Origin of the sequence: Limnohabitans sp. Hippo4, assembly GCF_003063605.1 — a bacterium.
Lineage (GTDB): Bacteria > Pseudomonadota > Gammaproteobacteria > Burkholderiales > Burkholderiaceae_C > Limnohabitans_A.
The window spans coordinates 225665-340018 of the sequence record NZ_NESE01000003.1; the positions used below are offsets into that span (position 1 = coordinate 225665).

Below are 114354 nucleotides of genomic sequence, written 5' to 3' on the forward strand. Positions count from 1 at the left end.
AGACACCAAGGCATCACTTTGCGCCAGCATGCGCTGCGTCACATTGGCATGCAAATCCAAGCTGGCCACGATGGGCATAGCAGGGCCCACCAATTGCCGAATGCGCGTCAACAACTCGCCTTCACTGTCATCGGCATGTTCGGCAACCGCCGCACCATGGAGGTCCAAATAAATGCCATCCAGTCCTTGGGGCAACGCATGCCGAATGTCCTCCAAGATGGCGGATGCAATGTTTTCAAAAGCTTCTTGCGTCACATAAGAGGAAGGCGTTGCGCCTGCCCATGCAGAAGGCACCAATTCCCAGTGCCAACGCTTGGCTGCATCCATGAAGCCCGAGATGGGCATGTTGATGCCCGTCATTTGATCGATGACCGTTTGTCCCCGCATGTAGGCCGGAAAAGATTCACCGCAATTGAAGGCGGCCCAATCGGCCAGGCTGGGGGCAAAGGTATTGGTCTCGTGCTGATAGCCAGCGATCAGAATTCTGGGCATGCAAAAAACTTTATCGCATCGCGCCCGTCAAACTCAAACTGGCCAGCGCCATCACTTTGGCAGAATCCACCAACTCTTGAATGCCCACGTACTCGTTGGGTTGATGGGCCAAATCCAAGATGCCAGGGCCATAGGCAATGCAGTCTCTGAGCTTGCCACTTCGCACAATGTGCTTTTGGTCATAGGTGCCAGGGCTGGCAATGTAAGAAGGTTCGCGGCCGAGCACGCGCGCAATGGCCCGCGCTGTGGCATCGACCACTGGTGCGTCACGCGGCGTAGCGGTGGGCACAAAGCTCATGATGTCGCGAATGCCGTAATCAAAGCCAGGGCGTGTGCGCTTCAGTTCATCGAGCATGTCGATGATTTCTTGCTTCACAGCTTCCAAATTTTCTTCGGCAATGAAGCGCCTGTCGAGCACGGTGCGGCAACTGTGCGCCACCACTGGCGAAGGCGCATCAGCGGTGGGCCAACCGCGTTCGTCGGTGGCGTATCGCTGCTCAACTTGACCGCCATGAATGCTGTTGATGTTCAAAGTGCTGACGCGCGCACCCGGGGGCTCCACCGGTTCAGAGGTGTGACGCTGCTTCAGCTGCGGTTGCAATTGGGTTTCGAGCAAATGAATGAACGCGCTCATGTGGTTGATGGCGCTGTCGCCCAAAAACGGCATCGAACCATGGGCAATGCGGCCTTTGGTTTCTACCTCGCTCCACCACACACCGCGGTGACCTAAGCAGATGCGGTCAACACCCAAGGGCTCGGGAATGATGACATGGTGCACACGCGGTTTGCTGAAGTAACCTCGCTCGGCCAAATAGCCCACACCCGCAAAGCCCCCAGATTCTTCGTCGACCGTTCCGCTGATTTCAAGGGCCCCCGGAATGGACATGCCCGATTCAATCAAGGCTTCACAGGCAATGATGCTGGCGGCCAAGCCGCCCTTCATGTCGCAGGTGCCACGGCCATAAATTTTGCCGTCACGAATCTCTGCACCAAAGGGATCAGAGGTCCAACCAGTGCCGGCTTCAACCACATCGATGTGGCTGTTGAAGTGAACACACTCACCAGAACCTGTGCCTTCCCAACGGGCCACCACGTTCATGCGCGGTTTGGCATCGGAGTCGCCAGGTGCGCCGTGGGCCCGCACATATTCAACGGCAAAACCGCGCGGCTTTAATCGCTCGCCAATGAATCTGGCGCAAGCCTCGTAGGCATCGCCAGGTGGATTCACCGTGGGGATGCGCACCAAATCTTGCGTCAATGCCACCACCTCGTCTTGCTTGGCCTCAATGCGCGCCAACAAGGCTTGAACTTGGGGGCGGAGGTCGGCCAGGGTGGTTTTTGAGTTCATCAGTTTTGTCTCCAGGGCAAGCCCCGTTTGCGCCAGCCACCGAGCAAGCCGCGGTGAGCGTTGGCATCTGGGTCGCCCTCAAAGCCTTCCAAAATGTTGTAAGCCTCTAGGCCCAATTGGGTTGCGCGCTGGGCAGCCGCCACAGAACGCACACCACTGCGGCACAGTAACACGATCTTTTTGCCTTCAGCGCCAATGCGTTGAATGCCTGCATCAAAGTCAGGGTTGACATCCACCACAGGCCATTGTTTCCATGCCAAGGGTTTGGCTTCTGGCACAAAGCCCACCCATGCGCGTTCTGCATCAGAACGCACATCGACCATCACCGCTTCACCCGACTGCACCCAATGCCAAGCCAGCTCTGGAAAGACATCGCCGGCATAGCCCTCTGCAGGTCGCACACTCACAACATCATGGGACACAACTTCTCCTCCTGCGTCGTGGCGCAAGCCCGACTTTAAATTGGCGGGAACCGCTTCATCGATTCGCCGCGGTTTGGGTAAATTCAACTGGGCCATGATGGCCTCAAACTGCGCCAGCGTTTTGCCAGCCACGCGCGCATTGTGTTGCATTTCATGGCCGATGCTGGAATGTGTGCGACCTTGGTAATCATGACCCGGCCACACCGTGGTGTTGGCAGGCAACTTGAATAAAATTTCAGTCAAGCTGTTGAACATTTCTTTGGCACTGCCCGATTGAAAATCGGTGCGACCGCAACCGCCAATCAACAGCGTGTCGCCAGAGAACACATGGCCAGCTTGCGCTGTGGCCACATAAAAACACATGCTGCCAGCCGTGTGACCTGGCGTGTGCAGCGCCTTCAAGGCATAGGCGCCAAAGGAAATCATTTGGCCATCGACCAACTGCACCGCGGCAGTCCCAATGTGGCACCCCTCGGGCGCTGCTGTTTGCGCACCCAAGTGCTCGGCCAACAAGCCGGCACTGGTGATGTGGTCTGCATGGGCATGTGTTTCCAATGCCCAGCGAAGTTTCAAACCCAGGGTTTGAATGGTTTTTTGATCGCGTTCAAGTTGCGTGTCCACCGGATCGATGATGACCGCTTCCAAGCTGTGCGCGTCGTACACCACATAGGTGTAGGTGCTGGACTCGGGGTCAAACAGCTGAACGATTTGAAGGGTTTGAGAAGACATGCTGCGCCAAACGACTTATGCAAACTTCGTGAGCATCTCGGCCACATGCTCTGCCGATTGATCGCCTTGCTCAATCATGCAGCCCACCATGGAGAAAAAAGCTTTGTCCAAGGCTTTGCGTGATGCGGCCATTTGCTGGGCAATTTTTTCACAATCGGCATCGGAATCGATCAGCTTTTGCAGGCCACGCAGTTGTCCTTCAATGCGGGCCAAACGGGCACAAAGTGCTTTCTTTTTTTCGGGATCGGCTAAGCGGCTCATGCAGTTCTTTCTAGTTGACTCCAAATTATGATAACTTTTGCCACCTTTTGAGAACATATTTCAGGAACTCTGTTTGATGCTTGCCAATTTGCACCCTTATTTCATTGCTGCCATCGGCGGCATCCTCATTGGATTGGCCAGCTGGCTTTTGTGGTGGGGCTTGGGACGCATTGCCGGCGTCAGCAGCATCACGTCGGAGGCTCTGGCAGCCCCCACCCATCCCGACACTTGGCGCTGGGCATTTTTGGCTGGCTTGATCGTGGGCGGTTGCCTGTTGGGTCAAGGCCTTGAAATTCCTACACTGCCCACCCGCCCCTTGTATCTGCTCATCCCCGCAGGCCTGTTGGTCGGCTTTGGCACCGTGTGGGGCAGTGGCTGCACCAGTGGCCACGGGGTGTGCGGCTTGGGCCGTTTGTCCTTGCGTTCATTGGTGGCGGTTGGCACGTTCATGGCTATAGGCATGATCACGGTGACTTTGATGCGAGGTGCCGCATGACCGAAGCACTGCAAGCCAAGCCCTTGCGCGCGGGCCGACTGGGTCTGGCCTTTTCTGCCGGACTGGTCTTTGCTGCCGGCCTGGTTCTGTCTGGCATGACCCAGCCGCTCAAAGTATTGGGCTTCTTGGACATCACGGCCATCACCAAGGGCCCCTTTCCCGGTTTATGGGACCCCACCTTGGCCTTTGTCATGGGCGGTGCGGTGTGTGTCACCCTGCTGGCATTTGCCTGGACACAAAAACTGGCCACGGCGCCTTTGTTCGCCAATCAGTACCACGAACCTGCCGTGAACCAGATCGACATGCCCTTGGTGGGTGGCGCCGCTTTGTTCGGCGCAGGCTGGGGCTTGGCGGGCTATTGCCCAGGTCCTGCCTTGGCTTCCGCACTTTTAAGTGTTGATGCCCTGATTTTTACGGGCGCCATGCTGCTGGGCATGTTGATTTGTAAGACTTTTCTAAGTAAACGCGCTAAGATCGCAAGTTGACGTTGACGTAAACGTCAATTAGACTGGGCCGCCTGTTTAAGCGGCCCTTTTTCTCCTTGACTGGAACCTTGCCATGACCGACTTGTCTGCCGAATTCAAAGCCCTCGCCGAATACCGCCCCACGCACAAAGTGCGCTTTGTGACGGCTGCCAGTTTGTTTGATGGCCACGATGCCGCCATCAACATCATGCGTCGCATCTTGCAAAGCATGGGCGCTGAAGTGATTCACTTGGGCCACAACCGTTCGGTGGATGAAGTGGTGACTGCGGCTTTGCAAGAAGACGCTCAAGGCATTGCCATTAGCTCTTACCAAGGCGGCCATGTTGAGTATTTCAAATACATGGTCGACTTGCTGCGCCAGCGCGGCGGCGAACACATTCAAGTGTTTGGCGGCGGCGGCGGTGTGATCGTTCCTGCCGAAATTCGCGAGCTGCATGCCTATGGCGTGGGTCGCATTTACTCCCCCGAAGACGGCCAGCGCATGGGCTTGGCCGGCATGATTGGCGAGATGGTGATGCGCTGCGACAAAGACATCAGCGCCTACGCCCCTAAAGATTTGAAAGCCATCCAAGGTGGCACAGAGGCCAACTGGCGTTCCTTGTCACAACTCATCACAGTGCTGGAAAACGGCAATGCATCTGCCGACATGGTGGCCGCATTGCGCACCGAAGCCGCCAAGCACAAAGTGCCCGTGTTGGGCATTACCGGCACAGGTGGTGCGGGTAAATCTTCACTCACTGATGAACTGATTCGCCGCTTGCGTTTGGACCAAGGCGACGACTTGCGCATTGCCGTGGTGTCGATCGATCCTTCACGCCGCAAGAGTGGTGGCGCGCTGTTGGGCGACCGCATTCGAATGAACGCCATCAACCCTTGGCGCAATGGCGCACGCGTGTTCATGCGCAGCTTGGCGACGCGCGATTTTGGTAGCGAGATTTCGGCAGCACTGCCCGATGTGGTGGCCGCGTGCAAGGTGGCGGGCTTTGATGTGGTGGTGGTGGAAACGTCTGGCATTGGCCAAGGCGACGCCGCCATCGTGCCGCATGTGGATGTGCCCATGTACGTCATGACGCCCGAGTTTGGCGCCGCCAGCCAGTTGGAAAAAATCGACATGCTCGACTTTGCCGAGTTTGTGGCCATCAACAAGTTTGACCGCAAAGGCGCCAGCGATGCCCTGCGTGATGTGGCCAAACAAGTTCAGCGCAACAAAGAAGCTTGGACAGTCCCCACAGAACAAATGCCTGTGTTTGGCACCATGGCTGCGCGCTTCAATGACGATGGCGTGACAGCTTTGTACCAAGCGCTCAAAGTGCGCTTGGGCGAGTTGGGTTTGAAATTGAAAGATGGCTTGTTGCCCGCAGTTGATGTGCGTCACAGCACCAACCAAACGCCGGTGGTGCCTGCTTCACGCACACGCTACTTGGCAGAAATTACAGACACCGTGCGCGGCTACAAAAAGCAAGCCCGTGCACAGGCCAAATTGGCACGTGAAATTCAACAACTGCGCGCTGCCGCTGTGATGTTGGAAGTGGACAAACCCGGTCGCGCCAAAGCCGCAGAAGCCGCCATCGACTTGGCTGTTCGCCGAGAAGAAACGCAAGATCCCGGCGCCAAAAAACTCTTGGCCCAATGGCCCGAAATGCAAAAAGCTTATGCGGGCGATGAGTACGTGGTCAAAATTCGCGACAAAGAAATTCGCACAGCACTGACTTCCAAGAGCTTGTCAGGCACCACCATTCGCAAAGTGTCTTTGCCCACCTACGAAGACCATGGCGAAATTTTGAAATGGTTGATGTTGGACAATGTGCCTGGCAGCTTCCCCTACACCGCCGGCACCTTTGCATTCAAACGTGAAGGCGAAGACCCCACCCGCATGTTTGCGGGTGAAGGCGACGCCTTTCGCACCAACACACGCTTCAAGCTTTTGAGCGAAGGCATGCCCGCCAAGCGTTTGTCGACTGCCTTTGACTCGGTCACCTTGTACGGCAACGACCCCGATCCCCGTCCCGACATCTACGGCAAAGTGGGCAACTCGGGCGTGAGCATTGCCACCTTGGACGACATGAAAGTGCTCTACAGTGGCTTTGACTTGTGCAATCCCAGCACCAGCGTGTCCATGACCATCAATGGTCCTGCGCCGTCCATCTTGGCCATGTTCATGAACACCGCCATTGATCAAAACTTGGAAAAGTTCAAAACCGAAAACGGCCGCGAACCCACCGACACCGAAGCTGCCAAAATTCGCGAATGGGTGTTGGCCAATGTGCGCGGCACCGTGCAAGCCGACATCTTGAAAGAAGACCAAGGCCAAAACACTTGCATCTTCAGCACCGAGTTCAGCCTGAAAGTGATGGGCGACATTGCGCAATACTTTGTTCACCACGACGTGCGCAACTTCTACTCCGTGTCGATCAGCGGTTATCACATTGCTGAAGCCGGCGCCAATCCCATCAGTCAATTGGCCTTCACGCTGTCCAATGGCTTCACGTTTGTAGAAGCCTACTTGGCACGTGGCATGCACATCGATGACTTTGCGCCCAACCTGAGTTTCTTCTTCAGCAACGGCATGGACCCCGAGTACACCGTGCTGGGCCGCGTAGCACGCCGCATCTGGGCCGTGGCCATGAAGAACAAGTACGGCGCCAATGAGCGCAGCCAGAAGTTGAAGTACCACATTCAAACGTCTGGCCGCTCTTTGCATGCGCAAGAGATTCAGTTCAACGACATTCGCACCACATTGCAAGCGCTGATTGCCATTTACGACAATTGCAACTCACTGCACACCAATGCGTTTGACGAAGCCATCACCACGCCCACCGAAGACAGCGTGCGCCGTGCCATGGCCATCCAGCTCATCATCAACCGCGAGTGGGGCTTGGCCAAAAACGAAAACCCCAACCAAGGCGCCTTCATCATTGAAGAGCTCACCGAGTTAGTGGAAGAAGCCGTGCTCACTGAGTTTGAAAAGATTGCAGACCGTGGCGGTGTGCTGGGTGCCATGGAAACCGGCTATCAGCGCGGCAAGATTCAAGACGAATCGATGCACTATGAAATGCTCAAGCACACCGGCGAGTACCCCATCATTGGCGTCAACACCTTCCGCAACCCTAAAGGCGACGAAGTGCTCGAGAAGCTGGAACTGGCGCGCTCAACCGATGATGAGAAAAAATCTCAGCTCGACCGTTTGCATGCCTTCCACGCCAAACACGCCAAAGAATCGCCTGCCATGTTGAGTCGCTTGCAACAGGCCGTGATTCACAACGACAACGTGTTTGAGGTCTTGATGGATGCCGTGCGTGTTTGCTCATTGGGTCAAATTACCAACGCCCTCTTTGAGGTCGGCGGTCAATACCGCAGAAACATGTAATTCGTGTGAATCCCTCTCCAAGGTGACATCAGCAGGGCGAAAGTCCTGCTGATTTACTTTGTTTATCGCTTTGTGCGACATTACGCGCATGAACATCCTTTTCATTGTCGACCCCCTCGCCTCCTTCAAAATCAAGAAGGACACCAGCTTTGCCATGATGCGCGAAGCGCAAAAGCGAGGCCACAAAGTGAGCGCCTGCGAAGTGCCGCACATTCAGTGGCAGCGCGGCGAATGCGTCAAAGCGCAAGTGCTAGACCTGCATTTAACCGGTGACACCACCGCTTGGTACGAAGTCACTTCATCGCGCGAAGCATGGCTCAAAGACTTTGACGCCATCATCATGCGCAAAGACCCGCCCTTCGACAGCGAGTATTTCTACGCCACACATTTGCTCAGCCAGGCCGAGCGCGAAGGCGCCAAGGTGTTCAACAAAGCGTCTGCTTTGCGCGATCACCCCGAAAAACTGGCCATCATGGAGTTCCCCCAGTTCATCGGCCCCACCTTGGTCACACGTTCAGCCGACGCCATCAAAGCGTTTCATGCAGAACACCAAGACATCATTCTGAAGCCGCTCGATGGCATGGGCGGCATGGGCATTTTCCGCGTGGGTGCCGACGGTTTGAATTTGGGCTCGATCATCGAGACTTTGAATTTGGACGGTGCGCAATCGGTCATGGTGCAAAAGTTTTTACCGGCTATTGCTCAAGGCGACAAGCGCGTGTTGATCATTGGTGGCAAACCAGTACCTTTCTGTTTGGCCCGCATTCCTCAAGGTGGTGAAGTGCGTGGCAACTTAGCAGCAGGCGGCAAAGGTGTGGCACAGCCCATTACCGACAATGACCGCTCTATTGCGGAAGCCATTGGCCCCATCTTGGCGGCGCGTGGTTTGCTACTGATTGGCCTCGATGTGATCGGCACCAGCGTGACCGAAATCAATGTCACCAGCCCTACTTGCTTCCAAGAGATTTTTGATCAAACGGGTTGCGACGTGGCGGCGATTTTCATCGACGCTTTGGAAGCAGCGGTGAAGCAAGCATGAAAACTGCGGCTTAAAGCAAAGTCCCGTCTCTGAACACCATCACCTCACCAGGCACAAAAGCCGTCCAGGGCTCGTCCAGCGTGAGGGGTGCGGTGACCACCACCGCCACGCGATCGGTCGGGTTGGTTTGTTCGGCAAAGTTCACCTGCACATCCTCGTCTTTGAGTGTGGCCGTTTTGAACGGGTATTGCCGCAGCACATAGTGAAGGTTGGTCGACGCGTGTGCCCACAGCGCTTGGCCATTGGACAATAAGAAATTGAAGGTGCCGTGCTTGGCAATGGCAGGCACCAACTCACGCAACGTGAGTGTGAGTTCTTCCACACTGGGCACCGACGCATGCGACTTGGACAGCTCTTGCATCAGCCAGCAAAACGCTCTTTCGCTGTCGGTTTGGCCCACAGGATGAAAGCTGCCATGCAAACGCGGGTTGAAATTTTCTAAATTGCCGTTGTGCGCAAACACCCAGTAGCGCCCCCACAACTCTCGCACAAACGGGTGGCAGTTTTCCAGCGACACCACGCCTTGCGTGGCTTTGCGAATGTGCGCAATGACATTCTGACTTTTGATCGGATAGCGCCTGATGAGCTCGGCGACAGGCGACTTGCTGGCCTCTTGGTGATCTACAAAATGCCGAACTCCCGCACCCTCAAAAAAGGCAATGCCCCAACCATCTGAATGATGGTCGGTGACACCGCCCCTTTGAGAAAAGCCACTGAAACTGAAGGTGGCGTCGGTGGGCGTGTTGCAATTCATGCCCAAGAGTTGGCACATGTCTAAGCCTTGTTCAAGGGCGGCCAACAGTTGGCCGCCTTGAAAGAGTTTAGCCTGCCTTGACCTTCAAACGCCAGGCGTGCAACAAAGGCTCGGTGTAACCGCTGGGTTGCTCTTTGCCTTTGAACACCAAGTCGCAAGCGGCTTGGTAAGCCTTGGAGGTTTTGAAATTGCCGGCCATCTTTTGGTACAAAGGATCGCCCGCATTTTGTTGGTCCACCACAGCTGCCATGCGCTCCATCGTGGCCTTCACTTGCGCCTCAGTCACCACGCCATGCGCCAGCCAGTTGGCAATGTGTTGGCTGCTGATTCGCAAAGTAGCACGGTCTTCCATCAAACCCACACCATGGATGTCGGGCACCTTAGAGCAACCCACACCTTGGTCCACCCAGCGCACCACATAGCCCAAAATGCCTTGCGCGTTGTTGTCGAGTTCGTCTTGCTTGTCCTTCGCCGTCCACTCAGCAGCTTGTGCCTTGGTGACCACTGGGAACTGCAGCAACTTGTTCAAAGTTTCTTCGCGCAGGTCTTTGGCGCTTTGCTTGGCAATGGTTTTTTCCATCTGCTTTTGCAATGCAGGCACATTCACTTGGTGATAGTGCATGGCATGCAGCGTGGCTGCTGTGGGGCTTGGGACCCAAGCCGTATTGGCGCCCGCATTGGGGTGACCAATTTTTTGTTTCAGCATGTCGGCCATCAAATCGGGCATAGCCCACATGCCCTTGCCAATTTGCGCACGACCACGTAAACCGGCTTGCAAGCCCACAGCCACGTTGGCCTTTTCGTAAGCACCCAACCAGGTGCTGCCCTTGATGTCGCCCTTGCGCATCACAGGACCGGCCAACATGCAGGTGTGCATTTCGTCACCGGTGCGGTCCAAGAAGCCGGTGTTGATGAAGGCCACACGTGATTTGGCAGCGGCAATACAGGCAGCTAAGTTGGCGCTTGTGCGACGCTCTTCGTCCATGATGCCCAGCTTCACAGTAGAAGGCTTCAGACCCAAGACTTTTTCAACACGACCGAACAGGGTGTCGGCAAAGCCCACTTCTTTGGGGCCGTGCATTTTGGGTTTCACGATGTACACGCTGCCGGTGCGGCTGTTGCGGAAATCGGCACCCTTCTTTTTCTGCAAGTCCACCATGGCACACGTGGTGGTGATCATGGCGTCCATGATGCCTTCGGGAATTTCTTTCTGGGAGCCATCTGCTGCGTTGTACAAAATGGCAGGGTTGGTCATGAGGTGACCCACATTGCGCACGAACAACAAAGAACGGCCGTGCAACACTTTTTGACCTTTGCCGTTGGGCTTGGTGTACACGCGGTCGCCGTTCAATGTGCGCTTGAAGGTCTTGCCACCCTTTTGCACTTCTTCAGCCAAAGTACCTTGCAAGATGCCGAGCCAATTGCTGTAGGCTAACACTTTGTCTTCAGCATCGACTGCTGCCACTGAGTCTTCCAAATCCAGAATGGTCGACAGGGCAGACTCGGCCACCAAATCAGACACACCTGCGGGGTCTGTTTTGCCAATGGGGTGTGACTTGTTGATTTGCAAATCAAGGTGCAAACCGTTGTGCTTGAACAGCAAGGAAGTGGGGGCTTTGGCATCGCCTTGGAAGCCCACAAATTGTTTGGCATCGGCCAAGGTGGTGGTGCCCGACTTCAGGCTGACCACCAACTTGCCACCCTTCACGCTGTAACCCGTGCTGTCAATGTGCGAACCCTTTTTCAAAGGCGCGCAACGGTCCAGCACATAGCGGCAGTACTCAATCACTTTGGCGCCGCGCTTGGGGTTGTAGCCTGTGCCTTTTTCGCAGCCATCGGCTTCGCTCAAGGCGTCGGTGCCATACAAGGCATCGTACAAAGAACCCCAACGTGCGTTGGCTGCATTCAAGGCATAGCGCGCATTCAAAATAGGCACCACCAATTGCGGGCCGGCCAAAACAGCCAACTCAGCATCAACATTTTGAGTCGTTGCTTTGGGGCTCTTTGGCTCTGGCACCAAGTAACCAATGGACGTCAAATGTTTGCGATAAGCCTTCATGGCTTTGGCATCCGCAATCGGGCCAGGGTTCGCTGTGTGCCACTTGTCCATTTCCAATTGAATGCGATCGCGCTCGGCCAACAATGCAATGTTCTGTGGCGCCAAATCTTTGACGATGCCATCAAAGCCCGCCCAGAAGGCTTTGCTCTTCACGCCAACTGCAGGCAATACCTGGTCTTCAATGAAGCGATACAAAGGGGTGGCCACGTGCAGGCCGTGAATGCTGGTGCGTTGGGTCATGAGAGCCTCTAGAAAAGTAAAAAAATGGAAATGGGGGGCGCTCTTGAACAGTTCTGTCCAGATTTGCAGCGCCTATGACACCCACTGTATTCGATGTTTCAAGGTTTATAAATCAGCGAAATGGCTTTTGACTTGTGACTTTTTTGCAAAGGTTCGGCCGCAATTCACCAAAATTAGAGAAAATACGAACATCTCTCCCTCAGGGTTTACAACCGCTTGCACATACTTCCATGGCCAAAGAACGCATCCTGATCAGTGAAGTGGGCCCGCGCGACGGCTTGCAGTCGGTCAAGCAAACCATGCCCACCGCCAACAAACTGCGGTGGCTTGACGCCTTGGTTGCCTCGGGTCTGCAAGAAATTGAGGTGGCTTCTTTTGTGCCCGCGCATTTGCTGCCGCAAATGGCCGATGCCGCCGAAGTCGTTCAACACGCCCTCCAATACCCCCACGTGACGGTCATGGCCTTGGTGCCCAACCGAAAAGGCGCTGAAGCGGCCTTGAAAGCCGGCGCTCAAAAACTCACCATCCCCGTCTCCGCCAGCGAAGCCCATTCCATGGCCAATGTGCGCAAAACACGTGAAGCCATGGTTGAAGAAGTTCGCGCCATCATTCAAGTTCGCAATGAATTGGCGCCCCATGTAAAAGTGGAGGCCGGCATCTCAACGGCCTTTGGCTGCACCCTGCAAGGCCATGTGGCCGAGGACGATGTGGTGAAGTTGGCCGCCGCCGTGATTGAAGCCGGCGCCGACGAATCGGGCTTGTCTGACACCACGGGCATGGCCAACCCCGCGCAAGTGCGCAGAATTTTCAAACGCGTGTTTGCCGAAATCGGTGACAAAACGGGCGCCGCGCACATGCACAACACACGCGGCTTGGGCCTGGCCAATTGTTTGGCGGCCTACGATGTGGGCGTTCGCGTCTTCGACAGTTCCTTGGCTGGCTTGGGCGGCTGCCCTTATGCGCCTGGCGCGTCGGGCAATGTGGTCACCGAAGACTTGGTCTTCATGTTTGAAGCCATGGGCATCGAAACCGGCATCGATATTTCCAAACTCATTGCAGCCCGCCAAGCTTTGATAGACGGCCTGCCAGGCGAACCTCTTTATGGCATGACGCCCGATGCAGGCTTGCCCAAGGGTTGGCCCCTCGAACACATTTAATTCAAAACCATGAACACTGCCAAACACCTGCCCTACGAAGGCATCCGCGTCGTTGAATTCACCCACATGGTGATGGGCCCCACCTGCGGCATGGTGCTGGCCGACTTGGGTGCTGAAGTCATCAAAGTGGAACCCATCGGTCACGGCCACGAAGGCGATAACACCCGCAAACTTTTGGGTTCGGGCGCTGGCTTTTATCCACTCTTCAACCGCAACAAGAAAAGCTTGGCGCTGGACTTGAAAACACCCGAAGGCAAAGAGGCCGTGCTGCGCTTGATTGCCACCGCCGACATCGTCAGCGAAAACTTCAAGCCCGGCACCATGAAAAAACTGGGCCTCGATTACGAGACCTTGAAAAAAATCAACCCTCGCCTGATTTACGTCACGCTCAAAGGCTTCTTGCCAGGTCCTTACGACCATCGCACCGCACTCGATGAAGTGGTGCAGATGATGGGTGGTCTGGCCTACATGACAGGCCGCCGCGGCGACCCCTTGCGCGCAGGCACCAGCGTGAACGACATCATGGGCGGCATGTTTGGCGCCATTGGTGCCATGGCGGCACTGGCTCAACGCGCGCAAACAGGCGAAGGCCAGGAAGTGCAAAGCGCCTTGTTTGAAAACAATGTGTTCTTGGTGGCCCAGCACATGATGCAGTACCAAGTGACGGGCAAACCTGCAGCGCCAATGCCGGAGCGCATTTCTGCATGGGGTGTCTACGACGTGTTTGTGGTGAAGGACGGCGAGCAAATTTTCTTGGCCGTGGTCAGCGACACGTCTTGGAAAATTTTCTGCGATGTTTTCAATTACCAAGATTTGTTCGACGATCCCCGCTTGGCCAACAACAACCAGCGCGTGCTGGCGCGCGATTGGCTGATTCCCCTGCTGCGCGAACGGCTGAAAGATTTTTCAGCGCAATACCTCAGCGATGTGTTTGAAAAAAATGCACTGCCTTACGCCCCCATCACAGCACCACACGATCTGCTGGAAGACCCGCACCTGAAAGCCACCGGCGGTTTGGCGCCACTTGAATTGAACGATGGCCGCACCGTCAACACGGTGTTGCTGCCCCTTAGCTTGAATCAAGAGCGTTTGAAAGTTCGGCAATCAGCGCCTCACTTGGGCGAGCACAACGAAAGTTTGCTCAGCAGCCTGGGTTACAGCGCCGAAGAGATTCAAAAACTCAGCCATCCAGTCGACTAAAAAAAGAAACACCGCCGTCCATGGACAAACTCAAAGTCTTTGAATCCTTTGTCTCGGTCGCCACACGGGGCAGCCTGAGTGCTGCGGCGCGTGCTGAAGGCGTAGCGCCCGCCATCATTGGCAGGCGATTGGATGCGCTCGAATCTCATTTGGGTGTGAAGTTGTTGTTGCGCACCACGCGGCGCATCAGCCTCACGCACGAAGGCAGTGCTTTTTTAGAAAACTGCCAACGCCTTTTGAGCGATGTGGCCAATGCCGAAGACAGCGTCTCGGCTGGCGGGCTCAAGGCCAGTGGTCATCTGCGCATCACGGCACCGGCAGGATTTGGCAGACGCCACGTGGCACCTTTGGCGCCCTTGTTCCATGCGCAAAACCCCGACGTCAAAATCTCGTTGAACTTGAGCGACAGGGTCATTGACCTGGCCGCCGAAGGCTTTGACTTTGCGGTGCGCGTGGGCGATTTGCCCGATTCTTCTCTGGTCAGCGTCAGGTTGGCCGATAACCGCCGCCTGTGTGTGGCCACACCCGCCTATCTGGCCAAACACGGCACCCCACAACACCCCTCAGAGTTGCTGCAGCACAGCTGTCTGACGCTCTCTAGCGATGCCTCGCAGACCCGAGGTTGGGCCTTCAAAGTCCCTCCTGCCGACAATGCCGAGGGCCCAGAAGTCACTTATTTGCGCCCCCATGGCCCGCTTGATTGCTCAGACGGACAGGTTTTGCACAGCTGGTGCTTGGCCAGCATGGGCATTGCATGGCGCAGCACCTGGGAAGTCGAAAACGACATCGCATCGGGCCAATTGGTCGAGGTTTTGGCCGATTTTGCAGCCCCGCCCAATGGCATTTACGGTGTTTTTCCCCAACGCAAGCACCTGCCCCTGCGTTTGCGCCTTTGGATCGACTTTTTGAAGCATCACTACAGCTTGCCCACAACATGGCAAAGCGCCCCGTAAAATCGGGGGATGCTTCAAGCCAAACAAGAATTACTCTCGGCCCTCGCCGCCGAACTCGAACGCCTGCACGCCGGTGCCGGCGCCAAAGCCGTCTTTGAATCACCCAAGGTGGCCGCCCATGGCGATTTGGCCTGCACGGCCGCCATGCACTTGGCCAAACCTTTGGGCCAAAACCCCCGACAAGTGGGCGAAGCTTTGCGCACCGCGCTCATGACCACACCGGCCTTCAGCCAATGGGTTGAAAGCATCGACATTGCCGGCCCTGGCTTTTTGAACCTCAAGCTCAAGCCCAGCGCCAAACAAGCCGTGGTCAAAGAGGTGCTGCATGCGGCATCCTGCTTTGGTAAACAAGCCGAGCGCAATGAAAAAGTGTTGGTGGAATTTGTGTCTGCCAACCCCACAGGCCCATTGCACGTGGGTCACGGCCGTCAAGCGGCTTTGGGCGATGCCATTTGCAATTTGTTTGCCACGCAAGGTTGGAACGTTTACCGCGAGTTTTATTACAACGACGCGGGCGTGCAAATCAACACCTTGGCCACGTCCACGCAATTGCGCGCGCAAGGCTTCAAGCCCGGCGATGCACAGTGGCCCAGCGGCGAAAACGCGGCCGCCTACAACGGCGATTACATCCAAGACATTGCACAAGATTTCTTGGCCAAGAAAACCGTCAAGTCCGACGACCGTGAATTTACCGGCAGTGGCGACCTGAATGATTTGAATGGCATGCGTGAATTTGCCGTGGCCTATCTGCGCCACGAACAAGACCTCGACTTGAAAGCCTTCGACGTCAAGTTTGACAACTACTATCTCGAGTCCAGCCTGTACACCAGCGGACGTGTTGACAGTGCCGTCAAGAAACTCCAAGAAGCTGGCAAGACCTACGAACAAGACGGCGCCCTGTGGCTCAAGTCCACCGACTACGGTGACGACAAAGACCGCGTGATGCGCAAAGGCGACGGCACCTACACCTACTTCGTGCCCGATGTGGCGTATCACATCACCAAGTGGGAGCGTGGCTTTACCAAGGTGGTGAACATTCAAGGCACCGACCACCACGGCACCATTGCCCGTGTGCGCGCGGGTCTTCAAGCCGCTGGCGTGGGCATTCCGCAAGGCTACCCCGACTACGTGCTGCACACCATGGTGCGCGTGATGCGCGGCGGTGAGGAAGTGAAAATTTCCAAACGCGCGGGCAGCTATGTGACTTTGCGCGACCTGATTGAGTGGACCAGCAAAGACGCCGTGCGTTTCTTCTTGCTCAGCCGCAAACCTGACACCGAGTACGTGTTTGACATTGATTTGGCCTTGGCCCAAAACAACGACAACCCTGTGTATTACGTGCAATATGCACACGCGCGCATTCACTCCATCTTGCGCACCTGGGGCGGCGATGTGGCCAGTTTGGCCAAAGCCGATTTGTCCAGCCTGGAAAATCCAAAGGCACAAGCCCTCATGTTGCTCTTGGCCAAATACCCCGAAATGCTCACGGCGGCTGCACAAGACTTTGCGCCGCACGATGTGACGTTCTACTTGCGCGACTTGGCCGCCAGCTATCACAGCTACTACGATGCAGAGCGCATTTTGGTGGAAGACGAAAACCAAAAACTGGCACGCTTGGCCTTGGTTGCAGCTTGTGCCCAAGTCTTGCAAAATGGCTTGAAGATATTGGGTGTGTCTGCGCCAGAGCAGATGTAATTCATCCCAACGGCATTACCTTGAGAAACCAACACAACATGTCAACTTCCAAACTTCAAAGCCAGCGCGGCAGCACCCTGCTTGGCTTCATTTTGGGTCTGGTCATTGGCCTGACGGTCGCTTTGGGTGTGGCGATGTACGTCACCAAAGTGCCCATGCCGTTCAGCAACAAAAACCAATCGCGTTCGGCTGAACAAGATGCCGTGGAGACTCAAAAGAACAAAGACTGGAACCCCAACGGTGCTTTGCAAAGCAAGCCAGCCAATGCAGAAACACCTGCTGATGGCAGTGCTGCCCCAGCCACCAACGCACCTGCACCCGCCGTGGCTGCTGACCCCTTGGCCGACTTGATGAAGAAATCCAGCAGCGGTTCAGCACCTGCATCACCAGCGGCCGCGGCACCAGCAGTGGCACCGCCGCCTGCAGCCACACCGCAGCCCACACCTGCGGCTTCACCGGCCGCCAGCAAAGCCGCGGCCAACGATCCATTCACTTACTTTGTGCAAGCAGGCGCCTTCAAATCGGCTGGCGATGCCGATGCACAAAAGGCCAAGCTGTCCATGATGGGCATCGAATCCAAAGTCAGCGAGCGCGACCAAGCGGGTCGCACCATCTACCGCGTTCGCAGCGGCCCCTTTGACGACAAAGAGCAAGCCGAAAAAATCAAAGCCCGACTGGACGCCAGCGGCATTGACGCTGCCTTGGTTCGTGTTCAGCGCTGATCTCAACGCTTTTTATCGATCATTTCAAATTTCAGGAGTCACCATGAAACGCCGTGATTTTTCTCTCGCCACTTTAAGCACTGCCGCGGCTGTGGGCGGTTTGACTTGGAATCCCCCTGCGTTGGCGCAAGGCCCCGCCAAGTTTGTGGCTGGCAAAGACTATCTCAAGCTGGACCGCGTGGTCCCCACAGACGCCGAAGCCGGCAAGATCCAATTGATTGAGTTCTTTTGGTACAGCTGCCCGCACTGCAATGCCTTTGAACCCACCTTTGCGCAATGGGTTAAAAACGCCCCCAAAGATGTGGTGGTGCAACGCGTCCCCGTGGCTTTCCGTGACGACTTTGCCCCTCAACAACGCCTCTTCTACGCGCTCGAAGCCATGGGCCTGTTGGAAAAACTGCACGGCAAAGTTTTCCAAGCCGTGCATGTGGAGCGTTTGCCCTTGAACACCGACGCCAGCATCTTGGCTTGGATCGAAAAACAAGGCGTCGACAAAACCAAATTTGCCGATGCCGCCAAATCTTTTGGCGTGGCCAGCAAGCTCAAGCGTGCCGTGCAATTGCAAAACGACTTCAAAATTGAAGGCGTGCCTTCTTTGGGTGTCGCTGGCAAGTACTACGTCGACGGCACTTTGGCCGGCAGCATGGAGCGCGCCCTGCAAGTGGCCGAATCTTTGTTGACGCAAGTTCGTCAAGGCCGCGCCTGATCTTTTCAAGGTGTTGTGCATCAGCCCGCTTCGGCGGGCTTTTTTACGTCATTTTTCTTGCAAAAGTGCTTGACGCTGCGATCAACACCTACAATCAAGCAAGATTCGCGCCTTTATGAAATTTCACCTCATTCTTTTGTTCTGCAGTTGGGCCGCCGTCTTCACGGCGACAGGCGCTCACGCCGAAAAAGCGGACCGCGACAAACCCATGAACATTGAGGCTGACACACTCAAGCACGACGACCAGCAACAACTCACCACCTTCACGGGCAAGGTTCAAATGACCAAGGGCAGTTTGGTCTTGAAAGCCCACCGCATGGAAGTGAAGCAAGACGGTCAAGGCAACCAAGTGGCCAAGTTGTGGGCAGAACCTGGCGAACGCATTTTCTTCCGACAAAAGCGCGAAGCACTTGAAGAGTTCACCGAAGGCGAAGCTGAAACTGCGGTTTACAACAGCCAAGCCGATACCCTCACACTGACCTCGCGCGCCGAACTGCGCTTGCTGCGTGGCACGGTGGTGGCTGATCGTATTCAAGGGCAACAAATTTTGGTCAACAACACCACTGAGGTGTTCACAGTTGATGGCAAGCCCAACACAGGCAGCGGCAATCAACGCGTCAAAGCCACCATCACCCCTCGACCCAAAACAAGCGATGTCTCCGCCACGCCAACAGGGCCGGCCTTGAAACCCAGCCCTCGCATTGGCAACGACAAACCATGAGTCAAGAACACGCCATCAGCAGCTTAGAAGCGCGGCACTTGCAAAAGTCCTACGGCAGCCGCCAAGTGGTGTTTGACGTTTCTGTCAAAGTTCAAAAAGGTGAAGTGGTCGGCTTGCTTGGCCCCAACGGTGCCGGCAAAACCACGTCCTTCTACATGATTGTGGGTTTGGTACGCACCGATGGTGGACAAATTCTGATCGATGGTGATGACGTCACACGCATGCCCATCCATCGCCGCTCGCGCATGGGCCTGTCGTACTTGCCGCAAGAGGCTTCCATTTTCAGAAAACTCACGGTGGCCGAAAACGTGCGTGCAGTGCTCGAGTTGCAGCATGACGCCGAGGGCAAGCCGCTCAGCGAATCCGCCATCCAAGACCGACTTCAAGCGCTCCTGAAAGACTTGCGCGTTGATCATCTGCACGACTCACCGTCCTTGGCTTTGTCGGGTGGCGAACGCCGACGCGTTGAAATTGCGCGCGCACTGGCCACCGACCCTCGGTTCATTTTGCTCGACGAACCTTTTGCGGGCATCGACCCCATTGCGGTGATTGAGATTCAACGCATCATTGCGTTTTTGAAAGAGCGCGGCATTGGCGTGCTCATCACCGATCACAACGTGCGTGAAACCTTGGGCATTTGCGATCACGCCTACATCATCAGCGAAGGTCGCGTGCTGGCCCAAGGCACACCCAAAGACATTGTGGACAACGCCGATGTGCGCCGCGTCTACTTGGGCGAACACTTCCGAATGTGATGGCTGAACTCCTATGAAGCAAAGCCTTTCCCTTCGGATGTCCCAACACTTGGCGCTGACGCCACAGTTGCAACAATCCATTCGGCTGCTTCAACTCTCGACCTTAGAGCTCAGCCAAGAAGTCGAGCAAATGCTCGACGAAAACCCCTTCCTTGAGCGCAGCACCGACGAAGCACCGCAAGAAGATTTTGGCTTGCCAGAATCCGATGCGCGCGTCAGCTTGGGCGATCGTGTGTCAGAAGCCGCCAGCGATGCCGGCGCTGATTCACGCGATGCCGCCAGCGAATCCACAGCGTCTGTTTCTAACGACGAAGCCGTTACCGATGTGGCCGACAGCTGGGATGGCGACGGCAGCGTCGAGATTGCACCCGACGACAGCGAATGGGGCACCGACGCCGGCGCGCGCAAGAACAACACCAACAACGACTCGGATGGCGCAGACGCCATTGAGTTGGCACGCGGCCTAGGCTCACTCACCGAGTATTTGCATCGACAGGCTTTGTCGATGCGCTTGTCAGAAATTGACCGCGCAGCGCTGCGCTTTCTCATCGAGTCTTTGAACGACGACGGTTATCTGGAAGACAGCCTCGAATCTTTGGCGCAAGGCCTGGCCGGCACCGACGACATTGAGCAATTGGAAGAGTTGGTGCATCGCTTCACGGTGGCTTTGAGCTTGCTGCAATCACTCGAACCGGTGGGCATTGGCGCACGCGATTTGGGCGAGTGCTTGCGCATTCAACTCAAAGCCATCTTGAAAGATGAGCCCGACCACGAAGTGGCTGCCGTAGGCCTCAAAATTTGCGCGCTGCCTTTGGAGCTGCTGGCCAAACGCGATTTCAAACGCTTGGCGGTTCAATGCGGTGAAGACGAAGGCATCGTCAAACAAGCGCTGGCATTCATCACACGCTTAGAGCCCAAACCCGGTCGTCCTTTTGCCAATGCCGAGCAACATGTCATCGTGCCCGATGTGTTGGTCATTGGTACGCGCAAAGGCGGCGAGCCGCACTTCAGAGTTCAGCTCAACCCCGATGTGATGCCCAAACTGCGGGTGCACGACATTTACGCCAACGCCTTGCGCGGCGGCAAAGGCGAAGCCCATTTGGGTTTGCAACAACGCCTGCAAGAAGCGCGCTGGTTCATCAAAAACATTCAACAGCGCTTTGACACCATTTTGCGTGTGTCGACGGCCATTGTGGAGCGTCAGCGCAATTTCTTCATCCATGGTGAATTGGCCATGCGCCCCTTGGTGCTGCGAGAAATTGCCGATGAACTGGGCTTGCACGAGTCCACCATCAGCCGCGTCACCACGGCCAAGTACATGACCACGCCCATGGGCACCTTCGAGTTGAAGTATTTCTTTGGCTCGGGCCTAGGTACCGACAGTGGCAGCGCGGCTTCCAGTACAGCCGTGCGTGCGCTCATCAAACAATTGGTGGCCGCCGAAAATCCCAACAAGCCGCTCTCAGACAACCAACTGTCTGAAATGCTCAAAGAACAAGGCATCGATTGCGCACGTCGCACCGTTGCCAAATACCGCGAGGCGCTCAAAATTGCGCCCGCCAACTTGCGTAAAACTCTGTGAACTCGCTTCAACTTTTCATGCCTTGCGCCGCCGGCGTTGAAGGCTTATTGGCCGACGAGGTCCATCAACTCACGGGCCTCACCGGTAACGACCTGCTGACCGGCCGCGGCGGTGTGATGGCCAACGCGTCATGGCGTGATGCCTTGCGTCTGAATTTGCACAGCCGCCTCACCCAACGCGTGCTCATTCAACTGTCGCAAACTTTTTATCGCAGTGAAAAAGATTTGTACGATGCAGCCAGTGCGGTGGCTTGGGAAATTTGGTTCACCACCAAGCAGACTTTCAAGATTGAAATCACGGCGCAGCACAGCCCACTCACCAGCCTGAACTTTGCGGCGCTCAAAATCAAAGATGCCGTGGCCGATCGTTTTCGCGCCAAGCGCGGCGAGCGTCCCGACGTCAACACGCAGTGGCCCGACGTGCGCATTTACGTGCACCTCACCACCGACAGTTGCACGCTGTACATGGACACGTCAGGTGAGCCTTTGTTCAAACGTGGTTGGCGCGAAGACAAGGGCGATGCCCCACTCAAAGAAACCTTGGCTGCCGCCATGTTGGCCGCCAGCGGTTGGGATGCGCAGACGCCTTTGTACGATCCTTGCTGCGGCAGTGGCACCATTGCCATTGAAGCCGCGCAAATTGCCTGCGGTATTGCGCCCGGCATCATGCGTCGCTTTGCCTTTGAAAAATTGCTGCCGTTTCAACCGCACGTTTGGCAAGCCCTGCAAGACGATGCGCGCGCGCAAGAGCACGCGCCCACCGCCGAAATTCACGCCTCCGATGTGGCGTTCCGAATGGTGGACTTCACACAGCGCAATGCCGAGCGCGCAGGCGTTGGCCAAGTGGTCCAAACCCGCGGTGGCGACGCATTGCAGCGCATGCCGCCTTGTGAAACACCCGGCATCATGTTGCTCAACCCACCTTATGGCGAGCGCATTGCCGCAGCCGGTGTGGCGGGCGTCTCCAGCCGCGACCGATACCGGGAACCCGGCGCACCCACTCGCGCACGAGACAACGTGGACTTAAGCCGCGCCCGTGAAATTGCCGAAGGCGATGACGGCGGCGAGTTCTTTGCGCAATTGGCCTCGCACTGGAAAAAGAATTACAACGGTTGGACAGCATGGATGCTGACACCCGATTTGAAATTGCCCTCCAAAATGCGCTTGAAAGAATCGCGCCGCGTGCCGATGTGGAACGGCCCCATTGAGTGCCGCATGTTCCGCTTCGACCTCATGAAGGGTTCAGTGCGTGACAAGCTCTGAGGTCTCCACGAACTCGCCTGCAGCAAGCTCAGCGCAGCCTTGGGTGATTGACACCAACATCGTGCTCGACCTGTGGCTGTTTGAAGACCCTGCCACGGAGCCTTTGCGCGCTGCTTTGCAAAGTGGCCGCATTTCGCATCTGGCCACCCGCAGCATGCGCGACGAACTGGAACGCGTGCTCACTTACCCCCACATCGTCAAGCGCATGGCCAAGTCCAACATTCAAGCGCAAGACATTTTGAATCGCTTTGACCAACACCATGTGTCGGCCGAACCCGCGGATAAAGCGCCCTGCACTTGCAAAGACCCGGACGATCAAAAATTCATCGACTTGGCGGTTGCACATGGGGTGCCTTTGCTCAGCAAAGACGCTGCCATTTTGTGCATGAAGAAACGTCTGTCGCAATCGGGCGTGGTGCTCAACCCGTCCGACATTCCTGCACAGTGAGTGCGTTCACGTCGCCCCCAACATCCCTTTCATCAGAGGAACATCCCATGACCGGCCTGCAACCCGAAGACTTTGACGCCCTTGACGACATCTTGGACGACTTGCGCACGCGTTATGAGGAAACACCGCAATGGGAATTTTGCGAAGGTTTTTTGGTGGCCCTCATTTGCTGCCGCCGAGATATTCCGGAGGCTGAATGGCTGCCGGTGTTGTTGGGCCTTGACGATGACGGTGCAGGTTTTTCTGACGAAGCCCAAAAAATCAAATTCTTGGGCCTGTGGCAACAACGCTATGCGGAAGTGAAGCAAGCACTCGACACTGAAATCAAAGCGCTCGATGAAGACAGTGCCTACGCACCTGAAGTGATGGACGTGCGCGGTGCCATTGCCAGCCTGCCGCCTGAAGAGCGCGCCGAAATTGACAGCGAAGAAATTCCTGCCTTTGCGCAAGTGTGGGCCTTGGGCTTTATGTTTGCCGTCGAAAATTGGCCCGATGAATGGACCGCCCCCAAAGACAAAGAAGCAGCACAGTGGCACGACACCGCCCTGGAAGCCATTGTGGCCTTAACCGAAGACGACACCGACGAGCCCACCTTGTCAGCCCTCAGCGAAGACGGTCCCTTAAGTGTGAGCGAGTCCCGGTTGAATGCCTATGGCGAAGCCTTGTGGGCCGTGTATGACTTGCGTGAAATTTGGCGCAGCATTGGCCCCCGTGTGACGCAAGTGATCAAAGAGGCCACCCCCGGTCGCAACGATGCATGCAGCTGCGGCAGTGGCAAAAAATACAAAAAATGTTGCGGCGCGAATTAACTTCTTAAACCATGAAAGTCCGAAGACTTTGCACCGTGAGGTCCGGCAATTCCTCTGGAATGAAGTGACCTGAGGGCACCACATGGCCCGATACTTGGGCCGCACATTGCGCTTGCCACAGTTCTAGTGGCTTGAACATTTTGTGCACCACACCGCGGTCACCCCACAAGACCAACAAGTCGCATCGAATTTTTTGACCCTTGTCGCGGCTTTCTTGATCGTGGACCAAGTCGATGCCCGCACTGGCGCGGTAATCCTCACACGCTGTGTGCACGGCAGGCAGAATGTCCCCTGCTTGCTCAGGCGCCAAAGTGAGGCTGCGCTCGTACTCAGCCATGGCCTCGGGTTCGATGAAGGTGGTGGCACCAGAACCCCAGCCACCCAACTTGGCATGCAAGTAATGCAGCACATTGCCACCAATCATGCGCTCGGGCAAAGGTGTGGGCTGAATGAGGTGGAACCAGTGGTAGTAGGCGCGGGCAAAATCCATGTCGGTGCGCTTGTACATGTCCAGCGTGGGCGCAATGTCGAGCACACACAAGCGGCGAACGCGCGCTGGGTAATCGACCGCCAAACGATGGGCCACACGCCCCCCGCGATCGTGTCCACACAAAAAGAAATCATCCACGTTCAACTGGTCTAGCAAACCCACCACGTCTTGCGCCATGGCCCGCTTGCTGTAATTGCTGTGGTCTGGCAAACCCGGCGCATGGGACGAGTCGCCATAACCGCGCAGATCGGGCAGCACCAAGCGGTAGTCGTTTTTGAGGGCCTGCGCTACGCGGTGCCACATGACATGCGTTTGCGGGAAACCGTGCAGCAAGACCAACACCGGCTTGTCCAGGTGGTTCTGCCAGTTGGCCGAGATGCGCGCGCACACTACCACGCCATTGACGTTGAACTGGCGTTTCTCAAAGCCGTCAAACCAGCTGCTTGGCGTGTCAGGTGAAACAGCAGATGTCTCTGCAACGGAAGGGTCTGTTGAAAGTGTGCTCATGGTCAGCGTGATTTTGCAGTCGATGGGTGCAATTGGCAATCAGCGCTGTGAACGCATTTCAGCCAAGTCGTTCCAAACTTCTTGGCGCATCAATTGACCTTTGCGCACTTCAAAGCGGTCGGCAAAGCGAATGCCGCTGAATTCACGTCCGTCAGGCCACTCGCCGTTCAGTAAGCCGCGGCAATACACCACAGTTTGGTCGCCCTGCCATGACTCTTCAAACGTCATGTGGGTTTTGGCAATCCGTCGGTACCGCGTTGCAGCCCAGGTCATCAACTCACTCAATTGATGCATGGTTTGCCCCCCTGGAAAAACCATTTCAAACTGCGGCGACAAAAATGCTTGGGCCGCTTCCAAATCGCGCATGGCCATGCATTCCAAAAAATCAGCCACCAATTGACTGGCCTCTGGCAGCACAGCGCCGCCTTCAGAAAAAACACGGCCATCGCGGCGGTAGGCGCTGACCTCTTGGACAAACACCGTGGTGCCAGCATCGCTGGCATCAATCACCGATCTGGCGGTGTGCGCCAAGCGTTGCACCAAACGGTGTTGGGCCTCTGAGGGATAGCCAGGTAACAGCGTGACAGAAATGACGGGCATAAAAATATCAATGAAAGAGGTTCAACCCAATGGCGAAACGCCAACCAACTGCACATGCAAATAAAACACAAACAGTGCCCACAGGGCCACGCCGATCAGCAAGGTGAACAGGGTGGCCGTGGTATTTGCGCTTGGTATAGCGTTTGTGTTTTCAGCACCGGCAGCCTGCAAGCTCAGCGCTTCTTGTGCCGCAGCACGATCGCGTGCTCTGGCCGCTTTGAAGTTGAACACCGACCACACCAGGAAACTACCAAACAACACCACATCGGCCAAGTTGCCATTGGCCAGCAAGTGCGCCAATGCCCAGACCTTGACCGACAACACCATGGGATGGCCCATGCGCATTTTGAGGTGATTGCGAGGCACATAAGCGGCCGCCATCAGCACGCTGGCGAAGAGCATCAGCAACACACTGACATGGCGTGTGGCAATGGGCGGCGTCCAAAGCGCCACCGTCTGCAAGCGTGCTTCGGCATAGCCCGTCACCATGGCATAAAACCCTACCAGGGCGATCAAGGTGTAGACGCCTTTGAAGGGCTTTTCGCCCCAAGATGCAATGACCTGGGTGCGCCAAGCATCGGCCACCATGCGTATGGAATGCGCCCCCAAAAATAAAACCAAACCAATGATCAACCAAGTCATGAGAACTCCTGTTCAGGGTCATTCACGCATTGTCTAGGAAATCGCAGTCTGAAGCTGCTGCTGTAACAAAGGTTTTTGCACTTTGCCCAAAGCACTTTTGGGCAATTGCGGCATGAACAACACACGCCTTGGCAATTTAAAGCGCGCGATCTGATGTTGCAAGTGCGACAACACCGCATCGGCTTGCAAGCTTGCACCCTCCGCATTGCCTTGGCGAACCAGAACCAGCACAGGCACCTCACCCCATCGATCGTCGGGCAAGCCCACCACGGTACATTCGGCCACACCTGGAAACGAGGCCAAGGCGTTTTCAATTTCTGCGGGGTAAATGTTTTCCCCGCCCGAGATGATCATGTCCTTGTTGCGGCCCACAATTTGCAAGCACCCCTGTGCATCCAAGTAACCCATGTCGCCCGAGTGAAACCATCTGTCTTGCAAACCCTTCAACGCTTTGGGATTGCCAAGATGCCAATAACCGCGCATGACATTGGGCGCTCGCACGCACACTTCACCGGTCTCGCCCTGCGCCACTTCTTGGCCTTGGGCATCGATGAGCTTCAAAGACACATCAGCATGGGGCCAGCCTGCAAACCCCATGCGCGCCATGGCATCTTGAAATTTCAAAATGACGCTGACCGGACCTGTTTCGGTGGTGCCATAAATTTGGCCAACAGGAATACCCCGCGCATGGAACTTCTCCAAATACGAAGTGGGCAAGGTTGAAGAGCCCGCCATGATGCCGCGCAAGCTTTGAAGATCTGCTTGAGGCCATTCAGGATGCTCAAGCACAGCCCTCAAGGTTGCAGGCACCAGCAATGACAAGGTGGGACGTTCTGCCAGGTCGCCTTGCGAGACGTCATGAAGCCAAGCAGCAGCCTCAAAGCGCGGATGCAAATGCACCGTCACACCCGACAACAATGCTGGCAAGGTTTGAATGCACAGACCGCCCACATGGAACATGGGCAAGGCAGACAACACAATGTCTTGCGATTTGAACTGATGGGCCTCTTGACTGGCTTTGGCGTTAGCCAACAGGCCCGCTTGCGTATGCACAGCACCCTTGGGCAAGCCAGTGGTACCGGAGGTGTAGACCAACAGCACATCCGCATCAGCCGACACAGTGGGCAAATTCAATGCTTTGGATGACGACGTGGCAATCAAATCATCCAAGGGGCAAGACTGGAGCCCAAAGACGTGACCCTCTTGGGTCAAGGCTTTGGCCGTGTCTGCGTGCAGGTCGTCATGAACCAGCAGGCTGGGCTGCGCATCTTGCAACACCGCATTGAGTTCGGCCACAGCCAATCGGAAATTGAGTGGCATGAAAATCAAACCCAGTCGCGCACAGGCGACCAAGGTGACGCACTGCAATTCGTGGTTCAAGCCAAGCCACGCCACGCGTTGACCTGCTTGCAAACCCAATGTGGCTTGCAGATGGCCTGTGACACGTTCAACACGCCGCCAAAATTTGGCAAAGTCAATGTCTTCCGTCTGCCCTGGCATGCCAAAGCGAATGGCCAAGTGCGACGGCTGACTTTGTGCCAACGCTTGAAAGCGTTGAGCCAATGTCGAGCTTTCCTTCATTCGTCTTTTTCGCCTGCTTCGTACAGCGTTTCTCGACCCAAACGATCGAGGCACAACTCTGCAGTCCACGGCAGCATGAGCGAGCCGCAACGCGCATCGCGGTACAAACGCTCGAGTGGCAATGATTTCAACATCGACTGTCCACCACATGTGCGAATGGCCAAACGTGCAATGTCTTGGGCGTTTTCCATGATGGTGTACTGCGCGGCATAGGCACGCAGGCGAGAGGATTTTGGCGGATCAATTTTGGCGTCTTCAATGGCACGCAAAAACAAATTGCGCGTTTGCTCCAATTTCACAAACATTTCTGCCACGGCAATTTGCTTGGTGGCAAATTGACGGCGCTTGACCGGACCGGTGCCTGGAATTTCGCCGCGCAAATAAGCCACCGTAAAGTCATAAGCCGCCTGTGCAATGCCCATGTAAGTGGGCGACAAGGTCATGAACATGTGCGGCCAGCGGCTGGCAGCTTGGAAGTAAACACCTTGCGGCATTAACGCAGCATCATCCGGCACAAACACATCTTTGAAAATCAAATTGCGTGACACAGTGGCTCGCATGCCCAAAGGATCCCAATCACCTTCTACGGTAAGGCCAGGCGCTGTGCGGGGAATGGCCAAATAAAGTGTGTCGCGACGCGACAAATCGGCATCGGGCTTTTTCTCTGTGCACAACACACCAAAATAATCTGCCGCATCCGACAAAGAAGCAAATATCTTTTTGCCATTGATGCGCCAACCGCCTTCAACCTTAACAGCTTGTGTGCCAAAAGGTTGCGCGCCTGCCGCAGCAGCGCCGCCTTCAGAAAAGGGCTGTGCATAAATGGCGCCATCATTGACCACGCGTGCAAAGTGGGCCTTTTGATGCACACGATGCAGCGCACGTTGTTCTGGCGTCATGTCCAAATCCTCAGACAACAAGCCGCTCCACATCATGGTGCACACATGCATGTTGAACGTCAGCGCCGTAGCGCCGCACCAGCGGCCAATTTCTGCAGAAACCATGGCGTATGTGGCATAGTCCGCGCCCAAACCACCATGGGCTTCGGGCACACACAAAGCCAGCAAACCGCTGTCTTTCATGTCTTTGTAATTCTCAAAAGGAAATTGCGCATCGCGATCAAGCTGGGCTGCACGTGGTGCAAATTTGTGCTTGCCCAAGTCATGGGCCATGGCCATCAACTTCTTCTGCTTCTCGGTCAGTGGATAGTCCTCGCCACTGATCGGCATGTAGTTGGCGGTGCTGTTGTAAGGGGTGCTGTTGGTGGCAGTTAGGTTGTTGCTCATGGGGTCTCCTGCAACGTCAAAATGAGGTGGTGCAAAAATTCAAAATGGCCTGATGGAATGGCGCTTCTTGTTCAAAGCCCATCAAATGGCCAACGCCTGGAATGCATTGGTATTGCGCACCCGGAATCTTTTGCGCCATGCGTCGCAAAACTTCGGGGGGTGCTGTCTTGTCGAACTCGCCTGCCAAGCACAAGGTGGGCACTGAAATGCTGGGCAAGGCGGCACGTTGCTCAAAAGTCACCAAGGCTTGCAAAGAAGCGCGGTAAGTGTGGGGTGGGACCGCAGACATGCAGGCATGTGCCATGGCCAAGCCTGGGGGATAGTCTGGCAACATCGCACCGGTGGGCAAAGCCTGCGGCGCAACCATGCTGGGCACCAAACGATCGGCCACTTGGGCCATGGTTTTGCCTGCATTCAAAGGGGCCAGTCGCTGCGCCACAAACTGCTGCTGAAAGTCGCCATCTTGTTGGCCAAATGCGGGGCTGCTGGCGGCGATCACCAGGCCTTCAATTCGTTCTGGGCAATGGGTCCAGGCTTGCAAGGCCACCATGCCGCCCATGCTGTGACCTACCAGCACCGCCTTTTGAACTTTGGCTTGGTTTAGCATGCGTTCCAGCGATTTCGCCAGGCTGTCAAAACTGAGCGTGCCAGTTAAAGGGCTGTCGCCATAACCGGGCATGTCCCAGGCCAGCGCGCGATAACCCTTGCTTGCAAAGCAATCAACAGACGACTGAAAGCCTTTTTTTCCGCCACCGATGCCATGCAAAAAAACCAATGTGGTTTTGGCATCGACAGGGCCTGCCTCAATCCAAGAGGGCAAGTCGGCCATCATGGCGCAGGACTTTCAAACACGCCCGGCACCAGCGCACCTTCGTTCACCACGCACTGGCCATCCAGTTGGATGGTGCAGCCACGCATTGGCAAATCAAAGTGGCCCAGCGTGTGACGGCCAGCCACTTCGTTGGCGCCGGTGGAATACAAAAAGTTACCGGCAAAGGCACGCAACTCGGTGCCATTGCAATCACGCTTGTCATAAAAAGTCATGGCATCCCAGCGCGCGGCGGGGTTCAAACCAAAACCCACATGCGACACCGCACAGGCATCGCGATGGCCTTCTTTGTCAATCCAAGCTTGGTAGTAAGAGCGCATCATCTCAACGTCGACGCCTTCGCCTTCGATGCGCGTGATGGTGTCGTTTTCAATGGTCAGCTCAATGGTGTCGCGCAGGTAGCGCTTGAATGTCAAGTTGACATCGCCTGGCGCCATCACCAAGCGACCATTCACGCTGCCGGCCGCAGGAAATGCCAAGGCCAAGCCACCTGGCCAGTGCGAGACCATGCCTGGCTTGCTGCAAAAACCCCAGACGCCCCCCACCACAGCCGACTTCAGTTGAATGTTCAAGTCGGTGCCGGCCTTGGAGGACACGTGCATGTGCTGCGTGCCGCGCAATTTCTTCATGGCATTGCGGACCACCGACTCCAACGCGGGGTCCGGCACCGTTCGCTCCAAAATTTCGGGGTGTTCATTGGAGATCATGAACAAGCGTGGCACGACACCATCGGCCCCTTTCAAGATGGCAGGCAATTCGGGCGCATGCAACATGCCTTCCACGGTGCAATCAATCACCACATGGGCACGTTGTAGGGCGGCCACCACGGGCGACAAATGTTGAATGACATCGGTGGCCCCTGTTGAACGCACGGGTGCAGGCGCTGAAAGTGCCGGTGTGGGCAAACAAACTTCAAAGATTTTGGCGCCCATGCGCTGCAAGCTGATGCGGGCCAAATCCACGTTGACCCGGCGCGACTGACTTTCAGTGAGCAAAGCCACCACGTCACCCTCTTGAATTTTGCACAAGGCAAAGGTGCGTTCAAACGCATCCAACCAACGGTGTTCGATTTGTTCAATCAGCATGACAACTCCTTGTGACAAGCAGCTTGGTCGGCTTGCCATTTCAATGTGTCAGCAAGTTTATATGAAATTTCATACAATCAGCTCATGAGTTCCCCTAGCACCACCTTCGACACCCAGCACTTCAAGCAAGCGCTCTCACGCTTTCCAACCGGTGTCTCGGTCATTACCACCCACCAATTGGGTGAGGCCAATCCCGCTGAGTGGGGGCACCAATTTGTAGGGCTCACTGCCAGCTCGTTCAACAGCGTGTCATTGACGCCCCCGCTGGTAGTCTGGAGCTTGGGCTTGAAATCACGCACCTTGCCGTCGTTTCAAAAGACGTCGCATTACGTCATCAACATCTTGAGCGAACAACAATTGGCTTTGTGCAATCAATTTGCATTTGGCCAAGGCGATCGCTTCGGCGGCGTTGACTATGCGTTGGGCACTGCCGGATTGCCCGTTTTAAAGGGCGCATTGGCTTGGTTTGAATGCCGCAACCGCAGCCAATACACCGAAGGCGATCACATCATTTTTGTCGGTGAAGTTGAACAATGCGGCTTTGCGGATGGTTCACCCTTGGTGCATCAGCAAGGTGGTTTTTACTGCGCCCAAAAACTGCAAGGTTAATTCGAGTCATTGCCCACCATGGCCACCCAAGAATTTGTAGACAGCTATTTGCCCTACTTGCTTGCACGGGCCAGCTTCACCATTTCTTCAGAATTTCATGCGCAAGTTGAAGCGGCAGGGCTCACGGTGTCCGAGTGGAGAATTTTGGCGTCCTTGTCGGGCGTAAAACAGCGCACCGTGGGTGAATTGGCAGAGATTGTGTTGGCCAAGCAACCCACCGTCACCAAGATGGTTCTCAGAATGGAAACAGACAACTTGGTCATTCGCACACCCTGCACGCAAGACAAGCGCCAAGCCTGGGTGAGCTTGACGCCTGCAGGTCAAAAACTGGTCAAGCCGCTCCTGAAAAAAGCGCAGCAACATGAGCAAAAAGTTTTGGCCTTGCTAGGCCCCGCGCACAGCACCTCGCTCAAAAGCATTTTGCAAAAACTGATTGTCAAGGCTTAACGGCCGTCACCTCAATCTCGACCAAAGCCCGGTCTTCTACCAAATCGGCCACTTGAACCAAGGTCATGGCGGGGTAGTTTCTGCCCATCACGTCTTGGTAGACCTTGCCCAATTCGCGACCACGCGCCACATACTCTTTCTTATCTTTCACGTACCACGTCATGCGGGCCATGTGCTCGGGCCCTGCGCCCGCACAGGCCAACGTAGCCACAATGTTTTGCAAGGCTTGTTTGCACTGCGCCACAAAGTCATCGGTCTCAAATTGACATTGGCCATTCCAGCCAATCATGCCCGCCACAAAAATCATTTCACCGCGGGCAGCCATGCCATTGGCATACCCTTTGGCAGGCGCCCATCCCTCTGGCTGAAGTACTTTCAAGAGGCTTTGTGACATCTTCTGCTCCTTATTTTTCTGAATTGAAAGCCATCGCTTGCTGGCGTAATTTAAAGCGCTGCAACTTACCCGTCTCGGTGCGCGGCATGGCATCGCAAAACATCACGCGCCTTGGGTACTTGAAGGGTGCAATGGTTTGCTTCACAAACTCTTGAATTTCTTTTTCCAAGACAGGTGAGCCTGTGTAGCCAGGCTTCAGCACCACAAAGGCCATCACCACCTGTCCGCGCTCGATGTCGCTGGCACCCACCACGCCACATTCGGCCACTGCAGGGTGTTGCATCAAAGCGCTTTCCACTTCGGGGCCAGCAATGTTGTAGCCCGCAGAAATGATCATGTCATCGTTGCGCGCTTGGTAACTGAAGTAGCCATCCGCATCCATCACAAACGTATCACCTGGCAAATTCCAGCCTTCTTTGACGTAATCCTTTTGGCGTGGATCGTCCAAATAGCGACAACCTGTAGGGCCCCTGACCGCCAAACGACCCACAACACCAGGCGGAACCGGCTGCATGTCTTCGTCCACAATTTGCGCCTGATAACCCGGCACCACTTTGCCAATGCTGCCTGCACGCACTTCGTGTCCTGCACTTGAGATGTAGATGTGAATCACTTCGGTGCCACCAATGCCATCGGTCATCTCGATGCCTGTGGCTTTTTTCCACAACTGGCGAGTGGCATCGGGCAAAGCCTCACCCGCCGAGACAGTGTGCTTCAAGGACTTCAAATTGAAAGCACTGGGTTGATCGCTGACCAGCATGGCCATTTGGCGGTACATGGTGGGCGCCGTGTAGCACTGTGTGGCGCCGTAGTGGCCCACAGTTTGCAGCAAAGACTCTGGCGTGTACTTCTCTAGCAACACCGCACAGGCACCGTAGCGCAAGGGGAAGGCCAGCAAGCCACCCAATCCAAAGGTGAAAGCAATGGGCGGCGTGCCACACACAATGTCATTGGCGTCCATTTTCAAGACATGGCGCGGAAACAAATCACACATGGCCAAGACATCACGGTGAAAATGCATCGTGCCCTTGGGCTGACCCGTGGTGCCACTGGTGAACGCAATCAAACAGACATCGTCACGGCTGGTTGGGTAGGCCTCAAAGGCTTTTGCATGCTTTGCCATGCGCGCCTCAACGCCGCCAGCGTCTTCTGACCTGAACCACAGCACTTGCTTTAACGCAGCCGCATAATGTGGATGCGCTGGTTCGGTGCAATGACGGAGTTCGTCGGCCAGCAAGCTGTCGCACAAGGCAGCACTCACCTGCGCCTTGTCCACAATTTGCTTAAGTTCAGCAGCCCGCAGCAAAGGCATGGTGGGCACCACCACCAAACCTGCCTTCAAGGCCGCCAAGAAACAAGCAGCCATCATAGGACTGTTGCCACCGCGAAGAAGCAAACGCTGGCCTGATTTCAAGCCCATGTCGGTGGTCAGCACATGCGCAATTTGATTGACCTTGGCCTGCAACTGCGCGTAGGTCCAGCTGATGTCGCCTGTCGCGTCTTTACCGCGGACAGCCATGCGATCGCCAAGACCCTTGGCCACGTGATCGTCGAGCAAGCCTTGGACACAATTGAGTTGAGCGGGGTACTGAACTTCTGGGCGATCGAACACAAACACGGGCCATTGGTCAGGCGGTGGCAAGCGGTCGCGCGTGAACGTGTCTGTATGTGACGAAGGGGCCAATGAAGCGGAGAGAGATGACGTCATGTCTGGCCTCACTTGAGCAAATCGCGACCAATGATCAACTGCTGCACTTCGGTTGCACCTTCATAAATGCGAAGGGCTCTGATTTCTCGGTACAGCGACTCGACAATGCAACCTTTTTTCACACCCATGCCACCATGCATTTGCACAGCCATGTCGATGATTTGTTGCGCATTTTCTGTGGCGGTCATTTTGGCCATGGCCGCTTCTTGCGTGATGCGCTGGCCTTGATCGCGCAACCATGCGGCGCGGTAAGTCAACAAAGTTGCAGCGTCCAGCAGTGTGGCCATCTGCGCCAACTTGCTCTGCGTGATTTGAAAATCACCCAAACTCTGTCCAAACATCTTGCGCTGCTTGGCCCAGGCAATCGATTCATCCAAGGCTCTGCGTGCAAAACCCAAAGACGCAGCCGCCACCGAGGTCCGGAACACATCCAAAGTGGCCATGGCCACTTTGAAACCTTCGCCGGCGGCACCAATGCGTTTGGCATGGGGCACCAACACGTTGTTGAAATGCAATTTGGCCAAGGGGTGAGGCGCCACCACATCAATGCGCTCGGCAATTTCCAAACCTGGTGAGTTGGCGTCCACAATGAAAGCGCTGATGCCGCGGGCGCCAGGCGCTTCACCCGTGCGTGCAAAGACCACGTAAAAATCTGCAATGCCACCGTTGGAAATCCAGGTCTTGAAACCATTCAAAAGGTAACCTTCAGCTGTGTCGACAGCGCTGCATTGCATCGCAGCCACATCCGATCCTGCATCAGGCTCGCTGAGTGCAAAAGCCGCTAGCGCCTCACCTTTGGCAACACGCGGCAGGTACTCGGCTTGTTGTTCTGGCGTCCCTTTCAAACTGATGGCACCCGACCCCAAGCCTTGCATGGCAAACGCAAAGTCTGCCAAACCATGGTGCCAAGCCAATTCTTCGCGCAAGATGCAAATGGTGCGTGTGTCGATCACATTGGCAGTACCGCCATACAACTGACCAGCGATGGCTGGCTTCAACCAGCCGCCTTGTCCCAAGGCTTTCACCAAGCTCACACACTCGCGGTCAATGGCCTCACGCGATTCGTCGTGGCCATGCAAGTCCGCAAACTGTTGGCGGGTCCAGGTTTGCAGTTTGTCTTTGAAACTGCGGTGCGATTCGTCAAAGAAGGGCCAGGCCAAATGAGCGGCTGAATTCATGCTCAATCTCCTTCAAACACAGGGGTTTGCTTGGCCACAAAGGCGTGATACGCCCGATGGAAATCGTTGGTGGCCATGCAAATGGCTTGGGCTTGTGCCTCAGCCTCAATGGCCTCGTCCAAACCCATGTTCCACTCTTGTTGCAGCATCTTTTTGGTCATGCCGTTGGCAAAGGTAGGGCCACTGACCAAGACTTGCGCCATCGCTTGAGCTTCGCTCAACACAGTCTCGGGGGTGCACACTCGGTTGTAGAAACCCCAACGCTCGGCCTCTTCGCCAGGCAAGCCACGACCGGTGTACAACAACTCGGACGCGCGACCTTGCCCAATCACGCGGGGCAACAACGCACATGCTCCCATGTCACAACCGGCCAAGCCCACTTTGTTGAACAAGAAATAGGTTTTGCTTCGCGCTGTGCCGTAGCGCATGTCAGACGCTAGCGCTAACAGTGCGCCAGCACCGGCGCAAATGCCATCAATGGCGGAAATGATGGGCTGAGGGCACGCACGCATGGCCTTGACCAAATCACCGGTCATGCGCGTAAAGGTCAACAGGCCTGGCATGTCCAACTTGGTCAGCGGGCCAATGATTTCATGCACATCACCACCGGAGCAAAAGTTTCCGCCTGCACCGGTCACCACCACCGCATGGACATCATCGGCATAGGCCAAAGCTCGAAACAAATCGCGCATCTCTGCATACGACTCAAACGACAAGGGATTTTTTCGCTCAGGTCGATTAAGGGTGAGCGTGGCCACGCCGTCCTTCACCTCAAACATCACATGCGCTGCTTTGTAGTTGGCCAGTTTATTGCCATGGCGCGGCAACTGGTGTGGCTCGCCCGGTAAATATTTTTGACTCATGCCATCTCCTCCTGTTTTTGTAAATTCTTTTTCAGTGCACCCAACAAGGTGTACAGCTGACTCTGCTGGTTGTCTGACAAACCGGCAAACATGTCGGCCACCCAGGCTTCGTGTGCAACCGCCATGTCGGCAAATGCGTCTCGCCCCGCCTTGGTCAACTTGACTGTGTACGAGCGTCGATCGTTGGCACCCACTTGGCGCAGCACCAACTTCTCTTTTTCAAGCTGGTCAACAATGGCCGTGATGTTGCCGCCCGTCACCATCATGCGGCGCGACAATTCACCCATCGTGAGCCCCTCCGGATGACGCTCCAGTTGGGCCATCAAGTCAAAGCGCGGCAAAGTGATGTCAAATGACTCTCGCAACTTTTGCCGGATCTTGTCTTCAACGCGCGTGGTGCAAGACAACAAGCGAAGCCACAAACGCAATGAAGCGTGATGGTCGGCATGGGCTCTGAATTCATGATCGGCGTTTTTTTGCAAACTCATCTCTTGTGCCATCACATCGTCTCCCCGCCATCTACGGCAATCGATTGACCATTGACCGATGCTGCGGCCTCACTGCACAGCCACATCACAGCTTGCGCCACTTCATCGGGTTGAATCATTTTTTTCTGTGGGTTGTGTGCCACCAATGCGTCGCGTGCTTGCGCTTCGGTTTGACCCGTTTTGGCCACAATGTTGGCAAGCGACTCGCGCACAATGTCGGTCTCGGTGAAACCAGGACACACCGCATTCACTGTCACACCTTTGCGCGCCAACTCCAATGCCAAGCTGCGGGTGAGGCCAATCACGCCATGCTTGGCGGCAGCATACGCCGACACATATGCAAAGCCTTTCAAGCCGGCTGTGCTTGCAATGTTCACAATCCGGGCAGCATGGCCTTTGGCACTCTCGGCCAACAGGTCCGGCAATGCCGCTTGAATGCACAAATAGGTGCCCGTTAAATTCACGTTCAGCATGTGTTGCCAAAGCTGTAAATCTGTCTTGGCAAAAGGCTGGCTGAGGGCTTGGCCCGCATTGTTGACCAGCACGGTCACTGGTCCCAAGGCTGCATGATTGGCGCGGTGCGCTGCGTCTACTGAAGCGGGGTCGCTCAAGTCCATGACACTCAAGTGCAACTTCACACCAGGAAACGCCTTGCGCAATTCAGCCGCTTGCGATTCCAAGGTCTGCAAGTTGCGACCCGACAAACTCAGCGCCGCCCCTTCACGGGCAAACGCATGCGCAATGGCCGCGCCGATGCCTCGCCCAGCGCCCGTGATCCAAACGTGTCGCATCAATTCTCTCCTTTGGCGGCTGCTGGTGACGCACTCATGGCAGCCATGGCGGCAGCTCGTTCAAAATTGGTTTCCATTTGACGCTTGCCCGACACATAGGCTTTGTGCCAATTCAAATCGGTGTAGCCAATGCGCGCGGCCTCTTGCATCGTCCATGAAGGATTGGCCAAATGCGGACGGGCCACTGCGCACAAATCAGCGCGGCCTGCCGCAATGATGCTGTTGACATGGTCTGCTTCTGAAATGGCGCCGACTGCAATGGTTCGCACACCCGCTTCATTGCGAATGCGATCGGCAAAAGGCGTTTGAAACATGCGGCCATAGACAGGCTTTTCGCGCTTGTCGACTTGACCTGAAGAGCAGTCCACAAAGTCCACACCGGCGGCTTTGAACGCTTTGGCAATTTCAATCGCATCATCGGGTGTGATGCCGCCCTCCACCCAATCGTGCGCGGAGATGCGCACCGACATCGGCTTGTCTTGTGGCCATACTTGGCGCATCGCCGTGAACACAGCCAGCGGAAAGCGCAAGCGGTTGGCCAAGGCGCCGCCAAACGCATCGCTTCGGTGGTTGGTCAGCGGCGAAATAAAGCCCGACAACAAGTAGCCGTGCGCGCAATGCAACTCCAGCCAGTCAAATCCGGCTTTGGCACCCCGCTCTGCGGCAGATACAAACGCCGCCAACACGGCGTCCATGTCGGCTTGCGTCATTTCATGCGGCACTTGGCTCACGCCGTCCATGTAGGGCAAGGCCGAGGGCGCCATCAGCGGCCAGTTGTCGCCATCTCGTACGGCGTCATTCAAAGGCATGTCAATGCCATCCCATGCCCTACGGGTCGAACCTTTGCGTCCTGCATGACCCAACTGCAATGCGATCTTGGCATCCGACTGGGCATGGACAAAATCCACAATGCGCGCCCAGGCGTGTTGCTGTTCGTCATTCCATAAACCAGGACAACCCGGCGTGATGCGCCCCTCAGGCGTCACGCAAGTCATCTCGGTGAACACAATGGCGGCGCCGCCCACGGCACGGGCGCCGTAATGCATCAAATGAAAATCGCCTGGAAGACCGTCCACGGCTGAATAGGTCGCCATCGGAGACACCATCACGCGGTTCTTCAAACTCACGCCGCGCGCTTGCAAAGGCAAGAACATGGGCGGCGTTGATTTGGCTTTGGCGCTGTCATCAAAGTTGGCCAACGAGGCCATGAAACGTTCGTAGGCGGCCACAAATTTGTCATCGCGCAAGCGCAAGTTTTCATGCGAGATGCGTTGGCTGCGCGTGAGCAGCGAGTATGCAAATTGCTGTGGTGGCAAATTGACATAGCGCGCCACATTCTCAAACCACTCTGTCGAATTGCGCGCAGCATTTTGAATCTTCAGCACCTCCACAGATCGGGTCGCTTGGTAAGCAGTCATCACTTCCTTCATGCCTTTGACATCGTGCCCTACGCGCTCAAAGGTGTCGGCCAGTTCAATGGCATCCTCTAGCGCCAGCTTGGTCCCCGACCCAATTGAGAAGTGTGCGGTGTGCGCTGCATCGCCCATCAGGACATATGGCACTTGCCTGCCATCGGCCGACGTGTCCCAGTGCACCCACTGATCGCAAATGACGCGCGGAAATTTGATCCAATGCGCAGAGCCTCGCAAATGTTTGGCATTGGTCATGAGGGGATGGCCATCCAGGTACTTGGCAAACAACTTTTCACAAAATGCAATCGACTCTTCTTGCGACATGCTTTCAAAACCTGCAGCCTTCCACACGGGCTCGGGCGTCTCCACAATGAAGGTCGATGTGTCGCCATCAAACTGATAGGCATGCGCCTGAAACCAGCCATGCTCGGTTTCTTCAATGGCAAACGTAAAGGCGTCAAACAACTTGCGCGTGCCCAACCACACAAAGCGGCATTGGCGCTCGTCAATGTCGGGCTTGTAGGTTGCCGCAAAACGCGTGCGCACTTTGGAGTTGATGCCGTCACACGCAATCACCAAGTCGGCTTTGTATTGCGCGGCAATGTCGGCATGGGCATCGACCTCGGCCTCAAACACCAATTCAACACCCAGCGCTTCGCAGCGCTTTTGCAAAATGTTCAGCAAACGCTTGCGACCAATGCCACAAAAACCATGGCCCCCCGAGCGCATGGTTTCGCCTTTGAAATGCACCGCAATGTCATCCCAATGGTTGAACGCACCCAAAATCTCAGAGGCTGTGACCGGATCGGCCACTTGCAGCCTCGACATGGTGGCATCTGAAAACACCACCCCCCAACCGAAGGTGTCATAAGGCTTGTTGCGCTCCAGCACCGTGACCTTGTGTTCTGGATGACGCAACTTCATCAGCAGGCCGAAATACAAACCGGCGGGGCCGCCCCCAAGGCAGACGATGTTCATGACGCTTTCCTTGTCCCTGAAATTTGATTGTTTCAACTTCAATAGTTGAAGCTTGAAATAATTATGAACAGTCCAAGGCAAGGGGTCAAGACATAAAAAAAAGCAGCTTCGAAAAGCTGCTTTTGGGAGGTTTTACTGGTTCAACACCGTGATGCCGATCCGTCGATTTCGAGGATCTTTGGGATCGTTCGGGTTGTAAGGCGCGGTATCGGCCACACCCTCAATCCTGGCAAACCGGCTGTTAGGAATGCCTTTTTTCTCAATGATCTTGCGCGTTTCTTCCGCCCGCTCGGCCGACAAAGACCAGTTGTTGCGGTCGTCAGTGTTGGCAAACTGAATGCTGTCGGTGTGCCCTCGAATGGCCACTTTGTTGGGAATGCCCTGCAATGTTTTGGCCACTTCGTTCAACAAAGCTTGCGCCTTGGGCGTCATGTTGGTGGTACCCAAGCCAAACATGGCGAAGTCGGCTTTGTCGAGAATCTCGATACGCAAGCCATCTTTGTCTCTGGCAAATGAAACCTGGTCTTTCATTTTTTCCAGTTTCGGATTCTTGGCCATGGCCTCTTTGATTTCTTTTTCCAGCTTGTCAAAGTTGGCTTTGTCGGCAGCCTCAGCCGCTTTCTTGCCTGGATCACCATCTTGGCCCGACTCTTTGCTGTCAGCACCTTTGGGTGACGGATCGTTTTCTGTGGGACCGCCTTCAGAGCGTGGGGTCACCATGTTCAATGCACTGGTTTGCTTGGCAGAGAAGGGGAAGCCATCGGGATCTATGACCGAGCGACCCCCCAACATGCCGTCGGAGCCCGCCAATTTGCCCATCGTCACATTGCTGTGCGAGGTGGGTTTGAAATAGTCTGCAATGCTTTTACGTTGGTCGGCATTAGAGGCACCCAACAGCCACATCAACAAGAAGAAGGCCATCATGGCGGTCATCATGTCGGCCAGCGCAATTTTCCAAGCACCACCGTGCGCACCACCATGGCCATCGTCCATGATCTTTTTGATGGTGATGGACGGCGCCACCACCACAGGTGCATCGGGATCGGCTTCTTCAGGAATGAGGGGCGCAGCTTCAGCTTCTGTTTCAGGCGTGCCTTCAGCCACAGCGCCTGCCTGCGCACCCGCTTCTGCGGGTGCGTCTGCCGCAACGGCCTCTTCTGTTGGCGCTTCTAAAACTGCTTCAGCCATGGCGATTAGCCTCGCAACCCGTCAAACACTTCAGCAAAACTAGGCTGATTGTGGTGGCTGATGCTGGAACGCGCGGCCTCAATGATCAAAGGCATGGGGTGACCGTGCAAAGTGCCAATGATGATCTGCTTCACCACTTTGAAAATCTGACCTTCGTCTTCAATGATCTGTGCCAAGCGTGAAGCCATGGGCTCCACAAAACCATAAGCCATGAACACGCCCAAGAAGGTACCCACCAAGGCGCCACCGATCATGCCGCCCAACACGGCAGGCGGTTGGTCAATCGCACCCATGGTTTTCACCACACCCAACACGCAAGCCACAATACCCAGCGCAGGCAGCGCACCAGCCAAAGTGGCCAAAGCGGCCTGTGGTTTCAAAGCATCGTGGTGGTGAGTTTTGATGGAAGCGTCCATCACGTCTTCCACCGCATAAGGGCTCAAGGGGCTGGTAGACACCACCATCAAACGAACCGTGTTACAGACCAAGTCCAACAAAGCATGGTCGTGCAAAATTTTGGGGTACTCCGCAAAAATAGCGCTGGATTCGGGGTTCTCAATGTGCGCTTCAAGGGCCACAGGGCCCTCGGTTTTCAAGGTCTTCATGATTTTGGACACCACGAAGATGGTACTGAGGTAGTCCTCTTTATGGTACGCAGGGCCTTTGAACACTTTGCCCATGCCGGCCATGGCGCCTTTGAAGATGTCCATGGAGTTACCGACCAACATACCACCAATGCCAGCGCCCAAAATACACATGATCTCAAGGGGCGCTGCTTTAATAATAGGCGCCATGTCGCCACCGTGCAGGATGTAACTCCCGAACACGGCAACCATCAGAACGACGATACCAATAATCGCAACCATATTTCTCTCCAAAAACGACCAAACGGGCGGCTGGCTCCCCAGCTGCGCCCGTCATTGTTCCTTCAAAGCTTTGCCCTTTCAGGCAAAAGCTCAATGCATTGCAGACATTGCAACACCTGATGCAGGCGCAGTTTTAGGTAACAAGTTAGGAACATCACGCCAAGCTTGGCGAATTTCATTCAACAGCGTGTGAACTTCTTGCAATGCATCGAGGTCATTGCGAGCATTCACATGCACCAAACGGCGTGTCACATAACTGTACAACTCGTACAGGTTGCGTGCCAAGTCGCCGCCTTTGTCCAAGTCCAAGGCACCTTGTAAGCCCAGGACGATGCGGCCAGCGCGCACCAAACTTTTGTTCTTGTCTTCAATAGAGCCACGCTGAATGTGACCCTTGGCTGTGACCAAGCTGTCAATCAAGCCGTCAAACAGCATCTGAATGAGCTCAACCTTATCGGCCACCATGGCTTGTGATGCATGGTTACCTTCGCCGTAGCTCTCCATTGCTTTGAAATGTACTCGCATGATGTCTTGTTCCTTTTGATCCTGACACAGCAGGAATCGGAGGGACATCGGGAAACTTGAGTCTTCAGATGCAAAAGAAGCCACAAATGGCGGCGGATTGGCGCGAACCCCAGAAAAAGCGAAGGACAGGCTCATGCCGCACCCTTTCCAGCCTTGGGTTTGGCCACATTGGCGGGCTCAACTTTGAGAGTACCGCGCAGTTTTTTGACCACCGCCGTGAGCAACTGGCTCACCCTGGACTCGGTCACACCCAAAACTTCACCAATTTCTTTGAGGTTCAGCTCTTCAACATAATACAAATTCATTAACAATTGGTCGCGCTCGGGCAAATCGCCGATGGCATCGGTCAAAGCGCCCATGAACTGCTCGTGCTCCACAATGGCCTCGGGCTGCTGCGACGTATCGGTGGCAATGTTCATCACCTCCTCGGTCACCACTTCCATGGAATAGGTTTCAAAGCGACGCGCCTGGGTGCGCTCTTTGTGAAACAGCTCAATGTCCTTGCCCATGTAGTCGGCCAATTCGGCCTGGGTGGGTGTGCGGCCCAACTCGGCACCCAACTCGTGGGTGGCTTCACTGTGCGATTTGTTGATGGCCACGGCCGAACGAGGCAAAAAGGACAGGCGACGCACCTCGTCCAAAATGGCCCCGCGAACGCGGCTGTGTGCAAAATTCTCAAACTCGATGCCCTTGACGGGGTCGTAAGCGCGGGCCGCTTCAAGCAAGCCAATCATGCCAACTTGGATTAACTCATCCAGTTCCATGAAAGGCGGCAGTCTCACCTTCAGGTGCAAAGCCACGCGCTTGACCATGCCCAAATGGGCCATGACCAGCGCTTCGCTGTTGTTTTGAACCTGTTCGTAAAGGCGAGTGGAGTTGGCCATGGTCTTATGCGCTGGTTTTCACCAAACGCTCCACAAAAAACTGCAAGCCACCCGAAGCCTCATCAATGGGCTCCAACTGACGAATGGCTTCAGCCAATCGACGGAAATCACGTGCGCCTGCACTGCCAGGGGCAAATTCGGCCACGGGTTGGTATTTTTTGAGCGCCGCCAAAATCAGCTCGTCGTTTTCAATCGAGCCCAAATAGCGAATGGTGCGGTTCAAAAAGCGGGCACAAACTTGGTTGATGCGCTCAAACAATTGATAGCCTTCTTGCGCGCTTCCCACACCATTGGGGATGAGGTAAATCTCATCCAAACCGTGGTCTTGAATCAGCACCTTGATGGTGGCATAAGCGTCGGCAATGGACGACGGATCGTCGCGCACCACCACAAAACGGCGGGAACAAGCGGACATGAAAGCCAACACTTCAGGCGAAATGCCAGCGGCCATGTCGACAATCAGAAAATCGATGTCATCGGTGAGCGCGCTGAAGGCACGTACGATGTTGGCCGCTTGGATATCACCCAAGGCTGCCATTTCTTGAATGCCAGACGCACCCGGCACCAGCTTGATGCCTTGACGGGTGGTGACAATGATTTCTTGAAGGGTTTTCTCGCCACTTAAAAAGTGGCTGAGGTTGTAGGGACAACGGCAGCCCAATGCAATTTGGGCATTGGCCAAACTCATGTCGGCGTCAAACAACATGACGCGGTGACCCATGGCCTGCAGTGCAACAGCCAAGTTCACAGAGACCGTGGTTTTACCCACCCCTCCTTTGCCACTGGCAATGCCAATGACTTGGGTACTTTTTGCTTTATCCATGAAGCTCATTCTGAGGGATTTCCACTGACCAATGCGGACGGCTCAAACCCAGGGTGTGGGTGAGGGGTTCATTGGCAGCTTCAAGCTCTTTCACCTGAGGCTCTAGTGTCGCAGGTTTTAGGTCAGCTTCCACCATGACATCGCCCAAAGCCTCTGAGCTTGGGGTCAATTGCGCCATGGCAATGTTGATGAGTTTTTGCAAGCCCGACGATTTCAAGCCATCGGCCACGCGGTCCGAACTGCCGCCCGCTGAAACCACGCATTGCGCGCCTTCGGCAATCAAAAACTGGATCAGGGGCCAAGGTGAATGGGATTCGTCCAACTTGCTGATCATCAGGCTCTGCCATTGCAGATTGGATTTCAACATGATGCGTGTCAAGGTGACGCCAGAAGAGTCGGCAGGCACCACCGCATGCAAACCGGCCTCTGGGCAAATTTGCGAAATTTCGGCCAAACGCTCGTTCATTTGCACACCGGGGGTGTCAATCAAAATCAAGCGACGTGGTGACAGCTCGTTCAAGAGCAAACTCAGCGTTTCGGGGTTGGCTGCACGGAAACACTCCACACCCAATTGGGCACACAGCATTTGCGTTTGTGCCCAAGCGCCAGCACGCATGTCGTGGTAACTCACCACCGCCACGTATTCAACGCCGTAATGCAGGGCCGCTTGTTGCGCCGCTTTGGCCACCATCAAGCTTTTGCCAGCGCCCGACAAGCCGGCCATGACCTGAACGCCGCGGTTGGGAAAACCTTCTTGGGGGCGTTCTAAATTGTGCGTCAGTTGGCTGCGAATGCTGGCCAAGGCGCTGTCCAAGCTGGGCTGCTCGCGCAAGCCTTCTTGCAACAAGGCGCGCAAGGCGGTTGGCACAGAAGCTTCCGTCATGGCTTGCACCAAGGGTTGAATGTGTGCGGGCCAGTATTGGTTCATTTGCCAGCTGGCAGTTTGCTGGCTCAAGCGAAACTCTTGGCGCAATGCGGCCAATTCTTCACGCACCAAAGACACGATTTCTTGGCTGCGCACTTGCTCACGGCCTTGCGTCAGCAAGTGCTCTGATGAGGATGCATCACGCGCGGGCTTGTTGAATGTGATCGCTTCAGAAGCTTCTTCTTGTGCTTCTTTTTTGGCGCCCGATTGCATCAAGTGGTGCAAATGGTCACTGAAAGGACTGCTGACAGAAGAGGGTGTATTGGAAACTTGTTGGCGTGTGGGCGCTGCGGCTTGCACAGTCACCGTGCTGCTACCAGCCTCGTCGTCCATCAACTCTTCTGGACTGGCCTCGGCCACTTCCAAAGCCACGATCAATTCTGTTTGCCCTTCAACGCGTTGATTCGAGATGATCAACACATCGGGGCCGTACAAAGCCATCGCCTTTTCAGTGGCGCTGCGTGTATCGCGAGCAAGGATGCGTTTGAGTTCCATGGTCTTATCTCTTCATCAATCTAAGGGTTGAATCTGGTTTTATTCGTTTGTTTGTCTAAGCTGTTCAGCGTGTTTCGGCGTGCACGGTGTGCACCACTTTCACGGTCTGATCATCTGGAATTTCGCTGTAAGACAACAAGGTCAAATCGTTCACGCGATAACGCACAGCCTTGGACAACCAGGGGCGAATCACGGGCGATACCACCAACACGGCAGGGTGACCCATTTCTTCCACGGCACGCGCGCCATCGCGCAAAGCACCAAACAAACGTTCAGCCAAACCAGGCTCCATGGCAATGCTCTGGCCAGGCGCAGTTTGCTGCAAGATGTTGTGAATCAACTGCTCGAGGCTTGGATCCAAAGTCATCACCGACAAGCTGTTGGTGTCATCCACCAAGCTTTGAACAATCATGCGGCCCAACTTCGGACGAACCAAAGCGGTCAATTGCTCAGGCTCTTGGGTGCGGCTGGCCACTTCAGACAAGGTTTCAGCAATGGTGCGCATGTCACGAATCGACACCGACTCGTTCAACAAATTCTGCAAGGTGCGTGTCACCACGCCCAAAGACAACTTACCGGGCACCAAGTCTTCAACCAACTTAGGCGACTTGGCAGCCAACTTGTCCAGCAACTGCTGAACTTCGTCGTGGCTCAGCAAATCGGAGGCGTTGTCGCGCAAGACTTTGTTCAAGTGCGTGGCCACGGCGGTACTGGCGTCCACCACGGTGTAACCCAAAGTGCGAGCCAGGTCGCGCTGTGAAGGATCGATCCACACAGCGTCCAAACCAAAGGCGGGCTCTTGCGTGGCTTGGCCTTCCAAAGGACCGTAAACCTGACCTGGATTGATGGCCAACTCTTTGCCCACCTTGATCTGACCTTTACCGCGAACCACACCTTTCAACACAATGTGATACGCATCGGGATCGATGGTGAGGGCGTCGCGAATTCGAACAGGCTGGACCAAAAAGCCCAACTCGGCCGACAATTTTTTACGAACACCCTTCACGCGGTTCATCAACTGACCACCGGTTTCGGGGTTCACCAAGGGAATCAAACCGTAACCAATTTCAAGGCCAATCAAGTCCACTTGGTCAACGTCGTCCCAATCCAATTCTTTAGGCTCTTCCAAAGCTGCTTGCGCCGCTTGTTCAGCAGGCGTTCCAACAACAGGTTCGCCTTGCTTTTGCGTAATGCGATAGGCTAAGCCAGCACTGGCCAAAGCCAATGTGATGAACACCAAGTGAGGCATGCCTGGCACCAAACCCAACACAGCCAAAATGCCAGCAGACATATACAAAGCTGTTGGGTTGGCCAATTGGGTGGTTGCTTGCTCGGTCATGGACTCTGAAGTGGTCACACGTGTCACGATGATGGCGGTGGCCAATGACAAGAACAAAGAAGGAATCTGTGCCACCAAGCCGTCACCAATGGTCAGCAAGGTGTAAATGCGGCCCGCATCGGCCAAAGACAAACCGTGTTGGCCCACACCGATGGTCAAACCACCGATCAAGTTGATCACCAAAATCAGCAAGCCGGCCACCGCGTCGCCGGACACAAACTTAGAAGCACCGTCCATGGAGCCGAAGAAGTCAGATTCTTGAGAGAGTTCTTCGCGGCGCTTTTTGGCAGTTTCCTGGTCAATCACGCCAGCGTTCAAGTCGGCGTCAATGGACATTTGCTTACCTGGCATGGCATCCAAGGTGAAACGCGCGTTCACTTCAGACACACGGCCCGCACCTTTGGTCACCACGATGAAGTTGATGATCATCAAAATCGCAAAGATGATGAAACCGACCACGTAGTTGCCGCCGATCACAAACTCACCGAAAGCCGCCACCACTTTGCCAGCAGCTTCGTGGCCTTCGTGACCATTGACCAAAATGACACGGGTCGACGCCACGTTCAAGCCCAAACGGAGCATGGTGGCGAACAACAAAACAGAGGGGAAGGATGAAAACTCGAGCGGCTTGCGGGTACCGATGGCGATCATGATGATCAGCAAGCTACAAGCAATGTTGAATGTGAACAGGATGTCCAAGAGCAGCGCAGGCAGGGGCACGACCAACATGGCCATGATCAACAACACCAGCGCGGGCAAGCCGAGGCCGGTGTAATCGAATTTGGACAGGTTCTGTCGAACCGTTGACAGGGTCAAGGTGCTCATGGGTGGCCTAAGGGGCTGTTCACAGGGTTAAAACATTCAAACTGCATGGTTTTCTTCCATAGTGCAGCGAGTTACGCAAAGACCATGCCACCTGGAATCCCGACACCCACCCCTGTTTCGCCTGACGCCGCCAAAGCGGCAAGCCCTCTCCTGTCACGGTTTTTGCTAATACAAGGTGTACCCGGCCTCAAAACCGGGGTTGAAACATCAAACTGAAGATGGAAATACCATGGACGCCAACCTCAACTTTTTGACCGCACCTGTCTCGAACCCCACGTCAGTAGGGGCTTCCAGCGGTTCGGGGGGGCTCGACCCCAACCTCGCCAAGCCCATGAATGGGCAGGAATTTGCAGGGGTCATGCGCGACCTGATGGCCAAGGGCGAGCGGCAAGAGCTTGCCGGAACCGCCACAGGCGAGGCCACAGATGCCACCACGGCAGCCCTGCAAACGCTCAATTTAGGCGACCAGTTTTCAGTCATCACCGCGGCTTCGCCCCTGCCCGACCCCAACAGCCTGGCCCAATTTGCGCGGGCACAAGGTCTGAGCGAATCGGCGGTGCAAGCCTTGTTTGGCGACCTCGGCACAGCCACCGATGCAAGCGCAGCCTTGGCCACGGATCCCGCCAGTTTGAATGGTGCCAACATGGGATTGCTGGGATTCCCAACCAACCCGTTGATGACGCCGCCTGTGTCCACAACCCCAGCCATTCCAACGCCACCTTCAGGCGATGCCAACACACTAACCTTGCTGCCCAGCGCTGCCACCTTGGGTTGGATTCAAGCCCACCCCAACAGCTTGACCATTTCCGACCAAGTGGCCACGCCCCTCTGGGCGCAAGCACCTCATTTATCAGCGACCACCCCCAAGGCATCTGACGTCAACGCCTTGATGCAAGCCGCTGGCGCAACCGGCGTGCTCCAAGCACTGGGTGGCATGAACGCCGCCCCCTCACAAGCCTTGGGCAGCGTGGACCAGTTGGCTGAAATAGCCCCTGAAATAGGCCCCTTGGACGCCATGCGCATGCGCATGGTTCCCGCCTGGGAAAGCATGACCCGCCAATTGGCCCAGCTCAATGGTTCGAATCAAGCTGCGGCTTGGGGCCAACTCACGGCCAACCTGCTCAACAGCAAAGGTCAAGGCGGTGATGGCAAGGAAGTCTTGCTGGACTTGGGCGCAGACGACCCCAACATCATGTCAGCCTTGGACGCCCTCCAAGACCAAAACAACAGCGGCTTTGTGAACCCCGATTCGGGTCGCAACACAGCCAGCACTGGCGCTTTGGGCGCTGCCGCCACCAGTGCGGCGCTGGCCAACCCCGGCATGACCGACCGCGCCGCCCAAATCCAAGACATGGCCGACAAACTGGGCAAAGCCATGGCTGAGCGACTCCAAGACCAGCTTGAAAAAGGCGAATGGAAACTCCAACTTAAACTCAACCCCGCCCACTTGGGCAAAATTGACGTTGAGTTGGACATGAACGCCAGCGGTTTGGACGCCGTTTTCAAAACCGACAACCTGCTGACCCGTGAGCTGATTGCCCAGGGCATGCCCAAGCTCAAGGACAGTTTGTCACAATCAGGCATGACAGTTGCTAATGTCTGGGTGAACAGTGAAAACCAGCGTGGATCTGGCGGAAACTCGACACCACGTCAAAACAACGGCTCTGACAACTCAGTCAATGCCACGGTGACGGAAGTCGCAGCCACTGAATCTCGCATCAAAGATCTCCGATCGAACGATGCTTGGGACACACTGGCTTGATCAGTTAATTGAAACTCTGTGAAATACAGAGTGAACTTGTTTATATAGAGGTGACCTATGGCCACAGCAGCTCCAGAAGAAGAAGTCGTCGCGGAAGAGCCGAAAAAGAAGAAACCGATCGTCCTGATCATTGGCGGTGTGGTGGGCTTGATCGTGCTCATCGTGGGCATCGTGCTGGGAACCTTGTTTTTCACAGGCTACTTCAACCCCAAACCACCAGTTGACCCTGAAGCTGCAGCAGAAGCTGCGGCTGCACATGGCGGCGGCCATGGCGACAAAAAAGGCGACGCCAAGCCTGGTAAGAAGACCAAAGACTCACCTGAGCTCACACGTTTTGAGTACACCTACATGCAAATTGAACGCGAGTTCTTGGTCAATGTGAGTGGCTCCAAAAAAGTGATGTCTGTGCAAATTGCCGTCATGACCCATTACGACGATCGCGTTTTTGAAAACGTGAAGAAGCATGACTTTGCCATTCGATCTGCCGTGATGGACGTGATGCGTCTCACCACCGATGCTGACTTGGTCAAACCCGAATTCCGCAAAGAGTTGGCCGCCAAAATTCGCGATGCCATCAACACCTTGCTTGAAAAATACGAAGACTTCGGTGGCATTGAAGAAATTCACTTCACCAACTTCATCGTGCAATAAGTTGTCCCAGACCTGTTCGCATCAACTTATTTATTGTTTAGAGTTTCATGGCCACTTCTTTATTAACACCTGACGAACTTTCTGCCTTGGCAGAAGGCGTGATGGATGGTTCGATTCCAGTCGACACTGGCTTCAACACCGCCGCACGGGTGAAGAAACACGACCTGGCCAGCGAAGACAGCAGCTTGGGGGTGAACATCACCTCGATCGACATGATCAACGAGCGCTTCATTCGCACCTTTCGTTTGGGCTTGGTCGAAATGCTGCGCACCAGCCCCAAGGTCAATCCCAACCAGGTTGAAATTGTTCGCTTTGGCGACTACCTCAAAAGCTTGAAAGCCCCCTTGTCGGTCAATGTGGTTCGCATGAACCCCTTGCGCGGCAACTCCATTGTGGTGATTGACCCCACGGTGGTCTTCAGCTCACTCGACAGTTTCTTTGGTGGTTTTGGCAAAGGCGTTGGCAACTTGCCACCCGGCCGCTTGTTCACGCCCACCGAGTCACGCATCATCAACATGATTTTGGAGGTCTTCTTCAAATCACTCAAAGATGCATGGTCGGCTGTTTTGCCTGTTGACTTTGAATTGGTCAGCTCCGAAATCAACCCCCAGTTTGCCCAAATCGCCGACGAGAATGACCTGGTCATCCTCACGCGCTTTGAAGCCGAAGGCAACATGGACGCACAAGGCTTCATTGACCTCGTGTATCCGTATGCCTCGCTCAAACCCATTCGCGAATTGTTGCGCAGCCGAGTTCAGTCCGGCGATGGCAACGACGAGTCCGACAAACAATGGCGCGAAGAGTTGGAAGAAGCTGTTGACAGCGCCAGCTTGGAGGCTCGGGTCTTGTTGGGTAGCATTGAATCTTCTTTTGGTGAGATTGAAGCCATGAAAGAAGGCGACGTACTCTTCTTTAAGAAGCCCGACCTGGCCCGTTTGTTGGTCAACGGTTTGCCTGCATTTGATGTCCAAGTGGGCACCATTGGCGCACAAACCGCCGTGCAAATTGAGCGGGCTTGCATTCCCGGTATGCAATAAATTTTCAGGAAAACGACATGACCGATACACAAACAGACGCCGCCATCGAAAACGAAGCGACCCAACGCCAAATCAATCCTGAAGTCCTTCAAAACATCAGCGTCACGCTGTCCATTGAAGTGGGCCGTGCCATGATCAAAATTCGCGATCTGATGCGACTCACCCAAGGCAGTGTGGTCGAACTCGATCGCATCGCAGGCGAGCCTCTCGACCTGTTGGTCAACAACACGGTGGTGGCCCAAGGCGAGATCGTTTTGGTCAATGACCGTTATGGCGTTCGCCTCACGCGTGTGGCGCCCGCGTCAGAACGCATGAAGAACTTATAAACTCCTCTCTTTAGACACACAGAAAAGAGGACCACATGGCACCCGGCTTTGGTAGCGCCGACCTGTTTCGGATGTTCGGCAGCTTTGCCTTGGTGCTGGCTTTGATGGCTGCGCTCTTGTGGGCGCTGCGCCGTTTACAGTCTCGCATGAACAGCCAAAACGCTGGCCGCAGATTGCAAATCTTGGAGTCTGTCAGCGTCGGTCCTCGACAAAAAATTGCCTTGGTTCGCGTTGGCGAACACGAGGTCATGGTGGGCATCACGGCCTCTCAAATCTCCGCCTTGGCTCAATGGTCTGAAGGCGTTGCCCAACCCCCATCCTCTTTGCAGAATGAACTGAGCGAACTCAGCGCAAGCTTGTCTGCCCCCGGAGACGCTCATGCTGCGTAAATTACTCAAACAACCAATCGTCTTGGCCAGCTGCATCCTTGCACTGGCCATGTTGGCATTTCCTTTTGCCGCTTCAGCTCAGGGCATTCCCATGCTGAACGTCACGGGCGGCCCCAAAGGCCAACAACAGTACAGCTTGTCGCTGCAACTGTTGGCCTTGATGACATCGCTCACGCTGCTGCCCTCTTTCCTGCTCATGATGACGGCATTTGTGCGCATCATCATTGTGTTGTCCATCTTGCGCCAAGCGCTGGGCACGGGCCAAACACCCCCCAACACAGTCTTGGTGGGTTTGTCTTTGTTCCTCACCTTGTTCATCATGTCGCCCATCTTGAACGACATCTACACCAACGCCTTGGTGCCCTACATGCAAAAAGGCATGGCCTTTGACAAAGCTTTGGCTGCCGCCGAAGAACCTTTGCGCAACTTCATGATGAAGCAAACACGCGAAGACGACATTGGTCTGTTCATGCAAATGGCCAACAAAGGCGAGCCCGTCAATGCAGCGGCTGTGCCCTTCTCCACTTTGGTGCCCGCCTTCATCACGTCTGAACTCAAAAGCGCGTTCACCATCGGCTTCCTGATTTACATCCCCTTCGTGGTGATTGACCTGATTGTGGCCAGCGTGCTCATGTCCATGGGCATGATGATGTTGTCGCCCATGATGATCTCAATGCCCTTCAAACTGATGTTGTTTGTGTTGGTCGATGGTTGGAGCTTGATCCTTGGATCGCTGGCCGCCAGCTTTGCCACCTGAACTTGGAGCTTACACATGGACACCGCCACCGTTGTTGACCTGGGTCGCCAAGCACTTTGGATGACCGTTTTGATTTCCGCACCCTTGTTGGGTGTGGCCTTGTTTGTGGGTTTGGCCATTGGTATTTTGCAAGCTGCAACGTCCATCAATGAAGCCACTCTCAGCTTTATTCCCAAGCTGGCCGCATTGGCCATCACCTTGGCTGTGGTGGGTGGTTGGCAGTTGACCACCTTGGTCGATTACACGCGCAGTATTTTCCAGCGCATCCCCGGATTGTTCACCTGATGGACATCGCAGTCACCGAACTGTTGGAGCGCTTTTATGGGCTCCTCTGGCCGATGCTGCGAATCTCGGCCCTGCTGGTGGCCGCCCCTATTTTTTCACTCAGAGCCCTGAACTTGCGCGTGCGCATTGTGCTGGCCATGGCCCTCACTTGGTTGGTTTACCCCATGCACCAGTGGCCTGTCATTGACCCCCTCTCGCCCAGTGGCTTGATGGAAATTTGCAACCAACTCATGATTGGTTTACTGATGGGCTTGATGCTCCAAGTGGTCACCGCGGCCATTGTGGTGGCAGGTCAGTCCATTGCCAACGCCATCGGTTTGTCGATGGCCACCATGATCGATCCCAACATGGGCAATGTGCCCGTCATCTCTCAGTTCTTGTTGGTCATGGCCACGCTGATTTTTGTGGGCCTGGGTGGCCACGCATTGCTCTTGAATTTGGTGGTTGAAAGTTTCAACACCTTGCCAATCGGCAGCAACTTGATGAGCACCGAAGCCATGAAACATGTCATCGCTTGGAGCTCCATGTTGTTCTTGGGCGCATTATTAACAGCGCTACCTGTGATCGTGGCTTTGCTGTTCATCAACATTGGCTTGGGTGTGGCCACGCGCGCAGCGCCCAGTTTGAACATTTTCTCTGTCGGATTTCCAGCCATGGTGCTGGCCGGTTACGGCGTGCTCATTCTGGCTTTGCCCAGCATTGGCGCGCGCATTCAATGGCTGTGGATGCAGGGCTTTTTCCAAGTCCGCGCCTTGGTCGGTATCACCTGAAGGGCGTGACGCATGGCTGAAAATTCCAGTGCCGAACAAACCGAAGAGCCGACGGCGCGAAAACTGCGCAATGCTCGGGAAGAGGGCCAAGTTGCGCGCTCGGTCGAGTTGCCTGCGGCCGCCGTGACCATTGGCGCCATCCTGGTGTTGTTCATGATGGGCGGCTACTGGATCAAACAAGTGGCTGAAATTTTTGCATCGGGTTTCAAGTTCGATCGCAAGACTTTGGACAACCCTGATTTGATGGTTGCCACCTTTGCCCATCAACTGGGCGAGAGTTTCTTGCTGATCGTGCCCGTGTTGTTGGTCACTGCTATTTTGGCCATCTTGTCCAGTGGTGCAACGGGCGGTTATTTGTTTTCTTTGAAGAGCATCATGCCTAACTTTGGCAAGCTCAGCATCATGTCGGGCCTAGGCCGCATGTTCGGTGCGCGTGCTGCTGTTGAACTGATCAAGGCCATCTTGAAATTCTCTTTGGTGGCCGTTGTCTTGTGGTCATTGGTCAGCCGACAAATGGACCAAATGATGCAAATGGGTCAGATGGCCCTCGAGCCCGCCTTGGCTGCTGCAGGTTGGATGATTGGCGAGTCGGCCCTGTGGCTTAGCTTGAGCCTCTTGGTCATTGCCCTGATTGATGCACCCTACCAGCGCTACTCGTTCATCAAGCGCATGCGCATGACCAAGCAAGAGGTCAAAGACGAGATGAAGGACATGGAAGGTCGTCCTGAAGTCAAACAACAAATTCGCCGCCGTCAGCGCGAAATGGCCAACAACCGCATGATCCAAAAAGTCAAAGATGCGGACGTGGTGATCACCAACCCAGAACACTTTGCCGTCGCTTTGTCATACGACCCCACCGGCGATGGTGCCCCTGTGCTGCTGGCCAAAGGCTCTGACCACATGGCGGCTCGCATCCGCGAAGAGGCCCAAAAACACGGTGTTGAAATGTTTGCCGCACCGCCCTTGGCACGTGCCCTTTATTTCAGCACCGAGGTCGATCACCCCGTGCCTGAAACGCTTTATTTGGCGGTTGCGCAAGTGATCGCCTATGTCTTCAGCTTGGCCGATGTACGCCCCGGTGTCCCGCCCATGCCCAAACCACAACCCAAAGTACCAGCGTCCATGTTGTTTGATGCCAACGGTAAATTGATGACCTCTTTAAGTCAGGAATCACGATGAGCGAACACGACAACTCCAACGAACCCCTGATCATCAAAAGTGATCGGCCCCACGAGGTCACCATGCCTGAAGGCACCAACATGGCGGTTGGTAAAAAAGGTGAGGAAGGTACGCCATCGGTCCGCAAAGTCTTGGCCGATCCCGATGAGCACGCTGTCGAACACATGATCATGGATGGCGGCGTGAGCAAATTAGCGGATCAGAATCTCAGCGTGAACGCTCAAGACCCCAATTACAAGGGCTATCAAAGCGCTGCCGACATGCCCGATCGCTTCGTCTCAAATGAAAAAGAGGCCAAGATTCCGCCCGCGGCGCGCAAGAATGTCGACGTCACCAAGCTCGACAGCATCCTAAAGCCTCAAGAGAAAGCGCCTGCTGTCGATGCTATTGAAAGTAAAGCTGCGCCCGTTGTGGCGACAGCAGAAATTCAAGAGCCGGTTTACGAAGCAGAGCCAGAGATGGACTTTCCAGCTCGCGTTATCAATATCAAAATCGAGAATGACCAGTTGCGTGCGCGCCTGGACAAGCTTGAGTAAAGGAACTCGACATGAGCACTCAACCCACCACAGGCGGACACGATCACGGCCATGATCATGCGCACGATCACCACGATGATCACGCAGCTGCGCCAGCCGTCACCGATACTGACGAACTTGAAGGCGTCAAAATGGTGGCGCTGGAGTCGGCCGAGTTGGCCACCCGCTCTGCCAATTTGGCGGTGGGCGCCGGCGAAAACATGAAGAAAGCCACGCAGAACTTGGAAAACCTGATGAAGGTGAACAAGAAGCAGCACCAAATCATGTTGGGCGTATCCGGAGGCCTGATGGTGCTGGTAGCGATCATTTTTGCCACGGTGGTGTTCAGCCTCAAGTCACGCATCAATCAAATGGACGCCATGCTGGCCTCACTGAGCAAACAGATTGTGGAATTGAACGATTCAACAGAAATGGTGGGCTCTGTGAATGAAGGTTTGCAGGCCATGATTTCCAAACAAGATGAAATTGCCAAGGCGCAAAGCAGCTTGGAAGCACGTCTGAACGAAGCGATCAAGAACGCCGAAAGCGTGCCCGAGAAAACAGCGCAGCAAGTGGGCGAAAAAGGACAAGTCTTGGCAGCCCAGGTCAAGTCTCTAGAAGGCCGCTTCATGCAGCAGTCCAAAGCATTGAACAGCTTGGCCAGTCAGGTCAGTGGCTTGCAGGGCGCTGTGGGTGAAACCGGCACGTTCAAGAAAGAAATGGAAGCCTTGGCCCGTTTGCAAAAAGAGCGTCAAGCAGCAGAAAATGCAGCCGCCGCCAAAGCCGCCGCCAACGTCAACTCTGCCAACGCTGCGGCTCTGGCAGAAGCCAAGAAAAAGGAACGCATGGTGCAGTATCCACGCGTTCAACAAGAAGCGACACCTGCAGGCGCCAGTGGGGTTCTCAGTACCAAGCCTTGATTGGCTTGCGCTTCACACCAACCGCTTGAGTCACATCAAGCGGTTTTTTTATCGTCTTCGTTGCCTGCAACGGGCAAAGTGCCTTGACGCAAGTCGTACTTGTTGAGTTTTTCAATCAGGGTGGTGCGCTGCAAATTCAGCAAGCGTGCGGTTTGCGACACATTGCCATCGGTTCGATTGAGTGCTTGCACAATCAAGTCGCGCTCGATGTCTGCCAAACGGTCTTTCAAGGAAAGCCCCTCGGGCGGCAAACTGGGCAATCCCTGCGCCAACATGATGATGTCTTCCACCTCGTTGTGCATGTCCATGGCCAAGGGCGGCGCAGGATTGGCAAAGGGGTTCATCACTTCGGCATTGGCACTTTGGTGCAACTCTTTGGAGCTTAAGGGCGCCACAATTTCCAAGGAATCGACAATGGGGGTGCTGACGCGTTCGGCTTGCAAAGTGCGCAAACCTTTGGGCAACAAGGACGAAGGCACCGACGCCAAGCTCAGCAACTGGCCACTGAACAAGGTATTGAAACGGTCCACCAAGTTGGACAACTCGCGCACATTGCCTGGCCACGCGTAATCCTTCAAAGCCTCAATGAAATCCGACGTAAAGGTAATAGGGGTCTGGCCTTTGGCTGCGAAGAGTTCTGCAAAATGCGCCAACAAGGCTGGCACATCTTGCGCTCTTTGACGCAAAGCGGGCGTGTTCAAGGGCAACACGTTCAAGCGGTAATACAAGTCTTCACGAAACCGCCCGGCTTCAATTTCGGCTTCCAAGTCGCGGTGGGTGGCAGCGACCACGCGCACATCCACTTCCACAGATTTCAAACCGCCTACCGGATCGACAGTGCGTTCTTGCAAGACGCGAAGCAGTTTGACCTGCATGTCCAAAGACAGATCGCCAATCTCGTCTAAAAAGATGGTGCCGCCATGGGCCAACTCAAATCGGCCAATGCGATCGGCCATGGCGCCTGTGAAAGCGCCTTTGCGGTGGCCAAACAATTCGCTTTCGAGCAAATCTTTGGGGATGGCTGCGCAATTGATGGGGACAAAATTTCCGCCACTTCGGTCGGACTGGTCGTGCAAAGCACGGGCCACCAACTCCTTGCCTGTGCCACTTTCGCCGGTAATGAGCACGGTGGCCGTGGACGAAGCCACCCTTTCGATCAAATGCCGAATGGCCTCAGCGCCAGCACTGGCGCCAATAAAAGCTTTGGAAAGACTTTTTTTAGCCATGGAATGGAAAGCTTGGGGTGTGGAATTGCAACAAGACACTACTGTATTGCAATTTGGCGCTCAAAACACAAAAATGTCGGGAAACCGTCAATCCCCTTCGCGTTTTCACAACAACTGACAAAACCGACCCTCAAGCTTCTCAAGTTGATGCCGAATCAGAGGGTGAAGGACTTCAAGTCCCCCCTCTCACAAGGAACTGAACATGAAACGCATGACCACCGCCAGCTTGACCCTCTGCCTCGCATTGGGCGTCACCGCCCTGACAGGCTGCAAGTCTATCAATCTGGCCATGCCCACCTCATCGGCCAAAGATGCCAACACGGCCATGTCTGCGCCATTGGTTGAAAAACGAGAAACCATCACAGCCACAGGCTATGCGGTGGTTGCTGTTCAAAACCACAAAAACCCCGCGCAGCAGCGTTTGATGGCCATTCGTGCCTCTAAATTAGACGCCTATCGCAACTTGACCGAGCAGGTTTACGGCCAACAACTGGACGCTACGTCCACCGTGGCCGACATGGTCGTCACCAACGACACCTTCCGCGCCAAAGTTGAAGGCGTGATCTACGGTGCCCGTTTGGTCAGCATCACGCCTGTGGGCGAAGACACCTACGAAACCACTTTGTCCCTCGACCGTGATGTGGTGCAAGATTTGCGCATCATGTTCATGGGCCAAATGGCTGCACGAGGCCGTTGATCATGCGCGCGCTTGCAAAACCTCAACACGCAATCGCGCTGGCCCTGGTGGCTGGCTTGATGGGTTCGCAAGCCCATGCGCAAAGTTACAACTTCAACAAATCGGTGCCTGCTGCACAAGCACCGCTGACGGCGCAAGAGCGCTTGGACGCCATTCGCCAAAGCTTGGTCGATGCCTCCTTGCAAACGCCCACCCGTGTTTCAACCACCACGTGGGTTGACCCGCAAGGCAGCCTGCGTGAGAACAGCCGTTTTCAAAACAACATGGACGTCCGCGGTGTTCGCGTTGCTGGATTTGAACGCGATGAAACTGGCCAAGCCAAAGCGCGTTTGCAATTCCCAAACAACTCAAACAGCGCTGCTGTCGACAAAAATGGCGACAGCGCCGTCACTGAAACCGGCTTCAAAGGCGCGGTTCAGAAATTCAGCAAACTGATGGCCAAAGCGAGCACGTTCGTCAAAGAAAAGTCGCTGCAAGATGCCGCCGCAGATGCACAAGCTTGTACCCCCAAGATGAGTGCCCACATGAATCACGTGATCGACTTTGGCATGGACATTGAGCCAAGCGCCAACAGCGTGGTGCTTCAGGGTCTTCTGCCCTTGCTGCAAACGCAATGGGTTCAAAGCACACGTGCTGAAGGCCAGGCTCGGGCTTGGCGTGCGGTCAACAATTTGCCAGCGGCCTCCATGTCCAACAACATGACGACCTATGAGCGTGCACTGATTGGCAATCGCCCGGCTGTTTTGCCTTGGCAAGCTTTGCTCAAAATTCGCACGGTGGCATTGCCTGCAACAGGTCTTGAAGGATTGATGGGCCAAACCGGCAACAACGTCACACTGAGTTTGGAATTCCAATTGACCAGCAACGAAGCTCAAGTTGAAAAATACGAAGAGAGCGTGAGCTTGCAGTTGGAAGTGGACCGTCCTGCTTGGTCGGCTCCCCGCTTGACGCAAGCCAGCTTGAACTTGGTACAACAGCAACTTCAAATTTGGCGCGCAGACGCCGAGCAATGGCTGAGCTGCCACGCCATCAACCCCGCGGTCACAGCCGTCAATGCACAGCAATTGCAAATCAATGCAGGTGCCTTAGCGGGTGTTCGCAAAGGCGATGAGTTGTTGGTGGCCAACCCTGCTCGCTTCCCCAAAGAACTGCTCAGCAAAGAAGGTGCCCCACAAACTTTGCTGGCCCATGTGCAATCGGTCACGCCTTACAACTCGCAACTGGTGGTGTTGGCAGGCCCTGCACAAGCAGTACAAGCCGATTGGCGCGCTTGGCCCACAGACACTTTGGTGAAAGAACCCAAAGTGGCGCCCACTGCACAAACGCCCTCTGCAACTGCCAAACGTTCTGTCAAAACTGCCGCTAACGCCAATGCCAGTTTTGTCATGAACCCCTATTGATTTGATTGAGCTTGCCATGACAACATCTTCACGCCCAGCACCTTCCTTCGCAGTCACCTACATGCTCGGCTGGACGATGACGGCTTTGTCATGCTTGTGGGTTGCGCCTGCATCTGCAGCCGATGCGCCTGCAGAAGGCGCTGCGCCCGTCACTGCGGCTTACACCGTGAGCCAAAGCACGCAAGTTGATAAAGTGTTGCAAAAGGTTTACGCCAACAGCCCCTTGAACATTCAAGTCTTGCGTCAAGCTTTGGTCGATGCCAACCCCAAGGTCATCACCGGCAATCCCCAGCAACGTGTGAAAGCTGGCACCGTGTTGACCATTCCAGATCATGGCCAAGTGGTGCGCAATGTCTTGACACCGCTTGCAGCCTCCGACACTTCAGAATCCGGCCCCGCAGCCCGCGACTATTCAGCTCGCAGGCAATGGGTCCGGTTCCCTTGATCTCTGGGGCCGAGGCGCTTGTTGCGCCCGGCCGCATCCACCCCATCTTTTTAGAAGGCAAGTTATTGCCTTTGCAGGGCAGTCCTGCAGCCGAATTGGGCTTGAAAGACGGGCAAGTGATTCAAGCCACTGTGCGCTCCCAGCACGGTCAGCCCATGTTGGTGTTGCAAGGTCGCAACCTGCCACTACCAGGCTTGCAGCCCTCCCAAGTGGGTGAGTCCATTTGGCTGCGCGCACAAGGCGGCACGCTGGTTCCCGTCAATGCACAACCTTTGGTCTCGCGCATTGCCAGCTTGCTGTACCGACCCAGCGTGAACACCGAGTTGTCGCAACTGTTTCAGCCTGGCACCTTGGATGAATTGCTGAGCAAAGTTCAACGACCTGATTTGCAAGCGCAATGGCGCGGCATGCAACTGTCGATGGCGCAACTCACGCCAGGCGCCTTGCGTCAAGCCATGATGGGCGCCATGGGTGCTGAAATTTGGCTGGCCCGCGGCATGCAGCCGCCGGTGCAAGACACCAAGCAACTCTTGCGCAAACTCATTGCAGAAATCAATGTGTCGGGCAACGTCGATGAAGAAGTGGATGGCGGAGTGATTGAAAAGCTCACCCAAGCCGTAGACGACATAGAAGCCAGTCAAGTGCAAGCCGTTCAAGCGCAAGCGCAACAAGAAGTGCTCTTCAGCATGACCTTGCCATTTGCCGATTCAAACCCCGTCGAGCTGACCGTTCGACGTGGGCCTAGGCAAGATGGTGAGCAGCCCGTGCTCACGGTCAATGTGCATTCCAAAACAGAAGAGTTGGGCCCCGTATGGCTTAAAACCCAACTGATGAATGCACAACAAATTGAACTCACCATGTGGGCCGAAAACGAAGCCCTGGTGGCACAAGCCCGCTCTCGTTCTTATTTGCTGGGCGACGAGTTGCGTGCAGCAGGCCTCACCATGCGCGCCTTCAGCGTGGTGCATGGTGCAAGGCCCAGTGAAGTCAGTGATTGGACACCTTCAGGTCGTGGCCTGGTGGTGGATGTGTCCGCATGAGCCGATACATGCGTCAAGCCGTCGCCCTTGCCTATGGCAAGAATCCCGTCCCTGTGGTCACCGCCAAGGGTGACGATGATTTGGCGTGGCGCATGATCGATGAAGCACGCAAGCAAGGGGTGTTCATTTCGGAAGACCCTCAATTGCTGGCCCTCTTAAGCCGACTCGATGTCGACCAAGAAATTCCGCAAGAGCTTTACACCGCTGTGGCGGTGGTTTTGTCATGGGTGTATTGGCTCAAGGGCATGCGCCCTGGCGATGAAAAAGCAAATCAAGAAGTTCAGAAAGAAGATGTGACTGAGGCTCAAGCGTTTGATGAAAACGGTACCAGTCAAACTTCTTGATAACCGCGGCCGCGACTAAAGCGGGCCACTTGACCTAAGCGGTCATAAACCTCCACAGGGCTGCCAGAATCGCCAGCGCGCAAACTGTGAAGGGCACCTCGAATGGTGTCTAACTTACGCTCAATCAACACCGCATTGCGCCGATGCAAGTCACGGCATTCAATGAGGCGTTCGCGCAGGGCATCCCACTCGGGAAGTTTTTGGAGGTCTTCTGCTGAAGGGCAAAGTTGCGCCAACTCGGCCAACAAATCATTTTTTCCAGGCTGCAATGATTCAAACCGGTCCAGGTCTTGGCTCTTCAGAGCTTCAAACTCCAAAGCCAACAGCTGGACCAGCTGGTCTGAAACGATCAGTGCTCGCTCACTCACGAATCATTTGCTCAATGGCGTGGAAGCTTTCAGCAATTTTGCGAGGGTTCAATGGGTAATGACCGTCTTGAATTGCTTGCTTGATGGACTCCACCTTGGCTCGATCAAAGTCGGGCTCGGCCATGGCACGAGCCGCCACATTGGTCAGTTGCAACTGATCTGCACCGGCCGATTTGGCGCTGGGCGCTGCAGGCATGGCGGCGTCGCTGGTGACACTGTCTTTCGAGCTGCCCTTGCGGTTGGCTTTGTCCAATGCGCTGCGCAACGACGCATCCGACTGGGCGCGTTGTCCATAATTTGAAATTGCATCGGTCATACCAGGCTCACTTTCTTGTATTCACATCAACCCACAAAAAGGGGGTTGGACATGCTCAGTATCGACAGGAGATTCTAGAACTTGAATCATTTTTTTGAAATATTTGGGATTTGAAGGCCAAAAACAGCTGTTTTTTGTCATCTCAAAGCCCTTTTGCAGTGTTCAAACCGGTCACGACCCCAGAAACTTGACGCCCAGACTCTGGATTTTTGAGCTTCACCTGCTCACCCAAACGACCATCTTGCATGGCTTCCATGCGGATCGTGATCTGAAAATCAGACTTGTTGCCAATAGACAACATGACGGTCTGTCCCTGTTTCACCATGACTGCACGGCGAATGTCCGACACCCGCAATGGCTGTCCGGCCCCAATGTCACGGGTCAACTCTGCAAATTGCGCATCTTTCAGCGTACTCAGTATCTGTGTATCGGCATTTCCTGGGGAAGCTTGAACTTCTTCCAGCATGTCGGGCTGCAAAATGCTCCCCCGCTGAAGCAAGCGCTTGGCCACCACCATGGTTTTGGTGCTGGCACCGGGCGTTGGGGTGGCCCCGCCATTGGCAGAACCTGAGACGACAGCTGGCAAATTGCCGCCTTGGGGCATGCTGACTTGTAAATAGAGTTGCCAAACAGGCTCTGGGCAACGAACCCTGAGGGTTTCTTTGGACGCAAAAGGATGGTCGATGTTCAAGATTTTTTGACAGCCCTGTACTTTCAGCCGGCTGTCTAAGGGCGCAATCACCACCTCTTTAGGCGTCACGCCATGGGTTTGCGCCATCCATTGGCGAACTTGCATGTTCATGGCCTCGGCCTCCGCACTGCCCGCTGCACTGAGGGGGGCAATGGGTGGCGTGCTGGTCTGCGCATTGGCAGGCCTGTTGGTCTGGGCCTGCAATGGCAGGCTTAGCGCAAAGAGCCAAAAAACCGTCAGGCACAGGATTTGCATCAAGCCTTGGGCAGGTGTAGATGTTTTGACACTTGGATTGAACATACCGGAGTTCATGCAATAAAGATGCCACGATCATGAGAATTGAGTCCAATTTACCCAACAACCCTGTGGGCAATAGCACACCCAGTGTGGTGGCTTTGTCACGTCCTGGCTTTTCTCAGGCATTGGCGCAAACGCAATCGGCCAACGTCAAAGTGATTCAAGCCGGCGACACCCTGACCAGCATTGTTCGAGACCAAGCCCAAAAGCAAGGTGTCAAACTCAGCGCCTCCGAAGAATTCCGATGGGCACAAGCCCTGGCCGCAGACAGTGGCATCACCAACCCCAATGCCATTTTCCCCGGCCAAAAGGTTCAACTGCAAAACATGTTGAGCCAGTGGCAGGCAGGACAGACACAGCCCAATCAAGCAGCCAGCAGTGCGCCCAATACGTCAAATACAGCCAGTGCTAGCGCGGCTCAGCCCCTCAGCACTTCGGCCGCACTGAATAAATCCAATGTCATCAATGCAGTGGCTCACCCGGTGTTGAGCCAAACCCTAGACCGCGCTGTGGCCCGAGGTTTTATTCCCAAAGTGGAAAAACAAGACGTTTACAACAAAGTCTTGCAAGTGGCCAGCAAACACAAATTCTCGCCCGATGACTTTGCCCGCCTCACCCTCATGGAGAGCGACGGCATGAACCCCCAGGCCACCAACACTCGCTGCCACGGCATCATTCAGTTTTGCGATGGTCCCGATCGCGGCGCTGCCGAAGTGGGTTTTGGCAAAGCGCCCAAGTCCATCTTGGGCTTGAGCGTTTACCAGCAATTGCACTTGGTCGACACCTACTTTGACAAAGTGGGCCTGAAAAAAGAAGGTCCTGTGCCATTGGATGAACTCTATTTGGCCGTGCTGCAGCCCGCCGCGCGTGGTGAAAAGCGCCCCGAAGAGCCTTTGGGCATTCCTGGCAAACAGGCCAAATACTTGTACGAAGGCCGAGACCCTCAAGGCCCCATGACCCGCAGTTCCATTGCCCAAGGGCTGATGCAAAACGCTGTCGATCGTTTGGGCTTTAAAAACTTCCGCAGCAATTCGGCGGCCGCTGCGCCAGGCAACACCGTTGCCAACGCCATCAACAATGCACTGAACCCCGCCAGCACCAGCACGCTGGACAACAACCCCAACTCGGCAGCTCGAATTCGTTTGCAAGTTCAAAAAGCGGCGGATTACGACGCCATCGAAGCCCCCAAAATTTGGTTGCGATAAGCAGCCACACCTCAGCTTCTCAATCAAAGCGGCAAGGGTTTGCCGCTTTGAGTTCACCCCCCTTCAAAGCGGGCGAATCCCCTCAAACCCGCATGATTCCTAGCTTCCAAGCTTCCACCCCCGTCAAAAACCCATCGCTTTGAGACGCCAAAAGCATGGCACGGCTCTTGCAATCGAAGTCATTGCGAAGAACTTTAATTCTTCGGGCTGTCGGTTTACCGGCATTAAGAGTGACGCGAAGGAAGACACATCATGAACATGATTGACAACGCACTGGGAGTTCACGCTCAGGCCTTGGGATTGCGCAGCAAGCGCATGGAAGTGCTCGCGCGCAACATTGCCAATGCCGACACCCCTCACTTCAAAGCCAAAGACGTTGATTTTGCGTCTGTGCTCAAGCAAACACGTCAAGACGCCTTGAACACCACCAGCAATTTGCACATGGCCTTGCCCATGGAAGAAAACCCAGGCGGCGAGAAATACCGCGTGCCATTCAATGCCTCCTTTGACGGTAACACCGTTGAGATGAACGTTGAACAAGCCAAGTTTGGTCAGGTTGCAGCCGACTACCAAACCACATTGAACATCCTTGAAAACCGCGTCAGCGGTATTCGCCGTGCACTGCGTGGAGATTAATCAGCATGTCACTTGATCGCATCTTCAACATCGCTGGCTCTGCGCTCAATGCACAGACCACCCGCATGAACACCACCGCTTCGAACTTGGCCAACGCGGGCACCGTCACTGGCAAAGAGAACGAAGCGTTCCGCGCTAAACGCACTGTGTTCAAAACCATCATGGAAGGCCAACAAAAGGCTCATGAGCAAGGCTACGCCGGCGGCGTTCGGATTGAAAAAATCACAGACGATCCATCCCCCATTCGGAAGATGTCAGAGCCTGGCAACCCCATGGCCGACAAAGAAGGCTATGTGTATTTGGCCAACGTGAACGAGATGACCGAGATGGTTGAAATGATGGCTGCGGCCCGTTCGTACCAAAACAACGTGGAAGTGGTGAACACCACACGCCAAATGTTGATGCGCACCATCGACATCATCAAGACTTAAAGCCAGCGCCTTAGAACACGCCGATAGGAACACCGCACCATGATGACCTTGTCCACCAACAACAGCTTGAACGCAGCGGCTGCCACAGCCAACGCGGGCAGCAAAATCAAAGCGCCAGCTGGCCTCAAAACCACAGCAGATGCGGCCAACGAGGCGCTCATGGCCAAGTCAGGCACTTCGGCTGGCATGGGTCAAAAAGATTTCCTCACGCTGTTCACCACCCAATTGAAATGCCAGGATCCTTTGGATCCTGTGAAGAACGAAGCCTTCGTGGCGCAGTTGGCACAGTTCTCACAGCTTGAAGCAACCACCACCATGTCTGAAACACTGAAGGCTTACGTCGACAGCATGTCAGGCGAGCGCATGATGAGCAGCACCAACATGATTGGCAAAACCGTTGCTGTACCTGATGCACCCGCCATCATCACGGCTGGCGGCAAACCAGCTCAAGGTTTTGTGTCATTGCCAACAGGTGCAGAAGGCGTCAAGTTGGAAGTCTTCAACGACAAAGGTCAATTGGTCGCCAACCAAATCATGGGCGCCCAAAGCATTGGCGACATGCCATGGGTTTGGGACGGTACCAGCGATGCCGGCAGTCAAGTCCCACCTGGCAATTACACCGTCAGAGCCACCGTCATCAGCCAAGGCAAAACCACCAAGCCTTCTGTCAACGTGTTGTCCACCGTGACAGGCGTGAATCAGCAAGCAGACAAAACCGTGATGCTTGAAGTGGCTGGCGGCAAGTCGGTCAAGCTGACCGACGTTCAACGCATTGGCTCATAAGCCACTGAACCCATTTTCTGAATCTTTCAAACAAGACCCAACTCAAACCTAGGAGTTATCCACCATGTCGTTTTACACCTCGCTGACCGGACTGAATGCTGCCACCGCCATGTTGGGCGTGACCAGTAACAATATTTCCAACGTGGGTACCACAGGTTTCAAGCGATCGCGCGCTGACTTCGGTGACATTTTTGCGACTTCACCATTGCAGAAAGCTTCTTCGACAGTGGGTCAGGGTGTGTCTCTGAAACAAGTGTCGCAGGAGTTTTCACAGGGTAATATTTCTTTCTCATCCAACGCGCTGGACTTGGCGGTGACCGGTGACGGTTTCTTCCCCATGCGCTCAGCCGACGGTTTGCAAGAACTCTTCACACGAAATGGTTCATTCTTGTTGAACGAACAATTTAACGTGGTGAACTCTTCAGGCCAACGCTTGATGGCGGCGACAGTGGACTCGACCGGTTCTGCGAACGTGAACGAGCGTGTGGTGTTGACCATCCCTCAAAAGACATCGGGTGATGCCAAACAAACATCCTTGGTGTCCTTGGGCTTGAACTTCCCAGCCGATGCGGAAGTTATCACGGAAGAGTTCAACCGTGCCAACCCCGCCACTTACAACAAGTCAACCGCCTTCACGGTGTACGACAACGGTGGTAACGGTTACTTGGCCACCATCTATTACGTCAAAACAGCCAACGCGAACCAAAACGTGCCATTCAACAAGTGGCAAACCCACGTGTTTGTGGGTGAAGATGCGGTGGAAGCCTCACTGGTTCAATCAACCAACAACAACGGTGAAAAGTTGTACGTCAACCAGTACGGCCAAATTCAGCCTTACAGCGTGGTGAAAGACGAATTGACAACGGCCAAAACGCAGTTGTTCTCTTTGGACGAACTGACTGACAAGCGCACTTCTACAGCGGCCACCATTCAAGGTGCTGCATTGACATCGTCTACATTGGACTTTACCAACGGCATCAATTTCAGTAGCACCACCAATCCTGCCTTGGTTGTTTCTGGTTCAACAGACCCACTGAAGAATTTGTTCACCGTGGACTTCGAAGGTTCTGGCAACCCAGTCACTTTGGATTTGAGTCATCTTCGTAGCATCAACGAACCGTTGACCGGTTCGCAAATTGCGGCAGAAGCCACTGCAGTGCTGAACAGAAAATTTGGCGACGAAGCTTATTTCGATTTTTCCGATTCTGCCAGCCGCACATTCACCATCACCGATTCGCGAGTGACAACCACCTCGAACAACATCACAGCACCTACCGCATTCACCATCAACATGGTGGCTGGTGCCAACGGTTTGCCAACTGACTTGACCAAAGTGACTGTGAACCAAGCAGTGACGGCCATTCAAGCATTGTTGGATGCAACAGCCCTGAATGCCAACGGCTCTAAAGTGACTGTGTCATACGACTTTGCCACACAAGGCTTCAAGTTTTTAGATGGCGCCAACACCATCACTTTGAAATCTGGCACAACCAAAAATGATGTATTGGGTTTGACACCTACAGCCGTGACCGCCGACGAGACAGGCAACTTTGGCGCGAAAGCCATTCCCAATGGCTCAGCGCTCCGCGCTTCATCTGAGCAACGTTATGGCATGAAGATGACCTACGACTCTGTGAACAAGATTTTCAAATTGTCATCAGGTAAAACGGGTGATGAATCCAGTGTGGCCGTGACCAATACCAGCGCAGCAGGTACTGCTTTGTTTGGTTTTTCTGATTCTACTGTTAACAAATCCACCCTGGCTCTGCGTGGTATTGCTTCTACGCCTGCCGTGACTTACGGCACCACACCCACTGTTAACTTGGCCAACAACTTTGCGGTAGATGCCACTAACAACACATTTGTGGTGACTGTCGACGGCATCAAAGGTACCGTTAAATTGCCAATTGATTCCAACTACTCCTTGTCCACTTTCATGGCCAAGTTGCAAGCTGGCATCAATGCATTGGGCTCCAACAGCTCAATCAACGGAACACCCACAACCGTGAATGGTGTGAAAGTAAGCTATGACGCACAAAACAACCGTTTCAAATTCACAACCGGTACGACAGGCGAAGACGCTTTCATCAAAATTTCTGGCAGCAATGCGTGGGGTTTAGAAACCGTTGAAGCCGGTCGCGGCACAACCTCCACCTGGATCAAACCCACCCAACACCAAGACTATGTGGGCGGCGCGTTCCAGCCTAAATACATTGACGGTGATGGTAACGAAACCACCAACGGTGACGGCTTTACAACCTTGCCCGCATGGTCGCCCGTGTTCTTGGACAAAGGCGAACTGACATTTGACACCGGCGGCATTCTGGTTTCGCCTAAAGAAGGTACGCAGTTGGAAACTGTTTACTTGGCGGGTGGTAAAGGTGCTTTGACCATCAACATTGACTACTCTGCTTCAACCCAGTTCTCTTCTGCGTTCGCGGTTCTGTCGCAATCACAAGACGGCGCGCCAGAAGGTGACTTGGTGGGCGTGACCATCGGTAACGACGGTTTGGTGAGTGCTTCATTCTCCAACGGTTCACAAAAATCTTTGGCAAAAATTTTGCTGGCCAACTTCTCAAGCCCTGTGGGTTTGCGTCAGATTGGTGATTCGAGTTTCTTGACCTCTGCTGCGTCTGGTAAGCCAATCCTAGGCACCCCAGGTGCCGCTGGTTTCGGAACACTGCGCGCCGGTGCCACAGAACGAGCCAACGTGGACTTGACACAGGAATTGGTGGACTTGATTACCGCTCAGCGTAACTTCCAGGCCAACGCCAAAGCCATTGAGACGTCTAGCACCATGACGTCCGCCATCATTAACTTGCGCTCATAAGCACAAGCTCTGACCTAAACACAGGACTTCACCATGGATCGTTTAGCCTTTAACGCCGCGGCGGCCATCAATGAAATGCGGACCGGCCGCCAGATGACAACCAACGAATTGGCCAACGTTGCGACGCCTGGCTTTAAGCGAAGTTTTGAGTCGGCCATGATGACCCTGAAGGTTCAGGGCGCAGGTTTTGAATCACGCTTGCAGCCTCAGGCTTTCTCAAGTGACAACATCAATATGCGGCCTGGGGTGGTAATTAAAACTGGGCGCGATTTAGACGTGGCAATGGATGAGCAAACTGTGATGGGGGTCACAGCCTCCAACGGTGAATTGGCATTTACACGTCGTGGGGATTTGAAAATGAACAGTGGTGGCGTTTTGGAATTGGCCACCGGCGCGTTGGTGCGTGGTCAAAACGGCGGCCCCATCACCATTCCGCCAGGCTTCTTTGTCAAGATCAGCAAAGACGGTTCGGTTTTTGCCACCAACCCTGCGCAGGCTGGTGTAGCAGCCCCCATATTGATTGACAAAATTTTATTGCGTGACGCCAGCCAAGTTGCTTTAGAGCGCCGTGAAGATGGTCTTTACAAAGTTGTTGGGAAACCAACCAACGAAGACATTCCTTTGACTGGCAAATTGGCCACCCTCACACCCGAAACATTGGAAGGTTCCAACGTCAACGCCATGGAAGTGATGGTGAAGTTGATGGACCAAAGCCGTTCATTTGAGATGCAAGTGAACGTGATCAAACAAAACAAGGACGTTGATGAGTCGGGCGGCAGCATGATGCGCGCCTCTTCTTGATCAACATTTTAAACAACAACTGAACATTTAAAAGGAGCTCGCCATGGACGCAAGTATGTGGGTAGCCAAAACTGGCCTTGATGCACAACAAACGCGCATGAACGTCATTTCCAATAACTTGGCCAACGTGAACACCACGGGCTTCAAGCGCGATCGCGCTGTGTTTGAAGATTTGCTCTATCAAAACATTCGCCAAGCGGGCGGCCAAACAGGTGCCACCACACAGGCACCGACCGGCTTGATGTTGGGTACGGGTGTGCGTGTGGTTGCCACTGAAAAGCAAAATGCGCAAGGCAACATGGTGAACACGCAAAACCCATTGGACGTGGCCATTACCGGCGAAGGTTTTTTCCAAATTTCACAGCCCGATGGCACCATTGCTTACACCCGCGACGGTAACTTCAAACTGTCCAACACGGGTCAAATTGTCACGGCCTCTGGCGCTTTGTTGCAGCCAGCCATCACCATTCCCAACACCGCCTCCACCGTGACCTTTGGTCGTGACGGTACGGTGTCGGTTGAATTGGCAGCTGGTGGTTCTCAAGTGATTGGCCAAATTCAATTGGCGCGCTTTGTAAATCCAAGTGGCTTGGAAGCCAAGGGTCAAAACTTGATGAAGGAAACCCCTGCATCAGGTGCACCTCAAGTATTGCAACCTGGCGTTACTGGCGCTGGTACTTTGATGCAAGGCACGCTAGAAGCGTCCAACGTGAACGTGGTGGAAGAAATGGTCAACATGATCGAAACCCAACGCGCTTACGAAATCAACTCCAAAGCCATCTCTGCTGTAGACGGCATGCTGAAGTTCATCAACAACAACCTCTAAGGTAAATCCTCATGAACTTGCTTGCAACTTCTGCTCAGTCTCTTTGCCACGTCTACGGCCGCCGCGCCGCTGTCTTGGGCAGTGTGTTGTTGGCTGGGGCCCTCACAGCTTGCACCAGTGTTATGCCACCTCAGGCCATGACGCATTCGCCTCAATTCGAACCGGTTTATCCCGTTCAAAGCGCTCGCGAAACCATGGCCACTGGCGCCATTTATGTAGGCCGCCAAAGCGACAGCTGGTTTGGCAAAGGTCGAAACTTCCAAGTGGGTGATGTCATCACTGTTTTGTTGAACGAGTCCACCCAAGCAGCTCGCACCCAAAACGGCACCATCACACGTGACTCTTCCAACACCTTGGTGCCCACAGGTTTGCAAAACTATGGCGCAGGTTTGGGTGGCTTTATGAAGGGCATCAATCTGACAGGCGGCTCTGTGTCCAACAAAGGCACCGGCGCAGCAGATCAACAAGCCAGCTTAAGTGGCTCGGTGGCTGTGGCTGTGGTGGAAGTAATGCCCAACGGCAACTTGGTGTTGCGCGGCGAAAAACAATTGGCATTGACCGAAGGCTCTGAAGTGATTCAAGTGGCCGGCATCATCCGACCAGAAGACGTTGCGCCCAACAACACGGTTCAATCTCGTCGCTTGGCCAACGCACAAATTGCATACCGCGGCACAGGCGACTTGGCAAATGCCACTCGCGCTGGCTGGGGCACCAGTGCCCTGCTGAAACTCTGGCCTTTCTAAACACAGGCACTTTGAAACATTGAGCACCCTATGAAAAAAATTGCCCGCCTCTGGACTGCCCCATGGACTGCACTTGCATTGGTGCTATCGCTCAGCTGCACCAGCGCTTTTGCAGACCGCATCAAAGATCTGACCAGCGTGGCCGCCATGCGCTCTAACCAATTGATTGGTTACGGTTTGGTCGTGGGCTTGCAGGGCACGGGTGACGGCGCAGATGTGTCGTTCACCGCACAAAGCATGAAAACCTTGCTCAACCGTTTGGGTGTGAGCTTGGAAGGTCCTTTGTCTGACTTTGAAACCGCAACCAGCGCCGGCAAAGTTGACATCAAAAACGTGGCCGCTGTGATGGTGACTGCCGAGCTGCCAGGCTTTGCCAAGCCTGGTCAAAAAATTGATGTTAATGTGTCAGCCATCGGCAAAGCTAGCAACCTTCGCGGTGGCACCTTGCTGCTGAGCAGCTTGCGCGGCGTGGATGGTGAAATTTATGCCTTGGCACAAGGCTCACTCACAGCCACCGGCATTGATGCCGCTGCTGCAGGCTCCAAGGTCACCATTGGCGTTCCCACTGCGGCCCGAATTCCTTCTGGTGCCACCGTAGAGCGCGTGGTTGACAACCCATTCGACAAAGCCGATCGCATTGTGTTGAACGTGCGCGAAAGCGACTTCACTACCACCAACGCCATTGTGAATGCCATCAACGGCCGCTTTGGCAACGATGTGGCACGCGCCTTGGACGGTGTGTCCATTACCTTGCAAGCGCCTCAAGATTTAACGCAACGCGTGGCCTTCATGAGCATGATTGAAAACATGGACGTGATGCCAGGCGAGCCCACAGCCCGCGTGGTGGTCAATGCCAAAACGGGCACGGTGGTCATCAGCCGCAATGTTCGCGTGACTGCAGCTGCAGTTACCCACGGCTCCATCTCTGTCTCGATCGCAGCCACCAATGAAGTGTCTCAACCTGGTGCCTTCAGTCAAGGCCAAACCGCTGCTGTTCAAAACGCCGAAGTGACCGTGAGCGAATCTAACAAACCGATGTTCTTGTTCCAACCTGGCGTGGACTTGCGCCAAATTGTGGACGCTGTGAACCAGGTAGGCGCCTCGCCATCCTCGTTGATCGCCATCTTAGAAGCGCTCAAAAGTTCGGGCAGCTTGCGCGCCGAATTGATCGTGATCTAAAGCACACGCACACCGGCAATAGAACGACACCCACACTGGCACAAGATTTGCTGATCTAGATCACTCATTGACCTTTACAGCACTTCAAGAAGCACATCATGGACGCCATCAGCACTCCCGCCCCCAACTCCTACCTCGACTTTGACGGTCTGGGTCAGTTGAAGGGACAGGCACGTACCGATGCAAAAAGTGCCATCAAGGAAACCGCGCAACAGTTTGAAGCCTTGTTTCTGCAGATGATGATGAAGTCGATGCGCGACTCCATTGAGAAGAGCGAGCTGTCGGAGTCGAGCACCATGGACACCTTCCAGGGCATGTTTGACAAAGAAGTCTCGGTGCAGCTGGCCAAAAAGAACAGCATGGGCTTGGCCGACATGCTGGTGAAGAACTTAGAACAACAGCAAGCCAACATTGCCACAACGGCCGATATTTTGAAACAGCGGCAAGATCCTGCCGCTTTCAATGCCGTTGCCAAAGGCATGGCCCTCAATCCCAAGTCCATGGGCATGTCCATGGACAAGCTGAGCGACAAACCTGGTGGCATCGCCTTGCCCAAAGCGCAAATTTTGCCTTTGAATTTGCCACCCAAGCCCATTAACGGGGGTGGCACATGACCGACTTAGTCAGCGTCGCCTCGAATGCGGTCCAGTCATACCAACGTGCGCTGGGTACCGTTTCCAACAACATTGCCAACGTCTCCACGGACGGTTACTCACGCCAAGAAGTTGTCATGGCGGCCAACCCTGTGGCCAAAGTGGGTACGGTGTATTTGGGTACGGGTGTCACGGTAGACACCGTCAAGCGGCAATACGACACCTTTGCCGAAGCCAACCTACGCAACAGCAACAGTGAATTGAGCAGCCAAGAACCCATGGTGAACTATGCCAATCGTGTGATTGACATCATGGGCAGCAACTCGATGGGCCTCAGTGGCGCCCTCGACCAATTCTTCAATGCAGCCCGCGACCTCTCGTCCGACCCTGCCTCCACTGTGATGCGCGGCAGCTTCTTGCGCGACTCGTCCAACTTGGCCGCGCGCTTTGGCGAACTGTCTTCTCAGCTTGACCTGATTCAAAACGAAACGGACGAGGCTGTGAAAAGCTACGCCAATTCGATGAACACCATCTTCAAGCAGCTGGCCGAGGTCAACACACAGTTGACCAAGCAAAAATCTGCCAGCTTGCAACCCGCCGACCTGCTCGATCAGCGCGATGTGCTGCTGAAAGACCTGTCCAGCTACGCCCACATCAACACCTTCTTTGCAGAAAATGGTTCTGTGTCGGTCAGCTTGGGCCCCTCCATGTCACGCGATGTGGTGGTGGACGGCATCAAGTCCTTCATGCTGGGCACCGACTTCAATTCTGCAGCCCCCGAGAAAGTCAGCTTGGTGCTCGACCCTTATGGCTCCGCCACCCCCCTCACCGGTTTAAGCGGTGGCAAGTTGGCGGGCATCATGAGCTTTCGTGAACAAGTTTTGGGCAGCAGCCGAAGTTCGCTGGACACATTGGCCAGCAACTTCGTCAAAGAAGTGAATTCGATTCACACCGCCGGTATTGATGCTTATGGCAACAAAGGCACCGAACTGTTCACCATCGACAAAACGGGCGTTGGCGTGGCCGGTACCGTCAAAGTTGCGTTTGATGATGCTTTGAAAGTTGCCGCAGCTGCTCAATTTCGTGTCATTGAAGCACCCAACAACACGGGCAGTGCGGATGCTGGCATTTTGTATGTGCCGCCCAACTATTCTGGCCCCAAGCAGATCAGCGACGTGTTGGTGAACAACCCCAGTGAAGCCGCCGGCGTGTTAACTCGCACCATTGCCAGCAAGCCTTTTACTGCGGTGGCCACCATTCCCAATGGCATGCAAAACGTTGCGGTGTTCATGGGTGAGGCCGATCCAGGTCAACAGCTTCAGGTCTTCACGCGCGATGGTCGACAAATCATTGGCTCAGCCATCGACAGCACCTTGCAAGGCCAGGTGATGACCACCGCCAATGGCTTCGAAGCCAATGCAGGTTACAGCAGTGCTTACCTGAATGTGAACGGCACCGAAAGCTACAAAGACTTGAGCGTGTTTTATGGCGCCCGTGCAGACTTGCGTAAGCAGATGCAATGGGACATGACCCAAACCGATCCAGAGAAGCATCCACCTTTGGCGAGTACCAACTTGCCGGCCTTGCTAGAAGGCGGTCGCATTCAAACGGGATTGACGCGCATCGACGGTGCACTGTTCAACATCAATGGTGTTGAATTAGGACCCTTGACAGCGGCTTCAGGCACCTTGCAAGCCTCCGACATGGCCACTTGGATTCAAGCCGCAGGTGCATCTGGCATTACGGCCACAGCCAACAACCAAGTGCGAGTGCCAGCCAGCCAACTGCGACTTGATTTGCCTTTGTCGCTCAAGAGTGGCAATGCTGCAGGCTTTACAGCCATTACCACTGTGCCCACTGGCATCACCAGTCCTGCAGCTTTGGTGGCCGCCATCAATGCGCAAAGCCTCAACACCCAAATCCGTGCTTATATGGCCGACAACGGTGAATTGGTACTGACCAACACCACGGGCAATGAAGGCAAAGACATTGTGATTGACAGTGCCGCCACACCCAATGCACTGGGCATGAAAGCAGGTTCCTATGGTGGCAGCGTGAGCATTTCACGCAGCTTGGTTGAGGGCGTTGACACACCCATCGAGCTGGGCTTTGCCAAAGGAACCCCCGCTGACCTGGGCAAACTGGGTTTTAGAACTGGCGCCTACATCAAAGGCTCGCCCAACGAAGATTTGCTGGTGTTTGTAACCGGCGCAGGCGAATCCAAAATTGCCGCCACTTACAGCGGCAAGCCTGTCGACCCCAAAGAAGCTTTGCGCAGCAAACCTTTGCAGGTTAAGTTTGAGACCAACACACAGTTTACGATCACAGACGAAAGCACTGGTACCGTGGTTGCCAGGCGCACATTTGATCCCAACGTATTAGAGCCAGCCTTCTCGTACCAAGGCGTGCAAATTTCATTTTCCAGCCCACCCAAGGCTGGCGACGTTTTTACCATTGACGGCAACAAAGACGGCACTGGCAACAACGAAAACATGTTGCAGATGATCGACTTGGAATCCAAGCCGGCCATGGGGGGCGGCAAAACATTTGCAGCGTCTTACATCGACAACGTGAACGACCTGGGCAACATTGCCCGCCAAGCCACCATCGCTCAATCCGCCTTGAAAGTGGTGCACGACCAAGCCGTAACGGCACGTGACCAAGTGTCGGGCGTGAGCCTAGACCAAGAGGCGGCCGACCTGGTGCGCTACCAGCAAGCCTACCAAGCCGCCGCCAAAATTTTGCAAGTGGCCAGCCAGCTGTTTGACAGCGTGCTGCAAGTTCGTTGAAGTCCGTGAAAGCTGAACCCTCATGAAAATTTCAACCAACCTTCTGTTTGACCGCGGTGCTTCACAAATGAGCAACGTGCAAACCCAGTTGACCCAATCGCAAGCGCAATTGGCGCAGGGCAAACAAATCATCAATGCCAGCGATGCCCCCAATCAGGCCGCTAGCATTCAGCGCTTGAAATCTATTTTGAGCAGACAAGAAAGCTACCAAAGCTCCTTGGACACCATCAAAGCACGCCTGCAAGGCGAAGACAGCACCTTGCAAAACGTCAGTGACTTGCTGGTGCGCGCCAAAGAAATTGCCGTTCAAGGTGGTAACGACACCTTGAACGCAGGTGACCGCAAAGCCCTGGCCACAGAAATGCAAGCCCTGCGCGACCAAATGCTGAGCTTGGCCAACACCAAAGACAGCAACGGCAATTATTTGTTCGCCGGTAGCCGCGTGAAGCAGCCCGCGTTTGTTGAAACGGTTAACGGCAGTCCTGAATACCGAGGCGACCAAACCCGCATGAATGTACGAGTTGGTGAACAACGCAGCATTCCCGTCAACCGAACTGGTACTGATGCATTTGTGCCTGTGTCACGCGTAGATGCCGATGGCAAAGTCAGTGGCATTGGCTTCTTTCAAGTGATGGACAACTTGATTGCCGGATTGAACACTAGCAAAGGGCCTGATATTCGAAGAGGCGTGGGAGAGCTGGATGATTTGATGCAGGGCCTGAGCATGGCCCGCGCCAATATTGGCACCAACTTGAATGTGGTAGACCAACAAAGCTCGGTGATTGAAGACACCACCTTGAACTTGAAAACCACTTTGTCATCCATTGAAGATTTGGATTACGCCAGCGCCATTACCAAAATGAACCAGCAAATGATGAGTTTGGAAGCGGCGCAAAGCAGCTTTGCCAAAGTGAGTCAGTTGAATTTGTTCAACTTTATTAAATAAGCTGTTGCGATCACAATCATGGTAACGGCTACAACATCAACCACTTCAAGCTCGGCAAGTACTGCTGTAAGTACGCCAACGGGTAATGCCGCAGCAAAGTCTTCAGCGGCAGCGCTCATCAGTTCTTTAGGCACTGGATCGGGTGTTGACGTCAACTCCTTGGCAAACAGTTTAGTAGCTGCAGAGAAAGCACCTCGAAAAGCAGAAATTGACGCCAAGGTGACCAAAGCGGAAGGCGGTATCTCTGGCTATGCTGCGATCAAATTTGTATTGGGTGATTTGCAAACTGCATTCAGCAATCTGAAAAATCAAAGTGCTTTCAATACTTTGACGCCGCAAATTAGTCAACCTTCGGCCATCTCAGTGACAACCACTGCATCTGCCACTGCTGGTAGTCATACTGTTTCAGTGTCGCAATTAGCACAACAACAGCGAAGTATTTCTGCAGACAATGTGCCTGGATTTGCGACACCCTTGTCGCAAGTCAATGGGGGCGAGGCCTTCAATCTGATCTTAAAAAACAGCATTGATCCAACGCCTACCAAAGTGTTCACGCAAGGCGATGCCAATACGAAGTCAACCATTGCTGTGACTTTCAAAGCAATGAACAAAGGGGACACAGTCACAGTGAATGGCCTGACGTTGACTGCCAACAAGTCCCTCAGCGCTTCCGAAGTTGGCGAAATGTATGACCGACTTGACACAACAATCGCTACAAGCGGTGTTGATGCCGCAGCCATCAACAGCGATGCCCTTGCCACCTATGGCACGTTTTCTGGCAAATTTGAGGCTGGCTATTCATCGGGCGTTAACAGTAACGGTGTACTCACTCTTACCTCTACCGCCAACAATGCCGCGGATATTGCTGCACCAACCGGCACACAATTTTCAAATACCATTGCAGTGTCAGCCAACGCCACAACGCCTGCAGGTATTGTGGCTGCGATTAATTCAGCCAACTTAGGCATCTCTGCCCAGCTCATCAATACTGGCAACATTGCAACACCTTACCGAATTTTGGTGACGGGATCATCAGGTGCTAGCAATGCATTCTCGCTTAGCAGTCAAGCACAAAATGGCAGTCCAGTTGATGGCGTGAGCTTTGGCAAAAAATTGCAATCTGCGCAAGATGCTGCCTTTAATGTTGATGGCATGGACATGACGTCCAGCAAAAACACTGTGACCGATGCCATTGCTGGCACGACCTTGAGCTTGACGGCCACCACCTCAGCCGGTGTTCCAGCCAACCTGGTATTTGCCAGAGATACGTCTTCTATTTCAAGCAAAATTGACGCATTGGTAACGGCCTACAACGATGCCAACACCATGTTGGGCGTGGTCTCTGATCCTAAGTCGACCGTAGAAACATACGGTGCAACCTTGGTGGGCAACAACATTGTGAGCTCTGTTCGCAGTCAAATGCGTCAAATGATTACCAGCAACTCCACCACACCTTCTGGTGGGTTGACTGCCTTGCGCGATATAGGATTTACCATTGACCAAACCGGCGTTCTGTCTATCGACAAGTTGAAACTTGAAAGCGCTCTTCAAAACAACTTTGAACATGTTGTGACCCTGGTGACGGGTAACCGAGAAAATCAAAGCAAATTCAGTGTTTTACCTTCTGGCGCAGCAGGGGAAGCCGTCAAAAAACTCACGGCCTTGCTAGACCCCACAGCGGCCTTGACTACCCAAAGCTCCAACCTCACGGACAAAATTACCGCGTACAAAAAGCAACTGACAGACCTCGACACCCGAATGACGAGCCTGTTGGCCCGATACAACAAACAGTTTGCTGCGATGGAGTCTATCGTCGGCAAAACTAAGAGCCTGCAAACCAGCCTTAAGAGCACCTTCGACGGCATGATGTCTGCCTACACCAGTAAGTAACTAGCCCCCTTCTCCTCTGGGAGAGCCTTTTTTCCAAAAAAACTTGAAATTCGTCCTCAAGTTTGGCTTTGCCCTGCCGATTCACCAACCACTGAACTTCTCTTGACACCTTCTGGGTGCAGGAGACCGGTGGTATTCGGCATGTTCAGCATGCTTATGAAGAAAAGGACGGACAACTATGGTTTCCGAAATCAGCAAAATGGCGCCAGGTGGTGCGGGAGTCGCGGCAGCGCGGCCCACTGCCCCTGCGCATGAAAGCTCACAAGCAACAGGCGGTTCGGCTATTCAAATTCCTGACACACCCAAAGTTCAAGCCCCTAAACCAGTGGCTATTAAGTTTGATGCGTCGGAAGTGCGGCAGAACCTGCAAGAGGCAGTGAGCATGCTCAATCAGCAAATGGCATCCACCAAGCGTGGTCTGGGCTTTCAAGTGGACGAGGCCGTTGGCGGCCCCGTGGTCACTGTGCGAAGTGCAGAAAGCGGTGAAGTGGTCAGGCAAATACCCAATGAAGTGGTGGTGCGCATTGCGCACAACATTGAAAAGGTTAAAGGCCTGCTGTTTAGTGCAAACGCTTGAAGTGAATACAAAAACTTTTTGCACTAATTCAATAAATTAACTCAAGTTCATTCCACAACAACCGAATCAGCAAGTAACAAGATTTCAAATTGGATTTCTTGTAACTTCGTTATAAACCCCTGAAGGAGAAAATCCATGTCAGTTATCAACACAAACATCAGCGCACTTGCAGCTCAGGCTTCATTGCGTAAAACTGGTATCAACTCTGCGACATCCATGGAGCGTCTCTCCACTGGTATTCGCATTAACTCAGCCAAAGACGACGCTGCTGGTCTGGCCATTAGCACACGTATGACTGCCAACATTCGCGGTATGGCTGCTGCCATTCGCAACTCTAATGATGGCATCTCTTTGACGCAAACCGCTGAGGGTAGCTTGTCTGCCATTCAAGACAACTTGCAGCGTATTCGTGAATTGGCTGTGCAGTCTGCCAACTCTGGTAACAGCGCATCTGATCGTGCTTCTTTGAATTTGGAAGCATCACAGCTGATCAATGAAATTGATCGTGTGGCTACTAACTCTGCATTTAACGGTTCTAAGTTGCTTGACGGAACTTATAAAGATCAGGACTTCCAAGTTGGTGCTGGTAACGATACATCTGACCGCATTCGCATTTCTATTGGTAACGCGAAGGCCTCAGCCTTGGGTGTTGTAGGCGCAACGACAGGAACATCTACCAAAGAATCAGCAGTAGTTACAACAGGCGCATTGTTAGCTGGCGATCTTGCCATAAATAACTTTGCAATTTCTGGTTCATCGTCCGACGGCGTTTCTTATGCTGAAGCTTCTGCAAGTGCTATTGCAAAAGCTAATGCAATTAACGCATCTTCTTCACTGACTGGTGTTACCGCGACTGCTCTGGCGAATACAAAAACATCAGACACAATTACGGGCACTGGCGCCGTAACTGCAGGGGATTTGTTAATCAATGGAGTTGATATTGGCGCTCTGACAGCCACTTCTTCTGCAGCAGACAGAGCATCACAATTGGTTTCTGCCATTAACGCAAAAACAGCGCAGACAGGTGTTTCAGCTAAAGTTAACGCAACAACATCTGCTCAGGTAGACTTGACTGCAGCTGACGGAAGAAATATTACAACGACTTTAAGTGCAAATGGACTTGCTGTTGGCCTGACTGGATTCGACTCTGCCGCGCAAACAGAGACGACATTTGCGAAATTGAAACTTACATCATCGACAGGGGCGGCTACTATTTCTTTAGCGGGACCTGGAGTCGCTAAAGCTGGCCTAACTGCAGGTGCTAGCACCGCAATGACCGCCTCTACAGTAACTGGTCAAACAGTTAGTTCGGTTGATTTGTCAACACAGGAAAATTCACAAAAAGCGTTGTCTATTCTGGATGCTGCAATTGACACTGTGACTAACAGCCGCGCTAACTTGGGTGCTTACCAGAACCGTTTTGAAGCTGCTATTTCCAACTTGGAAACAACTTCAACCAACTTGCAAGCATCACGTAGCCGCATCTTGGACACTGACTACGCTAAGGAAACCACAAACTTGGCCAAAGCTCAGATCGTTCAGCAAGCTGCTACAGCGATGTTGGCGCAAGCTAACCAATCTTCACAGTCTGTCTTGGCTTTGCTCAAGTAATAGGCTCTGTGAATGTGGCTAGTAAAACCACAAAATTAAAGGTCACCTCGGTGGCCTTTTTTTTGGCACTTATTTTGCTTAATTAGCTTTTGCAGAGTCAAAGTGTCAATAATTATGACTCGCCTAAAATTTCATTTAAAAATGTCGATTTACGTAGTAGCAACAACTTGGCCGTATACAGATGTCTGTCAACCAGAAATATTTGCCCTCAATTGCTGTAGTCCTGCATTTATTTCACCTAGATTTATGGCCACAGTTTAAAGAACGATTTGCTCAACTTCCGGCAACAACCGACCTGTTCATTACGACACCTGACTTCAAAGTTGACGATGTCAAACGTCTTGTGCTGTCAGACTTTCCGCTTGCAACCATTTTCGGATTTGAAAATAAAGGAAGAGATGTTGGTCCCTTGATTGAATTGATCCGATTGGTGCCCCTGCATGACTATGACCTAGTTTTAAAAGTTCACAGTAAAAAATCAACTCACAAAAAAGGGGCTCAAGGTGACGATTGGAGAGATGAGCTATTAGAAGGTTTACTACCAACGGGCAGAACTCAACTAATTTTTGACTACTTTTTAAGCAACCCTCAAGTAGGCATTGCTGGCCCAGATCAATACCTCACACCAATTGCGCAATCCTTTTACCACCCCGACACAATTAGACACTGGAACCGCATTACTGCAAGCCGAACTCAATATCCAGATGCGGCGCAATTCTTTGCCGGTACTATGTTTTGGGCAAGGGGCGCCGTATTTCATGAACTAGCAAAACTTAAAGTCAAGCAATCAGATTTTGAAATCGAAAGCGGACAAATTGAGGGAACTTTAGCTCATGCATTGGAAAGATATTTTCCTTTATTGGCGTTTGATCAAGGTCTGACGGTTGCAGGTTTCAACTTTAGCGATGCCAGCAGGTGGGCGTCCAAGCGCACACTCACCAAATCACAAATCAACAAATTTTCACAATTTTTTTCGAAATTCAACGATTCAATAAAGCTGCATGTGGTTATTAAGGCTTCTGATTCTGATTTAACTGTCAATTTGAATCGCACCACAAAATCACTCAAAGATGCAGCATCAGGATTAATTTGCATAAGCACTGAAGTACTGATCGAATCAACAGACGCGAAAACCTCCAATAGGATTATTTATAACTGCTCAGCTACTAATTTTGACTGGTTGCTTTTGGTTAAAGCAGGCGACGAATTTACACGGAGCGGACTCCTAATCTGCATGTCTCAGCTAGCCACTAACAACGATATATTGGCAGCATACACAGACAAATTAATTCGCGCGCCTTCTGGTAATGTAGAAGCCGCACTGCTTCCCGAATTTGATTCGGATTTACTGATGAGCTTTCCCTGGCTGATGTCCAATCACTGGTTTTTCAGTAGTACAGCAATTCAAATGCATGGGCCATTTAAGGAAAATATTGGTAGTTTTTTTGAACTAGATTTCATTCTTAAATTGACTAGAAATTCTGCACCAGAAAAAATCGTACACATCGCAGAACTACTACTAACTACATCTGAGCCAAGTGCATCAGAAAATGAAACTCTAGAGTTTGCTGCAATTAATGAACATATTCAATTGGTACATGGTCAAAAATCACATGTAACAAATATAAAGCCCAGACTGTATCGGTCTCTTTACCACCATCCAGATTCACCTTTAGTTTCTATCGTTATTAGAAATGAATATTTATCTGAAACTCAAGGTTGTATTGAATCTTTACTTGAATTCACGAGTTATAAAAATTATGAAATTCTGATTGTCGCATCATCGATAACCACTGACACCTTTTCAGCGTGGGTCAAAGGCTTGATAGAAATTGACCCTGTGCGTTTTCGCCTAGTTACGGTTGAAAACTTTGAAAATTTCGCGGCTGCGTCAAATCAAGCAGTAACTGTTGCGCGCGGAACACATATCTTATTTTCAAATTGCGCCACCCGTTTTATTGAACCCACATGGCTAGATGCCCTACTTAATCATGCGCTCCGAATTGAAGTTGGCGTTGTTGGCGCAAAAATTATCAATCCAGATTTAATCGTAGAACAATCTGGCGTCGTTTTAGGACTGCACGGCATTGGCGGAACCGCCTTTAAAGGCCAGCACTGGAATTCGCCTGGTTACATGCAACGTGCGAATGTTGAACAGCAATTCAATGCAATCACTTCGAATTGCATGATTCTTTCCAAGCAATGCTTCTTGGAACTGCAGGGCTTTGATTCATCGATTGCAAGCACTCGACTGTCTCAAATTGACCTGTGTCTAAGGTTGCGCTCAAATGGTTTCAAAATCATTTGGACTCCACATTCAATTGTTGCTACGACCCATTCAAGCTCCAATTTTTCTTTAGGAAAGAGCGACGACTTCTTTATCCATCCTTCGTCTGAAGAAACCACAAACTTTCTCAAGAAATGGCTACCTAAATTAGCGAAAGACTCGACATACAACCCAAATTTCACTTTAATTGGGCAGTCATTCACCATAGAACCAGATCCAGAAATTTCATTCAGGCCAATTACTTGGCGTCCAGATCCTGTTGTTTTGATTCATCCTTCGGACAATTTTGGTTGCGGTCAATACAGACTTATACAGCCATTAAAAGCACTGGAAGCTGAAGGCATGGTGGACGGAATTTGCTCTTTCCGACCATTACTTCCGGTTGAGTTAGAACGAATTCAACCTGACACCATCATTTTTCAGAAGCCTTTTCAGCATTCGATGCTGGAGTACATGAAACATTCAAAATCTCATTCCAATGCTTACAAAATATATGAGATAGATGATCTTCTTCATAGACTTCCTATGAAGAATCCTGACCGAAAAAAATTTCCGAGCGACTTACTACGAATTATTAAAAGTGGAGTGTCTTTGGCAGATAAGTTGATAGTTTCCACTCCTGGTTTAGCTGAAGCAGTAAACGACTGGCATTCAAATATACAAATTCTGGAATTGAAGTTACCTACAGATTGGTGGCTAAATTTAGAGGTTCATAAAACTGAGCATAAAAAACCACGCGTTGGTTGGGCTGGAGGTAGTTCGCACAGAGGTGATCTTGAATTGATTTTTGACGTGGTCAAGGATCTATCTAATGAAGTCGAGTGGGTGTTCTTAGGAATGTGCCCCGAGCAACTGAAACCCTACGTCAAGGAATTTCATATTGGCGTAGCCATTGATGTCTATCCTCAAAAGCTAGCGAGTTTAGATTTAGATCTGGCTTTAGCACCGTTGGAAAATAATCAATTTAATGATTGCAAAAGTAATTTGCGTCTCCTTGAGTATGGCGCATGCGGTTACCCAGTAATTTGTAGCGATACACGCGCTTATGTAGAGAGCGGGCTATCTGTCCAAATTGTAAAAAATCGTTACAAAGACTGGGTTGATGCCATTCGTCAACATATCAACGATCTGCAAACATCTACAAAAATCGGGCATTCCCTCAAAGCCGAAGTCCTGGATAACTGGATGCTTAGTAGCGATGCTCTTAACAAATGGACTAAAGCCTGGTTAAGGTAAATTAAGTTGCACATTCAAAGATTTAATGGCAATTTGTTGCCGCTTTAGACTTACTTAAGCATTCATTTCATTTAACTTTTTTGTTTTTTTCTGGCTTAAATATTGCTTCCTTGAATAAGCCGCTACTGCTTTAGACAGTTCCGCTTACTACTTCACATGAAGCTCAATCAGTGAGAAAAATTTGGTGAGAGTTAAATGATTAACATTTTCATTGGATATGACACCCGCGAAAGTATTGCTTATCACGTTTGTGTACAAAGCATTATCGGCACATCGTCACAGCCGGTTGCAATAACGCCTCTGGTCCTTGATCACCTTAAAGACTACCAAGAATCACACCAAGACGGGAGCAACCAATTTATCTATAGCCGTTTTTTACTGCCGCATCTTATGCGTTACAACGGTTGGGCGCTATTTGTTGATGGCGACATGATATTTCGCGAAGATATTGCAAATTTGTGGAACTTACGTGATGACAGATTTGCAGTAATGTGCGTTCAACACGACTACATCAGTAAGGCAACTCAAAAATATTTAGGTGCAACGAACTCAAATTACCCTCGAAAAAATTGGTCCAGCGTAGTACTTTGGAATTGCGGCCACCCTGCTAATCGATCCGTAACACCAGAGTTCGTCAGGCAAGCAAATGGACCTACATTACACAGATTCAAGTGGCTTCAAGACAGTGAAATTGGTCAACTACCGATTGAATGGAATTGGCTACCCGACGAGTTTGGGGCTAATCATCAAGCGCGATTGTTGCATTGGACATTAGGCACCCCTTGCTTTAATGAATATTCTGATGCACCGATGGCAAATGAATGGCATGAGGAATTTAGGCGTACGACCTATTCGGCACAAACTGACCATCCAATCAGTGTATTACCTACTATATGAATTTTCTTTTGTGCCTTGATCCGTCATCCTTGACTGAAGGTCAAAGGTTGCATCGCATCCCTGTATTCCAAAAAATTGCAGCTTCATTAATCAAGGCTGGGCACAACGTTTCAGTTTACGGCCATGACAAAATTAAATCAGAGTTCCTCTCTTCCGATCTTGATGTTCAGTATTTCATTGCATCACCTAAGTTTGATGACTTGAAGCAGCAAGCCGACCTTAACAATGCCTTGCTTTATGTGAATCAAGCCCCAATCGAAATTGAGGCTTTAATGATCAATGATTTTCAGAAAAATGGAGTGGGGCCAGATATCGTTATCTCCACGGGTCCGACCTCGATATATAGAAAAATTTGGCCAAATAAGCTTTTCTTGCATTACGAATTGGGCATTTTCAATAGACATCCCTTTCCCACTTATCACCAATTCGACCCGGGGGGATATCACCACAAAAGTGTTCTTTCAAAGTACCCGACCTTCAATTTGCCAATCAATCAAAAGGCCGTTGTTCAGTTAAATGCGAAGGCAGACGAATGGCTTGTTAACTTGGGGATCGGAAAAGATAAGGTCGGCCATTGGGATGTAGTCTATTTCCCTTTACCTTCCTATGAAAACTGGACGGTAAAGTCAGAAATTTCATATAAAAATCGGCTTGATTATTTGCGTGCTTTTGCTTTTGCAAATCCTAGCAGAAAGATTGTCTGCAATGAAAAACCACAGCACCCTTTAACTTTGCATGAGCGCAATGAAATTGGTGAAATTAAAAATGTTCAATTGCTTGAAAATAAAGACTCAAATGGCATCGGCACGTTGCTAGCCATTTATTGCAAAACAACTTATACATTCAGCCCTTCGTTGGCTTTACAAACCCTCTTTTGGGGGAATGAACTCATAACTCATCCAGATACTTCGATGAACACTTGGGCTATGTGTCCCAATGCACGAGAACACCTAGCTGGATATTTTTCAACTTTCAATATTCAGGATTTTTCTGAAATCGATTCACGAATTGAGACATGGCATGCGTTCAATCCATACCAATAACCATCTATTTATGACTCGTTGTTAATATGACATCCAAATCTAACTATCAAGCCTTTGAGCATTTATCGGATCTAGACCTAGCCGTTCTTAACCGATTATTACCATGGAAGTGCTTCACTGAAGATTCGCTTGGTCGTAAGCTTGGGCACCAAGCCTGGGAAGGCAAGCGTTCTGAGAGTCAAGAGATTCCTGATTTGCGAATCATTAAGCTGAATGAAATTATCAGCCTAGCTAACAAATCAGTGCTTGAAGTGGGCTGTTTTGAAGGCGTTCATACAATCGGACTTTTGTCATTCACTCCTACTGTTGTAGCCTTAGATTCACGAATCGAGAATGTCACAAAAACACTGACTCGCTGCTCAGCTTACGGAGTCTTTCCTAAAACATATGTTCTTGACATTGATAACGAAGAACAAACAACTTCATTGCCTGAATTTGACATCCTTCACCATGTTGGGGTTCTGTATCATTTGCTTGATCCTGTTACGCATCTCAACAAGCTTCTTCCAAAAATTCAAACTGCCGTCCTTCTCGATACCCACTACGCAACGGAAGAAATGGCAAATCAAACGAATGAGGCAGGCTATAAATATTTTGAATACAAAGAGCTTGGATATGACGATGTTTTTTCAGGCATGGCGTCCACCTCTAAATGGTTACTGAAAACTCATATATTTGAACTATTGACTAAAAACGGATTTAGTTCTTTGACGGTTCTATCTGACAAAATAGAAAGAAATGGCCCGCGTATTTCCTTAGTAGCTAGCAAATAAACAACTTTCTTGGATGCATCTTGATTTAAAAGTTGGATTAAATTTTTTCCACGATAATCCAAAATCCTCGTCCCATCGCTCCGTGTGATTCAAGTTGCAGCACATTAAAGTGTTCGCAAATTTTTCTAAGCCACCAAGAGCTAGGTTGCTGAATTAAATGTGCGTTGCGTCCATCTGCCAGTTTTTTTTCTGCCGGGCCCATATGAACAGAAAAGAATCCCAACTTAACGGTGATTTCAGCAAGCTCTCTCAGTACTGCATCTAGCATTTCTGGCTCTATGTGTTCGAGTACGTCTATACAGCAAACTAAATCTGCAGGTTTTGGAGATCCATATTCTGGGAATACGGGGTCATAGGGCAGATAAGTTAGATTACTGATGCCCTCTTTCTGTAGACCTTCTAAAAGCCTCTGCTTACCTGCACCGTAGTCTGAAACAGTTTGAGAGTTTGAAAGTCTAATTAAATCTGCAACTATTGGTGCAAAAGAAAGCGAGGCCATTCCATAATTTGGATTCTTATGGAGATCGGTTTGCAACCCCAAATATTGCTCTGATATGGTTTTTGATTTCATTTTTTCGTTTAAAAATTCTTGTTATGAAAAGTAATGCTGCTTGAATCAGCCTTTATTTTCGTCTTTCGACACTGATTTTTTCCAATAATCTTTAGCTCAACGTGTCTTTAGAAAAACAAATGCATTGGCTTCCTCAGTTCAGAGATAGCAATTTATGCGCCACATCATCGTTAATTACTTCATTGCTTTGAGATAGAACTGAGTTATCCCCCTGAATGACAGTCCCATAGGTATTCCTTAAACTAACAACTAGGAACACGATTATGGATATGACCATGTCATAAATAAGACCTACCCGGGTCGAAGTGGTCACCAGTGTTCAGCGCCGCAGGCGCTGGACTCTTCAGCAAACACCTCAACTCATCAAAAAAGCCAATGAGCTAGGAAACGCTACTTCTTTGGTAGCCTGCCAAAATGAGATGCCTCTGTAATTCGATAGCTGAGAACCTGTGAGGGCTGCCTTTGCACTGCATTGCTTCGACAGGGTTAGCATGATCTGGGTTTGCTGGATCAAATCCTGTAACTTTTTTCATTTGGGTATCTTCTGCCTTGAATGCACAATCGTCAAAACTTCAATTTTGCTGCTAACTAGATAAAACAAAATGTAGTTTGGACTGATCACAATTTCACGAGCGCCCTCAACTCGATCACTCGATTTGTAGAGGTAAGGATTTGCACCTAAGTGTCTAAGCGCACGATCAACTCGAATTTGCAAATCCTTAGCAGACTGAACATTGGTCTCAGCGATGTAAGTCAGAATTGTGAGCAGATCGTCTTCAGCTGCTGGCAGCCATTCAACCAACAGCATGCTTTTTCGCTTTTTCAGCGATCAAAGCATTCGCCTTGTTCATGACGTCTTCATGAGGCACCAAGGGTTGCGAACTTGCTCTGGCCATGGCAGCTTTCTTTTGAATCCAGAGCGTGTGATTTTTGTCCTGGGTTACTTCATCCAATTTTGACGCCTGTTTTATCTGCTTCTGGTTCATGGCAAAGCCTCCCTGTGCTTTAATTCTGAATGAAATTCAGCGGTTTGTCTGTACCAAGCCATTGCATCGGCCCACATTTTGAAATTGCAGCCTTGCAATCCACCAAGCTTTGCCGCTTTGCCGCAATTTCCGGCAAACCCCTGCCACTTTGAGTCGATCTTTCGACACAAAGTGGCAAAGAAAAGCTGGCACACCTCTTGCTCCATACCCTGCAATCGCATCAGCAGCATTGATTTCATTCAATTTGCTGATGTTCATTCACTAAAGGAGCTAGACATGCACATTGAATTACAACAGGCCATGCAACACTTGGTCGCAGAACAATCCTTGAACCTCAAGGAAGTTTCACGCTTTACACCAGTGGATTTCCGCCTGGGCATTCAATACTTAGTTGCACAAGACCAACCCGACCTGGCTCAAGCCTTGGCCGAAGCAGGCTTGGCTTTGTACCCTTTAAGTGAAGACATTCTGGCAATTTCTGGCCTCTTGGCCATTACCCGTGAAGACTGGCCTCTTGCTGTAGAAATTCTGCAAGACCTGGTTTCTGTGCAAGACGGCCGTGTGCAGCCCATGACATATCAAATGTTGGCTCGCGCTTTGGCTTGCAACCTCGATGTAGCTGAAGCACACCAAGTGCTGGAGACCGCTCTCCAAAAGTGGCCCAACGATGCCACCTTGATTCAAGAACGCAATGCAATGGCCGCAGTTCAGGATGCCATGCCTGCATCCAATTTAACCAACTAACTAATTAATTAGTAATTGAACTAACGGCAATCAAAGCGGCAACGTGTTGCCACAAAGCAAACCAACGCAATACCTTGCCACTCGCCCCATTAGGAGATTCTCATGACCGTCATTAACACCAACGTTAAAGCCTTGTATACACAGGCCGCCCTTAAAAACTCGAACCGCGCGAGTGAAGTGGCCATGCAACAGCTTTCAACTGGCAAGCGTATCAATTCCTCCAAGGACGATGCCGCTGGATTGGCCATTGCCGCTCGGATGACTCAAAACATCCAAGGCTTGAACCAGTCTATTCGCAATGCTGGTGATGCGATCTCCATGATTCAAACAGCTGAGGGTGCCACGCAAGAGATCACCAACATGCTGCAACGCATGAGTGAACTGGCCGTGCAATCTGCCAACTCTACCTACTCAAGCGACCAGCGCAGCTACTTGGACCAAGAGTTCCAGCAGCTCAAGCAAGAGATTGTGCGTGTGTCAGAAATGCACGAGTGGAATGGTTTTCCAATTTTGAATGGTAAAGCTGGATTGCCAGTGGGTTCACCCAAGATTGAAACCACGGATCGTGCTGCAGTAGCAGCAACAGCCTCAGGCAAAGTATTGGCTGAAGGCGACATGAAGTTATTGATTGGCGCCAATGAATATGAAATTCCAGCATCTTCTGCTGCCGACGACACCAAGAGTAATCTTGTAGCTGCATCAAGCAATGCAGCTGGAAGTGCCATTGCAGTAGCAGCTGCAATCAATAAGAAACTTGCGGAAACTGGTGTTTCGGCCACGGCAAATGGTGCTGAAATTAAAGGTGCTAAAACAACTATTTCAAAGAGTTCAATTCAAACAGACTTATACATTAATGGAACAAAAGTTAGTTTGAGTTTGACTTCAAGTCAATCTGAAGCTGAGCGCCGCGCTTATGTAATGAACTCCATTAACGCTAAAACTGCGCAGCATGGTGTTATTGCTGGTGATCCTGGTAATGGTGGCTTAACACTGACCACCGTCGATGGACGCAATTTGTCGGTTTGGTACGACGGCAGTGTAGCTGTTGGCTCAGACTTTGGTTTGGGAATGAATACTGCAACAACGTCAGACCCATTGGGCGTTACTGGTTTGGCCAGTGCATCTGTAGCTGCAATTGGCAATAAAACAGTTGCAACCACAGCAGCCACTTCTGCATCCACTGCCGTCACACTGCCTGCAACTGGTTTGACAGTTGGCATGAACGTGACAGGTGCAGGTGTACCCGCCAATACAACCATCGCAACAATTACAAGCACTGGCATTACTCTAAGCAACAGCGCCACCATAGCGTCGGGTGCTGAGCTTTCGTTCACTGGCGGTGTGAAAGCTTCAACTGTTTACGGTTCTGTCACTCTCAATTCCGATAGTGAATTTACGATCAATCCAGGTGCAAACGCATATCCAACTAAAGCAACTGACATCACAGGAAATAAGTTTACTTTCCCTGCTGTAAGTGCAACGCTCAATCCTTCAACGGATGTCATTTCCGTTAACTACGGCGGCAAAAGTGCTACATACACCGTTGGTGCGACTAAACAAGATACAGCTGTTGCATTTGCAAATGCAGTTAATGCAGCTGCAGGAACCAATGTTGCGTTTGCGGGAAAAACAGCGAGTTCAACTCCTGCAGGCAATGTGATTACTGTTGCACCAGCAGGCTTGGTTGTTGGAATGCCCGTGTCTGGAACAGGTATTCCGGCAGGCGCTTACATTACAGAGGTTGGCGCAAGCACTGTCACAATCAGTGCAGCAGCCACAGGAACATCTGCAGTTAGCTTAGTCTACGGTAGTGGTGCTGATGACACTGTTCAGATTTTTGCACCTGCTGGTACAACACCAAGTTTAACGATTACAGCGCCAAAAGAAGGTTCTAAACCTACAGCGGCAATTGACGTTAACTATCCAACTGTGAAGAGTACCGCACAAGTGGCAGCCAAAGACCCAGCCTACTCAAATTTGAGTGCACTCGGATTCATTCCCGGCGCAGTAATGGCTAAAAACATTGGTCGCTTGAACTTCCAAGTGGGTCCTGCTGCCAACCAGCTCATTTCCATTGACTTGGCTGACTTTGGTAAGAACGGTGACATCACTGGTCCCATTACAAGTGACAAAGCACCAACCAATTTGTTGACAGTGCAATCGGCAAACGATGTGATCATGAACGTGAACAAGTCACTGGATCGCATTGCAGCCACACGTGCCACCATGGGTGCGGTGATGAACCGTTTGACGCACGTGATCGACAACTTGACGAACGTGGTGATGAACTCTGAATCATCACGCAGTCAAATTGAAGATGCCGATTACGCCAAGGCCTCTACCGAGTTGGCCCGTACGCAAATCATGCAACAGGCTGCCACTGCGGTGTTGGCACAAGCCAATACATCGCAGCAGACCGTGCTCAAGTTGTTGCAAGGCTAAGACCTTTTTCCCTACTAGTGGAGACGCTGGCGTCTGAAACCCTGAGTTTCATGCGCTGGCGGTTTCACGCCAACTTGCTCGCAGACCCAGTCTTGCGTGCTTTGGTGTGTGGCTTTGGATTGTCCAAAGCTCTGTATTGCTGTCGGTAAATTGACGAAAAGCCTTGTTTTTATACTTCATAAGTATTCAATTTAACATGGCACGGCCATTGCTACTACTCATGCATTCCTATGCACATGAGGCACCAGAAAGCAATGAGCTCTTTACATACTGCGCAACAAGTTCTGTGGCTGGACCCCGTCCAGCCTCTCGACGCGCCTGAGCACGCCCAGTTAACCGACGCGGGTTTGGCAATCCGCTGCATTAACACGCTTGACGAACTTCAATCGGCTTTAAGCCACGGCCAAACCATGGCCCTGGTCATTCGGCACGACACCAACTTGGATTTGCTCAAGAGCTGCCAAACGCTCATGTTGCGTGCTGGTGTTTCTGTGCCCATGGTGTGCCGTGTTGATCGCCGTAACCTTGAGCTGGCCGTTCAGGCCATGCGCCAAGGTGCTGCACATGTGCTGGCCACCGACGATTGGTCAACGGGTTCATGGCAAATGGCCCACCAAGCCATCCAAGCTTTGCGTTTGTCGTCCTCTGCGGCTTCCATGGTTGCCCGCATGGCGCCACCTTCTGAAGTTGTTGCTGCCGCCACTCCCCAAAAGAGCGTGGTGTACGTAGACCCCGTTAGCCGTCACTTATTGGCCCTAGCCCAACGCGTAGCGCAAGCCAACGTCACCGCCCTCATCGAAGGCCCCACAGGTGCCGGTAAAGAAATTTTGGCTCGCGTACTGCACGAGTCTTCAAAGCGTGCACGCGGCCCCTTCGTTGGTTTGAACTGCGCAGCCTTGCCAGAGCAACTGATTGACGACATGCTGTTCGGCCACGAAAAAGGCGCGTTCACTGGCGCCCAAAAAGAATTCAAGGGTTTGTTTGAACAAGCGCAAGGCGGTACTTTGTTTTTGGACGAAATTGGCGAGATGCCTTTGCACTTGCAAGCCAAGTTGCTGCGCGTCTTGCAAGAGCGCTTGCTCACACGTTTGGGTTCTGAGCGCCAAGTGGCTTTGGATGTGCGCGTGATTGCCGCCACCAACAAAGACCTGCGCGTGGCCATTGCCGAACGCCAGTTCCGCGAAGATTTGTATTTCCGCATCAGCACCTTCAAACTGCGCGTGCCGCCCCTGCGTGAGCGCCGTGGCGACATCTTGCCTTTGGTGGCCAGCTTGTTGTTGCGCCATGCGCCCAATGCACAAGAGTTCACTTTGAGTGATGAAGCACAAGCACAATTGTTGGCGTACCCATGGCCAGGCAATGTGCGCGAATTGGAAAACGTGGTGCAGCGCGCTGTGGTGTTGTGTTCTGACCAGCACATTGAAGCGCATCACTTGATGTTTGACGATGCAGCCGACATGCAATTGCATATGGCACAAGAGCTGGTGAATACACCAGTTGCTTCTACAGCCCCAACGTTGACAGCACCTGCCACGCCTGTGGCGAGCTTCAACATGCCCACCGAAGCATTGCGCTATCCCGACACCAGTGCAACCGAAGACAACGCAGTGATTGCCTCTAATTTGCAAGAAGCAGTTAAGAGCAGCGAGCACCAAATGATTTTGGCTGCCATTCAAACCACCGAGAGCCGCATGGAAGCGGCTGCCAAGTTGGGCATCAGCCCACGCACTTTGCGCTACAAGTTAGCCAAGCTAAAGGCTGAAAACGGCTCAATGTCTTGGGCCGCTTAAGGGGAACACACATGATCGACAAAATCAATTCTCAAAGCAACATTCAATCGATGTTGCAAACCCTTCGCTCTTACCAGTCCCAAGCCGCTGGCGGCATGGACGAAGATGGCAACAAAGTGGGCGGCCTCAATGGTTTGAGCGGTTCACAAGGTCCACAGGGCCCAGCTGGATTTGGCGACTTGATGCGTCAAACCGTTGACAAGGTGAACGAGAACCAAATGAACGCTTCCAAAATCGCGGCCTCTTACGAGCGCGGTGAAGGCGTGCCACTCACCGATGTGGTGTTGAGCATGCAGAAATCATCCTTGAGTTTTGAAGCCACCTTGCAGGTGCGCAATAAAGTGCTGAAGGCATACGAAGACATTTTGAACATGCCGGTTTAAGCCGCATTGAACTGAACACAGATTTAGTTTTGTCAATTTAAAGATACGACAGAGAGATTCTCACCATGGCCACTACAGTAGCTCCCTTTCAGCCCGGACTAGCCTCCGCTGGTTCGAGCAACACCGCACTCACCACCACCGGTGGTGGCAACGCCAACGCGGGCGGTGCATTGGCAACGTTCACACCTGGCATAGATGTTCAAAACAATCCAGGTTATAGCAATGGCGGCGGCGCAGCCTCTGGCCCTTTGGCGTCTATGCAGCAAATGATGCAACAGCCAAGCGTCAAGAAAGCCATGCCCCTCATCTTGATGGGCTTGGCTGTTTTGTTGTTTGCCATTCTGTACGTGTGGATCAACATGCCCAGCTACCGCCCTCTCATGGTCAACATGAGCGAGGCCGATCAGCAAACGGCCATGGAAGCTTTGAAGGCCAGTGAGTTCAAGCCTGTGATGGACCCAGCTTCCGGTCAAATTACCGTGCCTTCCAACAAGTACCACGAAGCCCGAATTTTCTTGGCTTCTAAAGGCATTCCAAAAACTGGCAACTTGGGCATGGAGTCTTTGAAAGACCAATCAGCCATGACCACCAGCCAGTTCATGGAGCAAGTGCGCTACACCTCGGCCATGGAGCAAGAGTTGGCACGCACCATCATGCAAATTGACACCATTCAACAAGCCCGTGTGCACTTGGCCATGCCCAAGCAATCGGTGTTTGTGCGTGACCGTACGCCCCCCAAAGCTTCTGTGGTGATCACGCCTTATGCAGGTCGTTCAGTGTCACCCAACCAGGTTCAGGCCTTGGTGCATTTGGTGGCGTCTAGTGTGCCCTTGATGACACCTGAAAACGTGGCTGTTGTTGACAACCAAGGTAAGCTGATCACTGATTCCAGTACAGCTGCTGCGCTGGGTTTGACCTCGGCACAAAGCACGCACAAACAAAAATTGGAAGATGTGTATCGCCAGCGCGTGATGCAAATCTTGGCGCCCATTGTGGGCGACAACAATGTTCGCTCACAAGTGAACATGGCCATGGACTTCACACAAACCGAAGTCACAACAGAAGACTTTGACACCCGTGAAAAGGGTCCCAAGACGCGATCTGAAGCACTCAGCGAAGACAAGAACTCCGCCATGGAAGCCTCTGGTGTACCTGGCACTTTGTCCAACACACCGCCACCCGCACCTTCAGCCACAACCAACTCTGCGGCGGCCACAACAGCTGGGGCAGGTGGTGGTTCGAACAGCACCACAGCCCGCAGCACACGTAACTACGAGCTCGACCGTTCTGTTCGTCACGTTAAAAATGCCACAGGCATTGTGGAGCGCTTGAGTGTGGCCGTGCTGATCAACGAGCGCGCACCCACTGTGACGAAAAACGAAAAAGGTGAAGTCACCGACTCCAAGCCCAACCCCTACACTGAGGAAGAAATTACCCGCATGCAAGACCTGGTGCGCGGCGTGGTGGGCTTTGACGAAAAACGCGGCGACGTGGTCACTGTGGTGCAAGCTAAATTTGAACCTGAAGCCGTTTACGACTTGAGCATTCCTTGGTACAAAGACGAGTCCATGCAAACCTACATCAAGAGTGGTTTGCTGGGTGTGGTGTTCTTGGCCTTCCTCATGATGGTAATCCGTCCTGCCGTACTGCGCATGTTGGGCTTGCTCAAAACGCCAGCCGAGTTGGAAGCCGAAGCTGCTGCTGCCGAAGCTGCTGCCGCTGCCGCGAAGGTTGCGCTGGGCGACGGCGAGTTGTCACCCGAAGACATGAACGCCATCCAGTTGGGCGAAGGCGAAACCTTGGAAGACATCAAGGCCAAGCTCAAGCCCAAGAAGTCAAGCATCTCCATGGAGATGTTGGACACGGCCAACACGTACGACGACAAGGTGGCTTTGGTTCGCATGATTGTGGCAGAAGACACCTCGCGTGTGGCCAGCGTGCTGAAGAAGATGATCAAAGTAGCCTAAGGAAAAACCATGGCAGAAAAAGAAATTCAACTCTCGGCTGCAGAAGCCGAAGCCGCAGAAAAACTGCGCATCGAGATGTCCAACATCAGCGGTGCACAACGCGCTGCCGTCTTGATGTTATTGCTCGGTGAACAACAAGCCTCTGAGATCATCAAGTTTTTGAACCCAACCGAAGTGCAAGCATTGGGCGGCGCCATGGTGGCCGTGTCTGATGTGTCGCAAGAAGCGGTGAATGAAATCTTGGACGACTTTGTGGCCACCATCAAGAAACAATCGAGCTTGGGCTTGGGTACCACCGACTATGTGGAAAAGGTTTTCAAGCGCGCCTTGGGCGACGACAAAGCCGCATCCGTTTTGGGCCGCATCATGCCGGGCCAAAGCACCAAGGGCTTGGAAATCTTGCAATGGATGGACGCACGCGCCATTGCCGACATGATCAAAACCGAGCATCCACAAGTGACGGCCATTATCTTGTCCGTGCTGGACCACCAAGTGGCCGCCGATGTCTTGAACTTCTTGCCCGACGAAACCCGACCTGAAATCATTCAGCGTGTGGCCAGCTTGGAAACTGTTCAGCCTTCTGCCATGCAAGAGCTTGAGGCCATCATGAAGCTGCAGTTCTCCAACAATACCAGCTCCAAGTCTTCCAGCTTCGGTGGTATCAAAGCAGCTGCGCAGATCATGAACTCAACGAAGACTGCGTTGGAAGCGTCCATCATGAAGGGTCTGGAGAAGATCGACGCCGACTTGATGATGCGCATTCAAGACAACATGTTCACCTTCGAAAACCTCAGCGCTGTGGACAACAAAGGCATTCAGGTGCTCATGCGTGCGGTGGACAACAACCAGTTGATGATTGCCATGAAAGGCGCCAGCGAGGAAGTCAAAGCACGCTTCTTCGACAACATGTCCGAACGTGCCCGCGGCATGTTCAAAGACGAGATGGATGCCAAAGGCCTCATGCGCTTGTCCGATGTGGAAGAAGCGCAGAAACAAATCATGCGTTCTGCCCGTAAGTTGTCTGACTCTGGTGAGTTGGTCTTAGGCGGAGGCGACTTTGTATAACCCACTTCCACCCGGCAAGTTGGCCAACAGTGGTGCTGCCAGAGGCGCACCACAGTGGCAACCCTTGCAGCCACTCAAGCCCATTGAGTTGCAAAACGCTGGCTTTGTACAAGAAAACTATTTGCGCAAAAAATCCAACACGTTTGCCTTGTGGACGGTTGAAGAACAACACGCGGCCAACAAATTGGCTGAAGAAGCTTTGGCCGAAGAAGCTGGCATCACAGATGTCACAGCCAAAGGTGACGACAATTCGACAGCGGCACAAGCTGCATCAACTGAAACACCGGCTTTGTCGGGTTTGGATGCAGAAGCCATTGAGAAGATCAAGCAAGAAGCCTACGAGCGTGGCTTGGTCGATGGCCAACAAATGCAACGCGAAACAGACCTGGCCAATGCAGAAAAAGAACAAGCCGAAAGCTTGTCGTCATTGGCTGAAAAAGCCAATCAAATCTTGGTCAACATTGAGCAAGGCGTCATTGCCCTGCAAGAAAATCCCGCAGCCTGGAACGAACCGCTCAAGCGCTTGGCTTTGCATTTGGCAGAGCAACTGACCCTGACCGAACTCAGCATTTCTTCAGCCGGCATTCAAAACATGATTGACCGCTGCATTGAAACTTTGGATGTGCAAACTGCCTCCAGCTTGGTGGTCGAATTGAATCCCAACGACATGGCCTTGCTGCAAAACCACAAAGCCGTGCCTGGGGAAAAAATGCCCACATGGCGCATGGTGGCCGACACCCATTTGTTGCCTGGCAGTGTGCGCGTGCGTGCTGACGATGCGGTGGTCAGCGACCTCATTGAACATCGCCTCGAAACATTGGCGCGTGCCTTGTTGGAAGACACCAAACCCTGGCAAGCCCAAACCGCTTTCCAGCCCGAACGTTTATCCGCACGTCGCGGCAAAGCTGAAACAGTTGAAGACGCGCTCCCGCGTGAAGCCAGCCCAGAGCCTTTGAATTTATCGGCTTTGGACTTGCCCGATTTAGAGTTAACCGACGAGCAGCCTGCGCAAGACGACCCTGCAGAGGATGCCCCTCATGAGTAACTTTGCAGCCGAAGTGGCACGCTCGATGTCTTTGGCGCGTGCCTCTAGCCCAGAGCGCTGCGGCACATTGGTCCGCTTGGTGGGCCTGCGCATGGAAGCGCGCGGCATCATGGCCCCTGTGGGCTCTAGCTGTGAAGTGATTGGCCAAGACGGCCACAAAATTGAAGCCGAAGTGGTGGGCTTCAACGACAAGACTTTGTACCTGATGCCACTTACAGAACCTGTGGGCATTGGCCCTGGTGCCTCTGTTCGCATTGCGAACGACTTGGGCACTGCATGCTTGGGTCCTGAACTGCTGGGCCGCGTGATCGATGGTCGCGGTGAACCTTTAGACGGCAAACCCAAGCCTGCTTGCAAAGCACGTTTGAGTTTGCTGGGCTTGCCCATCAACCCGATGGAGCGCGGCCCCATCGACAGCGTGCTGGATGTAGGCGTGAAAGCCATCAACGGTTTATTGACATTGGGCCGTGGACAACGCGTTGGCTTGGTGGCCGGTTCTGGCGTTGGCAAGAGTGTGCTCTTGGGCATGATGACCCGCTTTACCAAAGCCGATGTAGTGGTGATTGGTTTGGTGGGCGAACGAGGCCGTGAAGTGCAAGCCTTCATTCAAGAATCATTGGGCGAAGAAGGCCTGGCCAAATCGGTGGTCGTTGCGGCCCCCGCCAATGTGTCCCCTGTGCTGCGCTTGAAAGCGGCGCACATGACGCACGTGATTGCCGAGTACTTTCGTGACCAAGGCTTGAACGTCTTGATGTTGGTCGACAGCTTAACGCGCGTGGCCCATGCCCAGCGCGAAATTGGCTTGGCCATTGGCGAACCGCCCACTGCCAAAGGCTACCCTCCTTCTGTGTTTGCTTTGTTGCCCAATTTGATTGAGCGCGCTGGCGTTGGCCGCCATGGTCATGGCTCGATCACCGCCATTTACACCGTGCTGGCCGAAGGCGATGACGCCAATGATCCTATCGTGGACATTGCTCGCGCCTCTTTGGACGGGCAAGTGATGTTGTCCCGCAAATTGGCCGATGCTGCGCATTACCCAGCAATTGATTTGAACGGTTCTATCTCGCGTGTGATGCAAAGTTTGCTGTCACCCGATGATTTGAAAATGGCCAACAAATTCAGACGCTTGTGGTCTTTGTACCAACAAAACATGGACTTGATCCAAGTGGGTGCCTACGAAGCAGGTAGTAACCCCACATTGGACGAAGCCATTCGTTTGCGTGAAGCCATGGAGCAGTACTTGCGTCAAGACATGCATGAAGGCAAAGACGAAGCCAGCACCCGGCAAGACATTCGCAACATGATGGCGGTCGCAGCATGAACGATACCGTGGTCGCTCGCCCCTGCTGGACGGTCTTGACCAAAAAGGCCGAAGACAAAATTGCGCTGATTCAAAATGAATTGGTCCAAGCACGCACACGCCTTGAGAGCTTGCGCACCAGCGAGCAACGCGTGCAAAAAATGTACGACGAATACCGTGAAGGCCTGACCCGTGCCGATGCCCAAAGTTTGGGCATGCGGGAAGCCATGAACCAGCGCCAATTCATGTCGCAATTGCTCACGCTGATGCAGCGTGTCAAAACCGACATCATTTACACTGAAAATACCATCATTGGCATCAAAGAACGCTTGATGTTGGCCGAGCGTGAACGCATCAAGATGCAAACCTTGGCCGATCAAAATGCTTTGGCTGTGCAGCGCGAAGAAAACAAAAAAGACCAACGCCGCATGGACGCGTTGGGCGTGATGCAATTCAACCTCAAACCACAAGCATGAACCTCACTGGCGGCATCACTTGGCATTGGTTGGCATGGCGCTCGCAAGCGCGCTGGGCTCCCACGTCAAACGCCATTGAAAATTGGTTGATGCAGCAGACACAAGCTTTCAAACCAGAAGCTGTTGCCGGCCAACCCAGTTTGCTCTTGATTGGCGCCAGCGCCGGCTGGATGATGTCGAGCCGCTGGCTGGGTCAGTTTGCAAGCGTAGACACCTTTGACATCGACCCCTTTGCCGGCATGATGTTCAAATGGCGCCATGGTGCGGCACTGAAAGCACAAGGCACCGAATTGCATTGCCACACCCAAGATGCCATGCAGAATTTGCCCGCCTTGTTGTCAAAGCATCCGAAGGCCTGTGTATTTTTTGACAACGTGCTGGGACAAGTGCGCTTTCAACACCCCGCCAACGATTGGCAAGTGGTTGAGAAAAAACTGCAGCAACTCAAAGCGACTTTGAAAGGTCGTGAGTGGGGCAGCGTGCACGACCGCATGTCGGGTCCTACGCTTGAAACCATCGCCGAGGGTTCAGCGCTGCCTGTGCGTCACCCCGATTGGCATGACCAACATTGGCTTACTCAGTTGAACGCGCAAAGCCCTTGGCTGGACCATTTAACGCACAGCGTTTTTCCGACGGGTGTGTCGGTGCAAGATTTTGCGTGGAACTTTTCGCCGCGCTACAGACATTGGCTTCAGGCCGCATGGGTGCGACCATGAATGCCATGCAGCATTTATTTACCGCAAACGAAGCGGAACAAATTGACCAAGGGTGTGTCGGGGGGAATGGTCTGCCATTCACGCATCACACCTTGCGAGTCGATGATTTCGCCGGTGAGCATGGGGCCACTGTGCATAGAGAATTGCAAAATGTGCACCATCTCTTTGCGGCAGTCCATTTCCATGTGCGTGCGCGTAGAAACATAAAAAGCACCGCGCTGCGCTTTTTGGGGACTCCTGTAGTCGAACAAACTCCAGAAGGACCTGATGGGGCCCGTGCGTTTGATGGTGGCATCGTCCACGTAAATGATGCCCGAGTCGGTGGTGGTGACCTTTTGCCATTCGGCATGCGCAGCATGCGGTGCCAACATGACCAGCGCGGTGGCTGCAGTGGCCACGGCTTGTTTCAAAAAGTTCGCAAATCTGCTGTGGCAGGCTTGTGCAGTCGGGGTGATTTGAATGAAAGTCATACGCCCTACTATAAAGTAGTGCTTCGTTCTTGAAAAGAGTATCACCATGTTCCATCGTCTTCTGATCAAGTCCACTGTGTTCATGTCTGCCATCTTGCTGTCTGCATGTGGCGGCGGTGGCAGCAGTGATGTGGCCGCGGCAGACCCGCCCGCACCGCCCATCACCACACCTCTCACAGTGCCTGGCGCCTATGTGGCCAGCCTGAATGGCAAAGATTGGGTGGGCATTTTGTTGCGCACCACAGGCGGCTCTGGCGCCGTTACCAATTTTTACAGCCTGCATTACAACGCCACCGATCCAGATCTTTACAGCGGTTCGGGTTTGATTACAGGCACAACCAGTGCCCTGCTCACCCGCGTGTTTTACTACCCCAATATTTCGGGCGCCGTAAGAACCGGTACGGGCACCATCAGCAATTTGGGCAATGGCGCCATCCGCGCTGCACTCAGTTTTCCTGCCACGGGCATCGAACAAGGCAAGGATGTGACGGTGGCTGCCAGCCAGCCCAGCACTTACCAATACAACTTACCCGCCAACTTGAGCAGCATTCAAGGTGCGTGGCAAGGTCGTTGGTCTTATGGCCTTGGCTTTGTAGACAACTTCAACTTGAACATTTCGGGCCAAGGCGAGGTCACCACCTCGTTGGCATTTCAGCAAGATTGCTTGTTGACTCAAAGTTTATTGACCCCCAACTTTGACGGCACCAACTTGTTCACCTTCACCTTGACCATCCCCAATGCCACGCAATGCTCACTCAAAAGCCAAACCTTGAACGGTGCAGCCTTTGTGACCAACAGCCCTGTGGCTGGCAAAACCCAGCGCCTGTACATCGTAGGCGTGACCACCGACGGCCGAGGCATCAGCTTCAAAGCCGACCGATAAATTCAAGTTTTCAAGCCTAGTGCCGAATCTGCCTAAGCACGGAAATTAAATTCTGGAAAAGACCATGTTCAAAATCATTGCCATCATTTTGCTAGCCATCTCGACTGCGGGTGCGGGCTACTTTGGCTGGACGCAGAAGAAGTCCGTCGCGGCGGTCTCTGCCCAAGTTGAGGAGCTGACCCAAAAAGTGGAAGAGGCCGACAAAAAAGCCGAAGCCTCTGAGGAAGAACTGGCTGCCAGCAAAGAAATGCTGCCGCCTTTGATGACCAAAGCGCAAGAGTTGGAAGCCGTCAAAGCCGCCTTCTCTACAGGCATCGTGCTCAAAGACCTTGAGGCCGCTTACGCCAAAGAGAAAAAAGGCTTGTCCCCCGAACGTCAGTTGGGATTGGCCGGTGTGCGTTTGCTCACCAATGGCACCAAAGATCCCGCCACCGTCGAGGCCTTCCAAAAAGCCTTGGAAATGACCGACTGGAAAGCACAGCAAAAAGTGATTTGCGCTGCGCAAAACGCATTGGCAGCTGCTGGCGAAAAAGTCAAAGTGATGTCGGAGTGTGCGCCTGAAGCACCTGCTGGCAAAGCTGATGCACATGGCGCATCTGCCGCCAAAGATGCTCACGCAGCCCCAGCGGCCAAAGACGCGCATGGCAAAGACGATAAAAAAGGCGACAAAAAAGACGCCCACGGCCCAGCTGATACACACGCCGTCCACTGGGATTACGAAGGTGCGATGGGCCCAGAAAACTGGGGCAAAGAATTCCCAACTTGCGGCAAAGGCAAGTCACAAGCGCCTTTGAACATCAAGGGTCCGTTTGAAAAAGTTCGCTTCAGCGTTGCACCTGATTACAAGCAAGGTCAATTGAAGATCGTGAACAACGGCCACACCATTCAAGTGAATGTGCCTGCCGGCTCCAAAATTCGCATCGATGGCAAGCCCTATGACTTGTTGCAGTTCCACTTCCATCGCCCCAGCGAAGAACACATTGATGGCAAACCTTCTGCCATGGTGGTTCACTTTGTGCATAAAAACACAGAAGGCGAATTGGCGGTGCTGGCTGTGATGTTGCGCGAAGGCAATGAAAACCCTGGCATCAAAACTTTGTGGACGCATGCCCCCAAAAAAGAAGGTCCCGAAGTGGTGCCAGATGGCGTGATGTTCAACCCCGCCAATTTGTTGCCCAAAGAAATGGACTTCTTCCACTACGACGGTTCTTTGACAACACCGCCATGTACCGAAAAAGTGAAGTTCTTTATTTTGAAGACGCAAGTCAACATTGCCAAAGAGCAAGTGAGCGACTTCCCCTTCAAGATGAATGCCCGCCCTGTGCAACCCGCCAACGGCCGCCCCATCTACACCAACTGATTTCGTTTGAGAGTGCCATTAAGGCGTAACTCTAAGGAGTTACGCCTTTTTTTTGATCTGCGTTCGCCACAACAAAAACACGGCAATGCTCAAGTTCAATGCATTCCAAAGCACGCCATTGATGAAGGCCGCGTGATACGAACCGGTTAAGTCAAACACCTTGCCCGACATCCACCCGCCTAGCGCCATGCCAATCATGGTGGCCATGATGACGGCCCCCACCAACACGCCCACCTTTTGCGCAGGAAAATACTCGCGAACGATGATGGCGTAAGAAGGCACGATGCCGCCTTGAAACAAACCAAACAAGGCAGAAATCACATACAGCGACACCATGCCATCAAATGGCAAGAACATCAGCAGCGCCACGCCTTGCAGCACCGAGCCCAACACCAAAGTGCGCAGCCCGCCAATGCGATCGCAAATGACACCTGAGACCAAGCGGCTCACAATGCCACAGGCCAACATCAGCGACAACATTTCAGAGCCACGCGCCGCGCCAAAGCCAAGATCGGTGCAATACGCCACGATGTGAACCTGCGGCATGGCCATCGCCACACAACAGGCCAAACCTGCAATGCACAACAAAGCATGTGCTGTGTTGATCGACAAACCAAACGGTTTTTCTGAAGCCAACTGCTGCACACTGCCAGGTGCGGAGGTGGCCATGAGAGGCGGACGTTGTCGCATCAAAAACGACAAGGCCAACATGCCCACACCGCATACCACCCCAATCCACACATAGGTTTCGCGCCAGCCCAAAGCTTCCACACCTTGTTGCGCCAAGGCTGGCCAAATGCTCCCGGCTACATAGTTGCCACTGGCACACACCGCCACTGCAATGCCGCGCCGCTTGTCCCACCACATGGAGGTATCGGCCAACAATGGGGCAAAAGTCGACGAGCTGCCGAACACCCCCATCAGCACACCATGCGCTAAAGCAAACAGCCAAATGTTGGGCGACAAACCGGCCAACACAAAACCACTGCCCACCCCCACAGCGCCAATCCAAAGCGCCACATGCACACCCCACTTGTCGGCCAACTTGCCCATGGCCAAACCGCCTGCACCAAAGCCCAACATCATCAAGGTGTAGGGCAAAGACGCATCGGCGCGCGAAATGCCAAACTCTTTTTGGACTTCAGGCAGTACCACCGACACCACGTACATGCTGCTACCCCCCAGGGTCATGAGCAGCAAAGTGATGAAGAGGCGGCGGGCGGCGTAGGACGAATCGATCAGATCCGCATGGGCTGGATGGGTTGAAATGATATTCACCGTCTGACCTTATCACCACCCGCCTGTGGGGGTGCCCCCTAATTTCCCCTAAAAAGCCTCATTTTCTGATGCTATAATCCCGCTTCTGTGAGGCCCGGTAGCTCAGTTGGTAGAGCAGCGGATTGAAAAAGCGTACTTTTGGTTTAAAACCGTGTACGCATGGGCCCTACAGCATGGTTGCAAAAAGGTGTCTGACACACTGTCCCGCAAGCCCTGCACTTTCTCCAAAAAATTTCCCATCACCCTGATTTGAAGATTTCGCCCATCATCGGGTGGGGCTACGCTTTGGGCTGCTGAAGCTGAAAACAGCCCTGCAAGCGTTTTTCTTGTGCCCAGCTACCCAAGCCTGCCTCTAGCCTAAAACACCGCGTTACGGGCTGATTTGAGGTGTTGCTGCCGTAGGCTTTTTGTCATGTAGCAAGTTGCTAGCGCGATATTGGCATCCGGGTACTATTTCCAGGTGTGCATGGGCGAGGGATTTACTTTGGGCAAGAACATCTATTACCTACCTGGCCATGGCGGTCAAATAGCTACAGGGCTGGGCGAGGCATTGACCGAGCGCGGTTGGTCTGTAGAGGGCCGAGAAACACGCGATGATTTCCGCAAAATGCCATTTGGGCAGCAGGTGGATACAGTGGCCGGTGACTTGCTGCATAAGCATTGGCACCCAGAGTCATGCGTCATAGCGGTCTCGTTCGGCGCTTATTTGTTTCTACATGCACAAGCTCAGCTGCCCGAATTTATTGGTCGGGTACTGCTCCTGTCGCCCATCGTAGGAGAGTTTGACAGTGCAGAACTACAAATGGGATTCATCCCTCCACGTGCAAAGAAACTGTTTGAACTAGCGTCGGCAGGAAAGTATCCAGTGCCAAACCAGTGCGAAATTCATGTCGGCAGTGAAGACTGGCAAAGCAACCCAGAAAACGTCACCCAGCTAGGCCAGTTGCTGAACATCCCTGTTCATGTCGTTTCAAACAACGGGCACATGCTGGACAAGAGCTATGTGAGTGCGCTGCTTGATAGGTGGCTGCCACAGCATTAATCTAATGAATTAATGAGCGTAGGTAACGTCACAACATTGCCAGGACCGTACTGCCCTTCAAGTAGCCAAAGCGCATCTTGGTTTGAATTGGCTTGGATACGTGTACGCACAATCATGTTGTTTGCTTGAATTCGTACCATCGCCTCGTATGTATTCATGCTTAATCCTTGCGGTTAATGAAAACTGCCTTGATAGCAATGGCGAAGCTCATGACCAAGCTCTGCGTGTGTTGTCTGCAAGCCAGTAACAATCAAGCAAGTGTCTTTGCGCCAAAAGCTGCAAGCATTCAAAGTAAAGCCAAACCCACCTAGGCCACTGTCTTTGCTAATTGCTTCACAAGTAGCTTGGACTTTGGCATTGGGTACAACCATCCAGCTTATAACAAGTGATTCTTTGCGATTGAGTTTGGTGTTGAATTTGGCATAGGCATCACGCCAGTCAGCTGCCCATACAACACAAGGCAGCAGTAAAGCGGCGAGTATGGATTTTGAAGTGGTTTTCATTAGTACTCGCTTGGCAACATGGCAACCCAACCCTCGCCAAACCAGCAGCAGTAAAGGGTGATGCTGGGCAGAGGGAAATCCGTGTATTCGATCTCTTGTCCAGCGACTGCATTTCCGTTCCCATCTTCGATGACTGCCGATGCCTTGTTGTCCTGCACAGTCAACTTGAGCACTGTGAATTCATTGTCAGCTGGAACGATGGACATGATATGGCTCCAGTAGAGATCAAGAAGCCAGAAGCATTCAGCCTTTTCTGCAAGGTACTTGGCGCCGTCCGTGATGTAAAAGTTCCCGTACATCCGGTGGTAATAGTTGGTGCCCGTAAATTGAGACAATTCGAAGAGCAACTGTTCGGGGTCAATTGGCGTTGAGTTCATGTAAGTGCTCCTGAACCACCTTTGCAACCCAGATGTCGCCCATATCGGGGTCATAGGTCTTGGCTGCAAAGAATTTGTATGAAGCAGAAGCAAGGGATAGATCTACCTTGTCTGCAAGTTCGAATTGGCTGGTGAATACCGACAACTTGGTGCCTTGCGCTGTAACAGTGGCAACTCCAAGTACAAAGTCATGCTCGCAGCATGAAGTCAGCAAATAATTGATCACTGTGCGGACCAACCAGTAGTACTCGGATGAACGGCTGAGAGGCTTGCGCTTCTTCTGGCCGCGATGAACAGCTGGGCTGTACACCCGCAATTCATCATTCAAAAAGGGTGCCATCCCTGCTTGAAATTGCAAGGAGGCACAGTTGTCAAGTGTCAGATCCATGATCAGCGTTGGAAGCCGCCACGAATCTGGCCCGAAATCGCTTCAATGGGCCCGTCCAGTTCTCCGGACAACACGGCTTCGTGAACTGTGTTGAGCGCGGCGATCAAAGACTCAGGTGTGGTGCATTCAATAGCGTTGGACTTGCCATTCAGTGCGACAACTTTTGCCCCGTAGCGGATTTGAAGGAACACTTTCGTTCCATCAGTGAACCACCAGGCGTTGAGCCGTTTAGGCTGTGTCACTTGAACACGTTCACCATCACTATTGGTGATGATCTTGGTGCGTGTGGGCACATATGTTTCGCCAGCTTGCAATGCCTTCGCAAGAGCGATTTGTTCTTGGATCTTGGCGCAAATCTTCACACGGCGATGCTGCACCGGGTTAATGATTGCGGACTTCTTTGCTGCTACGAGCTTGAGTGAGTTAAGGGTTGCCATCTGCGTTTCCTTTCGTGTGTAAACAGGCAACGCAAATTTATTTTCAGCATCCAGCATGGACAACCAAAAAGATAGGGACTGAATTGGCTCGGTTCAGTCTTATTTGAATTTCATATCAGCGAAGATAAATAAACCGTAAGCAAGGAAAAAAGGTTGGCACGCCGATAGATATAGTGCTGCTGTAATGCCCTCTACGTGGTGTGGCGCCCAGCAAATGAACAACTTGCCGTTCGCTTCATCGCACTATCCTTAACAGGACGCCTTAAACGCAAACCAAATTGGGAATGACGTTTGCGATGATGTAAAGGTTGGTCATGCTTAATAGGCGTGGCGTAGGCTCATGCAAAAACGTATAGGCTGAAAGTGAGTGGGAGTGCCATTGAAATAAACCCACGTGTCCCCTGAAGCTATTGGTGTGGCTCAGGGATTCCAGCGTAAAAGGCTCGCATGTAAAGAGGATGATCGCAAAACCTGCCTCTTCTTACCCCAGTAAGTTGTGTGACACCATCTGTGAAAAACCATAGCAATGGAGAAAACAGGTCCATGCCCGTAACAGGGCATGGCCTGTGTTCCCTCGCAATGAGATCTGAAGGAAATACGAGATCAGGTGCGAATGAACGCTAGTGAAAGAGCAAATGAGCGAGTAGATTGAACGCAGTTCGATCCCAAATAAAAAGCACCCAAACAGCATGTGCTGAATGGGTGTTGTTAGATTCCATATGATTGAAATTACTTCATTTCAAAGATGGCCTCCATGATAATCTTCGCATTGATTCCGAACTCCAATTCAACCGTGTCCAAGTGGTCTTGACGGCTAATGTGCGGTCCGTAAAACTTAAGAAAGCCGTCGCGAATGCGAGGGTCTTCATCGCAAATAGAAATAACTTTATTAATCAAGTCGACGAGTTGAGCATCAGTCAACCCATGGCTGTAATAAAAAAAGGCTGCAGCAGATTCAGCAAGTGACGAATGGTACTGACTTGCAAAAGTGGCGTAGGGTACATACCCCTGCAAAGAGGCGTGCACATCACCAATTCGAACCAATGTGTCCACCAACTTGTTATGGTGGCGTGTGTCAAGCGATTTCGGATCAGCCTTCATGAGGCAGTCAACAATTGATACCGATGCCATAGTCAGTTGTTCGTTCAAGGTCATGGTTTATCTCCAAAAATTTCAGTTTGAGGTCGGAGTAATGCAGTTGCACAAAGCATCTGCATTACTGGCAAGTTGCTAGTTAGGGGTTGCTGTTGGCGTATTCGCTGCGGGCAAACTTGTCCAATGTGGATTTGTGACGCAACAGAAATGCCTTCCAGTCTTGCTCGTGGAATGCATCGTTGACGATGTCCAAAACTTCAAGCAGGCTAGCTGGTGCCATGTCACGTTTGTCATCGCAGGTCACAGCTTCATTTGCAGCACGGATTGCATCCAAGTACATCCAGATGTTGTGGTTCGCCAGCAGCAGACGACTGACATCATCAAAGTGACGGTCAGTTTTCTCATTGCCACGCACATTAAGATGCCCCATGTGAATCAGTTGACCGATCGGAGATTCCGAATACTTGAACGGATGAGCTTGATTCACATAGCGGAAATCTTGAACGGTGTTATCCACAGGGATAGACCAGTTGCTGATTTCAGTGCCCAAGATGGGTGAAGAGCGGGCGCTGTCATATTTCATGGCATCTTGGAGAGGGCTACTGCTGTCAAACGTCACTCGCAGGTTTGGGCTGTATGCACGAAGCTGCTGCTGGATGGCCGAAAGTACAACAGCCCATGTAAGTGTTGACACACCGAGCACGTGAACTACTTCGCAGGTTTGATCAAATGCCTTGCTGTCGCGCATCATCAAGGTCGTGTACAACATTTGATACAAACCACCACGAGTGCCTGCGCCACCAGCCAATGCCCAGCCGCTGAACTTGTAGCCTTTGACTGCATCCCACCACATTTCGGTAGCCTTGATGTCAAGTCCGTGAACCACATTAAGCCACTTGGTATTGCCAGTGGCGTAGAACTTGATGTACTCCAAGTTCTCAACAGTCATGCCAATGATTTGCTCAAGTGAGCATTTTGCAAAGGGCGAATTGGCACCAGCGGGAGACGTAACCCACAAAGGAATGTCCAAGGTCATGGCGTATCCGGAAAAAGCCTCAGACCAGGACACAACCCAGTTGCGTACTTTGTGTGCACGTGACCAAGCTTCCACAACTGCATTGGGCTCAGTCAGCTTTTGAAGGTCTTTGAATCCTTTCAGGCTGCCTTTGCCAATTTGGTATCCACCGCTGTCAGCAAAAATATTCACTTTCTTGGCATCAGCGCGAGTGACTGCGTTGTCAGGCCAAGATCCAATGGTGTGCCTGCCAATGGAGTGCAGAAGGTGTGGGTAATGGAAAAGCTTGTTCTCATTCCAAAACACCAGATCATCAAGGCGCAAGCCTTGAGGGAATTTGCGTCCCAAAGGCATTTCCTTTGTGACACCCTTTGCAAAGGTGTCGTTGATGGCTGTCAGGTAAAGAGCGTTTTTAGGGTTGTCGAGCTTGTTCATGTTCAGATCTCTACGTAAGTAGTTTCAATGTCGTCGTGTGTATAGATGGCGCCATCCGGGCTGTAGTCATTCAGGTCGTGTGTTCCAAGCAACGCATCAATGCGTTGCTCATTTGCTTGCTCTTGAGAGGGATGTCCAATGAGCGGCGAGTAATTCTGGAAAGCCTCGGTGTGAACGCCTTTAGAGTTCTCATCAACAGATGGCACGGCAATGTGATAGCTAGCTGCACCGGTTGCGAACTCAATGACAAGCACGTGCTGACCCAGTTTGAAAACTACATCGCCATCAATAGGGAGGTGACCCAGGCTGGCAAGAACTGGCATCAAGTCCTTGGTAAAGAAACGTTGCTCAGAAAGAACAAGAGCATCGTCACCAGACTGGTCATAGACGAGACGATGTTTCGCAATGAATACACCTGATTTCTGCGTGTGAGAAATTTTGATACTTTGACCTGTGACGGTGACTTGCATCAACAAGTTGGCTTCGCGGGTGATGTGGTCATCAATGCCCTGGAGCCACATGTCCGCAACACGCTTAGAAATTGCAGCGCAATTCAAATCAGTCAGCTTGCATGTGGCTGAGATACGACTGTCATATTCACGGTCGTAGACAGGTTGACTGTGTGCGAATTGCGGCACTGCATCAAACGAGTTGAAGTGCAAAAAAAGCTTGCTCTTCTCGTCAGCCTTGTGAGTCAGTGACAGACGATGGCTGTAAACCGGGTCGTTCTCCAATTTTGGGATGCGACCAATGTGATCAGGCGTATACAAATTGAAAGCCAGCTGGTTAAGCAGCTTCTGCTCAACAGTGCATTTGCTGATGTTGGTGAGCGCTACATCGAAGTAAGGCGCATCCATGAAGGACGTTTTGGGTTTGAAAGTTGTCACCACACCAGATTTCACATGAAGTGGGCTGAGAAAAAACTCACCAGTAGCACCTTTGAAGAGCAGGCGTGTACGAGCCAATTTCTCCTCATTGGGATTGGTCGGATCAGTCACAACCTGAATCAAGTCCTTTTGCTTCAACTTGAGTGTTGCGGGCAAGAGCTGGGTGCGAAGACCTTCACACAAAACGCGAAGACTCATGGCGCACGCATCAAATTTCTTGCGGTATCCATTGACAATCGCGGACTCAATCACCTTCTTATCAATCATGGTGTTGTAGTGCGTGAAACCCTTTGCTTCGCGCTTGACAAGTGCAACTGCATAGCCTTTGGGGTCGGTCAACATCGGATCATCAAAAGTTGCCGCTGCGCCTGTCAACAGAGGAGCCATCTGGGCAATAGCTTCTTTCAGCAGCTTTTCTGTGACAACCTCATCTTTGACCGGACGAGTCTCTTTCACCGTATAGCGAGGGAGAAGCTTGAACTTGAAGTTCCAGCCTGCCATCTCTGCTTCTGTCAGTGCGGCTTCTTCTGCAGCACGTTCTTCATGTGTAGTGATAGCAACTTCCTCTGCAAGCTCAAAGTCGCCCTCTGCACGGAGCTGCGCTTTGCTGTAAGTGCCTTTAATCAGCTGGACAAACCCGCCCTTGTTTTGGATGAAGCCCACCAGTTTGATTTCTGGATTGTTTGCGTACATTTCCTGGTTGCGCTCGTACTCTTTGAGCAATGCATTCAGTGCACGACTCAGTTTGTTGCGATGCTGATCGCTGAGAGTCAAGCCAAAGAGATGCTTGAGCAATGGCGAAAAGTTGTGCCCGTGCGATACTTCACGGCCTTGACGAAATTCATCGCCCAGAGTGATTGCATCAAAGTGGTTGTCTTGCTTCGCTTGCAGCCACCACATGAGAATGTTGACAAGGTTCTCCCAGCCACGCTTGCGAGTGGCATGAAGGTCTTTGAACACTTGAGTGCACTCGTTTTTGAGTGCATCAAGTTTGCTTTGCAACGCGGTTGTGACCGCTGCAGCAAGTTGAATGAATTGTGTTGACACAGTTTTCCCCTCTTCCGATCTGGCAAGTTGCTAGCAAGTTGCGAGATAGAAATAAAAAATTGACGGATATCTGCAGCGGTCATAAACCATCTGCATTGCTTGCCGCATTGCCTGTCGGCATTGCTGCTGTATGTAGAGACTTTGTTGCGGGAGACCGTGTTTTTGATTCAAAATCGCGGTGTGTGACTGCTGCTCCGTTGCAGTCCCCGAATGCTTGAGATTTCGTTTTGCAATCCCAGACGCACTTGAACTACGTCTGAAAAAATTAGAAATCTGCTTTGGTCGTTTGCTTAGATATTTGCGGCCTCAACATCTACCTAATGCCCACTAGCTCTTGCGGTAGATTGATTTGTTCAGTCCTTTCTCTTGTTGCATGAACTTCACCGTGAAGCCCATGTACGAGAGTAGAAATCTGAATTCGGCACTGTCTTGGGTAGATCGTTTTTCAGCATCTACCTAGCGGTTCTCATCCGCCGCTTTAGGATGTTTCTTCGTCGCCTTTCGTTGGATCTAGTGAGTTCCCCTGAACTCCTGTTCATACTGTCGGCGGCGCGATGAGGCGGTGTTAGGTAGATGAGTTTTTCGCTCCTACCTAACTACCCGGAAGTTGTGGGGCTAGTCTTGTGTTGTGGCTGAATTAGCAGCCCAACATTGCAGCATCAGCGGCGATGCTTTGTTAGGTACTTGATCCGAGACGGAGTGACCAAATGGCAGTTGATTTCTATTACAAGGGCTTGATGGACGAGGACGAGCTTTTCCGTCCATATACGCCACAGCAGTCAGCGGAGAAAGCCAAGGGCTCCATGTATGAGGCTTGGTTCGATGCACTCAAAGCTTCGCACTGGTACATGTCTATGTGTAACGGTGACGCTCCGCCTACAGATGCTGCACGTGAATGCTTTGAGAAGTTCGGGGACATTCGCCCCTATACATTCAGCCGCTGGTGGACGGATGTTGGCTACAAAATCTTCGCAGAACATACACGCTATGAAGATGTGCAGGTGCGTGATGTTGAAGCCACGATTGAACTCAAGTACAACAAGAAGACCGGAAAGCTCAACAACCTGCTGATTGAAGTTCCAATGAACGTTCATCCCCGCAAGCTCAAGGAGCAGTTTGCGGAGATCCTTGAGAGCCATTCACGCTATTTCAACCATCACAATCGTTTTGCAGAGTCCGATGCTGAGGTGACGTTTGACCGTGACAGCAAGCTGAACTGCAAAACGATCAAGCTTTGGCTTGACGTGTACAAAGCTATCGAGAAGGAGCGGGCGAAGCAGCGTGACGGTGCACCTCTGCATGAGATTTGCCGTCAACTTGATTTGCGTGGCAGCTTGTTCAAAGAGTTTGGTGCTGGGACCGTTGTGGACGATGAAGAGGTCAAGCAGAAAGCGGCATCTGCGATTTCTGAGTACTATAAGAAGGCCCAACGCCTTGTTGCCAATGCAACGGAGATGCGCTTCCCATGTGTTGATGAATGTGCACTGATCACTATTCATCGCCGCAATGGTGGTGCTGACTAGCAACTTGCTAGATGACCGAGCAGGGTGCTGGCGGATGACGCTTGGGAGCCATCGCATGTGCTGCAGTTCCTGGCACTGCGATGGAATCCTAGGCATCAACCCCGCTTGGTGAGTCCTTTGAATCTATCCATCTTCGGTGGGGCTATAGACGCAAAATCACCAGGCTGAATTTGTAAGTACTTCCCTAAAATTTTTCGCAACGCAGATTTTTACGTGCGCAGGACCCTTTGGGAGCCATTGTGGCAAGGAGTCATGTCGGCCCTACAGCGCAAAATTTTGACGAGTACAGACTAACGCTGCAAACTTAGGTTGCGCCGATCTTCGCTCTACAAGATGGCTGCTATCGATCAGATAAGGAGGTCCACTCATTGGGTCCGCAGTCACCTTTAGGCTGAGAGCAGTCAATCAATCGTCGCAAGTGACTGGCCGCAGCCGACCCGGAGCAGTCACTCGCACCAGTGAAGCGGCGTATCAATGATTAACACGACACCAGCAGTACAAGAATTGCTGATCTGTATCCATTGGGGTATGGTGATCATTCAATTCACTTCCCATCAACTGAAAGCCATCGCCAAATTCATGATGGAGTTTCGCATCGTCGTATCGGACCACATCTAGCCCGCTGCACTGCAAAGGTCCATTTGGACCGAAGGTGGCCATGAGCACGTATCCACCGGGCTTGACTGAGCCACGTACCAGCTCAACATACGCCTGCCGGGCGGCTGGATCGGTCAAGAAATGAAACACAGCACGGTCGTGCCAAAGGTCAAACTTCTTGCCTCCGAAGTTGTAGCGCGTGATGTCCCCAACATGCCAGTTCACTTGCTGAGCCTTCGCGCCTAGGCGGCGCTTGGTGAAATCGATGGCAGCTGCGGAAATGTCGAGCACCGACAGGTCAAGGTAGTGGCGGTGCAAAAGATCATCCACCAAGGTGGACTCACCTCCACCGACATCGACGATAGCCGCAGTCTTGTCTGGGCAAAGTTGCTCAATCAGGCGCAGTGAGTCGCCCAGATGAGGCGCGTACCAACTCACCGCATCAAAATTTTTACTGCGGTAGACGTTTTCCCAATGGTCGGCTGAATGAATCATGGCGCACCTGACTGTAAATGTGTTGCTTAAGCGATAATATTAGACATCGCTTATGGAATATGCAACCATGAAAAAACTTCTCTGCA

115 protein-coding genes and 1 pseudogene (2 of these 116 only partly in view) are annotated in these 114354 nt (G+C 52.9%); 68 read left to right on the forward strand and 48 right to left on the reverse strand.

What is annotated here, in order from left to right:
- From B9Z46_RS10150 to B9Z46_RS10165, 5 genes and pseudogenes are all read right to left on the reverse strand, one after another.
- Positions 1 to 492, reverse strand: the start of a protein-coding gene (locus B9Z46_RS10150) for a M81 family metallopeptidase (RefSeq protein WP_108256182.1). Its footprint begins 1008 nt before the window's first position; only the first 492 of its 1500 coding nucleotides appear in the window; the start codon lies at positions 490 to 492; its stop codon lies beyond the left edge, outside the window.
- 10 nt (positions 493 to 502) lie between these two features.
- Positions 503 to 1840, reverse strand: coding sequence for an acetylornithine deacetylase/succinyl-diaminopimelate desuccinylase family protein (locus tag B9Z46_RS10155; protein ID WP_108256184.1), 1338 nt, complete (start codon positions 1838 to 1840; stop codon positions 503 to 505).
- Entirely contained in the window at positions 1840 to 2262 is a 423-nt protein-coding gene (locus B9Z46_RS15260) for a rhodanese-like domain-containing protein (RefSeq protein ID WP_231717710.1), read from the reverse strand. Before B9Z46_RS15260 ends, B9Z46_RS10155 begins: the two co-directional genes overlap by 1 nt.
- 201 nt (positions 2263 to 2463) lie before the next feature.
- Positions 2464 to 2991 (reverse strand): annotated as a pseudogene (locus B9Z46_RS15265) (MBL fold metallo-hydrolase); the annotation flags it as partial.
- A gap of 15 nt (positions 2992 to 3006) precedes the next feature.
- Positions 3007 to 3252, reverse strand: coding sequence for a metal-sensitive transcriptional regulator (locus B9Z46_RS10165; RefSeq protein ID WP_055359699.1), 246 nt, complete (start codon positions 3250 to 3252; stop codon positions 3007 to 3009).
- A gap of 76 nt (positions 3253 to 3328) precedes the next feature.
- Between B9Z46_RS10165 and B9Z46_RS10170 the strand changes: the two genes are divergently transcribed.
- The 4 genes from B9Z46_RS10170 to gshB all read left to right on the forward strand — a co-directional run bounded on the left by B9Z46_RS10170 (position 3329) and on the right by gshB (position 8639).
- Positions 3329 to 3748 (forward strand): YeeE/YedE family protein, encoded by a 420-nt coding sequence (locus tag B9Z46_RS10170; protein ID WP_108256188.1) that lies wholly within the window; start codon positions 3329 to 3331, stop codon positions 3746 to 3748.
- Positions 3745 to 4233, forward strand: a complete 489-nt coding sequence (locus B9Z46_RS10175; RefSeq protein WP_108256190.1) for a DUF6691 family protein — start codon at positions 3745 to 3747, stop codon at positions 4231 to 4233. Before B9Z46_RS10170 ends, B9Z46_RS10175 begins: the two co-directional genes overlap by 4 nt.
- A gap of 73 nt (positions 4234 to 4306) precedes the next feature.
- Positions 4307 to 7600, forward strand: a complete 3294-nt coding sequence (icmF, locus tag B9Z46_RS10180; RefSeq protein WP_108256192.1) for a fused isobutyryl-CoA mutase/GTPase IcmF — start codon at positions 4307 to 4309, stop codon at positions 7598 to 7600.
- A gap of 88 nt (positions 7601 to 7688) precedes the next feature.
- Entirely contained in the window at positions 7689 to 8639 is a 951-nt protein-coding gene (gene gshB, locus B9Z46_RS10185; RefSeq protein WP_108256194.1) for a glutathione synthase, read from the forward strand.
- A 10-nt stretch (positions 8640 to 8649) separates the two neighbouring features.
- On the opposite strand, the gene B9Z46_RS10190 is transcribed toward gshB, so the two are convergent.
- Both B9Z46_RS10190 and B9Z46_RS10195 read right to left on the reverse strand, forming a co-directional pair.
- Positions 8650 to 9411, reverse strand: coding sequence for a class II glutamine amidotransferase (locus tag B9Z46_RS10190; protein ID WP_108256463.1), 762 nt, complete (start codon positions 9409 to 9411; stop codon positions 8650 to 8652).
- Positions 9412 to 9460: 49 nt separating this feature from the next.
- Entirely contained in the window at positions 9461 to 11692 is a 2232-nt protein-coding gene (locus B9Z46_RS10195) for a malate synthase G (protein ID WP_108256196.1), read from the reverse strand.
- A 230-nt stretch (positions 11693 to 11922) separates the two neighbouring features.
- Here B9Z46_RS10195 and B9Z46_RS10200 point away from each other — a divergent pair, with 230 nt between their 5' ends.
- The 12 genes from B9Z46_RS10200 to B9Z46_RS10255 all read left to right on the forward strand — a co-directional run bounded on the left by B9Z46_RS10200 (position 11923) and on the right by B9Z46_RS10255 (position 23702).
- The gene (locus B9Z46_RS10200; protein ID WP_108256198.1) at positions 11923 to 12849 is read left to right on the forward strand and encodes a hydroxymethylglutaryl-CoA lyase; all 927 of its coding nucleotides are present in this window, start codon (positions 11923 to 11925) and stop codon (positions 12847 to 12849) included.
- A gap of 9 nt (positions 12850 to 12858) precedes the next feature.
- Positions 12859 to 14049, forward strand: coding sequence for a CaiB/BaiF CoA-transferase family protein (locus tag B9Z46_RS10205; protein ID WP_108256200.1), 1191 nt, complete (start codon positions 12859 to 12861; stop codon positions 14047 to 14049).
- Positions 14050 to 14069: 20 nt separating this feature from the next.
- Complete coding sequence (locus tag B9Z46_RS10210) at positions 14070 to 15002, forward strand: LysR family transcriptional regulator (RefSeq protein WP_108256202.1); 933 nt, start codon at positions 14070 to 14072, stop codon at positions 15000 to 15002.
- Between the two features lie 9 nt (positions 15003 to 15011).
- Positions 15012 to 16697, forward strand: coding sequence for an arginine--tRNA ligase (gene argS / locus B9Z46_RS10215; RefSeq protein WP_108256204.1), 1686 nt, complete (start codon positions 15012 to 15014; stop codon positions 16695 to 16697).
- A 38-nt stretch (positions 16698 to 16735) separates the two neighbouring features.
- Positions 16736 to 17419 carry an SPOR domain-containing protein gene (locus tag B9Z46_RS10220; protein ID WP_108256206.1) on the forward strand — a complete coding sequence of 228 codons (684 nt, stop codon included), beginning with the start codon at positions 16736 to 16738 and terminating at the stop codon, positions 17417 to 17419.
- Between the two features lie 43 nt (positions 17420 to 17462).
- Entirely contained in the window at positions 17463 to 18125 is a 663-nt protein-coding gene (locus tag B9Z46_RS10225; RefSeq protein ID WP_108256208.1) for a thiol:disulfide interchange protein DsbA/DsbL, read from the forward strand.
- Between the two features lie 115 nt (positions 18126 to 18240).
- A complete protein-coding gene (gene lptA / locus B9Z46_RS10230) occupies positions 18241 to 18846 on the forward strand; it encodes a lipopolysaccharide transport periplasmic protein LptA (RefSeq protein WP_108256209.1) in 606 nt (201 codons plus the stop codon).
- Positions 18843 to 19601 (forward strand): LPS export ABC transporter ATP-binding protein, encoded by a 759-nt coding sequence (gene lptB, locus B9Z46_RS10235; protein WP_108256211.1) that lies wholly within the window; start codon positions 18843 to 18845, stop codon positions 19599 to 19601. Before lptA ends, lptB begins: the two co-directional genes overlap by 4 nt.
- Before the next feature lie 13 nt (positions 19602 to 19614).
- A complete protein-coding gene (locus B9Z46_RS10240; RefSeq protein ID WP_108256213.1) occupies positions 19615 to 21183 on the forward strand; it encodes an RNA polymerase factor sigma-54 in 1569 nt (522 codons plus the stop codon).
- Entirely contained in the window at positions 21180 to 22445 is a 1266-nt protein-coding gene (locus B9Z46_RS10245; protein ID WP_108256215.1) for a class I SAM-dependent RNA methyltransferase, read from the forward strand. Before B9Z46_RS10240 ends, B9Z46_RS10245 begins: the two co-directional genes overlap by 4 nt.
- Positions 22432 to 22893 carry a putative toxin-antitoxin system toxin component, PIN family gene (locus B9Z46_RS10250; RefSeq protein ID WP_233245978.1) on the forward strand — a complete coding sequence of 154 codons (462 nt, stop codon included), beginning with the start codon at positions 22432 to 22434 and terminating at the stop codon, positions 22891 to 22893. Before B9Z46_RS10245 ends, B9Z46_RS10250 begins: the two co-directional genes overlap by 14 nt.
- 47 nt (positions 22894 to 22940) lie before the next feature.
- Positions 22941 to 23702 carry a YecA family protein gene (locus B9Z46_RS10255; protein WP_108256217.1) on the forward strand — a complete coding sequence of 254 codons (762 nt, stop codon included), beginning with the start codon at positions 22941 to 22943 and terminating at the stop codon, positions 23700 to 23702.
- Between the two features lie 4 nt (positions 23703 to 23706).
- Here B9Z46_RS10255 and B9Z46_RS10260 read toward each other — a convergent pair whose 3' ends face one another.
- The 7 genes from B9Z46_RS10260 to B9Z46_RS10290 form a co-directional block, all read right to left on the reverse strand.
- Entirely contained in the window at positions 23707 to 24699 is a 993-nt protein-coding gene (locus tag B9Z46_RS10260; RefSeq protein WP_108256467.1) for an alpha/beta fold hydrolase, read from the reverse strand.
- 39 nt (positions 24700 to 24738) lie between these two features.
- The gene (locus tag B9Z46_RS10265; protein WP_108256219.1) at positions 24739 to 25299 is read right to left on the reverse strand and encodes a nuclear transport factor 2 family protein; all 561 of its coding nucleotides are present in this window, start codon (positions 25297 to 25299) and stop codon (positions 24739 to 24741) included.
- Positions 25300 to 25320: 21 nt separating this feature from the next.
- Positions 25321 to 25941 (reverse strand): NnrU family protein, encoded by a 621-nt coding sequence (locus tag B9Z46_RS10270; protein ID WP_108256221.1) that lies wholly within the window; start codon positions 25939 to 25941, stop codon positions 25321 to 25323.
- Positions 25942 to 25974: 33 nt separating this feature from the next.
- Positions 25975 to 27522 carry a class I adenylate-forming enzyme family protein gene (locus tag B9Z46_RS10275; RefSeq protein WP_108256223.1) on the reverse strand — a complete coding sequence of 516 codons (1548 nt, stop codon included), beginning with the start codon at positions 27520 to 27522 and terminating at the stop codon, positions 25975 to 25977.
- Positions 27519 to 28751 (reverse strand): acyl-CoA dehydrogenase family protein, encoded by a 1233-nt coding sequence (locus B9Z46_RS10280; RefSeq protein WP_108256469.1) that lies wholly within the window; start codon positions 28749 to 28751, stop codon positions 27519 to 27521. Before B9Z46_RS10280 ends, B9Z46_RS10275 begins: the two co-directional genes overlap by 4 nt.
- Before the next feature lie 73 nt (positions 28752 to 28824).
- A complete protein-coding gene (locus B9Z46_RS10285) occupies positions 28825 to 29640 on the reverse strand; it encodes an alpha/beta fold hydrolase (RefSeq protein WP_233245979.1) in 816 nt (271 codons plus the stop codon).
- Entirely contained in the window at positions 29637 to 30722 is a 1086-nt protein-coding gene (locus B9Z46_RS10290; protein ID WP_108256473.1) for a peptidase M29, read from the reverse strand. The genes B9Z46_RS10285 and B9Z46_RS10290 overlap by 4 nt, the downstream gene beginning before the upstream one ends.
- Before the next feature lie 84 nt (positions 30723 to 30806).
- Between B9Z46_RS10290 and B9Z46_RS10295 the strand changes: the two genes are divergently transcribed.
- The gene (locus B9Z46_RS10295; protein ID WP_108256225.1) at positions 30807 to 31331 is read left to right on the forward strand and encodes a flavin reductase family protein; all 525 of its coding nucleotides are present in this window, start codon (positions 30807 to 30809) and stop codon (positions 31329 to 31331) included.
- An 18-nt stretch (positions 31332 to 31349) separates the two neighbouring features.
- Complete coding sequence (locus tag B9Z46_RS10300; protein ID WP_055361809.1) at positions 31350 to 31778, forward strand: MarR family winged helix-turn-helix transcriptional regulator; 429 nt, start codon at positions 31350 to 31352, stop codon at positions 31776 to 31778.
- Here the strand turns inward: B9Z46_RS10300 and B9Z46_RS10305 are convergent.
- From B9Z46_RS10305 to flhA, 14 genes are all read right to left on the reverse strand, one after another.
- Entirely contained in the window at positions 31768 to 32172 is a 405-nt protein-coding gene (locus B9Z46_RS10305; protein ID WP_108256227.1) for a RidA family protein, read from the reverse strand. The two genes, B9Z46_RS10300 and B9Z46_RS10305, sit on opposite strands and share 11 nt — an antisense overlap.
- A 10-nt stretch (positions 32173 to 32182) precedes the next feature.
- Positions 32183 to 33856 (reverse strand): AMP-binding protein, encoded by a 1674-nt coding sequence (locus B9Z46_RS10310; RefSeq protein WP_108256475.1) that lies wholly within the window; start codon positions 33854 to 33856, stop codon positions 32183 to 32185.
- A 32-nt stretch (positions 33857 to 33888) separates the two neighbouring features.
- Positions 33889 to 35058 (reverse strand): acyl-CoA dehydrogenase family protein, encoded by a 1170-nt coding sequence (locus B9Z46_RS10315; RefSeq protein WP_108256229.1) that lies wholly within the window; start codon positions 35056 to 35058, stop codon positions 33889 to 33891.
- Between the two features lie 2 nt (positions 35059 to 35060).
- The gene (locus tag B9Z46_RS10320; protein WP_108256231.1) at positions 35061 to 35921 is read right to left on the reverse strand and encodes an enoyl-CoA hydratase family protein; all 861 of its coding nucleotides are present in this window, start codon (positions 35919 to 35921) and stop codon (positions 35061 to 35063) included.
- On the reverse strand, positions 35918 to 36409 hold the full coding sequence (locus B9Z46_RS10325) for a MarR family winged helix-turn-helix transcriptional regulator (RefSeq protein ID WP_108256477.1): 492 nt from the start codon (positions 36407 to 36409) through the stop codon (positions 35918 to 35920). Before B9Z46_RS10325 ends, B9Z46_RS10320 begins: the two co-directional genes overlap by 4 nt.
- A gap of 11 nt (positions 36410 to 36420) precedes the next feature.
- Complete coding sequence (locus tag B9Z46_RS10330) at positions 36421 to 37200, reverse strand: SDR family NAD(P)-dependent oxidoreductase (RefSeq protein ID WP_108256233.1); 780 nt, start codon at positions 37198 to 37200, stop codon at positions 36421 to 36423.
- Positions 37200 to 39590, reverse strand: a complete 2391-nt coding sequence (locus B9Z46_RS10335; protein ID WP_108256479.1) for a bifunctional salicylyl-CoA 5-hydroxylase/oxidoreductase — start codon at positions 39588 to 39590, stop codon at positions 37200 to 37202. Before B9Z46_RS10335 ends, B9Z46_RS10330 begins: the two co-directional genes overlap by 1 nt.
- Positions 39591 to 39722: 132 nt before the next feature.
- Positions 39723 to 40778, reverse strand: coding sequence for a flagellar motor protein MotB (locus B9Z46_RS10340; RefSeq protein WP_055359665.1), 1056 nt, complete (start codon positions 40776 to 40778; stop codon positions 39723 to 39725).
- A 5-nt stretch (positions 40779 to 40783) separates the two neighbouring features.
- Positions 40784 to 41644, reverse strand: coding sequence for a flagellar motor stator protein MotA (gene motA, locus B9Z46_RS10345; RefSeq protein WP_055359664.1), 861 nt, complete (start codon positions 41642 to 41644; stop codon positions 40784 to 40786).
- A 90-nt stretch (positions 41645 to 41734) separates the two neighbouring features.
- A complete protein-coding gene (fliS, locus tag B9Z46_RS10350; RefSeq protein ID WP_233245980.1) occupies positions 41735 to 42304 on the reverse strand; it encodes a flagellar export chaperone FliS in 570 nt (189 codons plus the stop codon).
- A complete protein-coding gene (fliA, locus tag B9Z46_RS10355) occupies positions 42301 to 43053 on the reverse strand; it encodes an RNA polymerase sigma factor FliA (RefSeq protein WP_108256235.1) in 753 nt (250 codons plus the stop codon). The genes fliS and fliA overlap by 4 nt, the downstream gene beginning before the upstream one ends.
- 4 nt (positions 43054 to 43057) lie before the next feature.
- Positions 43058 to 43876 carry a MinD/ParA family protein gene (locus tag B9Z46_RS10360; RefSeq protein WP_108256483.1) on the reverse strand — a complete coding sequence of 273 codons (819 nt, stop codon included), beginning with the start codon at positions 43874 to 43876 and terminating at the stop codon, positions 43058 to 43060.
- Complete coding sequence (locus tag B9Z46_RS10365) at positions 43869 to 45296, reverse strand: hypothetical protein (protein ID WP_108256237.1); 1428 nt, start codon at positions 45294 to 45296, stop codon at positions 43869 to 43871. Before B9Z46_RS10365 ends, B9Z46_RS10360 begins: the two co-directional genes overlap by 8 nt.
- Before the next feature lie 64 nt (positions 45297 to 45360).
- Positions 45361 to 47460 carry a flagellar biosynthesis protein FlhA gene (gene flhA, locus B9Z46_RS10370; protein ID WP_108256239.1) on the reverse strand — a complete coding sequence of 700 codons (2100 nt, stop codon included), beginning with the start codon at positions 47458 to 47460 and terminating at the stop codon, positions 45361 to 45363.
- 229 nt (positions 47461 to 47689) lie between these two features.
- Here flhA and B9Z46_RS10375 point away from each other — a divergent pair, with 229 nt between their 5' ends.
- Genes B9Z46_RS10375 through B9Z46_RS10425 form a run of 11 tightly spaced genes read left to right on the forward strand, consistent with a single transcriptional unit; the run spans position 47690 to position 56051 of the window.
- Entirely contained in the window at positions 47690 to 49222 is a 1533-nt protein-coding gene (locus B9Z46_RS10375) for a flagellar hook-length control protein FliK (protein ID WP_108256241.1), read from the forward strand.
- A gap of 57 nt (positions 49223 to 49279) precedes the next feature.
- Complete coding sequence (fliL, locus tag B9Z46_RS10380; protein ID WP_108256243.1) at positions 49280 to 49873, forward strand: flagellar basal body-associated protein FliL; 594 nt, start codon at positions 49280 to 49282, stop codon at positions 49871 to 49873.
- A gap of 47 nt (positions 49874 to 49920) precedes the next feature.
- The gene (fliM, locus tag B9Z46_RS10385; protein ID WP_055359658.1) at positions 49921 to 50910 is read left to right on the forward strand and encodes a flagellar motor switch protein FliM; all 990 of its coding nucleotides are present in this window, start codon (positions 49921 to 49923) and stop codon (positions 50908 to 50910) included.
- A gap of 17 nt (positions 50911 to 50927) precedes the next feature.
- Positions 50928 to 51236, forward strand: a complete 309-nt coding sequence (fliN, locus tag B9Z46_RS10390) for a flagellar motor switch protein FliN (protein ID WP_108256245.1) — start codon at positions 50928 to 50930, stop codon at positions 51234 to 51236.
- A 35-nt stretch (positions 51237 to 51271) separates the two neighbouring features.
- Positions 51272 to 51625, forward strand: a complete 354-nt coding sequence (fliO, locus tag B9Z46_RS10395; protein ID WP_055359656.1) for a flagellar biosynthetic protein FliO — start codon at positions 51272 to 51274, stop codon at positions 51623 to 51625.
- Positions 51615 to 52382, forward strand: coding sequence for a flagellar type III secretion system pore protein FliP (gene fliP, locus B9Z46_RS10400; RefSeq protein ID WP_199220588.1), 768 nt, complete (start codon positions 51615 to 51617; stop codon positions 52380 to 52382). Before fliO ends, fliP begins: the two co-directional genes overlap by 11 nt.
- A 15-nt stretch (positions 52383 to 52397) precedes the next feature.
- Complete coding sequence (gene fliQ / locus B9Z46_RS10405) at positions 52398 to 52667, forward strand: flagellar biosynthesis protein FliQ (protein WP_055359655.1); 270 nt, start codon at positions 52398 to 52400, stop codon at positions 52665 to 52667.
- Positions 52667 to 53437: a flagellar biosynthetic protein FliR gene (fliR, locus tag B9Z46_RS10410; protein WP_108256247.1), complete on the forward strand. Its 771-nt coding sequence runs from the start codon at positions 52667 to 52669 to the stop codon at positions 53435 to 53437. The genes fliQ and fliR overlap by 1 nt, the downstream gene beginning before the upstream one ends.
- A 12-nt stretch (positions 53438 to 53449) precedes the next feature.
- On the forward strand, positions 53450 to 54616 hold the full coding sequence (gene flhB, locus B9Z46_RS10415; protein WP_108256249.1) for a flagellar biosynthesis protein FlhB: 1167 nt from the start codon (positions 53450 to 53452) through the stop codon (positions 54614 to 54616).
- The gene (locus B9Z46_RS10420) at positions 54613 to 55152 is read left to right on the forward strand and encodes a hypothetical protein (protein WP_108256251.1); all 540 of its coding nucleotides are present in this window, start codon (positions 54613 to 54615) and stop codon (positions 55150 to 55152) included. The genes flhB and B9Z46_RS10420 overlap by 4 nt, the downstream gene beginning before the upstream one ends.
- An 11-nt stretch (positions 55153 to 55163) precedes the next feature.
- Positions 55164 to 56051 (forward strand): hypothetical protein, encoded by an 888-nt coding sequence (locus tag B9Z46_RS10425; RefSeq protein WP_108256253.1) that lies wholly within the window; start codon positions 55164 to 55166, stop codon positions 56049 to 56051.
- Between the two features lie 35 nt (positions 56052 to 56086).
- On the opposite strand, the gene B9Z46_RS10430 is transcribed toward B9Z46_RS10425, so the two are convergent.
- Complete coding sequence (locus B9Z46_RS10430; protein ID WP_108256255.1) at positions 56087 to 57277, reverse strand: sigma-54-dependent Fis family transcriptional regulator; 1191 nt, start codon at positions 57275 to 57277, stop codon at positions 56087 to 56089.
- Between the two features lie 202 nt (positions 57278 to 57479).
- On the opposite strand from B9Z46_RS10430, the gene B9Z46_RS10435 reads away from it, so the two are divergent.
- The 5 genes from B9Z46_RS10435 to B9Z46_RS10455 are packed head-to-tail and all read left to right on the forward strand — an operon-like array spanning position 57480 to position 61203.
- Positions 57480 to 57974, forward strand: a complete 495-nt coding sequence (locus tag B9Z46_RS10435; protein ID WP_082466691.1) for an LPP20 family lipoprotein — start codon at positions 57480 to 57482, stop codon at positions 57972 to 57974.
- Between the two features lie 2 nt (positions 57975 to 57976).
- A complete protein-coding gene (locus B9Z46_RS10440) occupies positions 57977 to 59374 on the forward strand; it encodes a hypothetical protein (RefSeq protein ID WP_108256257.1) in 1398 nt (465 codons plus the stop codon).
- 16 nt (positions 59375 to 59390) lie between these two features.
- Positions 59391 to 59819, forward strand: a complete 429-nt coding sequence (locus tag B9Z46_RS10445) for a hypothetical protein (RefSeq protein WP_146179248.1) — start codon at positions 59391 to 59393, stop codon at positions 59817 to 59819.
- Positions 59801 to 60859: a flagellar hook-length control protein FliK gene (locus B9Z46_RS10450; RefSeq protein ID WP_108256261.1), complete on the forward strand. Its 1059-nt coding sequence runs from the start codon at positions 59801 to 59803 to the stop codon at positions 60857 to 60859. Before B9Z46_RS10445 ends, B9Z46_RS10450 begins: the two co-directional genes overlap by 19 nt.
- Before the next feature lie 8 nt (positions 60860 to 60867).
- Entirely contained in the window at positions 60868 to 61203 is a 336-nt protein-coding gene (locus B9Z46_RS10455) for an EscU/YscU/HrcU family type III secretion system export apparatus switch protein (protein WP_233245981.1), read from the forward strand.
- On the opposite strand, the gene B9Z46_RS10460 is transcribed toward B9Z46_RS10455, so the two are convergent.
- From B9Z46_RS10460 to flgA, 3 genes are all read right to left on the reverse strand, one after another.
- Entirely contained in the window at positions 61191 to 61571 is a 381-nt protein-coding gene (locus tag B9Z46_RS10460) for a flagellar protein FlgN (RefSeq protein WP_055359645.1), read from the reverse strand. The two genes, B9Z46_RS10455 and B9Z46_RS10460, sit on opposite strands and share 13 nt — an antisense overlap.
- The gene (gene flgM, locus B9Z46_RS10465) at positions 61564 to 61887 is read right to left on the reverse strand and encodes a flagellar biosynthesis anti-sigma factor FlgM (protein WP_108256265.1); all 324 of its coding nucleotides are present in this window, start codon (positions 61885 to 61887) and stop codon (positions 61564 to 61566) included. Before flgM ends, B9Z46_RS10460 begins: the two co-directional genes overlap by 8 nt.
- A 142-nt stretch (positions 61888 to 62029) precedes the next feature.
- On the reverse strand, positions 62030 to 62890 hold the full coding sequence (flgA, locus tag B9Z46_RS10470; protein WP_108256267.1) for a flagellar basal body P-ring formation chaperone FlgA: 861 nt from the start codon (positions 62888 to 62890) through the stop codon (positions 62030 to 62032).
- A gap of 20 nt (positions 62891 to 62910) precedes the next feature.
- On the opposite strand from flgA, the gene B9Z46_RS10475 reads away from it, so the two are divergent.
- The 12 genes from B9Z46_RS10475 to flgL all read left to right on the forward strand — a co-directional run bounded on the left by B9Z46_RS10475 (position 62911) and on the right by flgL (position 76637).
- Positions 62911 to 64080, forward strand: coding sequence for a LysM peptidoglycan-binding domain-containing protein (locus B9Z46_RS10475; RefSeq protein ID WP_108256269.1), 1170 nt, complete (start codon positions 62911 to 62913; stop codon positions 64078 to 64080).
- A gap of 252 nt (positions 64081 to 64332) precedes the next feature.
- A complete protein-coding gene (gene flgB / locus B9Z46_RS10480; protein ID WP_108256271.1) occupies positions 64333 to 64716 on the forward strand; it encodes a flagellar basal body rod protein FlgB in 384 nt (127 codons plus the stop codon).
- A 5-nt stretch (positions 64717 to 64721) separates the two neighbouring features.
- Positions 64722 to 65147 carry a flagellar basal body rod protein FlgC gene (gene flgC / locus B9Z46_RS10485; protein ID WP_055359641.1) on the forward strand — a complete coding sequence of 142 codons (426 nt, stop codon included), beginning with the start codon at positions 64722 to 64724 and terminating at the stop codon, positions 65145 to 65147.
- A 39-nt stretch (positions 65148 to 65186) separates the two neighbouring features.
- On the forward strand, positions 65187 to 65930 hold the full coding sequence (locus B9Z46_RS10490) for a flagellar hook assembly protein FlgD (RefSeq protein ID WP_108256273.1): 744 nt from the start codon (positions 65187 to 65189) through the stop codon (positions 65928 to 65930).
- Positions 65931 to 65994: 64 nt separating this feature from the next.
- On the forward strand, positions 65995 to 68760 hold the full coding sequence (locus B9Z46_RS10495) for a flagellar hook-basal body complex protein (protein WP_108256275.1): 2766 nt from the start codon (positions 65995 to 65997) through the stop codon (positions 68758 to 68760).
- A gap of 33 nt (positions 68761 to 68793) precedes the next feature.
- Entirely contained in the window at positions 68794 to 69561 is a 768-nt protein-coding gene (locus B9Z46_RS10500; protein ID WP_108256277.1) for a flagellar basal body rod C-terminal domain-containing protein, read from the forward strand.
- Between the two features lie 43 nt (positions 69562 to 69604).
- Positions 69605 to 70387 (forward strand): flagellar basal-body rod protein FlgG, encoded by a 783-nt coding sequence (gene flgG, locus B9Z46_RS10505; protein WP_197274898.1) that lies wholly within the window; start codon positions 69605 to 69607, stop codon positions 70385 to 70387.
- 11 nt (positions 70388 to 70398) lie between these two features.
- Complete coding sequence (locus B9Z46_RS10510; RefSeq protein WP_108256279.1) at positions 70399 to 71130, forward strand: flagellar basal body L-ring protein FlgH; 732 nt, start codon at positions 70399 to 70401, stop codon at positions 71128 to 71130.
- Between the two features lie 30 nt (positions 71131 to 71160).
- Entirely contained in the window at positions 71161 to 72309 is a 1149-nt protein-coding gene (locus B9Z46_RS10515; RefSeq protein WP_108256281.1) for a flagellar basal body P-ring protein FlgI, read from the forward strand.
- A gap of 98 nt (positions 72310 to 72407) precedes the next feature.
- Complete coding sequence (locus B9Z46_RS10520; RefSeq protein WP_108256283.1) at positions 72408 to 72923, forward strand: rod-binding protein; 516 nt, start codon at positions 72408 to 72410, stop codon at positions 72921 to 72923.
- Positions 72920 to 75691 (forward strand): flagellar hook-associated protein FlgK, encoded by a 2772-nt coding sequence (flgK, locus tag B9Z46_RS10525; RefSeq protein WP_108256285.1) that lies wholly within the window; start codon positions 72920 to 72922, stop codon positions 75689 to 75691. Before B9Z46_RS10520 ends, flgK begins: the two co-directional genes overlap by 4 nt.
- Before the next feature lie 22 nt (positions 75692 to 75713).
- A complete protein-coding gene (flgL, locus tag B9Z46_RS10530) occupies positions 75714 to 76637 on the forward strand; it encodes a flagellar hook-associated protein FlgL (protein WP_108256287.1) in 924 nt (307 codons plus the stop codon).
- Here flgL and B9Z46_RS15115 read toward each other — a convergent pair.
- Positions 76607 to 76756: a hypothetical protein gene (locus tag B9Z46_RS15115; protein ID WP_158268422.1), complete on the reverse strand. Its 150-nt coding sequence runs from the start codon at positions 76754 to 76756 to the stop codon at positions 76607 to 76609. The genes flgL and B9Z46_RS15115 overlap by 31 nt on opposite strands.
- Between B9Z46_RS15115 and fliD the strand changes: the two genes are divergently transcribed.
- From fliD to B9Z46_RS10565, 7 genes are all read left to right on the forward strand, one after another.
- A complete protein-coding gene (fliD, locus tag B9Z46_RS10535; protein ID WP_255416930.1) occupies positions 76755 to 78527 on the forward strand; it encodes a flagellar filament capping protein FliD in 1773 nt (590 codons plus the stop codon). The two genes, B9Z46_RS15115 and fliD, sit on opposite strands and share 2 nt — an antisense overlap.
- A gap of 178 nt (positions 78528 to 78705) precedes the next feature.
- On the forward strand, positions 78706 to 79104 hold the full coding sequence (locus B9Z46_RS10540) for a flagellar protein FlaG (protein ID WP_108256291.1): 399 nt from the start codon (positions 78706 to 78708) through the stop codon (positions 79102 to 79104).
- A 135-nt stretch (positions 79105 to 79239) separates the two neighbouring features.
- Positions 79240 to 80715: a flagellin gene (locus B9Z46_RS10545; RefSeq protein ID WP_108256293.1), complete on the forward strand. Its 1476-nt coding sequence runs from the start codon at positions 79240 to 79242 to the stop codon at positions 80713 to 80715.
- A 181-nt stretch (positions 80716 to 80896) separates the two neighbouring features.
- A complete protein-coding gene (locus tag B9Z46_RS10550; protein WP_108256295.1) occupies positions 80897 to 84238 on the forward strand; it encodes a rhamnan synthesis F family protein in 3342 nt (1113 codons plus the stop codon).
- A 195-nt stretch (positions 84239 to 84433) separates the two neighbouring features.
- Complete coding sequence (locus tag B9Z46_RS10555; RefSeq protein WP_108256297.1) at positions 84434 to 85135, forward strand: glycosyltransferase; 702 nt, start codon at positions 84434 to 84436, stop codon at positions 85133 to 85135.
- Positions 85136 to 85164: 29 nt separating this feature from the next.
- A complete protein-coding gene (locus B9Z46_RS10560; RefSeq protein WP_146179249.1) occupies positions 85165 to 86178 on the forward strand; it encodes a hypothetical protein in 1014 nt (337 codons plus the stop codon).
- Between the two features lie 26 nt (positions 86179 to 86204).
- Positions 86205 to 86951, forward strand: a complete 747-nt coding sequence (locus B9Z46_RS10565; protein ID WP_108256301.1) for a DUF1698 domain-containing protein — start codon at positions 86205 to 86207, stop codon at positions 86949 to 86951.
- Between the two features lie 37 nt (positions 86952 to 86988).
- Here B9Z46_RS10565 and B9Z46_RS10570 read toward each other — a convergent pair whose 3' ends face one another.
- From B9Z46_RS10570 to B9Z46_RS10585, 4 genes are all read right to left on the reverse strand, one after another.
- A complete protein-coding gene (locus B9Z46_RS10570; protein ID WP_108256303.1) occupies positions 86989 to 87522 on the reverse strand; it encodes a class I SAM-dependent methyltransferase in 534 nt (177 codons plus the stop codon).
- Between the two features lie 529 nt (positions 87523 to 88051).
- Positions 88052 to 88330, reverse strand: coding sequence for a type II toxin-antitoxin system RelE/ParE family toxin (locus tag B9Z46_RS10575; RefSeq protein WP_108256305.1), 279 nt, complete (start codon positions 88328 to 88330; stop codon positions 88052 to 88054).
- The gene (locus B9Z46_RS10580) at positions 88317 to 88508 is read right to left on the reverse strand and encodes a hypothetical protein (RefSeq protein ID WP_108256307.1); all 192 of its coding nucleotides are present in this window, start codon (positions 88506 to 88508) and stop codon (positions 88317 to 88319) included. Before B9Z46_RS10580 ends, B9Z46_RS10575 begins: the two co-directional genes overlap by 14 nt.
- Entirely contained in the window at positions 88505 to 88747 is a 243-nt protein-coding gene (locus B9Z46_RS10585; protein WP_146179250.1) for a hypothetical protein, read from the reverse strand. Before B9Z46_RS10585 ends, B9Z46_RS10580 begins: the two co-directional genes overlap by 4 nt.
- A 37-nt stretch (positions 88748 to 88784) precedes the next feature.
- Between B9Z46_RS10585 and B9Z46_RS10590 the strand changes: the two genes are divergently transcribed.
- From B9Z46_RS10590 to B9Z46_RS10635, 10 genes are all read left to right on the forward strand, one after another.
- Positions 88785 to 89252: a hypothetical protein gene (locus B9Z46_RS10590; protein ID WP_108256311.1), complete on the forward strand. Its 468-nt coding sequence runs from the start codon at positions 88785 to 88787 to the stop codon at positions 89250 to 89252.
- A gap of 102 nt (positions 89253 to 89354) precedes the next feature.
- Entirely contained in the window at positions 89355 to 91694 is a 2340-nt protein-coding gene (locus B9Z46_RS10595; protein WP_108256313.1) for a flagellin, read from the forward strand.
- A 254-nt stretch (positions 91695 to 91948) separates the two neighbouring features.
- On the forward strand, positions 91949 to 93484 hold the full coding sequence (locus B9Z46_RS10600) for a sigma-54-dependent Fis family transcriptional regulator (RefSeq protein WP_108256315.1): 1536 nt from the start codon (positions 91949 to 91951) through the stop codon (positions 93482 to 93484).
- 11 nt (positions 93485 to 93495) lie between these two features.
- Positions 93496 to 93867 carry a flagellar hook-basal body complex protein FliE gene (gene fliE / locus B9Z46_RS10605; RefSeq protein ID WP_055359626.1) on the forward strand — a complete coding sequence of 124 codons (372 nt, stop codon included), beginning with the start codon at positions 93496 to 93498 and terminating at the stop codon, positions 93865 to 93867.
- Positions 93868 to 93932: 65 nt separating this feature from the next.
- A complete protein-coding gene (fliF, locus tag B9Z46_RS10610) occupies positions 93933 to 95834 on the forward strand; it encodes a flagellar basal-body MS-ring/collar protein FliF (protein ID WP_233245982.1) in 1902 nt (633 codons plus the stop codon).
- A gap of 9 nt (positions 95835 to 95843) precedes the next feature.
- Entirely contained in the window at positions 95844 to 96899 is a 1056-nt protein-coding gene (gene fliG / locus B9Z46_RS10615) for a flagellar motor switch protein FliG (RefSeq protein WP_055359624.1), read from the forward strand.
- Positions 96892 to 97944: a FliH/SctL family protein gene (locus B9Z46_RS10620; RefSeq protein ID WP_146179251.1), complete on the forward strand. Its 1053-nt coding sequence runs from the start codon at positions 96892 to 96894 to the stop codon at positions 97942 to 97944. The genes fliG and B9Z46_RS10620 overlap by 8 nt, the downstream gene beginning before the upstream one ends.
- On the forward strand, positions 97937 to 99265 hold the full coding sequence (locus B9Z46_RS10625) for a FliI/YscN family ATPase (protein ID WP_108256319.1): 1329 nt from the start codon (positions 97937 to 97939) through the stop codon (positions 99263 to 99265). Before B9Z46_RS10620 ends, B9Z46_RS10625 begins: the two co-directional genes overlap by 8 nt.
- A complete protein-coding gene (locus B9Z46_RS10630; RefSeq protein WP_108256321.1) occupies positions 99262 to 99720 on the forward strand; it encodes a flagellar FliJ family protein in 459 nt (152 codons plus the stop codon). The genes B9Z46_RS10625 and B9Z46_RS10630 overlap by 4 nt, the downstream gene beginning before the upstream one ends.
- Complete coding sequence (locus B9Z46_RS10635) at positions 99717 to 100436, forward strand: hypothetical protein (protein ID WP_108256323.1); 720 nt, start codon at positions 99717 to 99719, stop codon at positions 100434 to 100436. Before B9Z46_RS10630 ends, B9Z46_RS10635 begins: the two co-directional genes overlap by 4 nt.
- A gap of 14 nt (positions 100437 to 100450) precedes the next feature.
- Here B9Z46_RS10635 and B9Z46_RS10640 read toward each other — a convergent pair whose 3' ends face one another.
- Positions 100451 to 100906: a surface-adhesin E family protein gene (locus B9Z46_RS10640; RefSeq protein ID WP_055359620.1), complete on the reverse strand. Its 456-nt coding sequence runs from the start codon at positions 100904 to 100906 to the stop codon at positions 100451 to 100453.
- Positions 100907 to 100952: 46 nt separating this feature from the next.
- Here B9Z46_RS10640 and B9Z46_RS10645 point away from each other — a divergent pair, with 46 nt between their 5' ends.
- Positions 100953 to 101789 carry a hypothetical protein gene (locus B9Z46_RS10645; RefSeq protein ID WP_108256325.1) on the forward strand — a complete coding sequence of 279 codons (837 nt, stop codon included), beginning with the start codon at positions 100953 to 100955 and terminating at the stop codon, positions 101787 to 101789.
- Positions 101790 to 101853: 64 nt separating this feature from the next.
- Positions 101854 to 103149 carry a carbonic anhydrase gene (locus tag B9Z46_RS10650; protein WP_108256327.1) on the forward strand — a complete coding sequence of 432 codons (1296 nt, stop codon included), beginning with the start codon at positions 101854 to 101856 and terminating at the stop codon, positions 103147 to 103149.
- A gap of 39 nt (positions 103150 to 103188) precedes the next feature.
- On the opposite strand, the gene B9Z46_RS10655 is transcribed toward B9Z46_RS10650, so the two are convergent.
- Positions 103189 to 104418 (reverse strand): MFS transporter, encoded by a 1230-nt coding sequence (locus B9Z46_RS10655; RefSeq protein WP_233245990.1) that lies wholly within the window; start codon positions 104416 to 104418, stop codon positions 103189 to 103191.
- Between the two features lie 475 nt (positions 104419 to 104893).
- Here B9Z46_RS10655 and B9Z46_RS10660 point away from each other — a divergent pair, with 475 nt between their 5' ends.
- Positions 104894 to 105469, forward strand: a complete 576-nt coding sequence (locus B9Z46_RS10660; RefSeq protein WP_108256331.1) for an alpha/beta hydrolase — start codon at positions 104894 to 104896, stop codon at positions 105467 to 105469.
- Here the strand turns inward: B9Z46_RS10660 and B9Z46_RS15120 are convergent.
- From B9Z46_RS15120 to B9Z46_RS10695, 8 genes are all read right to left on the reverse strand, one after another.
- Positions 105466 to 105627 carry a hypothetical protein gene (locus B9Z46_RS15120; protein WP_158268424.1) on the reverse strand — a complete coding sequence of 54 codons (162 nt, stop codon included), beginning with the start codon at positions 105625 to 105627 and terminating at the stop codon, positions 105466 to 105468. The genes B9Z46_RS10660 and B9Z46_RS15120 overlap by 4 nt on opposite strands.
- 15 nt (positions 105628 to 105642) lie before the next feature.
- Positions 105643 to 105972 (reverse strand): hypothetical protein, encoded by a 330-nt coding sequence (locus B9Z46_RS10665; RefSeq protein ID WP_108256333.1) that lies wholly within the window; start codon positions 105970 to 105972, stop codon positions 105643 to 105645.
- On the reverse strand, positions 105972 to 106349 hold the full coding sequence (locus B9Z46_RS10670; protein WP_108256335.1) for a DUF6876 family protein: 378 nt from the start codon (positions 106347 to 106349) through the stop codon (positions 105972 to 105974). Before B9Z46_RS10670 ends, B9Z46_RS10665 begins: the two co-directional genes overlap by 1 nt.
- The gene (locus B9Z46_RS10675) at positions 106330 to 106707 is read right to left on the reverse strand and encodes a hypothetical protein (protein ID WP_146179252.1); all 378 of its coding nucleotides are present in this window, start codon (positions 106705 to 106707) and stop codon (positions 106330 to 106332) included. Before B9Z46_RS10675 ends, B9Z46_RS10670 begins: the two co-directional genes overlap by 20 nt.
- A 32-nt stretch (positions 106708 to 106739) precedes the next feature.
- A complete protein-coding gene (locus tag B9Z46_RS10680; RefSeq protein WP_108256339.1) occupies positions 106740 to 107231 on the reverse strand; it encodes a DUF6641 family protein in 492 nt (163 codons plus the stop codon).
- A 672-nt stretch (positions 107232 to 107903) separates the two neighbouring features.
- The gene (locus B9Z46_RS10685) at positions 107904 to 108329 is read right to left on the reverse strand and encodes a hypothetical protein (RefSeq protein WP_108256341.1); all 426 of its coding nucleotides are present in this window, start codon (positions 108327 to 108329) and stop codon (positions 107904 to 107906) included.
- Positions 108330 to 108408: 79 nt separating this feature from the next.
- The gene (locus B9Z46_RS10690; RefSeq protein WP_108256343.1) at positions 108409 to 109719 is read right to left on the reverse strand and encodes a hypothetical protein; all 1311 of its coding nucleotides are present in this window, start codon (positions 109717 to 109719) and stop codon (positions 108409 to 108411) included.
- 2 nt (positions 109720 to 109721) lie between these two features.
- Entirely contained in the window at positions 109722 to 111566 is a 1845-nt protein-coding gene (locus B9Z46_RS10695; RefSeq protein ID WP_146179253.1) for a hypothetical protein, read from the reverse strand.
- Positions 111567 to 112360: 794 nt separating this feature from the next.
- Between B9Z46_RS10695 and B9Z46_RS10700 the strand changes: the two genes are divergently transcribed.
- Entirely contained in the window at positions 112361 to 113176 is an 816-nt protein-coding gene (locus B9Z46_RS10700) for a hypothetical protein (protein ID WP_108256347.1), read from the forward strand.
- Positions 113177 to 113647: 471 nt separating this feature from the next.
- On the opposite strand, the gene B9Z46_RS10705 is transcribed toward B9Z46_RS10700, so the two are convergent.
- Positions 113648 to 114268: a class I SAM-dependent methyltransferase gene (locus tag B9Z46_RS10705; protein WP_108256349.1), complete on the reverse strand. Its 621-nt coding sequence runs from the start codon at positions 114266 to 114268 to the stop codon at positions 113648 to 113650.
- A 67-nt stretch (positions 114269 to 114335) separates the two neighbouring features.
- On the opposite strand from B9Z46_RS10705, the gene B9Z46_RS10710 reads away from it, so the two are divergent.
- Positions 114336 to 114354, forward strand: the start of a protein-coding gene (locus B9Z46_RS10710) for a rhodanese-like domain-containing protein (protein WP_108256487.1). The gene runs 437 nt beyond the window's last position; only the first 19 of its 456 coding nucleotides appear in the window; it begins with the start codon at positions 114336 to 114338; its stop codon lies off the right edge, out of view.

Excerpts from the sequence above, each read along its gene's own strand:
- B9Z46_RS10155 (WP_108256184.1), bottom strand. The coding sequence starts at position 1,840 with ATGAACTCAAAAACCACCCTGGCCGACCTCCGCCCCCAAGTTCAAGCC.
- B9Z46_RS10165 (WP_055359699.1), bottom strand. The coding sequence starts at position 3,252 with ATGAGCCGCTTAGCCGATCCCGAAAAAAAGAAAGCACTTTGTGCCCGT.
- B9Z46_RS10170 (WP_108256188.1), top strand. The coding sequence starts at position 3,329 with ATGCTTGCCAATTTGCACCCTTATTTCATTGCTGCCATCGGCGGCATC.
- B9Z46_RS10175 (WP_108256190.1), top strand. The coding sequence starts at position 3,745 with ATGACCGAAGCACTGCAAGCCAAGCCCTTGCGCGCGGGCCGACTGGGT.
- icmF (WP_108256192.1), top strand. The coding sequence starts at position 4,307 with ATGACCGACTTGTCTGCCGAATTCAAAGCCCTCGCCGAATACCGCCCC.
- gshB (WP_108256194.1), top strand. The coding sequence starts at position 7,689 with ATGAACATCCTTTTCATTGTCGACCCCCTCGCCTCCTTCAAAATCAAG.
- B9Z46_RS10190 (WP_108256463.1), bottom strand. The coding sequence starts at position 9,411 with ATGTGCCAACTCTTGGGCATGAATTGCAACACGCCCACCGACGCCACC.
- B9Z46_RS10195 (WP_108256196.1), bottom strand. The coding sequence starts at position 11,692 with ATGACCCAACGCACCAGCATTCACGGCCTGCACGTGGCCACCCCTTTG.
- B9Z46_RS10200 (WP_108256198.1), top strand. The coding sequence starts at position 11,923 with ATGGCCAAAGAACGCATCCTGATCAGTGAAGTGGGCCCGCGCGACGGC.
- B9Z46_RS10205 (WP_108256200.1), top strand. The coding sequence starts at position 12,859 with ATGAACACTGCCAAACACCTGCCCTACGAAGGCATCCGCGTCGTTGAA.
- B9Z46_RS10210 (WP_108256202.1), top strand. The coding sequence starts at position 14,070 with ATGGACAAACTCAAAGTCTTTGAATCCTTTGTCTCGGTCGCCACACGG.
- argS (WP_108256204.1), top strand. The coding sequence starts at position 15,012 with ATGCTTCAAGCCAAACAAGAATTACTCTCGGCCCTCGCCGCCGAACTC.
- B9Z46_RS10220 (WP_108256206.1), top strand. The coding sequence starts at position 16,736 with ATGTCAACTTCCAAACTTCAAAGCCAGCGCGGCAGCACCCTGCTTGGC.
- B9Z46_RS10225 (WP_108256208.1), top strand. The coding sequence starts at position 17,463 with ATGAAACGCCGTGATTTTTCTCTCGCCACTTTAAGCACTGCCGCGGCT.
- lptA (WP_108256209.1), top strand. The coding sequence starts at position 18,241 with ATGAAATTTCACCTCATTCTTTTGTTCTGCAGTTGGGCCGCCGTCTTC.
- lptB (WP_108256211.1), top strand. The coding sequence starts at position 18,843 with ATGAGTCAAGAACACGCCATCAGCAGCTTAGAAGCGCGGCACTTGCAA.
- B9Z46_RS10240 (WP_108256213.1), top strand. The coding sequence starts at position 19,615 with ATGAAGCAAAGCCTTTCCCTTCGGATGTCCCAACACTTGGCGCTGACG.
- B9Z46_RS10255 (WP_108256217.1), top strand. The coding sequence starts at position 22,941 with ATGACCGGCCTGCAACCCGAAGACTTTGACGCCCTTGACGACATCTTG.
- B9Z46_RS10260 (WP_108256467.1), bottom strand. The coding sequence starts at position 24,699 with ATGAGCACACTTTCAACAGACCCTTCCGTTGCAGAGACATCTGCTGTT.
- B9Z46_RS10265 (WP_108256219.1), bottom strand. The coding sequence starts at position 25,299 with ATGCCCGTCATTTCTGTCACGCTGTTACCTGGCTATCCCTCAGAGGCC.
- B9Z46_RS10270 (WP_108256221.1), bottom strand. The coding sequence starts at position 25,941 with ATGACTTGGTTGATCATTGGTTTGGTTTTATTTTTGGGGGCGCATTCC.
- B9Z46_RS10275 (WP_108256223.1), bottom strand. The coding sequence starts at position 27,522 with ATGAAGGAAAGCTCGACATTGGCTCAACGCTTTCAAGCGTTGGCACAA.
- B9Z46_RS10280 (WP_108256469.1), bottom strand. The coding sequence starts at position 28,751 with ATGCCGATCAGTGGCGAGGACTATCCACTGACCGAGAAGCAGAAGAAG.
- B9Z46_RS10285 (WP_233245979.1), bottom strand. The coding sequence starts at position 29,640 with ATGATGGCCGACTTGCCCTCTTGGATTGAGGCAGGCCCTGTCGATGCC.
- B9Z46_RS10290 (WP_108256473.1), bottom strand. The coding sequence starts at position 30,722 with ATGCTGATTGAACAAATCGAACACCGTTGGTTGGATGCGTTTGAACGC.
- B9Z46_RS10295 (WP_108256225.1), top strand. The coding sequence starts at position 30,807 with ATGAGTTCCCCTAGCACCACCTTCGACACCCAGCACTTCAAGCAAGCG.
- B9Z46_RS10300 (WP_055361809.1), top strand. The coding sequence starts at position 31,350 with ATGGCCACCCAAGAATTTGTAGACAGCTATTTGCCCTACTTGCTTGCA.
- B9Z46_RS10305 (WP_108256227.1), bottom strand. The coding sequence starts at position 32,172 with ATGTCACAAAGCCTCTTGAAAGTACTTCAGCCAGAGGGATGGGCGCCT.
- B9Z46_RS10315 (WP_108256229.1), bottom strand. The coding sequence starts at position 35,058 with ATGAATTCAGCCGCTCATTTGGCCTGGCCCTTCTTTGACGAATCGCAC.
- B9Z46_RS10320 (WP_108256231.1), bottom strand. The coding sequence starts at position 35,921 with ATGAGTCAAAAATATTTACCGGGCGAGCCACACCAGTTGCCGCGCCAT.
- B9Z46_RS10325 (WP_108256477.1), bottom strand. The coding sequence starts at position 36,409 with ATGAGTTTGCAAAAAAACGCCGATCATGAATTCAGAGCCCATGCCGAC.
- B9Z46_RS10330 (WP_108256233.1), bottom strand. The coding sequence starts at position 37,200 with ATGCGACACGTTTGGATCACGGGCGCTGGGCGAGGCATCGGCGCGGCC.
- B9Z46_RS10335 (WP_108256479.1), bottom strand. The coding sequence starts at position 39,590 with ATGAACATCGTCTGCCTTGGGGGCGGCCCCGCCGGTTTGTATTTCGGC.
- B9Z46_RS10340 (WP_055359665.1), bottom strand. The coding sequence starts at position 40,778 with ATGGCTGAAGCAGTTTTAGAAGCGCCAACAGAAGAGGCCGTTGCGGCA.
- motA (WP_055359664.1), bottom strand. The coding sequence starts at position 41,644 with ATGGTTGCGATTATTGGTATCGTCGTTCTGATGGTTGCCGTGTTCGGG.
- fliS (WP_233245980.1), bottom strand. The coding sequence starts at position 42,304 with ATGAGCCTGTCCTTCGCTTTTTCTGGGGTTCGCGCCAATCCGCCGCCA.
- fliA (WP_108256235.1), bottom strand. The coding sequence starts at position 43,053 with ATGGCCAACTCCACTCGCCTTTACGAACAGGTTCAAAACAACAGCGAA.
- B9Z46_RS10360 (WP_108256483.1), bottom strand. The coding sequence starts at position 43,876 with ATGGATAAAGCAAAAAGTACCCAAGTCATTGGCATTGCCAGTGGCAAA.
- B9Z46_RS10365 (WP_108256237.1), bottom strand. The coding sequence starts at position 45,296 with ATGGAACTCAAACGCATCCTTGCTCGCGATACACGCAGCGCCACTGAA.
- flhA (WP_108256239.1), bottom strand. The coding sequence starts at position 47,460 with ATGAGCACCTTGACCCTGTCAACGGTTCGACAGAACCTGTCCAAATTC.
- B9Z46_RS10375 (WP_108256241.1), top strand. The coding sequence starts at position 47,690 with ATGGACGCCAACCTCAACTTTTTGACCGCACCTGTCTCGAACCCCACG.
- fliL (WP_108256243.1), top strand. The coding sequence starts at position 49,280 with ATGGCCACAGCAGCTCCAGAAGAAGAAGTCGTCGCGGAAGAGCCGAAA.
- fliM (WP_055359658.1), top strand. The coding sequence starts at position 49,921 with ATGGCCACTTCTTTATTAACACCTGACGAACTTTCTGCCTTGGCAGAA.
- fliN (WP_108256245.1), top strand. The coding sequence starts at position 50,928 with ATGACCGATACACAAACAGACGCCGCCATCGAAAACGAAGCGACCCAA.
- fliO (WP_055359656.1), top strand. The coding sequence starts at position 51,272 with ATGGCACCCGGCTTTGGTAGCGCCGACCTGTTTCGGATGTTCGGCAGC.
- fliP (WP_199220588.1), top strand. The coding sequence starts at position 51,615 with ATGCTGCGTAAATTACTCAAACAACCAATCGTCTTGGCCAGCTGCATC.
- fliQ (WP_055359655.1), top strand. The coding sequence starts at position 52,398 with ATGGACACCGCCACCGTTGTTGACCTGGGTCGCCAAGCACTTTGGATG.
- fliR (WP_108256247.1), top strand. The coding sequence starts at position 52,667 with ATGGACATCGCAGTCACCGAACTGTTGGAGCGCTTTTATGGGCTCCTC.
- flhB (WP_108256249.1), top strand. The coding sequence starts at position 53,450 with ATGGCTGAAAATTCCAGTGCCGAACAAACCGAAGAGCCGACGGCGCGA.
- B9Z46_RS10420 (WP_108256251.1), top strand. The coding sequence starts at position 54,613 with ATGAGCGAACACGACAACTCCAACGAACCCCTGATCATCAAAAGTGAT.
- B9Z46_RS10425 (WP_108256253.1), top strand. The coding sequence starts at position 55,164 with ATGAGCACTCAACCCACCACAGGCGGACACGATCACGGCCATGATCAT.
- B9Z46_RS10430 (WP_108256255.1), bottom strand. The coding sequence starts at position 57,277 with ATGGCTAAAAAAAGTCTTTCCAAAGCTTTTATTGGCGCCAGTGCTGGC.
- B9Z46_RS10435 (WP_082466691.1), top strand. The coding sequence starts at position 57,480 with ATGAAACGCATGACCACCGCCAGCTTGACCCTCTGCCTCGCATTGGGC.
- B9Z46_RS10440 (WP_108256257.1), top strand. The coding sequence starts at position 57,977 with ATGCGCGCGCTTGCAAAACCTCAACACGCAATCGCGCTGGCCCTGGTG.
- B9Z46_RS10445 (WP_146179248.1), top strand. The coding sequence starts at position 59,391 with ATGACAACATCTTCACGCCCAGCACCTTCCTTCGCAGTCACCTACATG.
- B9Z46_RS10450 (WP_108256261.1), top strand. The coding sequence starts at position 59,801 with ATGGGTCCGGTTCCCTTGATCTCTGGGGCCGAGGCGCTTGTTGCGCCC.
- B9Z46_RS10455 (WP_233245981.1), top strand. The coding sequence starts at position 60,868 with ATGCGTCAAGCCGTCGCCCTTGCCTATGGCAAGAATCCCGTCCCTGTG.
- flgM (WP_108256265.1), bottom strand. The coding sequence starts at position 61,887 with ATGACCGATGCAATTTCAAATTATGGACAACGCGCCCAGTCGGATGCG.
- flgA (WP_108256267.1), bottom strand. The coding sequence starts at position 62,890 with ATGAACTCCGGTATGTTCAATCCAAGTGTCAAAACATCTACACCTGCC.
- B9Z46_RS10475 (WP_108256269.1), top strand. The coding sequence starts at position 62,911 with ATGAGAATTGAGTCCAATTTACCCAACAACCCTGTGGGCAATAGCACA.
- flgB (WP_108256271.1), top strand. The coding sequence starts at position 64,333 with ATGAACATGATTGACAACGCACTGGGAGTTCACGCTCAGGCCTTGGGA.
- flgC (WP_055359641.1), top strand. The coding sequence starts at position 64,722 with ATGTCACTTGATCGCATCTTCAACATCGCTGGCTCTGCGCTCAATGCA.
- B9Z46_RS10490 (WP_108256273.1), top strand. The coding sequence starts at position 65,187 with ATGATGACCTTGTCCACCAACAACAGCTTGAACGCAGCGGCTGCCACA.
- B9Z46_RS10495 (WP_108256275.1), top strand. The coding sequence starts at position 65,995 with ATGTCGTTTTACACCTCGCTGACCGGACTGAATGCTGCCACCGCCATG.
- B9Z46_RS10500 (WP_108256277.1), top strand. The coding sequence starts at position 68,794 with ATGGATCGTTTAGCCTTTAACGCCGCGGCGGCCATCAATGAAATGCGG.
- flgG (WP_197274898.1), top strand. The coding sequence starts at position 69,605 with ATGGACGCAAGTATGTGGGTAGCCAAAACTGGCCTTGATGCACAACAA.
- B9Z46_RS10510 (WP_108256279.1), top strand. The coding sequence starts at position 70,399 with ATGAACTTGCTTGCAACTTCTGCTCAGTCTCTTTGCCACGTCTACGGC.
- B9Z46_RS10515 (WP_108256281.1), top strand. The coding sequence starts at position 71,161 with ATGAAAAAAATTGCCCGCCTCTGGACTGCCCCATGGACTGCACTTGCA.
- B9Z46_RS10520 (WP_108256283.1), top strand. The coding sequence starts at position 72,408 with ATGGACGCCATCAGCACTCCCGCCCCCAACTCCTACCTCGACTTTGAC.
- flgK (WP_108256285.1), top strand. The coding sequence starts at position 72,920 with ATGACCGACTTAGTCAGCGTCGCCTCGAATGCGGTCCAGTCATACCAA.
- flgL (WP_108256287.1), top strand. The coding sequence starts at position 75,714 with ATGAAAATTTCAACCAACCTTCTGTTTGACCGCGGTGCTTCACAAATG.
- B9Z46_RS15115 (WP_158268422.1), bottom strand. The coding sequence starts at position 76,756 with ATGAGCGCTGCCGCTGAAGACTTTGCTGCGGCATTACCCGTTGGCGTA.
- B9Z46_RS10540 (WP_108256291.1), top strand. The coding sequence starts at position 78,706 with ATGGTTTCCGAAATCAGCAAAATGGCGCCAGGTGGTGCGGGAGTCGCG.
- B9Z46_RS10545 (WP_108256293.1), top strand. The coding sequence starts at position 79,240 with ATGTCAGTTATCAACACAAACATCAGCGCACTTGCAGCTCAGGCTTCA.
- B9Z46_RS10550 (WP_108256295.1), top strand. The coding sequence starts at position 80,897 with ATGTCTGTCAACCAGAAATATTTGCCCTCAATTGCTGTAGTCCTGCAT.
- B9Z46_RS10555 (WP_108256297.1), top strand. The coding sequence starts at position 84,434 with ATGATTAACATTTTCATTGGATATGACACCCGCGAAAGTATTGCTTAT.
- B9Z46_RS10565 (WP_108256301.1), top strand. The coding sequence starts at position 86,205 with ATGACATCCAAATCTAACTATCAAGCCTTTGAGCATTTATCGGATCTA.
- B9Z46_RS10570 (WP_108256303.1), bottom strand. The coding sequence starts at position 87,522 with ATGAAATCAAAAACCATATCAGAGCAATATTTGGGGTTGCAAACCGAT.
- B9Z46_RS10575 (WP_108256305.1), bottom strand. The coding sequence starts at position 88,330 with ATGCTGTTGGTTGAATGGCTGCCAGCAGCTGAAGACGATCTGCTCACA.
- B9Z46_RS10580 (WP_108256307.1), bottom strand. The coding sequence starts at position 88,508 with ATGAACCAGAAGCAGATAAAACAGGCGTCAAAATTGGATGAAGTAACC.
- B9Z46_RS10585 (WP_146179250.1), bottom strand. The coding sequence starts at position 88,747 with ATGAAATCAATGCTGCTGATGCGATTGCAGGGTATGGAGCAAGAGGTG.
- B9Z46_RS10590 (WP_108256311.1), top strand. The coding sequence starts at position 88,785 with ATGCACATTGAATTACAACAGGCCATGCAACACTTGGTCGCAGAACAA.
- B9Z46_RS10595 (WP_108256313.1), top strand. The coding sequence starts at position 89,355 with ATGACCGTCATTAACACCAACGTTAAAGCCTTGTATACACAGGCCGCC.
- B9Z46_RS10600 (WP_108256315.1), top strand. The coding sequence starts at position 91,949 with ATGAGCTCTTTACATACTGCGCAACAAGTTCTGTGGCTGGACCCCGTC.
- fliE (WP_055359626.1), top strand. The coding sequence starts at position 93,496 with ATGATCGACAAAATCAATTCTCAAAGCAACATTCAATCGATGTTGCAA.
- fliF (WP_233245982.1), top strand. The coding sequence starts at position 93,933 with ATGGCCACTACAGTAGCTCCCTTTCAGCCCGGACTAGCCTCCGCTGGT.
- fliG (WP_055359624.1), top strand. The coding sequence starts at position 95,844 with ATGGCAGAAAAAGAAATTCAACTCTCGGCTGCAGAAGCCGAAGCCGCA.
- B9Z46_RS10625 (WP_108256319.1), top strand. The coding sequence starts at position 97,937 with ATGAGTAACTTTGCAGCCGAAGTGGCACGCTCGATGTCTTTGGCGCGT.
- B9Z46_RS10630 (WP_108256321.1), top strand. The coding sequence starts at position 99,262 with ATGAACGATACCGTGGTCGCTCGCCCCTGCTGGACGGTCTTGACCAAA.
- B9Z46_RS10635 (WP_108256323.1), top strand. The coding sequence starts at position 99,717 with ATGAACCTCACTGGCGGCATCACTTGGCATTGGTTGGCATGGCGCTCG.
- B9Z46_RS10640 (WP_055359620.1), bottom strand. The coding sequence starts at position 100,906 with ATGACTTTCATTCAAATCACCCCGACTGCACAAGCCTGCCACAGCAGA.
- B9Z46_RS10645 (WP_108256325.1), top strand. The coding sequence starts at position 100,953 with ATGTTCCATCGTCTTCTGATCAAGTCCACTGTGTTCATGTCTGCCATC.
- B9Z46_RS10650 (WP_108256327.1), top strand. The coding sequence starts at position 101,854 with ATGTTCAAAATCATTGCCATCATTTTGCTAGCCATCTCGACTGCGGGT.
- B9Z46_RS10660 (WP_108256331.1), top strand. The coding sequence starts at position 104,894 with ATGGGCGAGGGATTTACTTTGGGCAAGAACATCTATTACCTACCTGGC.
- B9Z46_RS15120 (WP_158268424.1), bottom strand. The coding sequence starts at position 105,627 with ATGAATACATACGAGGCGATGGTACGAATTCAAGCAAACAACATGATT.
- B9Z46_RS10665 (WP_108256333.1), bottom strand. The coding sequence starts at position 105,972 with ATGAAAACCACTTCAAAATCCATACTCGCCGCTTTACTGCTGCCTTGT.
- B9Z46_RS10670 (WP_108256335.1), bottom strand. The coding sequence starts at position 106,349 with ATGAACTCAACGCCAATTGACCCCGAACAGTTGCTCTTCGAATTGTCT.
- B9Z46_RS10680 (WP_108256339.1), bottom strand. The coding sequence starts at position 107,231 with ATGCTGGATGCTGAAAATAAATTTGCGTTGCCTGTTTACACACGAAAG.
- B9Z46_RS10685 (WP_108256341.1), bottom strand. The coding sequence starts at position 108,329 with ATGACCTTGAACGAACAACTGACTATGGCATCGGTATCAATTGTTGAC.
- B9Z46_RS10690 (WP_108256343.1), bottom strand. The coding sequence starts at position 109,719 with ATGAACAAGCTCGACAACCCTAAAAACGCTCTTTACCTGACAGCCATC.
- B9Z46_RS10700 (WP_108256347.1), top strand. The coding sequence starts at position 112,361 with ATGGCAGTTGATTTCTATTACAAGGGCTTGATGGACGAGGACGAGCTT.
- B9Z46_RS10705 (WP_108256349.1), bottom strand. The coding sequence starts at position 114,268 with ATGATTCATTCAGCCGACCATTGGGAAAACGTCTACCGCAGTAAAAAT.